Genomic DNA, 113,325 nt, shown 5'->3' on the forward strand with positions numbered 1-113,325 from the left:
TCGGGGTGAAAAAACATCAAACGCCGGGCCTACGGTGGTGGGGGGGGCGCCCCCGCCCCCCCCCCCCCACGACAGATCTACGGGCAGGCTACAACACTGACTTCGTCATCATATCTATCGACGAGCCATCAGGGCCTAGTAGCTGAATCCGGTCGTGGACGTGTAAGTATCGCCGGTATTTGTTCCTTCGCTAGCGTCGCTGGGAGGCGCGATTGGTGAACCAGTTCCAAGATCGTAGGTCCCGAGCGAGGCGCCGGTGTCGTCGACAACGGTCGCAGTGCTTCCTGCGTATCGTCCTCCGGTCCTGCCCATGGTTCGTGCAACCCAGGATTCGATCTGGTAAGCATCGCTTCCCTTGGGAACCTGAATGAAGATCTGTCCATCGTTGGCCGCGCCCGCCTTGTCCAGCTTCTTATAGCCCAACTTGAGCTGCTGGCGGAAGGAGTTCTCGGTTCCGTTCGCGACCTTTACTTCGCGGTCGAGCACGACGTTGCCTTGCCGGTCGCGGAACTCGACATCGGGCCCTTCGTCGCCGACCGGTCCAACGTAGGGATCGGTTCCCTCCGGACCGCCCTCGAGGGCCTTGTAGGCGTTGACCTCCGTGAGCGATGCGCCTGTTCCGTCCCCACCACCTCGGTGTTCCTTCACCAATGTCTGGGCGTACCCATCGAGTTGTTCCTGGGACAGGCCGGAACTGGAGGGCTGCCCGCTCGAGTCGCTTCCGCTCGAGTCGCCACCGCCTGATCCGCTTTCCTGGACGGCGTAGGCGATATTCGGAGCCGCGACCGAGGTGACCACAGTGGCTGCACCGAGGTTGATGACGGCGGTTCCTGCGACCGCGACTGCCGCTCCCAGCACACAACCCGCGCCCGTTGCGCACAGGCCACCTGCGAGGGCGTCAGCGCCCGCGCCAAGCGCCATCTCGCCAAGACCGAGGGCGAACATCGGCAGGCTTGTACGCGACATGACCTGCTGAGCGGTGTCCACGAAGTTGGACGCGGCGTTGCTCAACGAGTCGAACCAGTCCTCACCCGTGGGGTCGCTGCCCGTTACCGGGTCGTTCGAGCTGTAGTCGTACCCGGACATCTGGTTCGGGTCGGACTGTTCGAGGTATGGGTCGAGTGAGATGAATCGGCCGGTCTGTGCGTCGTACTCGCGCGAACCGAGGTTCTCGAGGTTGGTGACGGAGTCAGAGAGACCGCCAACGTACCCCTTGGAGCCGATCCAGTTGCTGGGAACCGTCCCTCGGGCACCCCCGAACGGGAGGAACTGGCGCCGTGTCACTGCCTGGGTTTGGTAGTCGATCGACAAGGTGTCAGTGCCCTGCCGGTTCGGGATCAGATATTGAATGTCCCCAGAGCTGGATCGCGCAGCGATGATCGTGTTGTTGACCGTGTAATAGCGAGTCCCGCTCAGGGCCTGGGTGCCGAGGTTCTCAACTAGTTGCGCGTCTCCCAGGAAGAGGGTCGCCTGGCTCGGGCCGATTCGCATGACGAGATTGCCTGAGACGTCATAGACGTAGCTGGTGCTCGAGGAGCCCGCAGCGTCGGTGAGCAGCTTGTTTTGGTGGTTCCAGGTCAGGGATTGGTTTCCGAGTGCCCCTCCGGAGATGGACGTCGTGTTTCCGGACGCGTCGTAGGTGTAGCTGGCTGTGTTGGCAGCTGCGCCAGGACCGGTCGCCGTGGTGTTCGTCAGGCTGTGCGGCTGATCCGTGGCGGAGCCGGCCGTGGGGTAGTTGTAGTTGGTCGTTGTGTCGTTGGCGGTGTTCCCGCTGGTGTCGTGGTCCGTCTGCGTTTGACGTTGGCCGTCTGCTGTGTAGGTCCAGGACTGCCAGTAGGGGTTGGGTCCGCCGATTGTGCTGCTGCTCCCGGACGCTGGGGTCGCCGCGCAGTTGTCTGTGGCGGTCCAGGCTGCGGACAGCCGTGCGGCCCAGTCGTATGTGAAGCACTGCGTGTCAGTGACTGCGCCGCCGTTCTGACTGTCAGTCACCTGGGTCAGCAGGCCGGCGCCCTGTGACTGGCTCGAGCTGCTCCAGGCGTAGGAGGTGTCGTCCACCACCGTAGAACTGCTGGAGTCTGAGGTCTTGGCATCGAGCGGCTGACTCGTCATGGGGTCATAACTCAGGTTTAGCGCAACCCAGCTGGTGGAGGGGCCCATTGTGTACTGCAGCGGCTGACCGTACTCGTCGTATCCGAGTGCGGACAGGTAGGTCCAGGCCGTTGTCCCGGTGCTGGCCAGACTCGTGGTTTGCCCGAACTGGTCGTACCCATATGAGAGGGTTTCCGAAGGGAGCCCTGCCTCTGCTGGATCCTGCTGCGTCGCGAGCGTCCCCGTGCTCTTGTACGTAAATGAGGTCGTGTACCCGCCGGAGGGCGTGAGCGCGGCAACGCTGCTGGGCATGTTGCTCAAGGTGGTTCGTTGCGCGGCAACGTTGCCGAGGTTGGTGTAGCTGAGAACGCTGTCGGTTACCGACGCGCTGGTGGTGCCGAGCGCGTACGACGTGGACGAAGTCAGCAGACCCTTTTTGAGGGTGTCATAGGTCCAAGCTGCGATCTGGTTCGAGGCGGCCGGTGTGACGTTCGTGCCGGTGATGTCATAAGCCGCGGTCCGGCGACCGTCCAGGTCGTAGGTGAAACTGGTCTTGTCGCCTCGTGCGTCGGTGGTGGTGAGCACCTGGCCTGCGTTGTCATAGGTTGCGCTGTTCGAGCCGGCATCCGGATCGGTGGCAGCGATCTGGTTCCCGAGCAGGTCGTACTGCCAGGTCCAGCTGTTGCCTGCAGAGTCGAGCTCTGAGGCCTTCTGCCCAGCCGGGTTATAGGTGTAGTGCGTGTCTGAGTAGTCCGATGCCGGGTCGTTCACGGGGTCCGCGGGGACGCTGGCGTGGTACTGGTAGAGATCGGTGGTGCGGCCGCGCGCATCGGTCAGGGTGGACTCGGTCACGCCTCCGGTCGGCGGAATCGTGGTGACGAAGTTGCCGCCGTAGACGGTCGTGGTCAGCCACTTCTGGGTGCCGAGCGCATAAGCGACGGCCGAGGTCTTGCGGCCCGCTCCGTCGTAGACGAAACCTGTCTCGGACGGGATCTTGCCATCCTGTGCCTGCACCAGAGTCGCACTCGGTGCCCCTGCGCTGTAGTAGGGATCCGTTGTCTTGGCGACCCAGCCATCGGTGTTGTATACGGTGTCCGTAACGGTGCGACCGCCGTCCACGGTGGCGACCTGGGTTTCGCGTCCGCGCAGCATGGAGTCGAGCAGCAGCTCGCTCGTGCGGTACGTCCCGTCATCGTTCAGCGTCTGCGTAGTCACCGAGCTCGGCGCTGTTGCGGACACTGTGTACGAGTACTTGGCAGACGCCGAGGCGATACCCGGCTTGAATACTGCAGTCCTGCGCCCAAGGGCGTCATACTGCGCGCTGGTCACGAAGCCGGATGCATCAGTCTGGCTCAGAACCAGCCCACGCAACGGGTCGAAGGACTGGGTGAGCGTGTGCGAGAGCGGGTCCGTGACGGTGATGTTGGTGGGTGCAGCCCCCGTGGCAGGCGTGTAGGCGGTGTGGGTGGTGCGCTGATCTGCGTCGGCACTGGTGACAGGGCGACCATACTCATCGACCGTCTGAGTCGACATGGTTGAAAAGACAGGCGTCGATCCGTTGTAGGAGGTTGCCTGCATGGTTGAGGTGGGGTCACCGACGCTCGGGGCTGCGCCGAGTGTGGCGGAGCCGTCGTAGTAGACCTGCTTGTCGGAAACTGCGTTCGCTGGAAGCGTTGGGGTGGTGGAGCAGTTGGCCGACACGGTGCGGGTCTCAGCGACCAGATCAAGGATCCATGCCGAGGTGTTGTCGGCATAGGTCGTCGTGGTGCAGAGGTCATCCGCGGTAGTGGAGACATCGCCCTGATCGTTGATCGTGGTGACCCGACCGTAGGCGTCGTGTGTGTAGTCCGTCTCGGTTTGGCGCGTGCTGCCCGAGGCGAGGGGTGTGTAGACCTTCGTGTCCGCGGTGCCAGTGATGAAGGCCTGCTGCGAGGGGAGGCCACCGGAAAGGGTGTGAGTTGCCGTTGCGCTGCTCGACCAAGGGTCCGTGACGGTGTCGGTCACGACCTTGCCGCTGCCCCACCCGTTGTAAAGGACCACTTCGTAGGTCTTGCCGGCATACTGTGCCAAGTCGGTGACCGGCGTGTCGCCGCGGGAGTCGGTGACAGTGACAGAGCGGGTGCCACCGTTCGGAAGCGTGTCGCCATCCATCCCGCGGAAGTAGGTGTAGTCGGTCTCGGTGACCGGGTCCGGCGCGGTGCCGGTCGAGACCTTGATGCCGCCGTAGCCGTGCCACTGGTCCCAGGTGCGCTGGCTCGAAGGGGTCAACGGGTTGTCGTTGTAGTGCCAGGCCGGCGAGCCGACGGGCGTGTAGCTGGTCATGATCGTGTCATTGACGCCGCCGCCTGTCGGATCCTGCTCGGTGACCGTTTTGACGATGTACTTGTTGAACCAGTCCTCGATCGGGGAGGTTTGGCCGCTCGGGGTCCAGTAGTCCGGGTAGCAAAGCGTGGTGTTCTGGCTAGGGTCAGTGGGCGTGCCGTTGGCGCAGGCCGGAGCGGAGTAGCCGACGCTGATCACCTCACCGGTCTCGGTGGTTATGGTGTTGAGCCGGTAGCGGGTGATCGGGGGGTAGCCGTCGCTCAGGTTGACACGGTTCGACAGCGGCGTGCCAGAGAACGAAACAGGCGGCATGGCGATCGGCGAGGTCGAACCACCGGCACTGGTGTCCTGGCCTGTGTTTGTTACCGTGTTCAGCCACAGCGACGGGGAGGTGGAGTCACCGGTCGCGGGGAAGGAGTAGGTGAAGGCCCAGGAGTCTACGTTGGTCTCCGTGGTTCCAACGAGGGCCTGGGTCTGGATGCTGGCCAGCTCGTTCTCGGACCAGAAGGACGGCGCGTTCGACGTGCAAGAGGCACCGTTGGCGCAGTTGAGGTCGTACGGGACATCTGGCCAGTTCGACGCTGTCGATGAGGTCAGCGTCGAGGTGGCACAACCGGTGGAGGACGTGTTGCACCGGCCATTGTAGGTGAAGAGCACCTGGCCTGCGGGGCTGGTGGTGTAGACCGAGCCGTCACGCTGGCCGTACTGGATCTTCTGCAGAGCGGCGTCGCGAATGTAGGGGGTGTTAGCCGTTGTGCCCAGGTCCCGCGCGTAGTAGTTGGTCGAAGGCGTGTAGAAGTAGGACATCACGTCGCCGTGGGTGTCCTTGACGTAGTCCAGCATCCACCGGTATCCCTGCTGGCACCATGAGTTAGCCCAGGTGGAGTTGTAGCAGGGCTGCCCCGACGTGGTCGCGTAGACTGGCTCAGTCAGGACCGAGTTCGTCGCAGTGTCGCCCGAGGACCAGCCGGGCAGCTGGTTCAGGCCGAACGTGTACTGGGTGCCGTCGCTGGTGGTGACGCGGAAGTACTCGCCGTTCTGCGCGCCGTTGGACGCGCCTGTCAGGTACTCGACCCGTTCGTTGGAGTCGCCCTGGGCCCGATAGGTGCCCGTGGTGTCATCCTTGATCAGCGCCGTCGTGGTGCCGTTGAGCGACAGGGTGAGCTGATTGTCGCTGGACCAGCAGTTGTCCCACGTCTGGGTGGTGCCAGACGGATTCTGGTGGCAAGACTGGTAGGAGCGCTCAACGTAGTTGCTCGGCAGCGCGAAACCGTCACCGACGACCGAGGCTTGGTTGTTCGTTGATGAAGTCAGGCCATCCACGCTCTGGGAGTCATAGCCCAGCGTGATGTTGGGAGCCAGGCCACCCGGAACGCTCGGGGGCTTGATCGGATACGTCCAGGTGAACGAGTCCGTGCTGCCACCGGCCTGCCAGGAGCCCGACGGCTTGAGAGAAGTCGCGGAGAAGTCGCCGCCGCCGCCCGAGTCGGAGCTGGCCGCCAGGACCATGGCGGAGGTACCGGACACCGTGTTCGCGCGCAGACCGGCCGTGGCTGTCGGCGCGTGTGGGCCCTGGCCGGTCGTCAGTGCAAGGTCCGCGGAGAGCGTCTGCGCCTTGGAGCTATCGGCCCCCGCGAGGGGTGTCTCCGTGCGGCAGGCTGCCAGCTGCGGGGTGGTCAGGGCACACGCGGGGAGCTGGACCAGGCGCAGTCGCGATGCCCAGTCGGCACCGAAGGCGCCGGCGAAGTCCTTGTAGCCGAGGTCGAGTCGGACTTTCCCGTGCGCGGTGCGTGGCAGGCCCGTCACCGACAGGAGCACGCCGCTGATACCCGCGGCGCGTGCCGAAGTCTGTGGCAGGACACGCACGGAGGTCCCGGTCAGGGTGACTCCGGATGAGGGCGTCAGCCAAACGGGGAGGGTCCCTGCCTGCTGCTGATGCACGCCGGCTGAAGCTTTGGGGCTGGCGGTGCGTGCCGTCGGGACGGCGTTGCCATCGGCAGCTACAGTGCCCTGCCCCGTCGGCCAGGTCACCTTGGGCGCCGGTGAGCTCGCGAGGCGCTTTGCGGGGTGGTAGTGGGAAACCACTGGGGTGACCGGAACCGGTGCGGTCTGCACGATGCCGGGTGCCTTGTGCACCGAGGCGGGTTGCGCGGCGCCAGTGAGCCCCACAATCAGCGCCGCCGTAGCGGCAGTCGCGGTGCCCGCCCGTCGCAGGCGTCCCGGCGGTCCGTCACCCGGCCCTCGTGGCGCCAGAGGACTTGTCGTCCATCTCATGTTTTGGCTCCTTGTCGACAATGTGTTGATCTTGAAGCTCCGCGCGGACCCTACCAATGCGCACCAAACTGTCGACATGGCCGATCGTCACAATCGGACGTGCTCTTACCAAGTTATTGATTCGGACACATCAGTCCATGTTCTGACCTGCAGTGACATTCCGATGATCTTGCGACTATTGATCACTGGCGGTCTCAGCTGCGGGGCCCGTAGGTTCGGCATCGCCGACCGGGATGGTCGGGTTGTCGAAGAGAGAGCAGATGATGCAGAGACAACGCACTGGGGCTATGCGCCGCCGGAGCCAGAGGGCTGTGGTGGCGCTGGTGGCGTTGGGGGTGAGTGCAGTCGGGCTGGTGCCGGCGCACGCGTCAGTCCCGAACCCCTCGAAGGCACTGAATGCCAGCGGTTCGTCCGAGCCTGTCGCCCGCCAGGCAGGCTCGGGTAAGGCGCTGACGCCGCTGCCGAGCGGGTTCGGGCTCACGGCGGTTGACCAGCTGCGCATGCAGCAGGCCGGCGCCCAGGCCCGGCACTCCGGCCAGGCGGTCGCTGTCGGCTCGCTGACCACGCCTACGGAGTCCGTCCTCGCGGAGCCGTCGGGGAAGTTCGAGCTGGCGGCGAACCCCCAGCCGGTGCGCGTCGCGCGCGGCGGCGGCTGGGTCTCGGTGGACCTGAAGCTGGCGCAGCAGAGTGACGGAATGTGGGCGCCGGGGGCGACCGCCTATGGGTCGGTCGAGTTCTCCGCGGGTGGCCCCGGACCGCTCGCGGTGACCCGGTCGGGCGGCACGTCGCTCGCCCTGACCTGGCCGACCGCCCTTCCTGCGCCGGTGATCAACGGTGCGACGGCGACCTACCCGTCCGTGCTCCCAGGCGTGGACCTGCAGGTGTCCGCGACGCCGGACGGCGGACTGAGTGACGTTCTGGTCATCCACTCCGCGCAGGCCGCCGCCAACCCCGCGCTGAGGACCTTGCGTCTGGGCACGGTCGTGCACGGTGGCCGCCTCTCCTCCGCAGCGGACGGCGGACTGCAGCTGACCAACACTGCGGGGCAGCTTGTCGCCGACGGTGCGACCCCGATGCAGTGGGACTCCAACATGGTCCTGCCCGCCTCGCGCACACCCCGCGGAGCCAAGGTCGCCGCCGATGCATCGACTGCCGGGCAGCCCGGGCTGGCTGCCCATCTTGCGCGGGTGGGCACCAGGGTGGGTTCCGGTTCGGTGACGCTGATGCCGGACGCAGGCATGCTGGCGAGCCGGTCGACGGTGTGGCCGGTGTATGCGGACCCGTCGGTGAACTGGCACCCGGTCAGCTACGGGTCCCCGATGTTCGACGAGGTCAAGCAGGGCTGCTCGGGCAACTCCTTCGTCAACAACACCGGCAGCCTGGCTGACAACGGGTACCTCGGAGTTGGCTACAACGGCTGGTCTGAGGGCGAGTGCAACACCGGTGACGAGCACGCGATCTACCAGTGGAACCTGTCCAAGACGATCTGGGGCGCTGACGTCAACAGTGCCACCGTCAACGCGACCGATGTCTACTCGGCGTCATGCTCGACCACGGCGACGGTGAACTTGCACTGGTCCAAGGGCATAGGCTCCGGCACGGACTGGAGTAACCGGCCCGGCTACAACAGCTACTCCACCTCGGCGAGCTTCGGTCCTGCGTACAACAAGACCTACTGCCCGAGCAACGGGTCGACGACCAACGGCTTCAACGTGCTCTCGCCGATCAAGAGCGAGGCGGCGGCGCACTCGTCCACGTTCACGGTGACGCTGAGCGAGGACTCGTACGAGTCCTCCTGGAACGACCTGGGCTTCAAGCGCTTCGCCAACAACCCGACGCTGCAGATCTTCTTCAACAACCCGCCCAACCCGCCGACCGCGAACACCATGTCAGCTGTCGCTGGTGCGGACGACGCCGCGTGCTCTACGGTGACGCCGGGCCCCTACATGGGCAAGACCATCGCCTCGACGCCGCCCGTGCTGAAGGCGAAGGTCACCGACCCCAACGGCGACAAGCTGCAGGCCACATTCCAGTACTGGATCAACGGCTCCTCGACCAAGTACACCGCGACCAGTGCGGACAACCTGGCCTCCGGCACCTTCGCGACGGTGTCACTGCCCTCCAGCTTCATCTCCTCGCTGACCAACGGTCAGACCGTGGACTGGCAGGTGATGATCACCGACGGCATGGACCCGACCAGCTACGCGCAGTCGCCGACCTGCCACTTCACCGCCGAGCCGACCGCGCCGGACGACCCGACCGTCTCGTCGGTGAACAACACCTTCCCGAACACCGACCAGAACGACGGGGTCGTCGGCGCGGCCGCCGGCACCGCCGGGCAGTTCTCGGTGACCGGGAACGGCACCACCGCCACCAAGTTCGTCTACAGCCTCGACCAGCTCCCGGCCACCAGCAACCCGCCCGCAAACGAGACCGTGACGGCGTCGAACAACACGGCCACGGTCACGGTCACGCCGCCGTCTCCCGGACCGCACACGCTGTACGTGTACTCGGTGGACGCCGCCGGTGACGAATCCGGGCACGAGGCCTACCCGTTCCTGGCCGCCGGTCACGCGGCCAGCACCTGCACCAGCCTGACCGCCTGCTACGACAACACCGCCATCAGCCCGGACAGCAACATGAGCCTGGGGGCCGCAGACGGCTACTCCAGCATGTCCGCAACCGACCTGACCAACGCTGGCTGGACCAGTGGCGGCAAGGTCACCGTCAACGGCGCTACCTTCACCCTGCCCACCTACGGCAGCGGGCAGAAGGACAACGTGGTGGCCGCCAACCAGACCGTCACCATGGGCGGCCAGGGCAACGCGCTTGTGTTCCTGGCGAACTCCACCAACGCGTTCATGGCTGACCCCGGCGCGGTACAGGGCCAGTCCACCGCCCCTTACGTCCCCGCTGGGACCGGTATCTCCGGTTCATACTGCTTCTCCGGCACCACCCCCGTGGGCGTCTGCCCCGCGACCGGCACCATCACCTACGCCGACAACACCAGCACCACCTACACCCTGACCGTCCCCGACTGGGTGAGCGGCCCGCAGTCCATCGCCGCAGTGTCTCTGCCACACTGGAACCGGCCCTCCGGCCAGGTCGTGGCCGGTGCCGGCCAGGGTCTGAAGATCTACTCGTTCTCGGTACCGATCGACCCGACCAAGACCATCGCCTCGGTCACCCTGCCGGACGTCAGCAACACCGGCGCGGGAACCCAGGCCCTGCACGTCTACGGCATCTCCACCCGTAACACCACCGCCGGCACCCCGGAGGCCAACGGCACCTACGCCGCGGCGGGCTCAGGCCAGTCCTGGACCGGCGCGTGGGGCAACCCGAACGAGGGCAACTACAACCTGAACAACGGCAGCTACAGCAACCAGACCATTCGCATCGCGCTGAAGCCGTCCATGTCGGGCTCCACCGTTCGCATCAAGCTGGACAACGGTTTGGGCACCAGCTCGCTCAGCATCGGGCACGCCACGATCGCGCTCAGCTCCACTCCGAACGCGATCGGCGCGGTGCCGTCGGGGACACCGACTACGTTGACGTTTGGCGGCAGTCAGAGCACCACCGTGCCCCAGGGCGCGATGATTTACAGCGACCCGCTCAACTTCACTGTCACCGCAGGCCAGTACCTGCTGGTCTCCTACCAGCTCACCAACTCGGTGCCGTATCTGGTTCAGCACTCCTACAGCAATGGCTCGTTCGAGTACATCACCAGCGTGGGTTCCGGTGACTTGACTACAAGCACCAGCACCACACCGTTCACCACGAACGCCGCAAGCTACGGCAGCTTCACCGACCTGGTCACCGGCATGGACGTGCAGTCCGCGAACGTCCTCACCGAAGCGGTTCTCGGCGACAACCTGACCGACCCGTTCCAGCCCGGCACCACGCTGCCCAACTCCAACGGCTACCGCGTCTCCGACGCACTCGCGGGCGCGATGCCCAGCACCGCCCAGCCGTTCGGCGTACTCGCGGAGGGCATCGAGTCCAACCAACTGATGAAGGACTACCCGGAGACGTACAACGGCAGCACCATCGGCGGCCCGGCCGCACTGTCCCGGATCGACCGCGACATCCTGGACCAGCCCAGCATCAACACCGTCGTCATCAGCGAAGGCCTGGAAGACCTCCTCGCCGGAGACACCAACACGGACCTGGAGAACAACGGCTACACCGCCCTCGTCCAGCAGCTCCAGGGCTGGGGCATCAACGTGGTGCTGACCTCGCTGACCCCCTGCGACGGGTTCACCGGAGACGGCGCCACCCCCAACGACCCCTGCACCCTGACAGCCAACACCGGGGTCGACGCCTACCGGATGGACGTCAACGCGTACCTCGGCGGCAACAACCTTGGCACGCAGTGGAGTTCCCCGGCGGTGTACTTCGCCGACTACGACGCGGCCGTCTCGATCCCCGACCCGAACAACGCCGGGGTGGAGAAGCTCGCCGTCGGCGCTGACGGCGGCGACCATGTCAACCTCTCGCTGGCCGGCTACGGGGCACTCGCCAACTCCCTCCTGTCCCCCCAGGACACCTGGGAACTGGACGACGGCAACACCAGCACCGCGGTCACCGTCGCCCAGGACACGGCGAGCACCGACGACGTCAACCAGGTCCTGACGCCGAACGCCGTCAACAACCCCAACACCGGCAACAACCCGCTCACCCTCAGCGGCACCGGCGCCACCTGGACCAACGACGCCACCCGCGGCGAGGTCCTCTCCTTCGACGGCACCGCAGGGGACGCCGCCACCGCCAACACCGGAGTCATCAACACCACCGGCAGCTACTCGATCTCCGCTTGGGTGAAGATGACCAACACCACCACCTACAACACCGCCGTCGGAGAAGCGGGCGTCAATTCCGACGCGTTCTACCTGCAGTACTCCAAGGGGTACAACGCCTGGGCCTTCGTGTCGCCCTCAAGCGACAGCGCCAGCCCCAGCAGCTACCCCCACGCCGCCGCCAGCACGGCGCCTACCCTCAACACCTGGACGCACCTGGTGGGTGTCTTCAACGCCGCGACGAAGACCATGAGTCTCTACGTCAACGGCACCTTGGCGGGTACTGGCACCAACACCACCCCCTGGGCGGCCAGCGGTGTGCTGCACATCGGCAGTGCCGGCGGAAGCAACTACTTTCCCGGTGAGATCAGCAACGTCCAAGCCTACAACTACGCGCTGACACCGAACCAGGTCACCGCCCTGTACCAGCAGATCCAGTAGCCGGTCCATCAACACCTGGCGGCCGGGCCGGCGGTGCAGCAGCGCTGTCGGCCCGGCCGTGATGGGAGCGGCCTGATGCCGCGCAGAGCACCCGACACAGGAGAGAAACACGCATGCGCATCTCCCGCGCCCACCGCACCGCCTTCATAGCGGCGGCCGTCACCACCGCCTTCACCCTGGCCCTCAGCGGCGCCCCTTCTGCCGGAGCCGCGACCACCCCAGCCGAGTTCCAGCTCACCATCAACACCTCCGCCAACGCCGCCCCGCTGCACACCATCCGCAATGCGGACGGCACTTGGACCGCGTGGGACCAGGTTCCGGACATGTACGCCAACCCCGTCGGAACCAGCTCGCAGACCCAGGCCGAGTCCGGCGGTGAGCTGTACTACGCCTCCGAAGGCAGCGGCCAGATCCAGTTCCTGACCCGCGACGCCACCGGCACCTGGACCAGCCCGACCGGCACCACCGCCCCCGTGCCCAGCACCATCCAGGTCGGCGCCGGCCAGACCACCGTCGCCTCACTGGTCGGCTCGGCCGTCCTCGGCAGCGACTTCCACCTGATCGCGCTCGCCGCCAACGGCGACCTGTACGAGACGATCCGTCACTCGGACGGCACCTGGACCTACTGGAACGACCTGTACGACGCCAACAACAACGCGCTCGGCGCCATCGGCACCATCACCGACGCGTCCGTCGCCACCACCAACGGCAGCGACCTCCAGATCGCCGCAGTCGTGGGCGGAAAGCTCTACCACAGCATCCGCACCACACCCACCGGCACCTGGACGCCCTGGGGCGACGTGTTCGCCAACTCCAGCAACCCCGGCACCGCAACCCACGTCGCCATCGCCGGCGTCGACGGCGCCCTCGAGGTCATGGTCACCGTCAACAGCGGCAACGGCCTCTACCACGCCACCCGCAACAGCAACGGCACCTGGACCGTCTTCGGCAACGTCGAATCCGAGACCGGATTCAACCCCGGCACCCTCACTAACCTGGCCATGGCGGCCACCGGAGACAGCTCCACCAGCGACGTGATGGAGTACGCCCTGGTCAACACCTCCGGCACGGTCTACCACGGCATCCGATACACCAACGGGACCTGGAGCGCGGTCGGCGACGTGAACACCGCCGTGCCCGGAACCGGACTCACCGGCCAGACCCCCAGCTCCGCCACCGCCGGCGGCGAATGACACACCGCGGGGCACCCGCACACACGGGTGCCCCGCTCCACCACCACCGCACCCCAAACCCAGGCCGGCCACGTACCGCGACCGCACTTCAGTAGGAGCAGCCTCCATGTCCGCCTCATCCCACGGCCGGCACGCCAAGCCCCGCACGTCCACCATCGGCCGTGCCGCAGCCACCACCGCAATCGGCGCCGCAGCCGCCGCCTCCGCCATCGGCTCGGCCACCGCCGCCCAGGCCGCCACCACTCCAGCCGGCACCACACCGGTGACCAGCTACACCGTCCAGTCAGGCGACACGCTCTCCGGCATCGCGGTCAAGGACCATGTCCCCGGCGGCTACCAGGCCATCGCCAGCCTCAACCACATCGCCTCGCCATACGTGCTCAAGCCCGGCGAGAAGCTCGTCCTGCCCGCCGGCTCCTACATCTCCAACCCGAGCACCCCCGCCCCCGCCTCACCGTTCCCGGTCGCGGTGAACGTCGGCAACGCCACCCAGGTCATCACCGTCCACGCCCGCAGCGACGCCGACGCGACCGTCCAGCTGTGGCAGAAGACCGGCAGCACCTGGACCAACATCTACACCACCATCTACGCCCGCATCGGCGCCAACGGCATCACCAACGGCGCAACCCGCGTCCAGGGCACCGACACCACCCCCACTGGCACCTACACCATCACCCAGGGCTTCGGCGTCGGCGTGAATCCCGGCACCAAGATGCCTTACCACCAGGTCACCACACACGACTGGTGGGTCGAAGACCCCACCAGCGCCTACTACAACCAGATGCGCACCGACACCCAAGGCGGCTTCCACCTCACCGAACAAGGTGCCGACGGCAGCGAACACCTCATCAACTACCCCACCCAGTATCACAACGCACTCGTCATCAACTTCAACATGGACCCCGCCGTCCACGGCCGCGGCGCAGGAATCTTCCTCCACGACCTCGGTCCCGAAGCCGGCCCCACCGCCGGCTGCGTCGCCGTCCCCGCCACGACGATGAACGACATCATGCGATGGATCGACCCCGCCCAGAACCCCGTCATCGCCATCGGCTGACCAGTCGGGCACCACTGCCGCGCTCGCCCCTGGACCAAACCCCAAGGGCGAGCGCGGCATCGGACAACCCCCACCGCCCAGCACGACGGAGAACAGCAGCGTGAACACCCACCGACCGCACCGCCAAACTATGCGGCCCACACCGCACGGCAACCCGCTGGACCGGGCACGCTATTGGTACCCCACGATTGCGATGGTCGGTGCGACTGTCCTGGCCGCGCTCGCAGGCCAGCCCGGCCCGACCCCTGCAGCAGCCGCGGCGCCTGCTGCCACGCGCCCTGCCACCGCGACTGGCGGCAGCCAGCCCCTGAACAGGGGGCTCCCGCCGACACCGACCGCGGCACCCGGCACCGCAACTTCCGCGCCTACAACCGCACCCGGCGCCGCCAAGGGCTCGCGGGTTCCCGCGCTTGTCTGGAACGCCTACCGGTCAGCCCAGCGATCCGTCGCGGTCGGCGATCCGGGCTGCCGCCTGGACTGGACGGTGCTCGCCGGAATCGGGCAGGTCGAATCCGGGCAGGCCGACAACGGGAACGTCACCACGAACGGCACCCCCCGGACGCCGATCCTGGGACCGACGCTGGACGGAACGGGCGGCAACGCCGCGATCCCTGCCCCGAGGGGAGGCTGGGTCCGTGCCATCGGACCGATGCAGTTTCTTCCCTCCACCTGGACCGTCTGGGGTGTCGACGGCAACGGCGACGGCACGGCCGACCCGAACAACATCTACGACGCCGCCCTCTCAGCCGGCCACTACCTGTGCGCGGTCGGGCGGGACCTGGCCGTACCAGCCGACCTGGACGCGGCGATCTCGTCATACAAGGACTCCAGAAGACGGTGCTCGTTCGCATGAGCCGCGACCCGCGCACCCGAGACTACGTTGCCCGCCGGACCACCAAAGGCCTCACGAAACGGGACATCATCCCGCTGCCTGAAGCGCTTCGTCGCCCGCGAGGTCTACAAGGTCATCAGCCGACCTCACGCAGGACTTGCACCACTCCGGCTCACGACTTGACGAGCCATAGGAGCCTCAATCCCGCTCCGACCGCTGGCCTGCACGACTGCACAACTGCATGGAGCGCCCAGAAGCTGACGCCCCGTCTCGTCCTCGCGGACGGCGTCGACGGGTCAGTGCCAGAAGGCGTGAGCGAACGCCGCGCCGGTGAAGGCCGCGCCGAGGCCGGCGACGACGCTGCCGACGATGTTGGCGAGCGCGAAGAAGCCCGCGCCCTCCTCGGTCAACCGCAGGGTCTCGTAGGAGAAGGTCGAGTAGGTGGTCAGCGCCCCGCACAGGCCGGTGCCGACGAGCAGTTGGTCCTGCGCCGAGGCGGCGCCGTCGCTGACGGCCACCGTGAGCAGGCCGAGGATGAAGCAGCCCAGGACGTTGGCGGAGAAGGTGCCCCACGGGAACACCGTGTCGTGGCGCTTCTGGACCGTGCGGTCGGTCAGGTAGCGCAGCGGCGCCCCGACCAGGGCGCCCGCGATCACGATCAGCCAGTTCACCGCTTCTCCTTCCGCTCAGGCTTCCCGGGCTTCTCGGGCTTCTCGGGATTTTCGGGCTTCTCGCGGCCGACGTACCGGATGACCTCGCAGTCGTCGAGGATGACCAACCCCTCGGCGACCAACTCGTCCAACTGCGGCAGGAACGCGCGGACGCGGTCCTCGCTGTCCACGATGACGATCGCGAGCGGCAGGTCCTCGCTGAGCGAGAGGAGACGGCTGGTGTGAATCAGCGAGGACGCGCCGTAGCCCTCGATGCCGCGGAAGACGCTGGCACCGGCCAGGCCGGCGGCGTGCGCGCGGTGCACGATCTCGGCGTAGAGAGGCTTGTGGTGCCAGGTGTCGTTCTCGCCGATGAAGATCGTCACCCGGAGGGCCCGACCGGTCAGCCTCATCGCCGCCTCCATCCGATGACGCGGCGGGTCGACGTCGCCGCGAGCCATACCGCTGCCAGAGCCGCCACCATTGTGGCCGCGAGGTAGGCGAGACCGGTGGCGGCGTGGCCGCCGTCGACGAGTTTCTGGATGTCCACCGTGTAGGTGGAGAAGGTGGTGAACCCGCCGAGGACGCCGGTGCCGAAGAACGGTCGGACCAGGCGATGCGCGGCCCACACGTCGGTGATCACGACCATGAACACGCCGATGACCGCGCAGCCGAGGACGTTGATCCCGAACGTGGTCCAGGGGAAGTGCCCGGCCGCGGTGGGCCAGATCAGTCCGGCGCCGTAGCGGGCGCAGGCACCGATCGCGCCGCCCAACGCCACCACGGCGAGCACCGGCCCCTGGCTTGGGCTGTGGCCTTGCCCTTGGCCCTGCCGTGGGGGTTTCGAGGGGAGCTGAGTTCCGGCGCTGCCCACCATGTCGGTGCTCAGGTCGGTGCTCAGGTCACTACCGGGGTCGACGGGCTCGCTGTGCACGCCCGTTCCGGCCTCTGCCATGTACCTCTCCTACTCGCCCGGAGCCCGCGGTCGGACGCGGGCACGCTGAATCGCAAGTAGGGACCGTTGGCAGCCTCACGGCCACGGTTGGGTACGGCGGGCCCCACCGCCGTGCGACGCCAGGGAACGGCGCGCTGAGTGCCCAGGCTACCCCGCCCCGCAGGTCCGGCAGAAACCGGGTAGTCCGCGCCACGCCGCCGCCGTCCTGGAGCGATCCCCGATCCGGCGCGGACCCCCTCCCCCTCAACCGGCCTTGGCCGCTCGCAGCGAGTAGACCAGCGGCACGCCCTGCTCGGCGGGCAGGCGGAAGTGCCCGCGGTCGTGCTCGTGCAGGAACTCCACCTGGAGCCCGGCGGCGGCCAGGGCGGTGACGACGTCGCCGACCCCGTGCAGCCACTCGACCGTCACGGTCGCGGTCATCGGCGCGTCGGGGTCCGCGTATGTGCCGGGCTCGTCGTAGACGTTCGCGTCGCGGCGGAAGTAGTCGCCCGCGACCGTGCGGCCGTCCTCGCCGAGCACGTCGGCGAAGGGGTGGTACTCGGCCAGGTAGAGAAAGCCGCCGGGTGCGACGAGGGCGGCTGCCACCTGCGCCCAACGCGTGAGGTCAGGGAGCCAGCACAGCGCGCCCATGCCGGTGTAGACGATGTCGAAGGTCTGCCCGTCGAGTGCCTGCACGGCGTCGTGCACGTCCGCGGCGACGAAACGGGCGCTGGTGACACCGGTCTGCGCGGCGAGGGCGCGAGCCGTCTCCACTGCGGGCTCGGAGAAGTCGAGGCCGGTGACGACGGCTCCACGCCGGCCCCAGGACAGGGTGTCCAGCCCCATGTGGCACTGCAGGTGGAGCAGCGTCCTACCGTTGACGTCGCCGACCTCGGCGGGCTCGAAGTCCCGGAGGCTGTCCCTGCCCGCGACGAAGCCCGGAAGGTCGTAGAACGGCCCGGCGGTGTGGATCGGGACGCGCTCGTCCCAGTTCGCGCGGTTGGCCGAGAGCCAGTCGGGAGTGCCTGGGGTCGTGGTCATGGCAGGGACACTAACGAGCCCCGCGCTGACGAATCCACCGCCTTTCCCGCTCCGCCTCCGCAGCGATGCGACACACCGTCAGCAACGGACTGCCCGAGTTGCCCGACCCATATGGCCGAGTGATCCTTAATGAGGGGACCTGCGGTTTCGACGTCGACTAAATCGCCGTAGATGCGCCGGGCGGTGCAGGAACGTCGTCATTGACGACTATCGGTGCGGCGTACTGCGAATTATCCATGGGCTGCTGCCCTTCCGGGTCGCACGGTCCGAGGAGGCGTTCGCATGACCAAGCGGCTCGCAGTCATCACCCGCGCTCGTTTGACCAAGCGCATCGCAGTCATCAATGCGGCACTTGTGCTGGCAGGCGGAGTCGGCCTCGCGGCGTGTAGCAACTCGCCGCCGACCAGCAACGCAGCAAGCGGCACAGCCTCCGGGGCATCGTCGTCAGCGGCGCCCTCCTCACCCTCCTCAGCGACACCGCCGTCATCCCGGGCGTCCTCCCCAGGGGCACCGGCCTCGTCAAGGGCACCCACCTCAGCGGCTCCATCGTCGCCAGGGACACCCACCTCAACGGCACCGTCCTCGTCAAGGGCGCCCTCCTCAGAGATACCGCCCGCTTCACGGGCACCCACCTCAGGGACACCATCGTCGCCACGGACACCCACCTCAACGGCACCGTCCTCGCCACGGACACCCACCTCAACGGCTCCATCGTCGCCAGGAACACCGTCCTCCACAACACCGTCCTCACCAGGAACACCCACCTCAACGGCCCCCTCCTCGCCCGGGACACCCTCCTCAACGACACCCTCCTCCTCCGGGGCGTCCTCATCCGGGGCGTCCTCATCCGGAGCAATGTCGTCGTCTGGGGCGCCCTCCTCAGCAACACCCTCCTCAGGGGCACCGCCGGTCGTGACCGGCTCCTACCCGCTCGGCATGTACCTCTTCACCGGGAACGGCAACACGACCCCGGTAAGGCTGGCCGGCAATGGCGGGTTCAGCGCCGTACCGGCCGTGATCCACACCAGCGTTGGTGACATCATGGTGGGCAACGGCCCGCTCCCACCGGGGTACGGGAACAGTTTCGGCAACAAGTACACGGGCTGGTACTACTGGCTCGGTGACAGCGTGGATGGCCACCCGCTGAGTCTCGGGATGCCGGAAGCCAACCTCAACAACACGAGTACCGTGATCGAGAACGTCGATGGCGATTTCCTGGCCGCAGGGAACCTCTGGATACTCCCCGGTGGCGGCTACACCACCCGGTGCCTGAGCTTCCTCCCGAACCCCACCAAGAGCCTGCAGTTGCAGTGGCTGCGGCTCGACTCCGCAGCCGACTGGGTACCGGCTTCACCGGGCTGCACGGAGAATTCGGGAACTTCCTGAACGTGCTGCTGGGCAGTTAGCCGCGGTCGCCGACCGCGATGGCCCGCCCACGGCCGTGTAGGTTGGCCGCCACCGAACCCGAGAGGTGCAGCATGTCGGCCCGCCGCCCCCGCGTCCTGTTCGTGACCGACCTCGCCTACCAGGCGCAGGGCCGCCGCTACTGCGACGAGGACATCTTCCTGACCTCGCGCCTGCGGCAGGAGTTCGACATCGCTCTGTGCCACCCGCTGGACGCCGCCTCGCTCCTGGACGCGTTCTCCACGGTGGTCGTCCGCAACAGCGGCCCGGTGCTGCACTACCGGGCCGAGTACGAGGAGTTCCGGGAGCGGGCCGCAGCGCGAGGGACTCGCGTCTACAACCCGCTGACGGGGCGCGGGGACATGGCGGGCAAGCAGTACCTGGTGGACCTGACCGCCGCCGGGTATCCGGTCATCCCCACCGTCGAACGGGCCCAGGATCTGGGCAGCCTGCCCGAGGTCGGCGCGTACGTGGTCAAGCCGAAGGCGGGCGCGGACTCGATAGGGCTGAGGGTCGTCCCGCCCGAGCAGCTGGGCCGGCTCGCGTTCGGCGAGATCCTGGTCCAGCCGCGGATCGACTTCCGTTACGAGGTGTCGTTCTACTTCGTCGACGACACCTGCCAGTACGCCCTCTACGCCCCCGATCCCGAGCGTCGCTGGGCCCTGGAGCCGTACGAGCCGACCGAGGCCGACCTCGCCTTCGCCCGCCGCTTCGTCGCGTGGAACACGCTCGACCACGGCATCCAGCGCGTCGACGCCTGTCGCGACCAGGACGGCGAACTGCTGCTGGTCGAGCTCGAAGACCTCAACCCCTACCTCTCCCTCGACCTCCTCCCGGACGGGACCCGCGACGCCTTCGTCGCCGCCATGGCGACCTCGTTGCACCGATTCATCGAGGCGCCGGGCGGCTGAGACGCTCAGGCGAACTCCCGCGGAACCCGCCAGTAGTGGAGAAAGCTCCAGGAGCTCCCGCTCAGGCGTGGACCTGGGAGCCGATGCCCAGGTCGAGGCGGACGGATTCGAGGAGCACGAAGGCCGTGCTCTCGGTGTAGACGTCGGCCGCGGCGAGAACTCCCGTGTACTTCTTGATGACCGGGTCCGCGGCGTACTTGGTCTGGGCGGCCTGGTACTCCTTGACCGCGGCCCACTCGTTGTCGCCGTACTTGGCGAAGTACGGCGTGGGGTCGACGTTGGCCAGGGCCGCCTTGACGCCGACCAGCAGGTCCGCGACGTACTGCTGGTAGATCGCCATGTCCTCGCGGGTGCCGAGTCGGCCCATGTGGCCGCCGATGTGGTGGGTCCAGGGGTAGCTCAGTGCCGTGGCGGGGGCGGCGATGGAGCCGGGGACGTCCTCGTTGAGGTTGAAGCTGTCGAACGGGACCCAGCCGGGCAGGTTGATGTCGACGAGCATCAGGGTGCCGTGGTCGGGGAAGTGGATGTAGATGTTGTCGGGCGTGTGGTTGGTGCCCAGGTGGGCCAGTTCGATGCGCTCTCCGCCGATGTGCAGCGTCTTGCGGTCGGTGAAGGTCGTGTCGGGGACGGGACGGGACGGGTCGTTGTCGCGCAGCAGCAGTGCGCGGGTCTCGACGTGGCCTATGCGCTCGACGTCGTTGCCGAAGAGGAACGAGCCGCCGAGGTGGTCGGCGTGGTGGTGCGAGTAGACGATGTGGGTGACCTGGTTGGACACGCCGTTGGCGCTCGCGACCTCGTCGATGGCGCGCTGCAGGTTGTGCCCGATGGTCGGCGGGGCGTCGAAGAGCACCACGCCGTCGCTGGTGGTCAGGAAGGCGGCCTGGTAGGTGCCGTCGGTGACCCAGTAGAGGTTCCGCTCGACCCTGCCGACGTAGTAGCCCTGGGCGTTGACGGCAGGCCCGAGGGCGGACGGCGGGATCGGGGCGTAGTCCGGCAGGCCGGTCGTGTCGGCGGAGGCGGGCTGCGCGAGGACGCTGCCGCCGAGCGCCGCGGCGAGCGCGGGGACGGCGGCTGCCTTGGCCGAGCGGGCGAGGAACGAGCGGCGGTCCGTCGGGGAGCCGAGGGAACCGAGGGAATCGAGTACAGACATGGCGTCAACATCCTTTCAGGAAAGGCAGGTTCGGCTGAGCGCGACGAGGTCGAGTCCCAGCATCTCCAGCTGCGACAGGACCCCGTACAGACCCGAGCGGTCCAGGTAGCCGACCAGGACGGTCTGGGCGGCCTGGTGCTCCGCCACCAGTCCCGGGAACGCGGACAGCACGGTGGCACCGAGGAGGCCGTCGACGCGGATCGTGTACAGGGCCGGTTCTGCGCTCATGCCCCGATGCTCGATGCGACCCTGGTGAGCTGCCATCACCAGGATCCGGTGAGCGCGCGGTTGCGCCTACCGCGCCGGGCCGCGCGCCAGCAGCCGCAGTTCCCGGGCCCGCTGGACCGCCGAACTCCGGTCGGTGGCCTGGAGCTTGGCGTAGATGTTCCGGACGTGGGTGTTGACCGTGTTGACCGAGACCGACAGCTCCCCCGCGATCTCCGGCCGGGAGAGGTTGGTCGGTAGGTAGCGCAGCACGCGGAGTTCGGAGGGGCTGAGCTCCTGGGCCATCGCCAGCGGCGGGGCAGCACCCGTCACCGGCGCCGATCCCCGGACCACATCGAGGATGTCCGTGAGCAGCACGGCATGGGCGGCTCGGGCCGCGCCGGGACCGCTCCGCCACGCGACGCCCTCGCCCATGCCCTCAACGAGTGTCCCGGCATCCGCCATCACGAAGGGCAGCACCAGCCGCTGCGGCCCGGCCAGGACCAGGGCGTGCTCGACCGCCTGCCGCGCCCGCTGCGGCTCGGCGAGATCCCGGTAGGCGAGTGCGGCCAGGACGTGCGCTTCGACGCGGGTGGCGACGTGGACGGAGGGCGCGGTCCCCTCGATCACCGCCGCGACCGAGGCCAGCGCAGCGGCCGGATCGCGCTCGGCCAGGCTGATCACGGCTCGGGCGTTGCGGATCTCACCGGAGTCGGCCAACGTCTCGTCGACGAGTGCGGCGAGTGTCGCCCGCGCCTCGTCGTGCGCGCCGAGGCGGGCCTGGGTGCCGGCCAGCCAGCCGGTCACGTAGCCGGTCAGGGCGTGCGGGGCGGACAGCTGCGACTGCAGGTCCTGCGCCGCGGCGAAGTGCTCTGCGGCCTGCGGACGTTGGCCGCGGCCGGCGTGGAGCATGCCTTTGACCAGGTGGAGCAGGGTGCCGATCCCCGGTCCTCTGTCGGCCTGCAGGGCCGTGTCGGCGCGGCACAGCAGGCTCTCGGCGGCCTCGAACTCGCCCGACCAGACCAAGGAGCAGGCGAGGGTGACGAGCGCCGGCGCGAGGACCGGCGCGGTGCCCCAACCGTGGTGCTCCGCAAGGGCGATGGCCTCCTCGCAGCGTGCGCGGGCGACGGTGAAGTCGGGCAGCTTCGAGGCGAAGCCGAGCTGGGCCAGGCAGGCCACCTCCAGGTAGGGACGGCCGATGGCGCGGGCCAGGTCCGCGCCTTCCTGGAGATGCCGTTCGCCGTCGGAGCGTTGGAGCGCCCAGGCTTCGGCGGTGCCGAGGTTCATCAACGCCATCACGCGCAGGTCGTTGCCGAGGGCGACCTCCTCGTCGGTCTCTCCGCCGTTGGGGGCCGAAAGGAACTGCGCATGCCGCATGACGCCCTCGACGTTCCCCCGCCGCCTGGCGAGCGACAGGTGCAGCGCCGCGATCGCCGTACGCAGTCGCCGCCGGCTCGGCTCTGGCGCGGACGGCGAGCAGGAGTCGGTGACCGCCAGGTGCGCGGCGGCGTCGTCGAGGCGGCCGTGGACGAGGTCGACCGTCGCCCGCACGACGCTCAGTTCCTGGAACTCCCGTGCCAGATGCTGCGGGAACGCGGCCAGCAGCGACTGCATGCTCTCCTCCTGGCCGTCGAGCATCATGGAGAAGCAGTGGTTGCCGAGCAGGGCGGCGGCCTCGGGCCAGTCGCCCGCGGCTTGCAGGTGCCGGACGGCCTCGACGGCCAGGCCGTGTTCGGTGAGCCAGGCGGCGGCGCTGCGGTGCAGGGCGGGCACCTCGTCGGGCAGGGAGCGGCGCAGTTCCAGGCGCAGCAGGTCGGCGAGCAGGTGGTGGTAGCGGAACCAGCTCCGTCCGGGGTCCAGGGAGACGACGAAGGCGTTGGCGTCCTCAAGCCCGAGCAGGATGGCCTCGGCGCCGGGACGTCCGGTGAGCCGGTCGGCCAGTTCGCCGCTGACGCGTTGGAGGATCGAGGTCCGCAGCAGCAGGTCCTGCACCTCCTGCGGCTGCCGCTCCAGCATCTCGGCCACCAGGTACTCCGCGACCGTGCGGCTGCTGCCGCCGAAGTCGGCGACGAACCGCTCCGGATCCGGGTGGCCGGTGAGCGAGAGCACGGCCAGCCGCAGTCCCGCCGCCCAGCCCTCGCAGCGCTCGTGCAGCCGTGCCACCGCGCCGTCCGACAGGACGATGTCCGCCGCCTTGAGCAGTGCGCGGGTCTCGTCCTCGCTGAAGGACAGCTCGGCCGCCCGCAGTTCAGCCAACTCCCCGGCGAGGCGCAGGTGGTGGAGGCGCAGCGGCAGGTCCCTGCGGGTCGCCAGGATCACGTGGACGCCCTGCGGCAGGCTCGTCAGCAGCCGGGTCAGGTCGGCGAAGGTCTCCGCGGAGGCCAGCTCGTGGACGTCGTCGAGCACCAGGCTGACCCGGCCGGTGTGACCGGCCGGCTGTAACGCCTGGCCCAGCTCGTCGAGCACGCGGTCGACTGCCTGCCCGGCGTCGAAATCGGGTGACGCGGTCGCCGCGTCCGCGACGACGGGGTCACCGTTCAGGGTGCGCACCGCCGCCAGCAGGGCGAGCCAGAACAGCTGGGCGTCGTGCCGGTCGCGCTGCACCTGGACGAACGCGAGCCGGTCCCTCCGGTCGCGCCGGTCGGCCCAGGCCCGCAGCAGCGACGACTTGCCGCTCCCGGCAGGCGCGGTGATGATCGTGACAGGTCCGGCGGCGGCGCGGTCCAGGGCGGCCAGCAGTTCCCCTCGCTCGATGAGCCGCGGTCGGCCGGGCCGCCCGCCCGGGTCCCGGCGTAACGCGTGCGCTGGGCCGTCTGGCTCGTCTCGCCTGCCTGGCTTGTCCGGACTACCTGGCTTGTCCGGCCTGCCTAGCTTGCCTGTGGTCGCCGACATGATCCTGTCGATATCAGCAGCGTCGGCTCGTCGTCAACGACGGCGATTCACCAGGTTCTGGCGATGAGCGCTCACCAGCCCCGGCGGGAGTCTGGCACCCACCCCAACGGCCGGGCGGAAAGCGACGGCCGGGACGAACGGAGCAGAGCAATGAGTGATCGGGTGGCCCTGGTGGCCGGAGCGGGCGGCGTTCTCGGCCGTGCGGTCGCGGTGAAGCTGGCCGACGCCGGATTCACGGTGGTCGGGATCGACCGCAACACGGACGGGCTGGCCGAGCTGCCCGACGGCATCCACCGGGTGCCGGGAGACGTCACCGACCCGGCGGTACCCAAGGGGCTCGTCGACCGGATCGCCGCCGAGGTCGGCGCGCCCGACGTCCTGGTGAACACGCTCGGCGCGTTCGTCCTCGGCGACGCGCTCGCCACCACGCCCGACGAGCTGCGGCTGATGATGGACGTGAACCTCGGTCCCGCGCTGTGGCTGACCCAGGCGGTGGCGCCGCACATGCGCGAGCGCGGATCCGGTGCTGTCGTGCACGTCTCCGCCCGCCCCGCGGCCGAGCCGACCTCCGGGATGGCGGCCTACTCGCTGAGCAAGGCGGCGCTGAACCACCTGGTCCGGGTGCTGGACCTGGAGCTGCGCCCGCACGGCATCCGGGTCAACGCGGTCGCGCCGCAGCTGATCGACACCCCGAAGAACCGGTCGTTCCTCCCGCCGGACGCGATGGCGCACGCGGTGACGCCGGAGGCGGTCGCCGAGCTGATCGTGTTCCTGGCCGGGGACCGCGCCGCTCCCGTCAGCGGCGCGATCCTGCCCGCCTACGGCGCCTGAACCACGCTCGGGCCCACGCGCCCACCTGAACGCACCCGCACACCAAGCACGACCGCACACAGGGAGAGAGACGATGGGCGCTGAGACGCCGGGCCGGCTGGCCGGGAAGGTCTGTGTCATCACCGGCACCGGCGGCAGCATGGGACGGGCGACCGCCCTGCGGTTCGCCCGCGAGGGCGCGCTGATCGTCGGCTGCGACGTCGCGGTCGACTCGGCGAAGGAGACGGTCGAGCTGGTCCGCGCCGCGGGCGGGGAGATGGTGTCGCTGCAGCCCCTCGTCCTGTCCGATCCCGACGAGTGCGCGCGGCTGGTCGACTTCGCGGTCAAGGAGTTCGGCCGGATCGACGTACTGTTCAACCTCGCCGCCCGCAACCGCTTCGCCTGGATCGAGGAGGTCACCGACGAGGACTGGGACGGGGCCCGCCGCGACGAGGTCGACCTGGTCTTCTACCTCACCCGCGCCGCCTGGCCCCACCTCAGGGCCAGCCGAGGCGTGGTGGTCAACATGGCCTCGCTGAACGGCCAGCTCAGCTTCAAGCTGCTGCCGTCGCTGTCCCACACCACCAACAAGGCCGCGATCATCGGGATGACCCGCCAACTCGCCCTGGAAGGAGGCGAACACGGGATCCGCGTCAACTCGATCTCGCCCGGTCTGATCGAGAGCCAGGCCACCCAGGGGCAGTTGGAGGAAGGCGAGTTCGCCCAGCAGATGGCCGCCCGCACGCTGCTGGGCCGCTTCGGCCGACCCGAGGAGGTGGCCGACGTCGCGCTCTTCCTTGCCTCCGACGAGAGTTCCTACGTCACCGGCATCGACGTGGTCGTCGACGGCGGGATGAAGGTCTGGTGACCACGGGCGCGACACCCGCACGCCGCTGACCAGCGCTGGACGGTACGGATCAGCCGCTGCTCGGGGTGCCGCGGAACGCCCCGGCCAGGACCGAGACGAGCCACTGCTCGGTCTGCCGCACCGGCGCGGCGGCCAGTTCGGTGCCGATGGGAGCGAGCGCGAGCCAGTTCAGCATGCCTGCCGCGCAGCGGATCCGGAACTCCAACTCCGGTGCGCCGACGCCGGGAAGGGTCACCGAGAGCCGACCGGCGATGTCGTCCCGGGACTGCTGGAACTTCGCGGCGAGCCGGTCCCAGCCCTCGGGAGGGTCGATCCCGACGCGCGCCACCGTCCGCATCACCGCGAGGTCGCGGCCACCGGCCACCAGCGCGCGCATCATCGGGCCGGCGAACGCGGCGGCGAGCTCTTCGAGGCCCGAGGTGCTGTCCAGGGAGGCGACCGCGTCGATCTGCGCGTCCAGGTACTGCTCCAGCGCCTGCTCTATCGCCGCGTCGCACAGCGCCTTCAGCGATCCGAAGTGGTAGCTCACCGCGGCGACGTTGGCTCCGGCGAGGTCGGTGATCTCACGGAGGGTCACGCCCTCCTGTCCGCGTTGCGCGAGCAACTCCAGTGCGGCGGCCAGCAGGCGATCCCGCGTCCGCTGTCCGGCCTCGCGGCGCTGGTCTGTACGTTCTGTGGCCATGTCCAGAATTCAAACAGTCGCTTGACTTTACTGTCAAGCAACTGCGCGCCGAGCCTCGCACCGGATCAGATGGTCACTCAAGCATTCGATTGACAACTCTCGAAGCCCTCCCTACTGTTCAATCAATCGCTTGATTTGCCGAGCGCCCCACCCGGGGTGCATCCGTGAAGGAGTTCACCATGAAGTCGCTCGGATGGAAGACGATCACCGCCACCACCGCAGTCGCGAGCCTGGGCAGCATCGCCATCGCCGTCGCACCGTCCCAGGCCGCGAGCCCCACCGTCGCCCACACCGCGGCGCAGGGCCGCACCGTCAGCGGCTCGCAGGCCTCCGCCGCACTGAGCCCGAGCCAGCTGGCAGCACTGCCGCTGACGAACCGTCACCTGACGGCGCACGAGATCGCCAACCTGGCCGTCGTGCTGGGCGCTTACCACGACGCGGAGGGCAGCAGCCTGGACGTCAACGCGTTCGTCAACAGCTTCACCAAGGACGGCGTCTTCAACGACATGGTCGCGGGCAACAGCTACCAGGGCCAGGCGCTCAGTGAGGTGCCGACCGGCATGGCCGCGATCTTCCCCGACGTCCACCGTGACCTGAAGCGCATCACCGTCAGCGGCGACACGGTCACCATCGAACTCGACATCCAGGGCACGTTCGAGGGGCCGCTGCAGACCCCGGCGGGCACCCTCAAGCCGAACGGCTCGCGGATCAACGCGCCGACGGCCGACTTCTGGTACCTGCAGGGCGGCAAGGTCGCGAAGTTCGACTGCTTCGTCGGCTACTCGGACATGTACCAGCAGATGGGCGTGAACTGGGACTGGGCCGGGGCTGTCGCCAAGGGCTGAGCCGTCACCAGGTCACGAGGCAGCACCAGGTCATGAGCCGGCACCAGGTCATGAGGCAGCACGGCACCAAAGGCGCAGCGACCCCGCTCCGGACCAGTCCGGGCGGGGTCGCCGCCGTGCGGGGTGACGTGCGCCTACGCCCGGCTCAGTTCGAGCACGGGGATGGTGCGGATGCCCGCCGTCTTGGTGGCGTACTCCGCGAAGCCCGGGTAACGGCGGGCCTGCTCGTCGTAGATGCGGTCGCGCTCGGCGCCGGTGATCTCATGGACCGTCACCTCGTAGGTGTCCGTTCCGCGTTCGATCCGGCCGCGGCCTGCGGCGGTCAGGTTGAGGTACCAGTCCGGATTGATCGGCGCTCCTCCCTTGCTGGCGAAGACGTAGATCTTCTCGGGATCGGTCTCGTGCGCGAGGTACATCATCGGGGCCACGTGATCCTGGCCGCTCCTGCGGCCCCGGTGGTGCACCAGGACCAGCGGCGCGCCCTCGAACGGCCCGCCGACCTTGCCCTCGTTCGCCCGGAACTCGGCGATCGTCCTCGCGTTGAAGTCGAGTGGTTCGCTCATGTCGAACTCCTGTCTGTTCAGCGGCTCAACGCCTTCGAGAGTCGCAACACAGCGATCCTACGGAGCCCGTCCGCGAGAACAGCCCCTCCGTCACTCGGTCCTGGGCCGTACAGGTGAGCCGACGCTCCCGAGGCCGGCCCCGTCTCCGGAGTCACCGTCAGAGAGGTGCCAGCTCCCGGCTGAGCCTGAGCACGTCGGCGACGGCTCGTGGGTCGGCGCTCGCGCGGTGGGCGGGGACCGGGTGGGCCTGGGGGCCGATCAGCAGGCCGGTCTGCCCGTCGAGTGCGGGGTCGGTCGCCGCGACGACGGACGGCTTGGCCGCCGTGGACGCGGGTCCTGCGGTGGAGCGGGCGAAGGTGCGGCGGACCAGTGGCCAGAGCAGTCGCAGGGGCGGGGAGACGATCGCGGGTGAGGTCATGGTGCCGTTGGTCATGTCGGTCGCGGCGCCGCCGGGGTCGGCGGCGAAGACCGTGACGCCGCTGCCGCGCAGGCGCTCGGCCAGGTCCACGGTGTAGACGAGGTTGGCCAGTTTGGCCCGGCCGTACCAGTGGAAGCCGTAGTAGCCGCCGGGCGGCTCGACCGCGTCGAAGCTGCGCTTGGCGACGCGGATCGCGCCGGAGCTGACGTTGACGATCCGACTCGGTGCCCCCTCCCGGAGCCGGTCGAGCAGCAGCTCGGTCAGCAGGTACGGCGAAAGGTGGTTGACCGCGAACGACGCCTCGATGCCGTCCACGGTCTGCTGCTGCTCGGGGAACATCGCGCCGACGTTGTTGACCAGAACCTTCAACGGCCCCTCGGCCGCCAGTCGCGCCGCGAGTGAGCGGACCTCGCTCAGCGACGCGAGGTCGGCCGCCACGAACCGCGGCCCGCCTCCGGTCGCGACCGCCGCGATCCGCTCGACCGCGCGGGCACCGCGCCCGGCGTCGCGGCCGACCACGGTGACGGCGTACCCGCGCGCCGCCAGGCCCAACGCGGTCTCCAGGCCGATGCCTCCGGTCCCCGCCGTCACGACTGCCCGCTGTTCCATCTCCATCGCGTCCACCCCTCGTTGCCTCGCCATCACTAAACGGATTGCTATCCGCTTGCCATCGCGCACGCTAGCACAACCGGATGACTATCCGGTTAGTCGAGTGCAGCGGGGTTCGCCTTGGAAGGATCGAGAGGAAACGGTCGTGCGCGCCGAAGTCAGCGGGGCGAAGTCAGCGGGGCGAAGTCAGCAGGGCGGAGTCAGCAGGGCGGAGTCAGCGCGGCGGACGCAGGCCTTGCATCAGGACATCGAGGTAGACCTCGGTGCGCCCGGGGTCACCGTCACCGGCACGCACGGCGTGCTCGACGCCGCAGAGCAAGCGACGCACGTCGTCGGCCTCGACGTCGCGCCGGATGGCACGCGTCGCGCGCGCACGGTCCAGCAAGTGGGCAACGGCCCGGTCGAGTTCGGCCTTGAGCTCCGAGGTGTGCGCCTCGGCGTCTGCGGCGGATTCGAGGACGGCGGCGAACCCGCTGTCCTCCAACGCGCGCGCGAGGGCGAACCGCAGCAGGCGCTGCAGGCCCGCAAGGGCGTCCTCGGCGTCCGCCGCTGCCTGCGCCTCGGCGACGAGCTCCCCGAACCGCTCGGCCGACAGCGCCTCCCGCAGCGCATGCTGGTTGGGGAAGTGCCGGTACACGGTTCCCACACCCACACCGGCCAGCCGGGCGATGGCGTTCAACTGGAGCGAGTCGTCACCGGCAGCCACCTGCTCGCGCGCGACCTGCAACACCCGGGCACGATTGCGCGCGGCATCCGCTCGCAGCGTCGGCCCCTGATCAGCTCTCGGTGTCACGGGCCCAGCATAGATCCACGACCAGCAGCCACCGGACGACGGCGGCGGGGGCGGGGGCGGGGCGCATGGACGGCGGCAGCGGCAACTCCCGCCTACGGGACGGCTCGGCCTCGTTCGTCGAGCCGCAGTGGTTCAGCCTGTGGGCGTGCCGATCTGGTTGCGTTCGAGCGCGGAGCGCAGTTGCGAGAGGGCCTGTGCGGCGGCTGATACCGAGGAGCTGTCGAGAGCGTTCCCGATCAGCTCGGTCAGTGCTTCGGCGACGGTTTTCTCCGCCGCTTCAACGAGCTGTGAGCCGTTGTCGGTCAGGGCCAGCAGTGAGGACCGGCGGTCGGACGGGTTCGGCTGCCGGGCTGCCCATCCCTGCTTCTCCAGGCGGTCGACGCTCTTGCTGGTCGCCCCGATGCCGATGGCGAACTCGGCGGCAAGGTCCGCCACGCGGGACCCGGGGTGGTCGCGCAGGTAGCGCAGGGCCTCGAACTGCGAGGTGACGATCCCGTGCCGCTCACGGAGGCGGTCGTTGAGGGCGTTGTACAGACGCGTCTCGCATCGGACCAGGTCGGCGAAGAATCCGGGGAGGGCTTCCACGTGATTGCTCAATTTGGATTCCTAGGCATATAGTTCGATGGAAGATACTTCCTAGGAGAGGATACCGTGAGCAAGGAACAGCGCGCCCAGGTCGACGCGATGCTGCGGCAGCCGCGCCCCGAGGGCCCCCGGTCGGTCGAGGCGATCCGCGCCGGATTCAAGGCGCTGATGGCACGGATGATCGTGCCCGACAGCATCCGGACCGCGCAGACAACGCTCGGCAACCGACCCACGCTGCATGTCGAGCCGGACGCCGGGCCGCGCGCCGGGACGATCCTGTACTTCCACGGCGGCGGCTGGGTGTTCGGTTCTCCCGAGACCGCCCTGTCGCTGACGGGACACCTGGTGGCCAAGACCGGCTTCAGGGCGTACTCGGTGGACTACCGGCTTGCCCCCGAACATCCGTTTCCTGCCGCGATCGAAGACACACTCAATGCCTACCGCGCCCTCCTCGACAGCGGCGAGGACCCTTCGGCCATCGCGTTCGCCGGCGACTCCGCCGGCGGCGGCCTCGCCGTCACCACCTGCCTCGCCGCCCGCGACGCCGGTCTCCCGCTGCCCGCCGCCATCGTGGCCTTCTCCCCGGGCCTCGACGCCACCCGATCGGGCGAGAGCATGGACACCAAACAGGACATCGACCCGATCTTCACCCGCGAGGCCGTCGAACACACCGGAGCGATGTACCTCGCCGGAGCCGACCCACACCAGCCCCTACTCAGCCCGGCCGTCCTCGCCGACCTGACCGGCTTCCCCCCGACGCTGATCCAGGTGGGCACCAACGAGATCCTGCTGGACGACTCCACCCGCCTGGCCGCGCGCGCAAGGGCAGCCGGAGTGGATGTCATCCTGGACGTCACCGCCGACGTGCCACACGTGTTCCAGGCGTTCGCCGGGGCCCTGGACGAGGCAGACGAGGCACTGGACCGCGCGGCTCTCTTCCTCAGCCAGCGCATCCGCACCAAGAGCCCGGCGCACACGTCAGCAGCCTAGGGCCGACACCGGCTCAGCCATGCTCCGCTTCCTCCGCAAGGGACTTGATGCCGCGCAGGGTGGTCTCCATCCCGCTGCGCAGGTCGGCCAGACGGAAGGCGATGATCTGCTCCTCCCGCTCCGGCATGCGCTCGATGGCGAGCGTGACGCCGTTGCGGCCGGGGCCGATGAGCGCCGACTGCCGGAGCAGGGTGCTGCCGTCGGACGCCGCCGAGAGTTCGTAGCGCCAGGAGGCCATGGCGTTCGCCGGGTCGCGCGTCGGCCCGCCGAAGCGGCCTTCCGCGTCGGTGACGACCCAGGCGAAGACCCGGTGTTCGGCCAGTTCGACGACGTGGGAGACCGTGCTCCACGCGCCGAGCCGCGCGTTCTCGTTCCAGCCCTGGAAGCGCGCTCCGACCTGCGGCCGGTCCGCTCCGTCCAGCCAGGCGACGCGCTGCAACTCCGGGCTGAACCGGGCCGGCAGCCCGATGTCGGTCACCAGCTCCCAGACCCGAGACAGCGCCGCGTCGACCTCAACCTCACACTCGACGCCGAGCCCGTCCGCGTAGCGCATCTCACTCCCCCTCGATATGGGCATCCCAGGGCCATCCAACCGCAGCCATCCAACCGCAGCGGGCCGCCCGCTGTGCAGGCGGGCGGCCCGTGCGTGCGGTCGGTGCCGCGTCGGCGGCTACTGCGGGGCGGGGAGGTCGACGAGTTCGGCCAGCCGTGCCCGGTGGGCGCCGGCCGTGCCGAGGGCGATCTGGTCGGCCTTGGCGCGCTTGAGGTAGAGGTGGGCCGGGTGCTCCCAGGTCATCCCGATGCCGCCGTGGAGTTGGACGGCCTCCTCCGCCGCGAAGACCGCGAGGTCGCTGACGTACGCCTGGGCCACGCTGCTCGCGACGAGCAGGTCGTCGTCACCGGCCGCCAGCGTCGCGGCGGCGTAGCGGGCGGCGGCCGTGGCCGACTCGACGCCGGTGGCGAGGTCCGCCAGGCGGTGCTTGAGCGCTTGGAACCCGCCGACGGCGCGCCCGAACTGCTTGCGTTCCTTGAGGTACGCGACCGTCGTCTCCAGGCACCACTGCGCGACGCCGACCTGCTCGGACGCGAGCAGCGCGGCGCCCGCCGCCAGCGCGTCCCGTACTGCCGTCTCGGCGTCGGCGACTACCCGCGTGCCCACCGCCCCGTCGAGCCGGACGTCGGCGAGCTGCCGCGTCATGTCCAACGAGATCACCGGCGTGACGACGGCCTCGGCCGCCGGAACGGCGTACACCGCGCCGTCGGCGAGCACCAGCAGCACATCGGCCTCGATCGCGCCCGCCACGCTGGTCACCGTGCCGGTCAGTCGGCCGTCGGGGACGGAGACGGCGGGCAGCGCGGCATGCGGAGCCAAGGAGAGCGGGACAGCCAACGCCGCCGTCCGCTCCCCCGAGGCGAGTTCGCCGAGCAGTCCCGTGCCGTCCTCGCTGTCGCGCAGCACCAGCGTGGCAATCACCGCGCTGGTCAGGAACGGCACCGGCGCGGCAGCCCGGCCCAACTCCTCCAGCACCACGGCCGCCTCGCGCGCGGACGCGCCCGCACCGCCATGCTCCTCCGCCACCAGCAGCCCGGCCAGGCCGAGTTCAGCACCCAGCGCCCGCCACAGCCCGTCGACGATCGACCGGTCGCCGTCGTAGAGGGCGGTGACGCGAGCCGGGTCGCAGCGGTCGGTGAGCAGCTTGCGGACGGTGGCCCGCAGGTCATCCTCGACCTCGGTGTACAGCAGGTTCACATCGCTCACTTGGCCAGGTCCTTCCAGGGCACGTCCTTGTCGACGCGGGGCTCGGACGGGAGGCCGAGCACGCGCTCGGCCATGATGTTGCGCAGGATCTCCGAGGTGCCGCCCTCGATCGAGTTGCCCTTGGCACGCAGGTAGCGGTAGCCCGCGTCGCGGCCGGTGAAGTCGACGTGGTCGGGGCGGACCATCGTCCAGTCCGAGTAGCGCAGCCCGTCCTCGCCGAGCAACTCCAGCTCCAGGCCGGAGAGTTGCTGCGCGATCCGGGCGAAGGTGACCTTCAGCGCCGCGCCCTCCGCGCCCGGCTGACCCTGCGCCAGCTTCTGCCGCACGCGCTGGCCGGTGAGCCGGGAGACCTCCGCCTCCACCCACAGCCGCACCAGCCGGTCGTGCAGCTCCGGGGTGCGCAGCTCGGGGTGGTCGCGCCAGGTCTGCGCGACGACGCCGATCATGCCGCCCTCGCGCACCGCGTTGCCGCCGATGGAGACGCGCTCGTTGCTCAGCGTCGCGTTGGCGACGGCCCAGCCCTGGCCGACCTCGCCGAGCCGCTGCGCGTCCGGGATGCGCACGTCGGTCAGGAAGACCTCGTTGAACTCGGCCTCGCCGGTGATCTGCCGCAGCGGGCGGACCTCGACGCCGGGGTCGGTCATGTCGCACAGGAAGTAGGTGATGCCCTGGTGCTTGGGCAGGTCCGGGTCGGTCCGGGCGACGAGGATGGCGAGCCGGGCGTTGTGCGCGCCGGAGGTCCACACCTTCTGGCCGTTGACGATCCAGTCGCCGCCGTCGCCCTCCTGCACCGCGCGGGTGCCGAGCGCGGCGAGGTCCGAGCCGGCACCCGGCTCGCTGAACAGCTGGCACCACACCTCCTCGCCCGTCCACAGCGGACGTAGGAAGCGCTGCTTCTGCTCGTCGGTCCCGAAGCGGAGGATGGTCGGGGCCGCCATGCCGAGGCCGATGCCGTTCGCGCCCCGGTTGTTGTCCGGCGCGCCCGCCGCGTCGAACATCGCGTCCACGGCGGGCTGCCACGCTCGCGGCAGGCCGAGACCGCCGTGGCCCTCGGGGTAGTTCACCCAGGCCAGCCCGGCGTCGTAGCGGGCGCGCAGAAACTCCAGCCGCTCGGTGGTCGCCGGGTCGTGCGCGGCGAGGAACTCCTCGACCCGCCGCCGCAGCCCGTGTTCGTCGATGCTCATCCTGCCGCCTTCCCGTGGCCCAGCGCGTAACTAAGCGCTTGCTTAGGCACTCTCCTGGGTATGCCCCCCACTCGTCAAGAGACTCCCCCGACCGACCGCCTCCGACCACCACGCCTGACCACTGCTTCTGACCACTGCTTCTGACCACCACACCGGGACGCTCGTGCCATCTCAGCGGAAGACTCACCGGAATACCCACAGGGATAATCGACGGGTGAACCCCGACACGTCCGACCTCACCCGCGCCGACGCGACACGTGCCCGCCTGCTGGATGCGGCCCTCACCGCGTTCGCCGAGAAGGGGTTCCGCGGGACCACCACGCGCGACATCGCCGCCGCGGCGGGCATGAGCCCGGCCGCCCTCTACGTGCACCACAAGTCCAAGGAGGAGCTGCTCTACCTGATCTCCAAGGCCGGGCACGACGCCATCCTGGAACTGGTCCAGAACGCGATCGGCCCCACCGACGACGAGCCCGCCGACGCGCTGCGCCGAGTGGTCCACGACTTCGCCGCCAGCCACGCGCGCGGCCAGACCGTCGCCCGCATCGTGAACTACGAGCTCAACTCGCTCACCGACGAGCACCTCGCGGAGATCAAGCAGATCCGCCACCGGACCGAGGCCGAGATCCGCCGCCTCGTCGAACGCGGCGTCGCGGCGGGTGACTTCGACGTCCCCGACCCGCGGATGGCCGCCGTCGCCCTGCTCTCGCTGGGCATCGACATCGCCCGCTGGTACCACGACGGCGGCCGATGGAGCCCGGAGGACGTCGCCGACCAGTACGCCGCCATGGCCCTGCGGATCGTCGGCGCGCGCCCGCCGCAGGCACCCCGTTGACGTACTGACGTTCGGTCACTGTGCGTGTGGGCGCTGGTCACTGGGCGTGGTAGCGTCGGCTGCACAGAAAGCTCATAGTTGACCCCGGCGGTGCTACCAACACCCCGGGGCCCGGCACCAGGAGTAAACCCTCCGATGCACATTCATCGTAGCCGTCATATGCGCGGCTTCACGACATTGCCCAACTACTTGTTGCAGGACCGTCGGCTGTCGTTCAACGCCAAGGGCGTGCTCGTCGACCTGCTCTCCCGGCCGGACGGCTGGCGCGAGGACGGCCGCCAGATCGCCGACTCCAGCCCGCAGGGGCGCGGCTCCGTCTCGAAGGCTCTGCGCGAGCTGGCGCGCTTCGGGTACTACCGGGTCGAGAAGCTCCGTCGGCCGGACGGGACCATGATCAGCGTGGCCCACGTCTACGACAGCCCCCAGCTGTCCGTGGTTCCGGCTGCCGGAAAGGCGGGACTCGGCGGGGCGAAGCGCGGTGCGTCTGACGGCCTTTCAAAGAACCAGGGAAAGAACCCCTCCCTCCCCGCCGATCCCGCTGACGACGTCGCGGACGTCGTGGGCGGCGACAGCGCGGTGGCCGAACCTGCCGCTGCTCCTGCCACTGCTGCCGCTGCCGCTGCCGCACGGGAGGTCCCGCCGGAGGTGCGAGAAGCGGCAGCGCTGCTATACCGCGTACTGCGCCCCGAGCCGCGCCTTCGTCTCGGCGCGGGCGAAGCCCTGACGCTGGCGCCGCTGGTCGCGGGGTGGTTGGAACTCGGCGCGAGTGAAGGTGATCTGGCCACCGCGCTGCTGCCCGGCCTGCCGCAACGCATCCACGCCCCGGCCGCACTCCTCCGCGACCGCCTCACCCGCAAACGTCCCGCCGTGCTGCTCGCAGAGCGCGCAGACCGACCCACCGTCCCGGCGCGAGGCGGGCACGAGTGTGCGCAATGCGCGGTCCCGATCCCCCAACGCGGTATCTGCCGCTCCTGCGCGGGCCTGGTTGCTCCCCCGCCCGCCGTCAGCCCCGGCGCGTCGGTGGCCGCGCGTGGCGCCGCCCTCGCCAGAGCTGCCCTGCGCCGCAGCACACCCGTCGCCGTGTCGATCCGCTGACCCGGGCCGCTTCCCGTGGTCGGTCGGGGTCAGGGTCAGTGGTGGTTCGTGCCGCCGACGTAGAACAGCAGCATCACCAGGCCTGCGAAGATGTGGAAACCGATGACGTAGATGAACGCGCGGACCCACACACCTTTGCTGGCGCGACGCCCGCCGCCCTCGCTGCCGTCGTCCACGGGCTCGGGCCTGGGCCCGGACGCGGGCAAAGGTGCGTTCTGGTCGGACACGAGGTCTCCCTAGATGTTCGGAACTGGACACGGACGGGCGCGCCCGGTCAGCGGGCCGTCGCTCCGGCGGTGTCGGCGTCGCGCAGCTCGGCGAGCAGGTCCTGCTGACCGGCGATCAGCTCGGTCAGGATCCGGCGGGCCGCCCGCAGCAGCTCGGCCACGTCGGGACCGGCCAGGGAGTACACGACGGTGTCCGCCTCGCGTACGGACGTGACGATGCCGGAGCGGCGCAGCACGGCCAACTGCTGGGACAGGTTCGAGCGTTCGACCTCGATCTCCGCCAGCAGCTCGCGCACGGGCTTCGGCCCCTCCGACAGCAGCTCAAGCACCCGGATCCGGACGGGGTGGCCGAGCATGCGGAAGAACTCCGCCTTGGCCTGGTACAGCGGAACCGGCACCGCGCTCAACTCCTGTCGTCCTCGCCCTGGCCGCACGTTCCGACCGGGCTCCACGCAGCGAGCACTATTGCAGGAATTGAAGAAATCTTCAATTCGCTACATGGACACTTGTGCACCGCCGAACCCGCCCCCTCCCCCGACCACCGGGTCGGCCTGTGTCGCTGACGGCGGCCCTACCGAGGCTGCAGGAGTCTGGTCCCCATGGACCCGATCCGCGACCCGTACCCCGTCCTGGCCCGTATGCGATCGGCGTGCCCGGTCCACCCGCTCACGGACCGCAGCGGCCGCACCGGCGGCTACCTGGTCCTCGGCTACGACGAGGCCCGCCAGGCGCTCGCCGACCCGCGGCTCTCCAAGAACACCGCCGCCTTCTTCGCCGACAAGGCCGGCGGCCGGAACATCCATCCGGCGCTCTCCCAGACCATGCTGGCCACCGATCCGCCCGACCACACCCGTCTGCGCCGGCTCGCGACGTCGGCGTTCACCTCCGGAGCGGTCGGCAGACTGCGTCCGGCCATCGCCCGCATCACGGACGAGCTGCTCGACCAGTGGCCCGCCGAGGGCGAGGTCGACGCCGTCGCGTCGCTCGCCGTGCCGCTGCCCGTGACGGTGATCTGCGATCTGCTGGGCGTCCCGGAGGAGGACCGGGACCAACTGCGCGCCTGGTCCATCGACTTCTTCGCGGCCGGAGCCCCGGAGCGCACGGACCGGGCGTCGCACGCCCTTGCCCGCTACCTCGAGCAGCTGACCGCGGCCAAGCGCAGCTCGCCCGGCGACTCCCTGCTCGACGCGCTCATCGCCGCGCGCGACGAGGGCGCCCGCGACGGGAGCGACCGAGCCGGGGGCGACCGCGCCGGGAACGACCGCACCGGCGGCGACCGCCTCAGCGAGGCCGAACTGGTCTCGCTCGCCGCGCTCCTGGTCGTCGCCGGGCACGAGACGACCACGGCCTTCCTCGGCAACGCGCTCCTCGCGCTGCTGGACCACCCGGCGCAGCTCGACCTGCTGCGGTCGGAGCCGGAGCGGCTGCCCAAGGCCCTCGACGAGCTGCTCCGCTACGACCCGCCGGTCGCGCAGGCGACGTTCCGCTTCGCCACGGAGCAGGTCGAGTTGGGCGACACGGTCATTCCGCCCGGCTCCCCCGTCCTGGTCAGCCCGGCCGCGGCGAACCGTGACCCGTCCCGGTTCGCCGACCCCGACCGACTCGACCTCACCCGCGAGGCGGGCGGCCATCTCGCCTTCGGCCACGGCATCCACCGCTGCCTCGGCGCGCAGCTCGCCCGCGCGGAGGCGGAGATCGCCCTGTCCCAGCTCCTCGCCCGCTTCCCCGCTCTGCGTCTCGCCGTCCCGCGCGACCAACTCACCTGGCAGCCGACGCGGTTGGTCCGCACGCTCACCGCACTGCCGCTCTCGGTCGCGAGCGCTTAGAGCTCTGTCAACTTTGGTTGACATCCCACGCTCGTCAACCTACATTGACAGACATGAGCGAGACCAAGACGCTCGCGGACGCCGCGAGCAGCAGAGACCCCGCAGTGGGCCTGAAGGCCGTGCGCGCGCTGCGCGAACTGGCTGAGCGACTGGAGAACCTGCAGGTTGGCAACGCCCGCGCCCAGGGGTGGACCTGGCAGATGATCGCGGACTGCCTCGGCGTGAGCCGCCAGGCGGTGCACAAGAAGCACGGCAGCGGAAGCGGCACCGGAGACGGCACCGGAAGCGGCGGTCGTTTCGGCCGCAGGAAGGGAGACTGATCATGTTCGAACGGTTCACCGCCGACTGCCGGCGCACCGTCGTCCTCGCCCAGGAGGAGGCGCGGATGCTGCGCCACCCGATGACGGGCTCGGAGCACCTCCTCCTCGGCCTGCTCGGGCTGCCGGACGACGCGTCCGTGGCACTCCTCGCCGACGGCGGCCTCGACCTCCCGACCGCCCGCCAGGCGGTCCAACGCCTGCTCGAGGCCGCCGCCCCGGAGTTGGACGCCGAGGCGCTCGGCACCATCGGCATCGACCTCGACGCCGTCCGGGAGAAGGTCGAGTCGGTCTTCGGCGTCGGCGCGCTCAGCGCGACCGGCCCAGCCTCCGGCCCCGGGCCCGGCGACCGCCGACGCGGCGGCCGCGGCGTCCTGGGCGGCCATCTGCCCTTCACCCCGGACGCCAAGAAGGCCCTCGAACTCTCCCTCCGCGAGGCCCTCGCCCTCAGCAGCCGGGAGATCCTCCCTGGCCACCTCCTCGGCGGCCTCCTCCGCGAGGAGCAGTCCCTGGCCGCCCGCGTCGTGCGCGACCACGGCTTCGACCTCCCCACCCTCCGCGACCGCGTCCGCGCCACGCTGACCTGACGCAGCCGCGCACGTGGCGCACAGGGCGCGTGGCACGTGGCCGTCCGCAAGGACGCCACCCTGCGCCCGCGCATCATGCTGATCTGGGTCGCGGACTCCTACCGCCGGCACGGCGTCGGCGCCACGCTCGTGCAGGCCCTGGCAGACGACTTCGGCTGCCGGATCGCCGACGTCTCATGGTCGAACCCGATCAGCGGCGGCGGCCGCCGCCGTCTCGCACGCCGGGTGTCACCCGAGGGCGTCTGGGTCAGCTGAAGTCCCGCGACACAGGCTTGCCGTGACGCAGGCTTGCCCTGACGCGCCGGATAAGACGTCTCCGGCGAACGCAACCCTCACCGGGCCCAGTCGCCGTCCCAGCCGGTACCGCGGCGCTGCTCCTCGACCGCCTTGTGCGCGGCTTTCATGCCCGGCGACATGCCGCGGTACTTCGTCCTGTCGTCGCGCCACTCGCGGACGGCGGCGATCTCCATCTGATGGGTGGCGTTGGGATGCGCGCGTCGGTACGCCGCGAGCCAGGCAGTGAACTCGGGGGACGAAGCAACGCTCCTTGTGGACGTACGCGGAGACGTCGGCGGCTCCGTCGACAGCGTCGGACCGACGCTCGGCGGGGACGCCGTGCGCGGCGTCGGACGCGGTTCCGGGCGCGGATCCGGGCGCGGCCGGGGACTCGACATCGGGTACCGCTCCGGGCGGCGAAGCGCCACGCCGATCATGAGCACGAAGAACAGCACGGCCGGTGCCAGCAACAGCCCCAGCACGATCAAACCGACCACCACGCCACCTCACTTCTCTCAGCCCAGGCATACCCGCGCAGTCCACGCTCAGTCCGCCGACGCCCCGTCACAAGATCACCGACAAACCGGCTTCTGCGGCGCAGCTCGCCCCCGGTACCGTGCCTGGCTGAAAAGACTGTCACGTACCTGGAGATGACCGATCTCGGCCAGCTGAAGCCCGGTCGGATCGTGCCGTCGTTGGACCTTCGACGCGAGGACGGTCTGACGGCGCTGGCGCGCTCCGTGCAGGCCCGGGTCGGAGCGGCGCACGCGTGGCGCAGTTTCACACGTACCGACCAGGAGTGGGAGGAGTGGGCACCCCTGAACCCGCACCGCCAATACTGGCTGATCCGGCTGGCGGGCGAGCCGGTCGGGATCACCAAGCTGGAACCTAAGCCCGGCGGGGAAGTCGAGGTCCGCACGTTCGGACTCCTACCGGTGGCTTTGTTCACGAGATGCGACAGCAGATGTTCACCAGATTCGACAGCACTCGTTGAGTTGCTGTTCGAAGAAGCGATGAAGGGTCCGACCCGACCGGCCGGACCCTTCGACCTGCCCTGAATCAAAGGGCTAGAGTCCGCCGACTTTCGCCGGGAACTTCTGCAGCACTGCGGCGATGTCGTCGGGCTTCTCCGGGTCGACGAACTCAACCGGGGCTTGGAGCTGGAACAAGTCACCCTTCGGGGGGTACTGGGAGACTTTGCCCACCAGTACCGCCTCACCCTTCGGGGTCAGCACGAGCGGCTCTTCGCCCGGCCGCTCGACCGTCAAGGTGCAGGTGCGCAGGTCCATGGAACATTCGAACTTAGGCGGGTTCGCCTGCGTCAGCCGCAAGATGCCCTTCGGATCGGCGTCGACGTCGCCCTGCTCGAACGTCAGGGTGCCGCCGCCGGCGTCCGCGGGGATTTCCGCCGTGGACTTGAAGCCGACCAGGCGCAGACGCACGCTGTTGGCCGGGTCGTTCGGGTTGGCATCGACCCGGTGCTTGATGCCCCCGCGAAAGTCCACGGTGACCTTTGCGGTCCCGATCTGCACCGGGGTGTTGATGGCGAGCGAGCTGCACGGGATCTCGAGGCCGATCGGCGGAAGAAGGGGCATGCGGCAGTCCTTCGCGTAGGCGGAGTGGGACGGGGACTCGTCCCGCCTCACTTTTAGACCGGGCGTTGCTCGACGCCGGGACCGCCACCCGCACCGTTCCCGGATTTCACCCAGACGCGCCGCCCGACCGCCATGCCTCGGGATCGAGTAGCCAGCTCCACGCGGGGGACGCGTCTCGCGTCCACCGATCAACTGGTCCACGCCGTCGGCGCACCGACACCTGCCCCGACTCTGCCACCGTCACGACGTGAACGGTCCCGCCAGCAGCGAGGGCATGAATCCGGATGCAAGCTCGCCATGCTCCCGCTGCCTGTGCCTGCGCGCCATCACTCGCACGTCAGTCCGCCGTGAGCCGTCACCGGCGAGGTAAGCCGCTCGTTCCTGCTGGGCTTCCGGCGACCACGACCGGAGCGCTCGGTCAGCGGAACTCGTGGACCACCTGGATCTCGCCGACGATGTGGGTGTTGAACTCGTCGAGCTCCTCGGCCGGGACCCACAGTTCGAGGATCGTCCGCCCGCCGGCCTGCTGGACGGGATAGCGCGCCAGAAACTCCGTCTCGACCTCGAAGCGGGTGACGAATCCGGCCCCGTCGTGCTTGACGTTCCAGTCCCGCGCGATCTTGACCGCGTAGTCCTCGTTGAGGACCGGGTAGAAGATCGGCTGCTCGGGGAGGCGGGGCGGCCAGGCGCGCCAACCGAGTTGCCGCACCAGGTCCAGCTCCTTCGGCCCCGTGGGACGCCACAGAGTCGTTGTCGCGGACTGGCTGGTCATGAGAGTCGCTCTCTGGTCGTAGGACCCGCAAGGGGCGCTGGGCTGAACAAGGGCACGCTAGCGCCTCCAGCAGAAGCCAAGCGAGGCAATATCCGCAGGTGACCGCACCGCCTGGGTGCCAACAGGCAGGACCCTAGAAGCCGGCGATCAGCCCCGCAGCGTGGCTGATCGGGACGGTGTGCGTGACCCAGGCGGAGCCGCTGAAAAGGTGGAGCAGAAAGGACGTCGGCTCCGGAAGGTAGTTGGGCACGCCGCCACGCAGGGCGAGGCCGCTCTGGAGATGGGTGCTCGGGGCTGTCGTCAGCACGCTTCCCCCGAAATCGGCGGTGATGGAGCGGTGTACGTGGCCCGCGAGCACTCTCGCAACGTTCCCATGCCGGGCGAGGACGAGCGCCAAGGCCTCGGCGTCGTCCAGGCGCATCTCGTCCAGGAAGGGAATGCCGACAGCAACAGGTGGATGGTGCAGGCACACGACAGCGGGGATGTCCGGTCTGCGGCCAAGGATCCCGTCGAGCCACTCCAGCTGCGCGGCGCCAAGGCGACCTCCCGCTGCCTGCGGCACCTTCGAGTTGAGGACGACAAGGGTGAACGCCGGGTAGTCCACCGCGTAGTGCGGCTGCGTCCCGTCACCCACGAAGCCCGTGTCGGCGAACTCGGCGAGCAGCACTTCAGGATCGTCGTGGTTGCCCGCCACCAGGTGCAGCGGAAGGGGGAAACGCCGGATGACCTCCCGCAACACCCGGTACTCCTCCGGGCTGCCACGGTCGACCAGGTCCCCGGTGATCACTACGCAGTCCGGCTGCGGGTCGAGCACGAGGACGCGCCCGAGCGCCCGATGGAGCCCCTCGGCAGGAGCTCCGGCCAGGGGCCCGGTCGTGATGTGCGGATCACTGAGGTGCGCGATGGAAGCGGTCACCCTGGAACGCTCCAACACTCCGGCGGGCATGGCAACCAATCGCGCACAGGCGCCGTGCACCGCATCAAGAAGCTCAAGAGGTAGATCCACGGGCGAGCCTGCTTCGGCCCGCTCCGGAAGAGTCGCGGCGGCTGATGACGTTCCTCAGCGCCGACCTGAACTCGACGCGACATCCGCGCGCAGGGTACGACTGCACACACCAACTCCAACGACCACCCAACCGCGCTCATCAAGTACCAGCGCCGCGGACTGAGCGTCTATCGCACCGAGGTCGAGTAACTCGGCCAGCACAAGACGGCAGTGTCCTCGCATCGATTCCACGATCATCCCAGATACGGGCTGGGTCGCTTCTCCAGGAAGTGCGACAGCCGGAGCCGCTGCGTGTGGTGCATGGGCAGACGGTTGAGGTCAGCGAGGTCCACAAAGCGTAGTTCTGTGGACTCGTCAGAGATTGCCAACCTCCCGCCGACGACGCGGGCGGTGAACACGACCGCGAACTGACGCCGCACCTCTCCATCGCTGTACGCGATGACATGCTTCGGGTCGGTGTAGGTACCGACGAGCCCGGTGATCTCGACGTCAAGCCCGGTTTCCTCGCGCACCTCGCGGACGGCAGCGCCGGGCAGGCTGTCGTCCATCTCCATGCCCCCGCCCGGCAGCGCCCACATTCCGCTGTCCGTCCGGCGTTGGAGCAGGATCCGTCCCTCGTCATCGGTGACGACAGCCGCAGCCGCTACGACGAGACTGTTCGGTGTCGGCGCCGCCGGGTCGTCGTAGAACTCTGTACGTGCCATGCTCAGTCTCCCGCTCGACGGATGCCGCTGGACCAGTCAGACCGCAATCCCGCCCCCTGCGATCTGAAGCAGTCTCTGGCGAACATCGTCAACGATTGCCGCAGGCGTCTCCCCGGAGCAGGTCCAAGGCCTCGTGCCAGTCGAATCGGTCACGGCCTCCCCCCGCCTTGGGCGTGTGCGGCTCGTAGCTGCCGAAGCGAACGCCCATCTCTTCAAGGTCCCGACGACTGCGTGCGTACGCGGGGTGGGCGGCCTGGGCCTTGTTGATGTAAGGAAGAACGACCGCTGGGATGTTGAGACCGTAGGACTCCGTAAGGATTCCGAGGGCAAGGGTGTCCGCGTGGCCCGCCGCCCACTTGGTGATGGTGTTCAACGTGGCCGGCGCCACGGCGATCGCGTCGGCCGGAGGCAACGGCCGTGCCTGCCCTGGAGTCCGCCAGGCAGACCGGATCGGGTAGCCCGTCAGCTCTTCGAGAGCCTCCCGATCCATGAGGGCCAGCGCGTTGGGGGTCGCGATGACACCGGTCGCCCAGCCTTCCTGCTGGGCCTGACGAATCAACGTGCCGACATCGTCCGCCACACCAGCCGCACAGACCACGATGTAAAGGAACGGCATTCGGATCGTCGTCACACCGGCACTCCCAGCTCGTCGCACATCCGCCTGAGTCCTGGCACCTTACCCGTCCGATCACGGACAGCGAGGTCAGCGACCAGCTCACGGACAGCCGGCCGACGCACGTCCTCGGGCGCGGCCCGTTGGGCGAGCCGGAGGGCACGGTGGGCTTCGTCAAGTTGGCCGAGCTGCGATTTGGCTCGGGCCACGTCCAGCCAGAGCGCGGCTCGGCGTTCCGGTGCCTGGATCCGGCGACCCATCAACGGGGCAGCAGCGTCCAGCGCCGCACCGGCGTCACCCAGCGCCACATGGGTGCTGACGGTGTGCAGCCCGATGTTGGTGCTACTGAAGTTCGCCCACGAGTCCGGCCGGTCGATCTCCACATACCGGCCGACCTCCCGCGCCTCGCCCAGAAACTCCTGTACTGCTCCGCGGTCCTGAGCCCGACTCGCAGCGGTGGCACCGCGCAGGAGCAGGAGACCCACAGCGGCGAGGCGGACAGCCGGAAGGCGGTCGTAGCTGCCGGAGAGCTGCTCGGCGCTGTGCCGAATGGAGACGACCGCGGCCCGTGCGTGCCCACCCCGGATCAGTGCGTGGCCCTGGATGCGCACGCTGGAGGCCAGAGCCACCGGGTCACCGCTCTGCTCAGCCTCGGCGACGGCGCGGCCGACAGCGAGCCAGGCATTGCCGAGATCCCCCCGTTTGAGCAGGGTGCTGGCAGCGACTTGGTACGTCGATGCCAGGAGCCGGGACATGACCGGGTCCGCGAGCTCGGCGCGCGCAGCGCGCAACTCCGTGATCAGCGCGGGCAACACTCGGTCCAACTCGCCGTATCGGCAGGCACAGAACAGTCCGCGTGCGGCAAGCGTGCGTTGCTCCAGTTGCTCAACGCTCGCCGGGCGCGCCTCCGCAGGGCTCAGGCCCGGCATCAGCGCGAGAACCAGGTCACTGCCGGAATTCGCGGATCGCCTCCCCACCGAAGGCGAAGCAAGCGCTCCTATTCCAGCCGCGAGCAACCTTCGACGGTCCATGCCCGCCTGGGGTTCGTGATCTGCGCTGCCAACATGGGAGAGCCCGAACTCCCGGAGAGGAATGTCCAGCAACTCTGCCACGGCTCGGAGAGTCCGAATGTCCTGGGTGCCCAAGCGCTCCAGGCGGGAGACCTTCGTCTGGTGATATCCGAGTCGCGCGGCGAACTCTGTCTGCGTCCAGCCCTTGAGCACGCGGGCCTGCCGGATGAGCGCGCCGAGTCGCTTGGGGTCCGGATCTCGCCGGCTTCTCTCCTGTGACACTGGGCCTCCCGCGCTGAAGATCCTGCCCGGTTTCATGACCCTATGCGACCTTGCGAGGCTTCGTAAGCACGACCTGCATAAACCAAGCGGGATCTGCATGACCGTCAGCTATCGCACAGCACACCGGGTTTCCTGGATGGGCGGCCCCAACGCCCTGCTCCTCTCCAGCCCGAACGGATGCCGTCATGCATGTCTCGCGCTTGGCCCTGTATCTCAACCACGCAGTCCTGGGACCCTCCCCGGCGTGGGGAGGAACCCGGACGGAGCTGTGCCACGAGTACGCCCAGCGTTACGGACACCTGGTGGTAGCCGGATACGAGGACCGGTCGACCGAACCACCAGAGCTGCGGCCGGGTTGGCAGTGCGTCACCGACGCACTTCAAGCCGAAAGGGTCGACGGCGTCCTGACCTGGGCCAGTTGCATGATCTCTGCCGACCCATGCGCCGTCGACGTTCTGTACCGCACCGTGCTGGCCCCGCGCGGGGCGATGCTCGCGGAAGCCCACACACTCCCCCGTCCGCTCGAACCCGAGTTTCCGGCCGGGTGGTAGCCATGTGCTGCCTCTTCACGCCACGTGGGACCTTGAGTCGACCGGTGAGGCAGTCCACGTCACCCGGCACGCCATCACCGCCGTCTTGGAGGCCTGGAAGATGACGGCCGACCATCGGTTCCAGGCGCTGCTCGTCTACTCCGAACTGGCCACGAACGCGGTACGTCACGGCAGCGGCCAGCCGATCAGTGTGCACATCAGCCTCGCTGACGAGGAGTTGACGGTGGAGGTCAACGATGCAGGCCGCCGCGTCGGGAACACAGCTCAGATGCCATGGCGGCCTCGTGCAGCCGTTGTTCGGCTGCTCGGCCCAGTCTGTAACCTACGACCGTGATCACATCGGAGCAGGCCAGGGAAATCGCAGACCGGTTCATCGCCGAGGCGAATGCTCGGCCGCGTTATGGCGACGACGAGCTCGTGATCACCGGATTCGCCGAGCATCGCTTCGGCTGGTCCTTCAGCTACCAATCATCGCGTTGGGTCGAGACAGGTGACATTCAACACCTTCTGATCGGCCAGGGGCCCGTCGTGATTGACCGTCGGGATGGGAGTGTTCACGCCTTCGGCTCCGCCACCCCCGACGCAGACGTGGCTCGCTTCCAGGAGCGCTATGACGCGGAGACGAAGAACCTGTAGTCACTGAGGTTTTCTCGGTGAAGATCGGCTCCAAGGGCCGAGTGGTCGATGGTGTCGGCGGGCGGCTTCTCGAAGATTGACTCGTCGGTGGGCGAGTGGCAGCCTGCCTGTGCTCATGCGCCTGCTGGACCCGGGGGATCCATGCCCTTCTTCAAGGCCGTTCTCTTCGACTGGGTCGGAACGCTCATCGTCCCCAAATGGGGCCCGACTCGTGGGCAACCCAGGGGGGCGTCGTGGATCGGGAGCTCGTTGAGGCAGGTGGGCCGGGAAGTCTCCACGGCCGAGGTGGAACGGGTCAGCGCAGCCCTGAACGCGGCCGGAAGGCGCCCTGACGTCGCTGAGGGCTGGGCGGGAGCTGATCTGTCCGCTGCGGCCCATCGGGAGAATTATGACCGCTGGGTCAACGCCGCCGGAGTGGACCGTCGCTTGGCCGGGGTGATGTACGAGTCCCTGTGCGACGCCACTGACAACCAGTTCGCCGTCGATGTCGAACCCACCCTTGGAGCGCTCAAGGCCGCCGGGGTGAAGGTGGCCATAGTCAGCGACATCCATGTCGACATCCGTCCGAGCTTCGCGAAGGCGGGCCTGGACACGTACGTCGACGACTTCGTCCTGTCCTTTGAGTGCGGTGCGTGCAAACCCGACCCGGCTGTCTTTCGCACCGCCCTGGAACGGCTCGGCGTACAGCCCGACGAGGCCCTGATGGTCGGCGATCGCTCCGGCCACGACGGTGCGGCCGTCGAAGCCGGTCTCACGACGTTGCTCGTGCCGCCGTTGACGCACGTGACGGAGAAGCGACTGCACCTGGTCCTCGCCACCTGCAGCGTCCCCGGCCTTTGAATGCCCGCTCGGATCCTCGAAGCCGAAGACCAAGCAGGCCAGTGCGGCCTCACTGGCGTAACCGTGGCCCCACACCGAACGCATCAACCGCCAGCCGGTTCCACTGAGGAGCCCCCGTTGCTGCGGCCGATGGAGCGCTGAGCTTGAGCGGCACCGCCCGGAAGTGCGAACGGCAGGCAACCCCAGTCCTCACACGTCCAGCGCGTGACCGGTCGTCGCGTCGACGTGTGCCGGGACCTCCTCGTGGCGGTCGCCGACGGTCGGCGTGCCGGTGGGTTCGAACATGAGGATCGACGCGCCCGACGGAGCGGACGGTTTGTGCTCCGTTCCCCTCGGGACGGTGAAGACCGCGCCCTGGGGCAGCACCACCGCGCGTTCCCCGTCCGGCTCGCGGAGGGCGATGTGGAGCTCGCCGTGGAGTACCAGGAAGAACTCGTCGGTGTCCACGTGGACGTGCCAGATGTGGTCGCCCTCGACCTTGGCGATCCGGACGTCGTAGTCGTTGACCCGCGTGACGATGCGCGGGCTCCACAGCGCGTCGAAGGAGGCCAGAGCCGTGGCGAGCGAGACGGGTTGGTCGGTCATGCACTCATCCTGCGCTCCACCGCCCGTCCCCGGCGAGTGCTAGGAATTGCACATGACGCAAGGATTCTCGCACCACGCCGCCCAGCGGACCGGCGCCCGCAAGGCGGGTGCGCTGCATCGGGTGGTCGTCATCGTCGACGAGAACTCCAACCCTTTCGAACTCGGCTGCGCGACCGAGATCTTCGGCCTGCGCCGACCCGAACTCGGCCGTGACCTCTACGACTTCCAGCTCTCTTCCGCCGAGCCCCGCACCCGCATGCGGGACGGGTTCTTCACGCTCACCGGAGTCGCCGGTCTGGACGCCACCGAGGACGCGGACACCGTGATCGTCCCCAACCGCCCCGACGTCGAGACGCCGCGCCACCCCGCGGTGCTGGACGCCGTCCGCCGGGCGCACGCGCGCGGCGCGCGGTTGATCGGTTTCTGCAGCGGGGCGTTCACCCTGGCCGAAGCCGGAGTGCTCGACGGCCGCCGGGCCACCGCGCACTGGCAGTGGGCGGACTCCTTCCGGGCCATGTTCCCGGCCGTCCACCTCGAGTCGGACGTGCTGTTCGTGGACGACGGCGACATCCTCACGGCGGCCGGAAGCGCAGCCGCGCTCGATCTCGGGCTGCATGTCGTCCGCCGCGACCACGGCGCGGAGGTCGCCAACTCCGTGAGCAGGCGACTCGTCTTCGCCGCTCACCGGGACGGCGGGCAACGGCAGTTCGTGGAGCGGCCGTTGCCCGACGTGCCCGACGAGTCGCTGGCGCCGGTGCTGGCCTGGGCGCAGGAGCGGCTGGATCTGCCCCTCACGGTGGCGGACCTCGCCGGGCGCGCCGCGGTCAGCCCGGCGACGCTGCATCGACGCTTCCGCGCGCAGTTGGGGACGACGCCGCTGTCGTGGCTCACCAGGGAGCGGCTCGCCCTGGCCTGCCGGCTGATCGAGCGAGGCGAGAACCGCTTCGAGGTCGTCGCCCGCCGGAGCGGACTCGGCACGGCCGCCAACCTGCGCGCGTTGATGCGCCGCGAGACCGGCATCACCCCGTCCGCCTACCGGCGTCGCTTCGGCCCGGAGGCGGCCTCGGCCGACGCCACCTGACGCCTGGCCTCCTGACGCGACGCCACCTGACGCGAGGCCAGCACCCACAAGGCCGCCTGCGCCGACGCCACCTGCGCCGAGCCGACCTGACGGCGGCCGCGCCTCAGCCCGCGGACTCCAGCGCCGCGAGGTCGTCCGCCGTCAGGCGGATGGCTCCGGCCGCGATGTTCGCCTCCAGGTGGGCCAGATCGCCGGTGCCGGGGATGGCCAGGACGTGGGGTCCCTGGGCCAGGGTCCATGCCAGTCTGATCTGCTGAGGCGTCGCCCCGTGGGCCTTCGCCACCGCCAGCACCTCGCTGCTCTCCTCCGAGTTGGCCGGATCCGGCGTGGCCCCCGAGGCCCGCGCCCCCGCGATGGCGAAGAAGGGCACGAACGCGATACCCGCCTCCCCGCATGCGTCCAGCACCTCGGCGGAGCCACGGTGCCCCAGGCTGAACCGGTTCTGCACGACCGCCACCGGCGCGATCGCCCGTGCTTCGGCCAGTTGGGCCGTCGTCACGTCCGAGACCCCGAGGTTCCGGACCAGCCCGGCCTCGCGCAGCTCGGCCAGCGCGCCGAAGTGCTCGGCGATCGACTCCCACCGCATGTTGCGCAGGTACACCAGGTCCAGGTGGTCGCGGCCGAGTTGGCGCAGGTTCTCCTCGACGTCGCCGCGCAGTTGGTCCGGTCGCGCGGAGGTGTCCCAGTCCCCGCTGCGGTCCCGGCGCGGACCCACCTTCGTCGCGACCAGCACCTCGTCGCCGAACGGGGCGAGCGCGGCGTTGACAATCTCATTGGCCGAACGCAGCGACGAGAAGTAGAAGGCGGCGGTGTCGATGTGGTTCACGCCGAGCTCGACGGCACGGCGCACCACCGCGATCGAGGTCTCGCGATCGCGCGGCACCCCGCCGTGGAAGGCCTGGGTACCGGTCAGGCGCATCGCACCGAAGCCGAGGCGGTGCACGGTGTGCTCGCCGAGCCGGAAGGTGCCCGAGTCGGCGGCGTTCGGCGACGAGGCGCGGTTGGAGTGGGGGTTCATCGAAGTGGTCACGGGGACTTCTATCACCTCCTTCGCGTCGATGCCGGAGGAATTCGGGACGTCAGTGGGCTGCGGCGGTCGAGGGTCAGCCGCGGAGCAGGTCGGTCGAGACCGCCCAGAGGCGCTCGGCGATGGCGGGGTCGAGCGCCCATTCCTTGACACCGTGCGGGTGTTGGGCGAGGTCGGCGTCGTTCGGCACGGTGTAGGCCTCCTGCGCATCGTCGAGGTAGTGGCCTCCGGAGTGGGCGAACTCCGGCGCGACAGCGGCGACGATGCTGGTGGCGGCCCCCTGCTCGACCGTCTTGTAGCTGAAGACTCCGGCGGCCTCGGCCGCATCGAGCGACTGCTTCTGCCGCGTCGTGAAGTTCCGCTGCAAACCGGTGGCAACACCGCCCGGGTTCACCGCGTTGGCGACGATGCCGTCGGACGCCCACAGGCGCGTCGCCTCCACCGCGAACAGGGAGTTCGCCGTCTTCGACTGGGCGTAGGCGATCTGCGGGTCGTAGCTGCGACGCTCGAAGTGGAGGTCGTCGAAGTCGATGCCGGAGCGCATGTGCGCCGTCGAGCTGACCGAGACGATCCGCGCTCCGTCCCGGTCCGAGGCTCCCAGGGCCAGCGCGTCATGAAGGCCGACGGCGAGGGCGAAGTGACCGAGATGGTTCGTCGCGAATTGCAACTCCCAGCCCTCACGGGTTCGTTCGAGGCCACCGGTGACCACGCCCGCGTTGTTGACCAGCAGGTGAAGCGGGCCGCTCCACGCCTCGACGAACGGCGCGATGGTGGTCGTGTCGGCAAGGTCCAGTCGGACGACTCGGGGCCGGACGCCTCCGGTCGACCTCGCGATCGTTTCGGCGACGCCGTCACCCGCAGCCGTGTTCCGTACGGCGAGCGTCACCTCCGCCCCGGCTGCGGTCAGCGCACGAGCGGTCTCGACCCCGATTCCGGAGGAGCCTCCCGTCACGATCGCCCGGAGGCCGGTGAGGTCGACGCCCCGCAGTACGTCGTCCGCCGTGCTGGAGGCGGTGAAGGACGTCGAGATGGTCTCGCGAGCAGCCATGGCGCTGACTATACGCACTGAACATGATTTGTATAGTGCGACTCCCGCTCGTATGCTCGCCTCATGAGCAGTTCCGAGGCCGGCACCCCGCCGTCGGCAACCACCGACACAGGCTCCGGCAGCGACACCGACACCGACCGTCGGACCACGGTTCTGGACTCGGCCCTGGTCACGTTCGCGCGTTTCGGCTACCGGAAGACCTCGATGGAGGAGGTGGCGCGGGCGGCACACATCTCCCGACCCGGGCTCTACTTCCTCTTCTCCTCGAAGGAGACCCTGTTCCGCGCGGCGGTCACCCAGGCGCTGGAGCGCGACATCGCGGCGGTCGAACACGTCCTGGCCGACGCCGACCGCCCCCTGCCGGAGCGCCTCGTCGACGCGTTCGACCAGTGGGCGGGACGCTACATCGGCCCCCTGGCACGCGATGTCGCGGTGGTCGTCGAGGACAACCCCGGCCTGCTGGGAGAGATCGTCGAGACCATGCCGCGACGGTTCGAGGAACTGATCACCGCCGCGATCGCCGTCGCGTCAGGACGAGAGGCGGCCACCCCGGTCGCGCAGACGATGATCAGCACATCGATCGGCCTCAAACACCAGGCCGCATCACGGGAGTTCTACCTCGACCGCCTGAAGGTCGCCGTCGACCTCCTGGTGCGCTGAAGACAGTCTCGACGACCGGGCGACGACTAGCTCAGCCAGTCACAGATAGCATCGTCGACGTCCCGCAGCGCGGCGGGCTGCCAGTGCGGGGTGCGGTCCTTGTCGATGACCTGGGCGCGGATGCCCTCGGCGAGGTCCGGGTGGCGGACGGCCGCGCAGGAGACGCGGTACTCCTGCGCGAGCACCTCCTCCAGCGTCCCGAGCTCCCGCGCCCGACGCACGGACGCAAGGGTGGCCGTGACGGCCGTCGGCGACTTGGCGGTGATCCGCTCGGCCGTCTCCTTCGCCGCCACGACGCCGACGGCCAGCAGCCGCTCGACGATCGCCTCCGCCGTCGGCGCGGCGTAGCAGTCGTCGATCCAGTCGCGGTGTTCGGCGAGAGCCGCGGGCGGCGCGTCGGCGGCGTGGCGGGCGAGCGCGGCGGGGACGTCCAGCACGGCGAGGTCGTCCAGCAGCGCGTCCAGCCGCTCGGACGGGACGAAGTGGTCGGCGAGTCCGCACAGCAGGGCGTCCCCGGCGCCGACCGAGTCCGCCGTGAGCGCGAGATGGGTGCCGAGCTCGCCCGGCGCGCGGGAGAGCAGGTAGGTGCCGCCGACGTCGGGGACGAAGCCGATGGCGGTCTCCGGCATCGCGAGCCGGGTCCGCTCGGTGACGATCCGGACGCTCCCGTGGGCGGAGACGCCGACGCCGCCGCCCATGACGATGCCGTCCATCAGCGCGACGTAGGGCTTGGCGTAGCGGGCGATCCGGGCGTTGAGCCGGTACTCGTCGCGCCAGAAGTCCTCGGCGGCGCGCGGGTCGCCGCTGGTGGCGGACCGGTGGATGGCAACGATGTCGCCGCCCGCGCACAGTCCCCGCTCCCCCGCGCCGGTGATCACGACGGTCGCGACGCCGTCGTCGTGCTCCCACGCGTCGAGCGCGGCGGCGATCTGCCGGACCATGCCGTGGGTCAGCGCGTTGATCGCCTTCGGCCGGTTGAGGACGATCAGTCCGACGCGCCCGCGCCGCTCGGTCAGGACCTCATCGGCGGGAACCTCGCCGGTCGGAACCTCGCCGGTCTCCGGGGTGACGCTGACGCGCATGATCTCGTTGGTTCCTTCCAGGCCGGTGCACCGTACCCAGCACGGTAACCCCTGCCTCCGGTCGTCCGGCGTCCGGGGGCAGGTCAACGGCCGGTCAACGGCCCGTGCGCACCGGCCGCACGTCAGGACGGCAGGTACTCCACGGCGCTGTGGGCGTCCGGCCGGTGGTCCGCGCCCGGCCTGCCGAGGAAGCCCCAGGCGACCTCGTGGACGTGCGCCGGGTCGACCTGCACGTGGGCGATCCACTGGGCCAGCGGGATCGGACCGGCGCGGGAGAAGACCGGGTCGATGACCAGGACGCCGCTCGCGGTCGTCACCGAGGCCGCGACGTGGTGGTTCCACTGGTGGTCCGCGTGCAGCCGGCTGCCGGAGGAGGTGGCCCACTGCTTGGCGAGGTGGTGGGCGGCGATGGCCGGATGGTGCGCGGCAATCACCCGGCAGATCGCGTGGGCGCGGTCCTCGCAGCCGTCCTCGCCCACCTGTGCGCCCGCGGCGCCGAAGGCGGGCACGAGCTCCGTCCACATGCCCCGGACGGCCTGTTCCGTCGGCGGACCGTCGGAGGGGAAATCGTCCTCCAGGTAGTCGAGTTGGTCTTCGAGCAGCCTCAGGTAGGTCTTCCTGATCGGACTGTCGGGCCTCTCGTTGACCAGCCGGAGGGCCTCGTTCACGGTGCTGACGGACCGCAGGGGAAGCAGGTTCCGCACCAGGGAGATGATCGCCAGCCCGTTTTCGAGAATGTCCCGCCGGGGCCCCTCGTAGCCGTCGCTGTCCATGTCCTCCAGCATCTTGACCCAGGCAGTCTGCTGGCGGTCCATCTTGGCAACGGCATCCCCCGAGAGCGGTTCGCTGTCCTCCTCCGATGACGACGACTCGGCCTCCCGGACGTGCTTCGCCGGACCTTGCTCCTCGGGCGACCCGGACCTCTGGCGCTTGCCGCCCGCAGCCTCCATGCGCTGGATCACCGCCGTGACGGCCGCGTTGCCCGCGCTGCCGTGCAACGCAAGCAGGGACGAGGCGGCGGTGGACTGCGGTGCCGGGGCGTGCCTCGGCGCGCGGGACGACCCCTGCGCGTGCGTCTCGTCAGCTGCCGACCGGCGCATCACAACCACTCTCTTCCTCCGCCAGACCGTCCGCCTGACCACGGGGTGACATCCCCTCATTCTCCCTCGCGGGCAGAGCTCGGGCGCGGACTTTCGGGCAGACCTTCGGGCAGTCAGCGGCGCGGGCCCGGCGGCGACGGGAGCGGGCGGGTGCGGGCCAGCAGCAGGGCGACGTCGTCGTGGCCGCCGTGGTGGGCGAGGGCGCTGAGGAGGAGGTCGCAGGTCTCCTCCAGGGAGTGGTGGGGCCGGTCGAGGAGGTCGGTGAGGGCGCGCAGCCGGGTGTCGATGTCGTGGTCGCGGGTCTCCACCAACCCGTCGGTGTAGAGCAGCAGTTCGTCCCCGACGCCCAGCTTGACCCGGACGTCGTGGTAGTCGGGGACGCCGGCGCCGAGCGGTGCGCCCGTGGGGAGTTCGAGCAGGCGCGGCGGGTGGCCGAGGCGGGTGTGGACCGGGGGCAGGTGACCGGCGGTCGCGATCGTGCAGCTGGACCGGTGCGGGTCGTAGACGGCGTAGACGCAGGTGGCGATGGTCTCGTCCAACCCGGCGACGGTGCGGTCGAGATGGGTGAGCACGGCGGCGGGATCCAGCTCCAGACTCGCCAGTGTCCGCGCGGCGGTTCGGAGTTGGCCCATGCTGGCGGCGGCGTTGATGCCGCTGCCCATGACGTCGCCGACCACCAGCGCGGTACGCGACCCGGCCAGCGGGATGACGTCGAACCAGTCGCCGCCCACCTCGCCCGCGACGGACGCGGGTTGGTAGCGGTAGGCGACCTCCAGGCCGGGCGAGGGCGGCGGCAGGCCCGGCAGCAGATGCCGCTGGAGGGTGAGCGCCGCGTGGCGCTGCCGCTGGTACCAGCGGGCGTTGTCGATGGCGACGGCCGCGCGGGCGGCGAGTTCGGTGGCGAACACGGCGTCGTCCTGGGTGAACGGCTCCGGGTTGCGGGCGCGCTTGAGGTCGAGCGCGCCGAGGACCTGGCCCCGGGCGCGCAGCGGGACCGCCAGGTAGGAGTGGACGCCTGCCTGCTTGAGCAGGCCGACCGCGTCCCGGTCGCGGGCGATGCGCGGCAGGTCCTGGTCGGTGACGTGGGCCAGCAGGACCGGTCGTCCGGTGCGGGCGCAGCGGCTGACCAGGCGGGTCGCGTCGTACTTGGCGATCTGGCCGACCGGGTCGGCGGCCAGGGTGGCGGGGGTCGGGCCGGCCGCCTTGATGGCCAGGGCCCGGAAGACGGACGGGCTCTCGCCCTCCCTGGACGCGGAGGTCGGGACGTCGTTCAGGACGGAGTCGAGGACGTCGACAGCCGCGATGTCGGCGAACTCCGGCACCAGGACCTCGGCGAGCTCGCGTGCGGTCTGGTCGAGGTCCAGGGTGGTGCCGATGCGCTCGGAGGCGTCGGCGAGCACGGTCAGCCTGCGGCGGGCCGCGGACGCGGCGGCAGCCGTGCGGTGCTGGTCGGTGACGTCCACGACGGTCACGGCGACGCCGATGATGTGGCCTGCGGTGTCCTCCAGCCGGTAGTACGACGCCGACCAGGCGTGCTCGCTGTCGTCGGCGGGGGTCCGGCCGGTGGTGAAGCGGTCCAGGATCGGGGTACCGGTGGCGAGGACCTCGCGCATCGCGGACTCGACCACGTCGGTGTCCACGAACGGCAGCGACTCGCGGACCGTGCGGCCCAGCGTCTTGGCCGCCGGCAGGCCGTTGATCCGCTCCAGCGCGGGATTGACCAGGACGTACCGCAGGTCGGTGTCGACCACCGCCAGCCCGATCGGCGACTGCTCCACCAGCCGCATGGACAGCGCCAGGCCCCGCTCCAGGTGCCGCAGTGTGGACCGGTCCGAGGCCAGGCCGAGCGCGTAGTGGCGGCCCTGCTCGTCCTCCAGCCGCATGTTGCGGAACTCGGCCAGCACCGTGGCGCCGTCCTTGCGCCGGACGGGGAAGGCCCCCGCCCAGGCGCCGCCACCGGCCATGACCTGTGCGAACAGCGACATGACCTGTTCCTGGTCCCGCTCGGCCACGAGGACCTGGAGCGCGGGTCGTCCGAGCGCCTCGGCCGGCGAGTAGCCGTACAGCTGTTCGGCCTGCGGGCTCCAGAGCACGATCCGGCCCTCGTCGTCCAGCACGACGGCGGCCACACCCAGGACGTCGAGCAGCCCGCCGGGCTCCAGCAACGACTCGCCCGGACCGTCTGCCGGGCGGACCTCTGCGCTGTCCACCGGGCTGTCGCCCAGGCGCTGTTCCGGGCCCCCTCCTGGGCCGGCCTCGTCGTCGGCACCCATCCGGCCACCTCCAGACCGCCGGACACTCCTACCGGCACCCGGCCTCGGTTTCCCCCACCATCGTCCTCCGTCAGGCCCGCCGTGCCAGCTCCCGCGGCGGAACGATCCTGCATCACTCCTTCATCACTCCGGCGCGGCGCCGGGCGGCGTGCGCAGGGCCTGGGTGACGGCCCAGACCACGGAGACCACGGGAACCGCGACGACGGCCCCGATGATCCCCTGCGCGATGGCCCCCGCGATGACGCTGATGGCCACGACGACCGGGTGCAGCCGCACCGCCCAGCTCATGATCAGCGGGTGCAGCAGGTGCCCCTCGATCTGGCCGATCACCACGATCAGCGCCAGCACGATGATGGCCGTGACCGGGCCCCGGGTGGCCAGCGCGACGGCACTGGCCACGGCGAGCGCGATGGGCGACCCGATCAGCGGGACGAACGTCGCGGCGAACTCGAGGATGGCCAGCGGGAGTGCCAGGGGGACGCGCAGGACGAACAGCGCGATGCCGACCATGATCGCGTTGGTGGCGGACACCAGGATGATCCCGCGGATGTATCCGGACAGCGTCAGCCAGGCCGCCCGGCCCGCCCGCTGCCAGCCGTCCCGCCGCGCGGGCGCGAGCTGCGCCTCGCCGAACGCCCACATCCGCTCCCCCGAGTGCACGAAGAACACCGAGCAGAACAGCCCCAGTGCCGTGACCGTGACCACCTCGACGGCCTGGCTGGCGCCGGTCACCGCGCTCGCCAGCAGACTGCCACGGTGACTGTTGACCCAGGTCGACAGCTTGTGCTGAAGACCGGTCAGCGCGCTCGGGTGGACATGGAAGGGCGCGGCTTCCAGCCAGTGCTCCAGACGGGTGATGCCGGTGTCGAACTGCGCCCCGACCTGCGACGACTCGTCCGCGACCAGGAATCCGGTCGCGGTCAGCAGGCCCCCCACCACCAGCCCGCACAACAGGTAGGACCCCAGCACGGCGAGACCCCGGGGGATCCGCGGCAGCCACGCGCTGATGCGGTCGGCGAGGGGACGCAGCACCGCGGTCAGCACCAGCCCGAGGAAGACCGCCACCGCGACCGACTGGAACCGGGACACCAGCAGGTACGCCGCGTAGGCGACCACTCCGAGGATCAGCAGCCGCCACGCCCACCCGGCCGCGGTCTGCAGGAACAGCGGAACTCCGGACGCACGTCGGGTGGTCTGCCCCACCACCGTCCGCTGCCGGTGTCCCAGGGTCGGCTGCCGTGCCCGACGCGCGGCCTCCTGCGCGCGCGAACGCCGTGCGCCCGCGCGGCGGCCCGCGCCCGCGTCCCCGGCGGCGTCCCCGGCCGAGCTGTCGCCCGAGCCGTCGCCACGCGCCTGCCACCACCGACCCGCCACCCGATGCCTCCCGTCTCCCTCACCACGACCGCACGAACCACGGCCCACGACCGACGACCGACGACCCACGTCGCCCTCGGAAGGATCCCCGCGCGGACGCCCGCCGTCCCGGGTCCATCCGGGTGACGGCGGTCAGCGGTCCCCGCACGCGCCCTGATGTTCTGCCAGGAACACCACAGCCCAGACGTGTTGGGACGGGCCGGTGGTGTTCGGCGTGTTTCGTGCGCGTCCTACTCCGGGCATATAAGCGCGGCTGGTACACCCGGGGAGGGTCCCCATGAATTCCTGTGATCCCCGTGACTCAAGTGATTCCTGTGGAGGTGTGCGATGACCGAAGCCGCCAAATCGATGTCCCGTCGCGGCGCGCTGTTCGCCGGCGCCGGACTGGCCGCTGCCGCGGCGGGACTCGTGTCCGCCGGACCGGCGTCCGCCGCGTCGCGTCCGGCCGCGCAGAGCGAACTCACCCGCCTGACGCCGCGCCAGCAGGCCGCGCAGCGCGTGGTCTTCTCCTATCCGGGCGCGACCGTGCCGCGGTCCCTGCTCGACCTGATCGCCGAGGGGCTCGCCGGAGGTGTGATCCTCTTCGGCGACAACGTCACCAGCCTGGCCCAGATCACCGCCGCGGTCGCCGCCATGAAGGAGGCGCGTCGGCGCAGTCCGGTGAGCTCCCCGCTGCTGGTCATGACCGACCAGGAGGGCGGCGAGGTACGGCGGATCCCGGGCGGGCCGACGCTGTCGGAGAAGCAGATCGGCGAGTCCGCGCACCCGTCGGCGGCCGCCGCCGACGCGGGCCGTCAGGCCGGGGAGCTGCTGCGCGGCGCCGGTGTCAACGTCAACCTGGCGCCCGTGCTGGACGTCTTCCGCACCCCCGGCGACTTCGACGACGAGTTCCAGCGCTCCTACAGCTCCGACCCCAGGGTCGCGGCGCGCTGCGGCGCGGCGTTCATCCGGGCCCAGCAGGCGCACGGCGTCGCGGCGACCGCCAAGCACTTCCCCGGCCTGGGCAGCGCGACCAAGGAGCAGAACACCGACGTCGGCCCGGTCACCCTGACCGCCTCCCGCGCCCAGCTGCGCAGCATCGACGAGTACCCCTACCCGCCTGCCATCGACGCCGGGGTCCGGCTCGTCATGGTCTCCTGGGCGACGTACCCGCACCTGGACCCGGACCGCCCGGCGGGCCTGTCCGAACGGATCGTCAAGGGCGAGCTGCGCGGACGGCTCGGCTTCCGCGGCGTGACCGTCACCGACGCGATCAACGCCGGAGCGCTCACCCCCTTCGGGACGGAGTCGCAGAACGCGGTGTCGGCCGCGAACGCGGGGATGGACCTGATCCTGGAGTGCACGCGCAGCGTGAGCGCGGGCGTGACCGTCGTCGACGGCCTGGCGAAGGCGCTGACCGACGACCGCCTGTCCCGCAGCGAGTTCGACGCCGCGATCGCCAGGATCGAGGCGCTGCGCTGGGCGCTCTCCTAACGGGCTGCTGCTGAACTTCTGAGCTTCCGAATCTCTGGACTTGTGAACCTCTGAACGAGCCGGAGCCACTGCCCGTGCGGGCGGTGGCTCCGGCCTTGACGAGGACGGTCAGGCGCAGTTGTACGCGCCGCTGGTGCTGGATCCGACCACGACGTCGGCCAGACCGCCGAGCGCTTCGAGGTGGACCGCGTTGACGGTCAGGCCGTGGTCCGCGCCGGGAGTGGGCAGCTGCTCGTTGATGACCAGCTTTGCCCCGCCGGCAAGGTCGATCACGCTGTTCGGCGCGGTCGGCACGGTGACCGGAACGCCCGCGATGGTCAGCGTCAGCGTGGCGCTGCCGTGCGAGCCGGTGCAGGAACTGACCGACGTCGAGGTGACGCCGCCGATGCCGATCACCGGCAGGCCCGGCAGACCGATCGTGGTCTGCTGCAGCGACGCGGTCGTCGTCTCCGTGCCCGGGTTCAGCGTCGTCGTCGCGTCGGCGCACAGCGCTGCCGCGTTGATCACCAGGACGCTGACCGTCGCCGTGCACGGCGGCGCGACCTTGCCCGCCTGCGCGGTGCGGACCGGGCCGGTGTCCGGCGTCGGCGGGATCTGCAGCGCCAGCAGCAACGCGTTGACCTGCGCGGACAGGCCGAACGCCCGCCCGGTGAAGTACTCCAGCCGGGCCGTCGCGGGGCCAGTGGCGGGAACGTAGTACCCGTCACCGGCGAAGGTCGCGGTGACCGGCAGAGTGGCAGTGTCGTTGAGCGGCTGGTTCAGCCTCGGGACTGTGCACGACGCAGTGCCGGACGCGTCGGTGGTACCGGTGCAGCTCTGCTGCGTGGTGCCGCTGCCGATCACGATGCTCACTGTGCGCCCGGCGATCGGCGTCGCGCCGTCCTCCTTCAGGACGCCTTCGAGCGTCGCCGGGACGCCGTTGGCGAAGTGCGTCGGCCCGGTGTAGGCGAGGGTGGTCTCCTCGCGGTTGACGGTGAACGGCGTGCTCGCGTGGCTCGGCAGTATCTGGGCGGTGCCCGGGTAGGTGGCCGTCACCGTTGTCTCGCCGGCCGCCTGACCTGGCGTCAGTTGGCAACTGGCCGAGCCGCCGGCGTCAGTGTTCGCCGAACACGTCTGGCCAGGCCCTCCGCTGCCCAGCGCGAACGAGACGGGCGCGCCGGCGACGGGGCTGCCGTCGCTGGTGAGCGTCGCCGACGCGGTGAAGGCGTCGTGGTAGTCGGCGGTCTTCGCACCGGTGTACGTCAGCGTGGACGGCTTGGGCCCCTGCGGCACGGTGAAGCTGATGGGCGCCGAAGTACCGGTCACCCCAGCGGCGTTGGTCCCGTCGGCGGTGAGCTGGTGCGTCCCCGGCGTCAGCAGGTTCGCCGGGATCGGCCAGGAAGGCACCTTGGCGCTGCTACCTGTGTGCTTGACCGGGTCCAGACTCCACGCGTACCCGGGCGCGGTCGACCCCGACGGCGGTCCGACGAGACTTCCCTGGCCGGGACCGTCGGTTCCGGCGACGGGAGTGCCGTCGATGGAGTAGTGCTCGTGGGTCAGGTTCTGCTTCCCGGCGGCGTTGTTGTTGTCCACGCTGACGGAGAGCGAGACCGGTCCGGTCAGGGACTGCCCGTTGCTGATCCCGTGCACGGTCAGCGCGGGCGCTCCGGTCGGCGGGGGCGGGGGCGGCGTACCGGCCGGGTCGTGGAGCCAGTCGACGCCTTTCATTCCGGGCAGCGGCTGGACGACGCCATTGGTGACCGTGATGGTGTTGAGGCCACTCGGGTTGTAGTTCTCGTCCATCACCGTGAGCTTCGCGGAGTGGCTCCGGTCGTAGGTCGCCGAGATGACGATACCGACGTGGCCGTCACCGTTGTTCGCGCTGATGTAGCCGGAGGCGATGACGTCGCCCACCTGCGGCAACTCGGCGGGCGAATAGGGCTGGTTCTGCCCGTACATGACGAGCTTCTGGCCGCTGTTCTTGTCGATGTGGCCGTTGTAGCTCTGGGGGAACCACTTGGCATGGATGACCGACTGGACCGGGACGCCCCAGGCCAGAAGTGCGTATCGAGTGGCGAGTTCCACGCACTGGAACTCGCTGACCGCCGGCCCCCCGCCGGGGAAGGTCACCGTGGCCTTGGTCCCGACCGACTTGCCGTTGATCCAGTCGCCGCAGGCGATCAACCCGTCCCAGGAGGTCAGCTCGTGCTCGCCCTGGGCGCGCCGGCTGTCACACATGCCTTCCCACCACGACGGCATCGGGAAGGTGCCGTGAACGGCCCTCTGCGTCGCCTTGGACGCGGCCGGTATCGCGTGCGTCGCTCTGCTCACCGTCGATGCCTTCGTCGCCGCGACGGCGTGGCCCCCGCCCACGGCTGCCGCCGTCGTCGCGGCCTGGCTCGGCGAGCCGGCTAACGCGATCGCCGCGGCGACGAGCCCGACCGCGAATCTCGTGCCGCGGGCTGTTGTTGCTGATGCGCTCACTGCTTCTCTTCCCCTTGTCAGCGTCCGTTCGTGAACAGCGGCGGTGACAAGGCAGGAAAGACAGGAAGAGTCCACACCTCCGGCCGTGCGCCCCCGCAGTGCTCGGCCCGATTCCGGGCAAACCAGACCGTACGGCGACCCCGGGTGGGGCGGAAGGACCGGTTTGCACGGTGAAGCGCCGCCTCCGGTACCGAACTGCACAGCGAGCCCAGAGGGAATGCACAGGGATTCTGACGGCGTGTCACATACGCCTCACGGCGCTCCGCGCGACCCGCACGCCCCTCCCCCACCAGGCACTCAGCACATCTCCCGACGCCGCCACCGTGATGACCGACCCATGGGTCTCCTCGCTGCTCAGCACCCGGTACCTTGGGCGCTTCAGGTCGCCGTCCGTCTACGCGGCCTATGCGCAAGGGGGGTTCCACCCATGTCAGTTTCCCGAACAAGAAGACGCCGCCTGACCGCCCGCGCCGCCGGCACGGTCGGCGCCATGGCGCTCGTCCTGGGCGCCACCATGGCGCCCGCCGGGGCGGCCACGCCGCACACCGGAAAGCCGCACACCGGCAAGGGGTCCGGCGCCGTCGTCCCGGACGCGCCGATGACCGACAGCGCCGGCGGTCCCGTGGGCGGCCCGGCCGACGACACCGCCGTCGCCCGGGCGCAGGCCGCCGCCAACGGCGGCAGCACACAGGGCGGTACGGCGGGCCTGCCGCACGTGCATGCGGGCCCGGTGGGCAGCAACGTCGTCCGGTCGGTCACGCCGGTGATCCCGGCCCCGACCGGCCCGTACCAGGTCGGCACGGTCAACCTGCACCTGGTCGACAAGACCCGCTACGACCCGTGGGTTCCGACCTACCCGCCGCGCGAGCTGATGGTCCAGCTCTGGTATCCCACCGTGGCGGCCACCGGCCATCAACTCGCGCCCTGGCTGCAGTCCCTGGCGGGCAGTCACTTCCTGCAGAGCTGGAAGGTCAAGCCCGGCACGGTCACCCTGCCGACGACGGCCGGGCATCTCGGCGCGCCGGTGGACACCAAGTTGGGCAAGCTGCCGGTGGTGCTCTACTCGACCGGTTTCCACTCGGACCGCTCGCAGGGCACGACGCTCGCCGAGGACCTGGCCAGCCGCGGCTTCCTGGTGGTCGAGATCGACAGCACCCACGACGCCGAGGAGGTGCAGTTCCCGGGCAACCGCCTGGAGTTGGAGACGGCGGCGAGCGCCAAGTACACGCTCACCGTCCGCTCGGCCGACGCCAAGTTCGTCGTCAACGAGCTGGCCCTGATCGCCAAGGGCACCGACCCGGACGTCGACCACGCTCCGCTCCCCGCAGGCCTGGCGGGCGACATCGACATGTCGCGGATCGGCATGTTCGGCTGGTCGCTCGGCGGCCCGACAGTGATGGACGCGATGGCGCTGGACCCACGGATCGCCGCGGGCGCGGACCTCGACGGCGAGCTCTACGGCCCGGTCCTGTCGCAGAACCTCAAGCGGCCGATCCTGCTCTTCGGCGCGTCGTACCACGACCGTCGCGAGGACGGGAGCTGGGCGACCTTCTGGGCGCACCAGACCGGACCGCGTTACGAGTTGAAGCTGGCGGGCACCCAGCACCTGACGTTCAGCGACTACGCGATCATGTTCGGCCAGGCCGGTGCCCAGTTCGGCCTCAAGCCCGCCCAGATCCAGGCGGACCTCGGCACGCTCAACCTCAACCGCGCCTTCCTCATCGAGCGCACCTACCTGGCCGCGTACTTCGACGTGGCCCTGCACATCACCAACAACCCGCTGATGAACGGGCCCTCCAAGAGCTTCCCGGAGATCTCGTTCATCCGCTGACCCGACCGTCGGCGGCGGCTGCTCCTCGCTCCAGCTCGCCCTAGCGCCTCGTGCCAGGGCCTCGCGCTAGCGAAGATCGGCCGCCGCCGCACGGAGCTCGTCGAACGCCGCCCGCGTGAGGTCCGCCAGCTCGCCCGGGTCCTCGTCCCGGCTGGGGTCGGCCCAGCGGGCGTAGCCGATCCCGAACGCGAGCACGCCGAGTCCGGCCGCCACCTGCGCCGTCGACTCCGCCACGCCCCGCTTCTTCAACGCGTCCACCATCGCCGCGGCCATGCCCATGCTCTTCAGCGCGTTGCGCCGCTGAAGCTCCTCGTTCGCCTCGATCGCCGCGTGCAGCAACGGGCTGAGCTCGCGGTTGAACGCCGTCATCTCGCCCGACGCCCGCTCCAGACCGGCCGCGACCGCTGTCAGCGGCGTCGCGTCCGCAGGGGCAGCGTCGATGCCCTCGGCCAGCAGGCGACTGAGCGTCGCCTGCCCCGCGGTGAGGATCTCGCGCTTGTCGGCGAAGTGGCGGAAGAACGTGCTGCGGGTGAGCTCCGCCCGCTCGGCGATCTGCGTGACCGTCGTGTCGTCGTAACCCTGCTCAGCAAACAGGCTGAGCGCGGCCACGACCAGGCGCTGCTTGGCATCCGGCTTCCATCTGGGCATACGACCATCCTAGATGATGCGACTTCTGTCGCATCACGGTGTACGGTGATAGGACACTAGTCGCATCACTCCTTGGAGCTCGCCATGCGCGTCTTCATCACCGGCGGAACGGGCCTGATCGGCTCGGCCGTCGTCGCCGAACTGCTCTCTGGCGGCCATTCCGTCACCGCCCTCGCCCGATCCGACGCCTCCGCGGCCCGCGCCGAGGCCGCCGGCGCGGGCGCGCTGCGCGGGGGCCTCACCGACCTCGACGTGCTGCGCAGCGGCGCGGAGCAGGCGGACGGCGTCATCCACCTCGCCTTCAGCAACGACTTCAGCTCGCCCGAGGCACTCGCCCGCGCGATCGCCGAGGAAGGCGCCGCGCTCGCGGCGATCGGTGACGCCCTCGTCGGCACTGACCGGCCCCTGGTCACCGTGTCCGGCACGCCCCACGTCGCCGGACGCGCGTCGACCGAGCAGGACCCGCTGCCGCTGGTGGGACCCGTCGCCGGACGCAGCGAGTCGGTCACCCGCACCCTCGCACTCGCCTCCCGCGGCGTGCGCACTTCGGCGGTGCGGATGCCCCGCACGGTCCACAACCAGGGCCAGGGCGGCTTCGCGGGTCTGCTGACCGACATCGCCCGCCGCACGGGCGTCGCCGGCTACCCGGGCGACGGTGCACAGCGCTGGCCCGCGGTCCACGCGCTCGACGCCGCGGTCCTGTTCCGGCTCGCTCTGGAGAAGGCTCCGGCCGGAACCTCCTGGCATGCCGTCGACGACGAGGGCGACGCGGTCCGCGACATCGCCGCGGTCATCGGTCGGCGGCTCAACCTCCCCGTCAAGCCAGTCCCGCAGGAGAGCTTCGGCCCCCTCGGCCTGATCTTCGCGACCGACCAGCCCTCCTCCAGCGCCCACACCCGCGCCACCCTCGGCTGGACGCCGACCCACCCGCGCCTGCTCGCCGACCTCGAGAACATCGAGGCCTGAGCGGCGGTGGAGCGTGCCGCCCGCGTCGTCGCCCTCGCCCAGCGGGGGCGGCACGCTCCTCGAACCCGACGGCGATGCGCCCGCCGTGGCGACGGCGTTCGGCCGGCCGCGTCGCGTACGGTCTGCTGCAGGACCGCCGTTGTGTGGAAGGACGCCTCGGGATGATCGACCACGTCTACATCTCCGTCACGGACATCGAGAAGTCGCTGGCCTTCTACATCGAGGCACTGAAGCCTCTCGGCTGGCGCGCTTTCGGGAACTACGACGCCGCGTCAGGCCCCGACAACGTCCCGGACCTCTTCGGCCTCGGCGACGCCACCTACGTCTCCGGCACCGGCGTCGGATCGAGCATCTGGCTCCGCCGCCGCAACCCCGGCGAGACGGGCCTGTACCTCGGCATCGTCTGCGACACCAACGAGGCCGTCGACGCGGCCTACACGGCGGCGATCAACGCCGGCGGCCTCGACGAGGGCCGCCCGGCCGACCGCACGTACTTCGCCCCCGGCTACTACGCGGCCAACGTCGCCGACTTCGACGGCAACCGCCTGGAGTTCGTCCACAAGGCCTGGAACTCCGCACACTAGCCCGCCACGTGCGGGCCCGAAGCGCCCGGCCTTCAGCCGCCATCGAAGCGGCTAGGCTCCTCGCATGCCCCGAAGCAGCGCGGTCGTGTTCGACATCGGCGAGGCCGACTCCCCCTGCGCGCACTCAGAGGCGGTCGCGGCATGACCATCGCAGCTCAGCTCATCAGCACCCCGCGACTGGACCTGCTGCCGCTCGACCTGGACCACGCGCCGGAGATGGCCGGGGTGCTCAGTGACCCCGCCCTGCACGCCTTCATTGGTGGAGCCCCTGACACCCCGCAAGCCCTGCGCGCCCGCTATCTGCGCCTGACCGCGGGCTCCCCCGATCCGGCCGTCTCCTGGCTGAACTGGGTGATCCAGCTGCGCGACGAGGCGCGGCTGACCGGCACGGTCCAGGCGACGGTCACCGTCGCCGACCGCATGCCCGTCGCGGAGGTCGCCTGGGTGGTGGGAACTCCGTGGCAGGGAAAGGGAATTGCCACCGAAGCGGCCCGAGGGCTCGTCGCGTGGCTCCGCGACCTGTCGGTGCACACCGTCGTCGCCCACATCCACCCCGACCACCACGCGTCCGCCGCCGTCGCCCGCGCCGCCGGGCTCACGCCGACCGACGAACGCCATGACGGCGAGACCCTCTGGCGACGGACCCTCAGGTAACCGCACGGCCGCGTCAACGCGCGCCGCGCCTCAACCCGCCCCGCGCCTCAGTCCGCCGAGCCGGCGGCTCTGCGGGCGGCGTAGGAGCGGGTTTTGACCCGGTTCCCGCAGACGCGCATGGAACACCACCTGCGGCTGTGGTTCTTCGACAGGTCCCAGAACACCAGCTCGCACTCGTGCTCGGCGCAACGCTTGAGGCGGACTGAGTCGCCGGTCAGCCGGAGCTGTGTCCAGGCGACGGCGAGAGCTGCCAGCGGCTGGAGTGAGGGCGCCAGTTCAGGGCTCGGGACGAGCGGCGCGGCCTGGATGCTCGCGTGCAGCGGCAGAGTACGCAGGATCGCGTCGGCCGCGTCGACGAGGGCGGCCACCGGGCTGGCGCCCACATGTGCGCCGAGTTGTTCACGGATGCCGGCGCGCAGCGCGAGATACCGCTCGTACACGTCGGAACTCAGGCGGCGGCGCTCGCTGAGCAGACCCTGTGCGAGCAGCCAGTCGGTCGTGTGACCCGGCGTATCCAGCGCGTCGGTGCCGTACTCGAGGTTGAGCGTGTTCGCGAACGCCTCGATCAGCAGCGCGGCCGGTGGCGGTTCGAGCATCCGGCGCCTCCTTTCCGCGAAGTGGCCGAGCGAGCCCACTCCGAGCGAGATTACACCAGCTATCGCGATTACCGGTTGTCCATCGACGCCCCGCGTGCCAGACTCGCGGCCCGAGGGGTAACCGGTAAAACGGATAGATGGTGAGGGCGTTTCATGGGTGGCTCGTTGCTCGTCGCCTTCGCAGTCACACTGCAGGCACTGTCGAACGGGCTGCTGTCCGGCAATCTCAACGGCGCGGAGAGCGTCCTGCTCTCGTTCATCGCCTTCGGCACGTCGGCCCTGGTGTTCGGCGTAACGGCCAGGCTGCGGGCGGTCGGTGAGCGCGTACCGCTGCGCGGCCTTCGACTGCGCCTGATGGTGGCGCTCAACGTGGCCACGGCCGTGACGTTCCTCGGCTTCTACTGGTCTCTCTCCGCGATTCCAGCCCCGTTGGCCGCCGCGGTCGAGACCGGAATCGGTCCGCTTGCCGTGGCCTGCTTCCGGATCCGCAAATCCCCGCCCGCGCGCCGCACCGCCGAACTCGGCCTCGGCGCAGTCGCTCTGACGCTGGCGTTGTCCGTGGGATCCCGCATGGTCTCGACGGGCCGGGGCGAATCCCCGGCGCTCCTCGCGGGCGGGGTGGGCATCGCCGCGATCGCCGGCTGCTCGGCGGCCGCAATCGCGACACTCTCGCACCGCCTGGGACAACTCCGGGTCACCCCGGTCCAGGTGACGGCGCACCGCTTCCATCTCACCTATCTGATCGCGGCAGCGGTGCTGGCCTTTGCGGGCCACCCCGCCGAGGGTTGGACCGCATCACGCGTGGGGTTCATCGCGTCGATCGCGGTACTCGGCGCGACCCTTCCCCTGTTCGTCCTGCAGATCGGCATGCAGCGCACCCCACCTATGGCCGTGACGCTGATTGCCTCGGCGGTCCCCGGCCTGACCTACCTCATGGCGTCACTCGTCGGGCAGCAGAGGTTCGACGCCCTCACCTTCGTGTTGATCAACGGAAGCCTCGCTGTCGCCTTCCTCGGCCCCGTCCTCACCAGACGCCTGCCGACGCCGACCGGACAGCCGCCCGCCCGAATTATCCCGAGATGCTCCCCGGTTCGCCCTGGCGAATCTGGCGAATGCCGCGCCACCCCCTCCCAAAGAGGCCGGTCAGGGCGGAGGCTGGGCGTATGACCGCAAGCAACAGGTTCGAACACGACGACGGCGCGGAGCGCCCAGGATCCGCGCATCTTCCCCGATCCATCATCGACTGGCTGATCAGTGACGAGGACCGCGAGACGGAGAACGGCGAGGACAGCGAGGATGACAGGCTCGCCTCCGCCTGCCCCTGCTCCGGCCGACCGTCGTCCCCTTGACCGACCGCAACAGAAAACAACGGGAAGCGCGGCTGGCCCGAGTTTCTGACCCTCCGTCACCACCCATGCCGGTTAACCGGTCAGGGCAACTTCCAGAGCTGCGCGCCCTGGCTGGCGCTGGCGAGGGTCCGGCCGTCCGGGCTGAAGGCGACTGAGTTCGCGTCGCCCAGGTGCGCGCCGAAGACGGCGGTGACGGCGCGCGTCACGATGTCCCATACCAGAACGGATCCCGCCCCGCCGCTGTCCTCGCTGCCCGCTCCGGCGGCGGAGCGCCCGTCTGGGCTGAGCGCGATCGCGTTCAGCGCGTACACGGTGGGGTTGACCAGCAGCTCCGTCGTCTTCGCGTGCGTGGTCGCGTTCCAGAACTGGATGCTCGTCCGGCCCAAGCCCTGGTCCGTCAGCGGAGTCGACGCGCTCGCCACGGTTCTGCCGTCCGGACTGTAGGCCACCACCACGTTCTCGATGGAGCTCCCGGGCGACAGCGTGGCCTCGACGTTGCGCGCGGCCGTGTTCCACAGGACCAGCTTGCCGTCGAGGCTGCCGGTCGCGAGGGTCTTCCCGTCCGGGCTGTACGCCAGGGTGTACTGGAGCACGTCGGGCGCGTCCAGCTGACCCGCGGCGGATCCGTCGGCGGCGTTGTACAGCCAGACGAGTCCCAGATACCCCGTGGCCGCAAGGGTCTTGCCGTCCGGGCTGAAGGCGAGGTGCGCCAGATCCGCGGCGAAGGAGACGGAGGCGAAGGCGGTGCGCGTGGCCAGGCTCCACAGACGGATGGTGGTGTCGTCGCTGCCGCTGGCAACGGCCTTGCCGTCAGGGCTGACGGCCACCGGGCCCACCGCGCTCGTGTGCCCGACGAGGATGCCGACGACGGCGCGCGAGGTGACGTCCCACAGCCGCACCTTGCCGTCGTCGCAGCCTGCGACCAGGGTCCTGCCGTCGGGGGTGAACGCCACCGAGTTCACCTTGCCGGTGTAGCCGGGGAGGGTGTCGGGCGACGTCGAGTCCGACCCGCCGGAAGGATGGCTGCCGCCGCTCGCACGGGAGTTGGGGTTGCCCTGACCATCCGCGACCAGTGCCGCGACCGTGGCCCCGGCCGCGACCGCCAGAACCCCGAGCCCACCGAGGGTGACGGTGCGTCGGCTGGGTCCCGGCCCCGCCTTCTGAAGGGCCTCCTCACTCTCGGGGGCCACGCTCGTCACGGTGTCGGCGCCCGCCACCGCGGCGGCTTCGGCATCGGCATCGGAAGGTGCGTCGACCACGGTGGGCGGGTGCGGGGGTTCGCTCGCGGGATGGAGCAGCTCGTGCAGTATCCGAGCCGCGGAGCGGGCGTCGGGCCGTCGGTCCGGGTCCCGGTCAAGAAGCGAGGCGATCAGCCCGGCAAGCGGCCCGGCGTCGCCAGGAGCCGACAGTGGCTCGCTGACGACGGCCGCGACGACGGCCCAGACAGTCGGGCCGTCGTAGGGAGGGTGTCCTTCGACCGCCGCGTAGAGAGTTGCTCCGAGCGCCCACATGTCGCTCGCGGTGGTGACGTCGTGCCCCTGGAGTTGCTCGGGCGACATGTACTGCGGGGTGCCCACCACAGCATGTGTACTGGTCAGACGGGTGGTGGCGTCGAGGATCCGGGCGATCCCGAAGTCGGTGATCACCGTCCGCTCCCCGGCCAAGAGCACGTTGTCCGGCTTCAGATCACGATGCACGGCCCCCGCCGCGTGCGCATGTGCCAACGCCTCGGCCACCGAGACGCCGATCTCCGCGGCCCGCCGCCAGCCCAGCGGGCCCTGCGCAGCGAGCCGCGCGCCCAGGGACGTCCCGGCTATGTACTCCATGACGATCCACGGCACACCGTCCTGCTCGACGACGTCGTGGACGATGACGATCCCCGGATCCTGCAACCGCGCGGCCGCTCGCGTCTCAGCCGTCGCCCGCTCGATCAGCCCCCGACGGGCAGGTTCGGCAAGGTCCGCGGGCAGCAGGAGTTCCTTGACGGCGACCTCGCGGTGGAGCGTCTCGTCGAAACCGCGCCACACCCGGCCCATGCCGCCTTGACCGACCAACTCCACCAGCCGGTAACGGCCACCCACCAGAGCCCCCGAAGCATCCGTCACCATGCAACTGTAGCCACGGACGCCACGACGCGATCCCGGAACAAGTCTGCCGCAGACGGCAGTTCACGCTCCCCCTCAGGCGAGCACACGCAGCGAGGCGGACTTGCCCCCGCTGGCGAGCAGCCTTCCGTCCGGGCTGAACGCCAGCTGCCCCACCATGCCGGACGGGCAGGTCAGCGGGGCCAAGGGTTTCCGGCTCGCCACGTCCCACAGCCTGATGCTTCCGCTGAAGGGAGTCGCCGCGGCGAGGGTCCGGCCGTCCGGGCTGAACGCCACTGAAGTAACGGCCAGCGTCTCGCAGTTCAGGCGGGCGACCTCGGCGTGGGTGGCGGCGTCCCAGAGGCTGACGGCGGCGGCGTTCTGCTCGGCGGAGCAGCCGCTCGCCACGAGCGTCCCGTCGGGGCTGAAGCCGGCCCGGTTGAACAGGTCGTTCTTGCCCGGTGACACGGTGGCGACGACTGTTCCGGCCGAGACGCTGCAGAACTCGATCTGCGCACCGAACCCGCTGACCACCAGGACCTTCCCGTCGGGGCTGAACGCCAGGGACAGCACCCCGAGTGGGTCGCTGGTCGCGGTCACTGTGGTGATGTCGCTCTCGGCCTGGCCGTTGAGCCCCCACATGGCCACCGCGACCTCTCCGGTGGACGCGAGGCTGGTGCCGTCGGGGCTGAAGGCGAGGGCGTACACCGGAATGCCCGGGGTGAGGGTCGTGGTCGCCGTGCGGGTGGCGAGGTCCCACAGCCGGACCGTTTCGTCGGCGCTGCCGCTGGCCAGCGTCTTCCCGTCCGGGCTGAACCGCACCGAGCTCACCGACTTGGTGTGGCCGACCAGGGTCGCCTCGGCCTTGCGCGTCGCCACGTCCCACAGGCGCACCTTGGCGTCGTCGCAGGCCCCCGCGAGGGTGCGCCCGTCGGGGCTGAACGCGACGGAGTTGACGCTGCCCGTGTACCCGGGCAGCGTGACGAGTTGGCCCTTCGTCAGACCCACCGTGTCGAAAGCAGCAGCTCCGCTGCCGGATGTGCCCGACCCGCCCCTCTCCAGGAGCTCGGCGACCACGCCTCCCGCCACCACGGCGGCGCCGACCCCACCGAGGAGGACCGACCGCCTGCTGAAGCGCGGCCGATCACCGCCCTGGGGCGCGGGCTCGCGTGTGGGCTCGCGTGTGGGCTTGTTCGGTGCGCGAAGGAGCCCGCGCAGCTCAAGGGCGGTGGTGCGGGCGTCGGGGCGTCGGTCCGGGTCCTTGTCGAGCAGCGAGGTGATCAACTCGGCGAGCGGACCGGCGTTGCGTAATGCGGGTGGTGACTGGGTGGCGACGGCGGCGATGATCGCCACAAGGGTGGGGCCGTCGTACGGTGCACGCCCCTCCAGCGCCGTGAAGAGGGTCGCACCGAGCGCCCACATATCGCTCGCGGCGGTGACGTCCTGCCCCTGGAGCTGCTCCGGCGACATGTACTGCGGGGTGCCCACCACAGCATGTGTACTGGTCAGACGGGTGGTGGCGTCGAGGATCCGGGCGATCCCGAAGTCGGTGATCACCGCCCGCCCCCCGGCCAACAGCACGTTGTCCGGCTTCAGATCACGATGCACGACCCCGGCCGCATGCGCATGGGCCAACGCCTCGGCCACCGAGACGCCGATCTCCGCGGCCCGCCGCCAGACGAGTCGGTGTTCCCGGTCGAGCAGCGCGCCCAGGGACGTCCCGGCTATGTACTCCATGACGATCCACGGCACACCCTCCTGCTCGACGACGTCATGCACGGTGACGATCCCCGGATCCTGCAACCGCGCGGCCGCTCGCGCCTCAGCCGTCGCACGCTGGATCACCTGCCAGCGCGCGGACTCGCCGACGTCGGCGGCGAGCAGCACCTCCTTGACGGCGACATCCCGGTGGAGCGTCTCGTCGAAACCGCGCCACACCCGGCCCATGCCGCCCTGACCGACCAACTCCACCAGCCGGTAACGGCCACCCACCAGAGCCCCCGAAGCATCCGTCACCACCCAACCCTAGCCAGCCACCCCGCCCGGCGGAACCGAACGAGTCCGCCGGCCGGCCCGAGGCGGCGCGAGCCCCTGGACCGTCGCGCGCGCCGGATCCGGCGGATGGCCCAGCCTCCGTCGCTGTGTCAGACCCGGCCGTTAGCGTTTTCCCTGACAGACCGACTTCGGGAGAGCGCATGCCGTACACCGTCGACTTCGTGAACGTGTCCACCACCGGCCTGGAGTCGTCCCCGGTCGCGGAGGCGCTGGCCGGGCTGCGCGCCAACGAGGCCCGCTACTACAAGAACAAGTACGACCACGTCTTCACCGTGACCCCGGCGAGCGAGGATCCGGCGACGCTCGAATGGGTGAACCGCGTCCTCGCCGACGAGCGCGACATCGTGATCGGCTCCCGCCCGCTGGGGGTGACGTCCTTCGAGGTGGACGGCCTGCGGATGGCCTACGTGTTCTACGAGTCCGGCCTGGCGATCAACGTCATGTACGGCATCGACGAGGGCAAGAAGCGCGCCGTCGGCTTCAAGCTCTCGCAGGGCATGGAGGTTCCCGAGGAGCTGGCGACCCGCTTCAAGTTCGCCCGCCAGAAGTCCAAACTGGCCGGCGAGATCCGCGGCTCCTTCTTCGTCATCAAGGGCGAGTACTGAGCCCGACGGGACCGGACGCGGAACCGCCGTCGGGACCCGCCACGGCCCCCTCGACGGCACCTGCCACGGCCCCGGTCCGTGCCGCCGTCGCCCGAGCACGCCGTGACCCGCTCGTGGCGCAGACCCTGCGCGCGACGTTCGCGGCGACGCTGTCCTACGCCGTCGCCGAACAGCTCAGCAATCAGCCCGCGCCGCTGACCGCACCGCTGACGACGCTGCTGGTCGTGCAGGTCACGCTCTACTCGACGCTGACCACCGGCGTGCGCAGGGTCGTGTCGGTCGTCGCGGGCGTGCTGCTGGCCATCGGCTTCAGCGCGGTCGTCGGGCTGTCCTGGTGGAGCCTCGGCCTGATCATCCTTGCCGCGTTGGCCCTCGGCCATCTGATCCGGGTGGACGAGTTCGTCAACGAGGTCGCCATCAGCGGCATGCTGGTGCTCGGCGTCACCCAGCTGGCCTCGCAGGCCTGGGACCGGGTGTTGGAGACGCTGATCGGCGCCGGTGTCGGGCTGGCGTTCAACCTCTTCCTCGCGCCGCCCGTGCTGGTGGAACCGGCCAGTGAGTCGATCGAGGACCTGGCCCGGCGGGTCCGACAACTACTGCTGGCCCTGAGCGAGGAGTTGGACGCACCGATCCCGGTCGAGCGCGCGGCCGAACGCCTCCACGAGGCGCGCCGCCTGGACCAGTACATCGCCCAGGTCGACGGCGCGCTGCGCCAGGCCGAGGACAGCCTGCGGCTGAACCCCCGCATCAGCGAGGGCCTGCTCGCCCGGCTGATGCTGCGCACCGGCCTGGACACCCTGGAGATCTGCGTCGTCGTGGTCCGCGTCATCGCCCGGACCCTGACCGACCTGGCCAAACGCCGCCGCCCTGACGAGCCGCTCTTCCCCGCCGAGATCGCCGCCGGGCTCCAGGACCTGCTGGGCCACCTGGGCGGCGCCCTGGTCAGCTTCGGGGTCCTGGTCACCACCCAGGTCAGCCGCGACGCCGAAGGCGCCGAACAGCGCCTGGCCGCCGAGCTCGACGCCGCCTGGGCCAGCCGCGAACGGGTCGCCGACCTGTTGCTGCGTCAGGTCCAGGAGCACCCGCTGGCCTGGCAACTCCACGGCGCGCTGCTCGCCGAGGTCGACCGCATCCTCGACGAACTCGACCCGGAGCACCGCAGCCGCCGCCTCATGGACGAACTCGACCGCGCCACCGTCCAACGCCACGCCCGCTTCGCCCGCCTCAACCCACTACCGGCCTTTGTGACCGGTCGACGCTAGTGTCACGTCGGTGCCGCTGTGCAGGCCGTTGGCTAGGCAGGCTCCTGGCCGCCGGTGGACGGTCCTTCGAAGGCAGCTCTGAGCTGATCCTCCTGCTTCACCGAAAGGTCGGAGCGCATCAACTCCACGGCGTGTCCCTCGAAGGCCTTGGCGACGGCGTCGATGTCGGCATCGGTGCTCAGCAGTACCAGCGCTGAGCTCCCCGGTGTCATATCGCCTTTCACCGAGTCGATCATCGTGCCTTCTATGCCGGCCTTGCTGAACTTCTTGGCGAGCGACGCGGCTTTGCTGCCCTCGTCGGTCACGTGCTCCTGTACTTGGGGGGCCGCTGCGTACAGCGGCCAGCGGAGCACGTCGACATCACGCACGTCGATAAGCTCCTGGCCGGCCAGCTGCTTGAGTCTGAGGACGGCGTCATCGGCCTCTTCGGTGCCGCGGAACCGCCATGCCGTTGTTGACATCGATCCACTCCTTCCGGCGGACCGTTTGATCGGGCCGCACTGCCGATCCGGCCATCCTCCGGGGAACCGCTTGCAGGACCCCGCGGGGCGAGTCGGAGCATTTCCGGGCGCGGGAGAGGACGACGCCCAAGCCGCCAGGCAAGCCAAGCTCGGGGTGTCGATGCCAGGTCTCGCTCGTCCAGGCTAACCCGATATGCCGGGCGTTTCATCGCGATCCGCTGGCCCCTGTCCTGAGCCGCAGCGAGAGCCGCGGCCAGGATCAGGGCCGGAACCAGCATCAGCCGCGGTAGGTCTCCAGCAGGCGCAGCCACACCTCGCTGATCGTCGGGTAGGACGGGACCGCGTGCCACAGGCGGGCGATCGGGACCTCGCCGACGACAGCAACCGTGGCCGAGTGAATCAGCTCCGCCACGCCCGGGCCGACGAAGGTCACGCCGACCAGGACCTCGCGGTCGAGGTCGACCACGGCCCTGGCCCGGCCCTTGTACCCGTCGGCGAAGAGGGAGGCGCCCGCGACGTTGCCGATCTCGTAGTCCACGGCGCGCACGCGCAGGCCCTGTGCCTCGGCCTCCGCGAGCGTGGGGCCGACCGAGGCGGCCTCCGGGTCGGTGAAGACCACCTGCGGGACCGCCACGCGGTCGGCCGTGGCCACGCTGCGCCCCCAGTCGCCGGTGTCCAGGGCGCGGCCCGCCGCGCGGTCGGCGATGGCCTGGCCGAAGATGCGGCCCTGGTACTTGCCCTGGTGCGTGAGCAGCGCCCGGTGGTTGACGTCCCCGGCGGCGTAGAGCCACTCGCCGGGGACGTCGACGGCCAGACCCGTGTCGTCGACCCGGATCCAGCCGCCCGGTTCCAGCCCGACGGTCTCCAGGCCCAGGTCGGCCGTGGCGGGCCTGCGGCCGATCGCGAAGAGAACCTGATCAGCCGTCAACTTCTCGTCCTCGCCGAGGTCCAGCACGACCTCGCCGCCGGGCTCGCGGGAGACGCCGGCCACCGAGACGCCGAAGCGGACGTCGACGCCGCCCGCCTTCAGCCCCTCGGCCACCTGCTCCCCCGCGAACGGCTCCATCCGGTCCAGCAGCGCGTTGCCGCGCACCAGCAGCGTCACCCGGCTGCCCAGCGCGGCCCAGGCGGAGGCCATCTCCACGGCCACGACACCACCGCCGACGACGGCGAGGCGCTCGGGCACCGAGTCCGCGCTGGTCGCCTCCCGGCTGGTCCAGACGCCCACCTTCTCGATCCCGGGCAGGTCCGGCAGTGCCGCGCCCGTGCCCGTGCAGACCGCGACAGCATGCCGCGCCGTCAGTACCCGCTCCGACCCGTCCGGCGTCTGCACGACGACGCGGCGCTCTCCGGCCAGCCGCCCGTGCCCACGCACGAGGTCGAGGCCGACGGAGTCGAGCCACGACACCTGGCCGTCGTCGTGCCAGTGCGACGCGAAGTCGTCCCGGCGCTTCAGCACCGCGTCCGCGTCGAGGCGTCCGGTGACCGCCTCTCGCGTCCCGGCCAGCCGGCGCGCTTCGGCCAGCGCGGCGGCAGGACGCAGCAGCGCCTTGCTCGGCATGCAGGCCCAGTAGCTGCACTCGCCGCCGACCAGCTCGTGCTCGACGACGGCGACGCTGAGCCCGCCCGCCCTGGCCCGCTCCGCGAGGTTCTCCCCGGTCGGCCCGGCTCCCAGCACCACCACGTCGAACGTGTCCACCGCGCTCACTCCCGCTCGTCTCCCTGCTCGAACCGCATTGAACTACCTGAACTACCCGAACTGCATGAACTGCCTGAACTGCATTGATCTGTCTGGAACTACCTCGAACTACTCGATGCCGTAGCGAGGCCGCTCCGACAACGCCGATGATCCTCAACCCTGTGACGCCGGGGACCAACAGACAAATCATCAGGCCGCAGTGCAGAATCGGGCCAGAACCCACCCGAATTGGTAAGACATTGGTCATACGTGAACGGTTTTGGCCTGTACACATGATCAGAGCCGGCTCTGAAGATTTGCATGTACGCAGACAAACGGAAGCCGACCAGCGTAATCTCACCTCGTGCAGGACATCCACACACCACCCACCCTTGTCACGACCCCGCGCCGGGCCACCGGGTACGCCGCGGTCGTGTCGGAAGACGATCTCGTGGCACTGCTGAGGGACGGCAGCGCCACCGAGGCCGCGGACGGTCTCACTCTGGCCGTCTACTTCCCACCGGGCACGCCACGGAGCGTCCGCGACTCCTTGCACGACCAGATCGCCGACCTGCTCAGCAGGACCCGGCGCGCGCACGGCCCACAGCTCGTCTGGCAGCCCGGCAACCCGCTGGACCTGCCTGGTTGACGTCCGTCCGCGCCCGACGCGGCCGCGACGCGTCCACCACGGCCGCCACACGCACCGACTCCGTTCTGCGGCTGCGCGACGCCGGTTCTAGCATCGGAAGCGGGGCCACCCCTGACGTCGGGAGCCTGCCGTGATGCAGTACGAGCTCAGAGCCGAGCACCGTCCGACCCCGGGCGGAGGCCGACGCGTGCACATGTGGCACGTCGTGAGGGCCGGCGAGAAGGCGGGCCTGTGCGGGTACCACCTGGCCCCGAACGCCGAGAGCGGCCGGATCGCCGACCTGGAGGAGCTTCCCGGTCACCGCTGTGAGACCTGCCGCACCGCGTACCGGTCGGCGCTGCCCCCGCCGGACTGATCCCGTCAGCCACCGCTGGTGCGTGCCGTCCGAGCGTTGGGGTGAGACCGGTGTCCGAGGCGTCCGGCGATTCCGCGATGTCCGGGGAGTCGGAGCTGCCCGGCAAGTCGGATCTGCCCGGAAGCCCTTCCGCGCGACCCTCCGCGCCGACGGACACGCCCGGCCCGCCAGGCACCCCAGGAGCGCCTGACCCGCCCCGTCCGAGGTGGCGTCGGTACCTGTGGTGGCTCACCGTCGTCCTCGTGGCGGCCACCGCCGCCGTGCTCGCGGCCACGCACCGCCAGGAGGTGCGCGAGGCGGCGCACCTCGTCGCGCGGGTCGACCTCGACCTCCTCGGCGTGGCGATCGGCCTGGAGGCGGTGTCGATCTTCGCGCTGGCCGCCCTCGAACGGTGGCTGCTGCGCGCCGGAGGAGCCGAGATCCGTCTGGGCAGCGTCGCCGGCGTCGTCGTGTCGGCCAACGCCGTGGCCGGGGCCGTGCCCGCGGGCTCGGTGCTCGCACTCGGTTGGGCGATGCGGCAGTTGGAGCGGCGCGGCATCGCCCTGACCGTCGTGGGCGCGTCGCTGGCGGCGGCCGGGGTCATGAGCATCACCGCGCTCAGTCTGCTGCTGACCGTCGGCGCGCTGGTGGCCTCGCCGTCCGGTCCCGCTCCCGGGCTGCGCGAGGGCGTGCTGATCGCGGCGGGCTCGTGCGTGGCGCTGTTGCTCATCGTGCTGGCCCTCTCCCGCTCCGCGTGGGTTCGGGACGTCAGCAGCCGGGCGTGGCACCGGATCGGCCGGGGACGGCCGCGGCTCACCCGGCTCCAGGACTCCGTCGGCACGGTGGCCACCCAGGCGCTGGCGCTCCACCCGACGCTTCGCGGCTGGATCCGGCCGCTGCTCTGGGCGCTGCTCAACTGGATCTGCGATGCCGCCGTCCTGGTCGTCTGCATGGCGGCGCTGGGCATCCAGGTCCCGTGGCGCGGACTGCTGATGGCGTACACGCTGACGCAGTTCCTCGGCAGCCTCCGGGTGACGCCGGGCAACCTCGGCATCGCGGAGGCGTCGCTGTCGGGGCTGCTCGTCCTCTACGGCCTGCGCGCGGACCAGGCCCTCGCGGCGACACTGCTCTACCGGGGCGTCAGCTTCTGGCTGCTGCAGCCGATCGGGTGGGCGTGCTGGCTGGTGGTGACGCTGCACAAACCGGAGGGGAAGCATCGGCACCACAGGTGAACCCCCCGAATCGACGGGTCGCTGCGTCACTGCCGCTCGCCGATGTCGAGCACGGCCACGCCGGTGATCCGGTCGGCGGCGACGTCCGCGAGCGCCTGGTCGGCGGCCTCGAACGGGTAGTGGACGACGTGCACCTGCAGCGGCGACGGCCGGGCGGCGACCTCGGCCAGGAACGCGCGGCCGTCCGCCCGGGTGTTGGCGGTGACGCTGCGCAGCGTGCGCTCCTGGAAGAGGTGCCGCTCGTAGTTCAGCGTCGGGATGTCGGTCAGGTGGATCCCCGCGACCGCCAGCGTGCCGCCACGGTCCAGCGCCGCCAGCGCAACCGGGACCAGGTCGCCGACCGGCGCGAACAGGATCGCCGCGTCCAACGGCTCCGGCGGGGCGGCGTAGGCGTCGCGGGCGGAGGTCGCGCCGAGGTCCAGCGCGAGTCTGCGGGCTTGTTCGGACCGGGTCAGCACGTGGACGGTCGCTCCCCGGGCGAGCGCGAGCTGCGCGGTGAGGTGGGCGGACGCGCCGAAGCCGTAGATGCCGAGCCGTCCGCCCGGCGGCAGTTCGGCCCGCGCCAGGGCCCGGTAGCCGATGATCCCGGCGCAGAGCAGCGGCGCGAGTTCGGCGTCGCCGAGCCGTCCCTCGGGCAGGGCGTAGACATAGCGGGCGTCAGCCACCAGGTGCCGGGCGAAGCCGCCGTCGCGGTCCCAGCCGGTGTAGGTCGACGCGGGGCAGAGGTTCTCCCGCCCGGACGTGCAGTACGCGCACCGGCCGCAGGTGCTCGCCAGCCACGCGACGCCGACGCGGTCGCCCTCGGCGAAGCCCGCGGTCGCCGCGTCCGGACCGAGCGCGAGGACGCGCCCCACCGCCTCGTGCCCGGGTGTGGTCCGCGTTCGGCGCGGTGGGAGGTCGCCCTCGGCGAGGTGCAGGTCGGTGCGGCAGACCCCGCACACGTCCACCCGGATCAGCAGCTCGCCGGGGCCCGGCTCGGGCACGGGCCGACGGGTCCGCACGAGCGGACCGGTCCCCGCCGATCCACTCGCCATCGGACCGGGTGCCATCGGACCGGGTCGGTCCACCACCCAGGCGTCCGTCTCCCAGCCGTCCGTCTCCCGGGAGCCCGTTTCCGGTCCCGCAGCCAGGTCGTCCATGCCCGCTCCCGCTCTCGCGCGCCGCTCCCCTCTCGACGGTCCTCGCCCACCCGCCCCACGGCAAGCGGCGAGCGACGTGCGGCAACCGGCCTCGCGCCGCTCAGCGCCCGAGCGCGGTCTCCTCCAGGTCCAGCTCGTGCTGGAGGTGGCGGCGCGTGGTGTCGCTGATCCGGTGGTCCTCGTAGAGGCGGCGCAGTTCGGCGCTCTGGATCGCGATGACGTCGCGCCGCAGGTCACGGTAGGCGTCGAGGGTGGTCTGGCCGTCTGCGGGGCCGTTCTCCTCGGCGTCCGCGTTGTGGTCGAGCTGGGCGTCCAGGCGGCGGCGCACCCGGTCGAGGGCGACCTCGGGGACGGCCTCCAACTCGGTGATCTCGTCCAGGTGCACCAGCCCGGCGCGGGTCAGCGCGAGCCTGGTGCGGGACTCCTCGCGGGCGGTGTGCTCGGGCTCCAGGGCCAGCCCGGAGCGGTTGACGACGCCCGCGAGCGAGAGCCCCTGGACAACCAGGGTGAAGACGACGACGGCGGTGGTCAGCGTCAGCACCAGCGCGCGGCCGGGCAGCGGGCTCCCGTTGTCGGCGACGAGCGGGATCGACAGCGCGGCGGCCAGCGGCATCACGCCCCGCGTCCCGGCCCAGGACGCGACGGCGGCAAGCCGCCAGGACGGACGGCGGGTGGTGGGTTTGAGCGCGGCGGACAGCGGGACCATCCACAGCAGCCGCAGCACGATCAGCGCCGCCGCGATGGCCAGTGCCTGCAACGGCCAGGCGCCGGTTCCGGCGGGCAGGTCGCGCACCAGCGTCGGCAGTTCGAGGCCGACGATCGCGAAGACGACGCTCTCCAGCAGGAAGACGACGACCCCGTACACGGCCTGGAGTTGCAGCCGGATCCGGGCGTCGGTGAGCCGGTGGCTGGAGCGGCCGAGCAGCACCCCGGCGACCACCACGCAGGTGACGCCGGAGGTGTGCAGCCCCTCCGCCAGCACGTACGCGGCGTACGGGGTGACCAGCGCGATCACCGTCTCCAGGACCGGGTCCGTCGTCCGCCGCCGGATCAGCGCGACGACGCCCGCGACGACGGCGCCGACCAGGCTGCCGCCGCCCGCGAGCAGGAAGAACTCGCCTCCGGCACGGCTCCAGCTGACCGCGCTGGAGGAGACGGCCACCGCGACCGCGACCTTGAACATCACCAGCGAGGTTGCGTCGTTGAACAGGCTCTCGCCCTGCACCAGCACCTGGACCCGCCCCGGCAGCGCCAGCCGTCGCCCGAGCGCGGTCACCGCGACCGGGTCGGTGCTGGCCAGCACGCAGCCGAGCACGAAGGCCATGGCCCCGCTGAGCGGCGTCAGCCATGCGCCGAGCAGGCCGATCACCGCGGCGGACGCCAGCACCAGCCCGAAGGCGAGGACGATCACGGGCTTCCACACAGTGCGCAGGTCACGCACCGACAGCTCCTCGGCGGAGGCGTAGAGCAGCGGCGGCAGGACGACGAGGCCGATCGTCTCCGGCGCGATGTGCAGCGCCGGGGCGCCGGGTATCAGCGCGATGCCCAGACCCACCAGGACCAGCAGCGACGGTGCGGGAATCCGCCACCGTTTCGCCCCCGTGGCCACGGCGGTGGCCAGGACGACGAGGAGGAGTACGGTGCCGACCGCGCGCATCAGGGCATCCTTCGTGACGCTCGTGGAAGGGAGCCGCCCCGCGGATGCGGACAGTCCACCCCTCCGAGCCGACCAGACTTCCCGGCACACCGTGATCGGATTTTATCAGTGCCTTAACACCGCACCCGGCGCCCCCTCGCGGCCGCCGCGGCTCGCAGCGCATCGCGCACCACATCACCTCGCGGACCTGGCGGTTGAGGACTCTGGCGGACCGCCCCGCACCAGGTGTACAACCGTGAGCCGTGCACATATCGCGGCCCGCCGGCGGGCTCTCCTCACGTGACCTGCTGTGGGCCCGGCTCAGAGCCTGGCGTCTCGGAGCCGTCCTGTCCGGACTGATGGTCGGCGGTGTGCTGGTCCTCCAACTGCTGCGAGCGGGGGCACGAGCGCACTGGGCGCTGGGGTCGCTCTTCGTCATCCTGGGCATAGCAGCCGGATTCCTCGCTCTGGCCTGGGGCTCGGGCCGAGCGGCCGAGGGACAGCCCCGGGCGCGGAAGTACTGTCCGGAGCTGGTCGAGATCGCCGCCCGGGCCGCACGCGAGAACGGACTGCCCGTGCCCTCGGCGGTGAGCATTGTCGGACATCCCGTCATCAGGGTGACGGCGCACCGGTTTCCCCGCCGGACGGTGGTGGTCCAGGTCGGGCTGCCGCTGCTGACCACTCTCTCCGCTGACGACCTGCGCATCGAGTTGGCCCGCGATCTCGCCGTGACGGCCGAGCCCAACCCCGCCGCCGCCCGCGCGGTGCTGCGCAAGCGGCTGCAGTTCTCCGGCATCCCCGCCCTGGTCGAGGCCGGAAGAACCTCCCGCCTGATCCGCCGGGGCACGGCGTTCCTGGACCGCACCGCGCAGTTCGCCGCCGACATCGAGGAGCGCGCCGACCAGGCCGCCGTCCAATCCGCCGGATCCCGGCTGCGTGCGGCCGAAGCCCGGCTGGCGGCGGCGCGGACCCTCACGTCCTTCGACGAGTTCGCGTCCGTCTACCGCCGCCTGATCGTCAGGCGCCGCCGGGTTCCCCGCCAGTTCTTCAGCGGCTGGCTGGAATGCCGCGAGGCCGACTACGTCCTGCCGGAGGACCGGCAGTCGTTCGTCAGCGCCGTCGCCGAGGAGCTGCGCCTCCACCACCCGTCCCTGGACGGGGAGTTCGCGTACCTCGCCGAGCAGGAGCCGGCCGGTGCGGCCGTGCCGGTGCTGACCGCCGTCCCACCGGTCCTGGAGCGGACCGTGGCCCGGGCCTACGCCAAGTCGTTCCTCTCCGGAAACGCGACCCCCAAGCTGCTCGACTGGCACGAGGTCGACCCCGAGAAGGTCTTCGGGCCGGAACCCGCCACCGAGTCGGCCATCGAGGCCGCAGCAACGGTGTTGCAGCGTCCCGCCACCGCCGTCGACGTGCTCGAACTGCTCTCCACGCGTGACGGACGGCGGGACCTCACCCGGGTGCTGGTCGCCGAGTCCGACGTGACCGTCGTGGGCGACCCGGACGAGGCGCTGCGTCCCGGAGTCGCGGCGACCGGCGCGGTCGTCCACGAGCTGCTCACCCACGGCTACCGCAGGCTCGACGCGCTCCACCCCTGCCGCCTCACCGCACCCGACGGCTCGGTCCTCGACGCCAACACCGCGGCGGCCGAGGCCCTCACCTCCCCGGAGTCCCTGGAGCGCCTCCGCGGCGTGCTGCGCACCGCATCCCAGCTCGGCGTGTGACGGCGCGCCCGCTGTCAAGGCCTCGTTCGGCCCAACAGCGGAACCGTCGGCGGGCCGAGGGGCGTGTCAGCACATAGGGTCGAGCAGGCTGTCCTCCGCGTCGGCCATCTGTCGGACCGACGGCGCATCGCCGTCGTGAGAGCCGTCGCACGCGCGGCGGTGAGAGGAAGACCCGTGTTCACCCTGACCGGGACCTGGGACCTGGTGCGGACGATCGGCCGGCACACCGTACGTGGGCTGGCGGCTCTCGAACCCGGCGGGCTCAACCGGCGCGCGCAGCAGAACGCCGCCCGGGCCGCCGCGTGGACGAGCGCGCAGCGACGGGAGGCCGGAGAGGCCGAGAGCTGGCTCCCCGAACATGCGTCCGAGCCCATCGCCGCCCGTCAGGCCCAAGGCTGACCGCCGCCACCGTCGCCACCGTCGCCGCACACGCGCGGCGTCAGAGGTTCGCCCCCGCGCGCACCGTGGCCGCCTCGACCGTCGCGAACGCCCACGCCGACTCGGTCGGCTCGGCTGTGTCGTCGCCGTCCGGCCCGTCGGGCGCGGCGCCGAGGCGGCGGACGAAGTACGCCTCCTCCCCCACGCACAGCACCTCCAGGCGCCGCTCCGGCGCGCCCTTGTCCACCAGGACGTCGCCCTCCGAGTAGCGCGGGACGTCGTCGGGGATCCCCTCGTCGGCCACGGTCGGCGGGGTGGGGCGGACGGTGATCACGTACTCCCGGTCGTCGACGCCCACCACGATCCGTCCGACCTCGCTGACGGTGGCGTCGGTGCGCGCACCGCGCATCAGGTCGTCGTCGAGGATCGCGTCAGCGATCAGCGTGCTCAGCGCGCGTACGTCCTCCAAGGTGGTGGTGCCCATCGCCCGCTCCTGGTGATTCGGTCCGACCCCCGCGCCTCTCCATCGTCTCCATCGTCCGCCCGCGCGCGGCTCCCGTCGATGTGCGGACGACCCTGCGGCACCGGAACCACCAAAGCACTCAGACATGCACAAATCGCCATATAATCAATCCTGCATGGTCATGTCGCACGTCGTCCGCACACAGGAGGCAGACGGATGTCTGCACCGACGGCCCACCCCACGCACCAGGACCACCCACACGTCCACGGCGACGGGTGCGGCCATGTCGCCGTGCCCCACGGCGACCACGTCGACTACGCACACGACAACCATCTGCACCGCGCCCACGAGGGCCATGTCGACGAATGCGCCACCAACGGGCATGTCACCCACTCCGAGCACGCACACCAGCACGGCGACGGCTGCGGCCACGTGGCCGTGCCGCACGGGGACCACGTCGACTACGTCCACGACGGCCACCGCCACGCCAGCCACCAGGGCCACTGGGACGACCACTGAGCAGAACGTCGTCGAGTCCAGCCCGCTCCCGCTGTGACGATCTGATGTCTGGTCACCCCGGACCACCGGGTCAGCTCTCGGACGGGCGAAGCAGACCGGTCCGCTTGACCGAGCTGAGGATCGGCGTCACCTCCAACCCCCTGACGTCGTCCAGCGAGCCGACCGTCCCGGTCAGGAAGTCGTAGAGCCCGGTGAGGTCATGGGCCGCCACCGCCACCAGCAGGTTGGCCGACCCGGTGGTCGCCGCCGCCAACCGCACCTGGGGATGACGGCTCAGCGCCTGGCCGGTGGCCTCCAGGCTTCCCGGGCCGGTGGCGATCCACAGCAGCGCCTCGCTGCCGACGCCGAGCAGGCTCAGGTCCACCTCGCAGGCCAGCCGCACCATGTGCGCGGAGAGCAGCAGGTCCAACCGTCGGCGCACCGTCGACGCCGAGGTCCCCAGCCGGTCGGCCAGCTCGCTGTAGCCGGCACGGGCGTCCACTGCCAGCTCGCCGACCAACTTCTGGTCCAGCGGCTGGAGTTCGGGCGCGTCGGCGGGTTCGCGCGCGAACGGGGCAAGGGCGTCGAACTGGTCCTGCGGCAGCAGTCCGGCGCTCCAGGTGAAGGCCGCCGGAAAGACCTTCAGCAGGTCGTAGGCCTCCCAGGACTGGACGGCCGCCGTGGCGGGCAGGTCGCGCAGCAGCAGCGAGGTGCGGGCCTGCGGGCCGTCGAGGAAGAGGACGCTGCTGATCTCGTCCCCGCCGCCGAGGATGTCGACCCACACCGTGTCGGCACGCCGCGCGAGCGCTGACGCGAGCGTCCGGATCCGGTTCGGGCGACACCGGATCCGCAGCGCCATCGGGATCAGGCCCGGGAAGCGGGCGGGGTTGCGCACCGCCGTCGGGCGCAGCGTGCCGTCGTGCAACAGCGGCGTGGCCCGGCGCACCACCGTGCGCTCGGAGATCCCGAGCACGTGCGCGACCGTGCGCCACGACGCCCGCGGCGACGCCATCAGCACGGCGGCGATCCGCCGGTCCGTCTCGTCCAGTTCCTGCCTCATGGGCTCCACTGTCGCACTTCAGTCAGAATCACGTGCCTTGTGGCGCACATTGCGAAGTACCGCCGCACTCATCGATGGTTTCCGCCGCTCGACCGTAGAACTGAGTCGTCAGGCAGCGCCGATACACAGCATGGTCAGGAAGGTGGCAACGATGATCACGACGGAGCGCCCGGTTGTGGGCACCGGTTCGGGAAGCGTCCAGGGGACGCGGGAGGACGGCGTCGCCGCGTTCCGGGGGATCCCGTACGCGGCGTCCCCCGTCGGGGAGCTGCGCTTTGCCGCCCCCGCGCCGCATCCGGCCTGGTCCGGCGTGCGGGACGCATCCCGTCCCGGACCGGCGGTGCCGCAGGGGCCCTCGCGGCTGGAGCTGGTCATGGGGCCGCGCACCCCCGACTGGGACGAGGACGGCTCGCTCACGCTCAACGTGTGGACACCGCGCCTGCCCGGCGACGTCGACTCCACCACCGAGGGCCCTGACGGCGGCACGAAGCGCCAACTCCCGGTGCTGGTCTGGTTCCACGGCGGCGGGTTCACCAGCGGGTCCGGCGGCTGGGACTGGTACGACGGCCGCAACCTGGCCGCCGCCGGGGACATCGTCGTCGTCACCGCCAACTACCGCCTGGGCCCGCTGGGTTACCTGTACCTCCCGGAGCTCGGCGTGGACAACCTCGGGACGCGGGACCAGGCCGCCGTCCTGGCCTGGGTGCGGGAGAACATCGCCGCCTTCGGCGGGGATCCGGACGCGCTGACCGTCGGCGGGCAGTCCGCCGGGGCGTTCTCGACGCTCTACCTCGGCCTCTCGCCGGTCACCGGGCCGCAGATCAGCCGACTCATCAGCCAGAGCGGCCCGTTCGGGCTCACCCCGCAGGCCCCCGAGGTCGCGGCGGACCACGCCCGGCGCTTTCTCGCGATCCTCGGCGTGGACGGCGGCCAGAACGTCCTCGGCGCCCTGCGGGCCCTTCCGGTCGAGCAACTGCTCTCGGGCTTCGGACAGTTGGCCCAGGACGTCGCCCGCCCCGGCGACGTCGCCCCGCCGATGTACCCGGTCCTGGGCGGGTTCGGGATGCCGCAGGCGTGGGAGCAGGCCGTGGCCGCCGGACGGCTCGACGGCAAGCAGCTGCTGGCCGGGACCACGCGGGACGAGATGACGGCCTTCTTCGCCTTCGATCCCCGCGTCCAGGCGGCCTCCTCCGAGCAGGCGCGCGCGATCGCGGCCGGGCAGGTCGCCGACGGCGGCGAGCGTTTCGACCGCATCGCCGAGCGGTGTCCCCACGCGAGCGCGGCCGACGTCCTCACCGAGGTCGAGACCGGGACGGTGTTCCGCGACGGCACCCTGGCGATTGCCGACCACCACGTCCGGGCGGGCAACTCCGCCTACGTCTACCAGTTCGACTACGCGCCCGTCCCGGACCCCGACCGCCTGGGCGCGGCGCACTGCGGCGAGCTCCCCTTCTTCTTCGACACCTTCGACGCGTACCCCTACCCGGGGAGCCCGATGCTGGGCGAGCCCACGGACGCCGTCCGAGCGCTCGGCCGCACCTTCTCGCGCGCCGCGGCCTCCTTCGTCGCCAACGGCCGCCCGGACGCGGAGGGATGGTCACCGTACCGGGCAGCCGACCCGGCGGCGGTCCGGCACTTCGCCTGAGAGCCTGGACGTGGAGCCGCTTGCACTAGTTGATGCTTCAACTATATGGTGATCCACAACAGAGCTTCCAGGGAGGCGCATCATGGACAAGCGTGTGACCGACAACCCCGAGCAGTCGCGCTTCGAGGTCTTCGAGGGCGAAGAGCTGGCCGGATTCGCCCAGTACCACCGCTTCCGCAACGAGGTCGCCTTCATCCACACCGAGATCGACCCGCGTTTCGAGGGACACGGACTCGGCAGCCTGCTGGCCCGCAACGCGCTGGACGCGATGCGGGAGCAGGGTCTCGCGGTGCTGCCCTACTGCCCCTTCATCCGCGGGTGGATCAAGAAGCACCCCGAGTACGTCGACCTGGTGCCCGTCGCGCAGCGCGAGCGGTTCGGCCTGTGAACGACATACTGCCGGGCGACGGGGCCGCGCCCAGCGCCGACGGATACGTCCGCGCCGCAGCGGCGGTCGCCACCGGACTGCCGACCGACTACGGAGTCGACCTCCACGTCGGCCGGCACCGGATCGCCGTCGACGAACCGACCTCCCACGGCGGCGGCGACAGCGGCCCGACCCCCGTCGGACTGCTGATCTCCGCCGTCGCCTCCTGCACGGCGATCACGCTGCGGATGTACGCCGAGCGCAAGTCCTGGCCGCTTACGGACATCCGGGTGCACGTCGCGTACGAGAAGGGCCCGGAGGGGGCGAACCGGATCACCCGGCGGATCGACCTGATCGGCCCGCTCGACGACGCGCAGCGCGCCCGGATGCTGGAGATCGCCGAACGCACGCCCGTCACCCGGGCCGTCCGCGAGGGCACTCCGATCGTCCCGGCCGCCGACCACCACCAGAAGACGCCAGAGACGAAGGTGCAGCCATGAGCGTGCGCGACACCACCCCCGACCCCTCGGCGGCGTCCTTCCGCGAGCGCGGCGGACGCGAGCACGTGCCAGGGACCCCGGTCCGGGACCTGCTCAGCGCCCGGGAGTTCACGCTCGGGGACTCCTCGGTGGTGCGCCGCCTGCTGCCCACCCTCGGCCGCCGGATGGTCGGCGCCTGGGCCTTCGTCGACCACTACGGCCCCGACGACATCGCGGACCAGCCCGGGATGCAGGTGCCCCCGCACCCGCACATCGGCCTGCAGACCGTCAGCTGGCTGCACGCGGGCGAGGTGTTGCACCGCGACAGCGCGGGCCACGTCCAGACCATCCGCCCGCGCGAGCTCGGCCTGATGACGTCGGGCCGCGGCATCTCGCACTCCGAGCAGAGCCCCGTCCCGCACCCGCAACTGCTCCACGGCGCGCAGCTCTGGGTCGCGCTGCCCGACCACGCCCGGCACACCGCCCCGGACTTCGAGCACCACGCACAGCTGCCGCAGGTCAGCGCCCCCGGCCTGGACGCGACCGTGATCCTGGGCGAGCTGGACGGCGCACTCTCCCCCGGCACCGTCCACACGCCGCTGATGGGCGCGGACCTGACCCTGCGTCAGGGCACCGACCTGCGGCTGCCCGTCGAGGCAGACTTCGAGTACGCCGTGCTGACCATGTCCGGCACCACCGAGGTCGACGGCGTCCGCCTGGACCCGGGTTCGATGCTCTACCTCGGCACCGGCCGCCGGGACCTGCCGCTGCGCGCGGTGGACGGGGAGTCGCAGTTCCTGCTCCTCGGCGGGGAGCCGTTCGCCGAGAAGCTGGTGATGTGGTGGAACTTTGTCGGTCGCACCCACGAGGAGATCGCCACCGCCCGACAGGACTGGGAGACCGGCGACCGCTTCGGACACGTCCTCGGCTACGAGGGCGCCTCGACTCCCGCCCCCGCGCTCCCCGACCACCCGCTCCAGCCCCGCGGACGCGAGCGGTGACACCTGCCGGGTGATGGCCTCCTGGTTCACGACCGTCGCACGGGGACGCCGTGTCAGCTCGCCCGCACCTCCGCGTTGACGCCCGCGATCCGGCCGAGGGCGTCGAAGGTCACCAGGACCGTGCTGCCGTCCGGCAGGCGGGCGCGGGTGCCGTCGGTGGCGGTCTCGGCGCGGACGCCGTGGTGGGCGAAGTAGCCGCGGACGACCTGGCGGGCGGAGCGGCTGAAGAGGCTCTGGCCGGTCATCAGGAAGCCCGGCATGGCGATCGGGTCCAGCGGGGCGAGCGTGATCTGCGGGTCGTCGGGGGCGAAGTAGACCCGGGTGTCCGAGCCGGCGGACTGGCCGATGTAGCCGGGGGCGCTGAGCACGCCCATCGCGACGAAGGCCAACGCCTCCGCGGCCCAGCGGGGATCGTCGAAGCCGGACAGGTCCACGGCCGCGTCCCGCAGTTCGGGGACGCTGTTGCGCTTCCCGAACGCGGCGACCCGTTCGCTCGCCGCCACCACCGGCGTGCCGCGCAGGCCGGGGTTGGCCCAGGCCCACAGCCACGAGCGACCGGTGACGTCGAAGGTGCCGAGCAGTCCGACGCGGACGGTGCGGCCCGCCGCCCGGTACACCTGTTGATCCAGGTCCGCCGTCCACTCGCCACCGGCGGGCAACGCCCGCCCGAGCGCCTCCAGTTGCTCGGTCCCCCAGGCGGCGTGGTACTCCGCGTGACGGAGGAAGGCCTCGGAGAATATCGACTTCACGCAGCAGTCCCCAACAACTCAACGTCAGCAATGTGCAACCGTTGGTAGGGATATCAGACTGCGGCGGTCATCCCCGGCTTGACCTGCAGGTTTTCACTGTGACTTCACAAAAACCCCGGAACGGACAGCTCCGCACACGTATCGGTGGACTGGCATACGATCGGGCGTCATGGAGAAGCCCGTGCGAAATGTGCGTCTGGAGCCGTTCACCGAGGCCGAGTTCGGCCCCTGGGAGGAGGTGCAGGTCGAGCGGTACGCGCGGTCGAACGTCACCGCGGGCATCTGGGCCGCGGAGGAGGGTCCGGAGAAGGCCCGGGAGGCGTACGACCAGTTGCTGCCGAAGGGCCTGGCCACGCCCGAGAACCACCTGTGGGTGGCCCGTGACGAGGAGACCGGCGAGCGGGTCGGCACGCTGTGGATCGGGATGCGTCCGCTCGGGGCCGACTCCCAGGCGTACGTCTACTTCGTCGGGGTGGACGAGGCGCACCAAGGCAAAGGTTATGGCCGGGCGCTGATGAACGCGGCCACCGAGGCCGGGCGGCGGCTCGGCGCGACGTCGATGGGGTTGAACGTCTTCGGGGACAACACCCGGGCGCAGAACCTCTACCGCAGCCTCGGGTACCAGGTCCAGGCGCAGTCCATGCGGCTGGACCTCTGACCGCTCGCGCCACGGAGTGAGCGGGTCGGCGCGAGCGGTCAGAGCGGTCAGAGCGGTCAGCGTGGGCCTCAGGCGGAGAAGCTGCCGACGCCCGAGACGTGGGTGCCGTAGCCCGCAGCCAGCGTGCCGACGCCGCCCCCGGAACCGGGGAGGCTGGCCGGGATCGTGCAGAACGGGTCGGCGTACACGCGGATGGTGCTGTCGGTGAGGTTGTCCACCACATGCGAGAGCGGCGGCAGCTTCTGGCAGCCGGTCGGGTTCTGGTAGATGTCCAGCGGCTGGAGCTCGGTCGAGAAGACGACCACCTGACCGGTCGCCGCCTGGGCGGGTCCGGCGGCGAGGCCGACGAGGGCCGTGAAGGCGGCCAGGGCCCCGGCAATGACGGTTGCGCTGCGACGCATGGAAGTTCCTCCGATGAGGGGTGAGGTGGGTCCGGCGGTTACCCGCGGGTGCGGGCGAAGGAGGGGGTCGCGGCGAGCGACCCGGTGAGGCGACGGGCGGCCTGTTCGCCGGAGCGGACCGCGCCCTCGCTGTTGGGGCGCAGCAGCGTCCAGTCGCCGGCGTACTCGACCGGCCCGGCGGGACGCGCGGCGAACGCGCCGCGGAGGCGGAGCGCCGCGGGCGTGGCCTCCGGGAGGCCGTGGCGGAAGCGGTGCACCACCGTGCGGGTGGTGGCCGCGCCGAGGCCGGGCAGGAACCGTTCGGCCTCGGCGGCGAGCACCCGGGCGACCTCCTCGTCGGCCGCGTCCAGCAGGTCCGGGGAGGACCTGGGCGAGGCGAAGAGGGTGACCATCCCGCGCCCCGCCGGGACGCGGCCTTCGGCCTTGAGGTGGTCGAGCAGCAGCCCGGCGCAGATGCGGCTCTCCCGCTCCGGTACGGAGAGGGCGTAGCTGGGGGTGCGCGTCGGGCTGGGTAGTGAGCGGTCCAGGAGGCAGACGACCTTCAGCATCGGCGCGAAGGTGCAGGCCTCCAGGAAGGGACGCTCCTGCGACGTCGCGTCCACATCCAGGGCCAAGGCGACCGGCGCGGGGACGGCGAGTACGAGTTGACGCACCGTCAGCACCCGTCCGTCGACCAGGTGCAGGCGGGCCCGGTCCGCTCCCGTCCGCTCGACGACCAGCGCGGGAGTGCCGAGTTGTACGGGCACCTGCCGGGCCAGAGCGCGCGCGAGGGTGTCCATGCCGCCTCGGTAGGTGGACCACCGCGCCCCCGCGCCGCCGACCGCCAGCAGCAACGCCAGCATCGGTGCGACCGTGGAGCGTTCGGGCCGCCAGCCGAAGCAGTGGCTGGAGAACGGCTGGAGCAGGCAGTCGAGCAGCTCGGGGTGGTAACTCCTCGCGTACTCGGCGACGGTGGCCGCGCCGACGGGCGAGACCTCGGGCCGGTCGGCGTCGAACTCCGCGCGGTCGCGCAGCGTCCGGGTGGTGGAGCGGAGCCAGGCGAGCCGACCGCGCCAGGACATGCCCGCGCCGGTGAGCAGGCCGAGGGAATGGCCCATGCGCGCGTGGGCGCGCCCGTCGCGCCACAGCGCGAATCCCGCCCGGATCGGCGCCAGGTCCTCACGGGGGACGGCGAGTTCGCGGATCAGCCGCCAGGTGGCCGCGTAGCCGCGGTCGGCGATGGTCTCGGCGCCCTCGTCGATGAGGTAGCCGTCGACGCGGGAACTGGCCATCCTCCCTCCCACGCGTGGCGCGGCCTCGAAGACCTGGACGGAGCGTCCCGCCTGTTGCAGCCGGTAGGCGGCGGTCAGGCCGCCGACACCCGCGCCCACAACCGCGACGTCGAGGTCGAAGCCGGACGTGGAGGCCGAGTTGGGCCCGGTCATGTCCACCGTCCCGTGCCGTGGCCGATGGCTCCGGCCAGGTAGCGTTCCCGCAGTTCGTGGCGGCGGACCTTGCCCGTCGCGGTGCGCGGGACAGCGTCCCGCTCGAGCACGAGCGGCTCGGCCAGGGCGGGCAGGTCCCGCACGGCCTCCTTCCACCGCGCGGGCTCGACCGGCCCGTCGGCGATGAGGACCGGCTGCGCGGTGCGGTCCACGCCGCCGAGGACGACGGCCTCCTCGACCTCGGGCAGGCGGTCCTGGATCACGTCCTCCAGCTCGACGCAGCTGATACCGGGGATCATGTCGACCTCCCGGTCCAGCAGCCGCACCGCGCCGGAGCGGGAGCGGACGGCCAGGTCGCCGGTGTTGAACCAGGGCCCGCGCACCTTCTCCCGCCAGCGGTCCTGCTCGCCGAGATAGCCCAGGCAGCGCGCCTTGGTCCGGCTGAGGACCAGACCCACCTCGCCGCGCGGCACCGGACGGAAGGTGTGCCGGTCGACCACCTGGAGGCCCACCCAACCCGGCAGCGCCCAGCCGAGGTTGCGGGTGGTCGGGTGCCGTTGCGCGCGCTTGGCCAGGGCACGCCTGGTGAAGAACCGGAAGGTCAGCGGCCCGGTCTCGGTCTGCCCCCAGCCCTGCATCCACAGCGGGAAGCGGCGGCGGCTGGCTTGGAGGAACGCGCGGACGGTCGGCGGATGGACCGCGTCGAAGGTGGAGATGTAGAGCCGCACGTCGCGGAAGGGGTTGCGCTCCTGCGCGGCCAGTCGGTGCCAGCGCACGTAGGTGGACGGCAGCGCCTCCACGATGGTGGGCGGGTGCTCCGCCAGCAGCCGGCCGGCGACCTCGGGATCGGGGTCGGCGACGATCACGACCTCGCGCGGCTGGTGCCAGAACGTGCTCACCGTCCAGGACAGCGCGCGGCCGTGGGCGAACGAGGTGGCGCTGGCGAAGACGTCCTCGCGGCCCGCGGTGAGGACGGGCCAGGGCAGCGCCTCGAAGCCGGTCAGCCGACGGATCAGGGTCGTGGTGGAGTGGACGACCAGCTTGGGCGCGCCGGTGGTGCCGGAGGTCTGCAGCACGACCAGCGGCAGTCCGTCCGCACGACGGCGGATCGGAGCCGACCGCACGTCGGGCAGGTCCTGCAGCGCGGTGACGTTGGCCCGGCGGCCGTCACCGGGCGCGCCGCGGTCCAGCGTCACGGTCAGCCCGGCGTGCCGGGTCAGCTCCACTCCGGCGGCGCTGCCGGCGCGCAGCAGACGCGTCTCGGTGACCAGGACGGCGGGCTGCAACCGGTCGAGCAGGGTGTCCAGCACGTGCGGGTCGAGGTGGTCGGAGAGCAGCGCCGGTACCGCGCCGATCCGGGCGGCGGCGCAGGCGATCAGCGCGTAGTCCCAGTGGTTGCGCTTGACGACGGCGACATGGTCGCCGGGACGGGCACCCGCGGCGGCCAGCCGCGCGGCGGTGACCCGGACCAGGGCGGCCACCTGCGGCACCGTCAACCGGGTGCCCGCGTCGGGCGCGAGGTCGAGCGGACGGCTGAGATGGACGACGGTCGGCGAGCGCCGGCGGGCGAGGGCGTCGAAGACGATGCCGGGGTGGAGGGGCTTCACCGCTGCGTCACCGCCAGCAGCAGATCGGCGGCGACCATCAGCGCGGTGGCGATCCGGTGCAACCGGATGCCCAGCGTGCGCGCGCCGAACACGTCGCCCCGCACGTTGCCCCTGACCCACTGCACGGCGCGCAGCGCGACGACCGGCGACATCAGCAGCGGGAACCACCAGGGGCCGATCCCGGCGGCCGAGGGGGCGACGATCAGCAGGGCCTCGCACGCGGAGACCGCGCCGATGAACGCGGCGTTCCCGCGCACGGACGTGACGCAGGCGACCGTGAGCCGGCCGACGGCGCGGTCCCCGTCGCGGTCGTTGATGTTGGAGTAGACGCCGAACAGCGCGGGGCCGAGGCCGAAGACCAGCGCCTGGACGACTACGAACCCGGGCGCCTGCCCGGTCAACAGGCCGAAGAGCGGCAGCACGTAGCCCCAGCCGAGAGCGGCGAGGAAGAGCTCCTGGAAGCCGCGGTAGCTGAACTTGAGCCACCACGAGTACTGGAACCCGAAGACCAGGCACGCCCCGGTCCCGAGCACCGCCCACAGCGGCCGGGCGGGCGCGATCGCCACCGTCGCTCCCCAGAACCCGGCGCAGAGCGCGATCGCGGCGGAGCCGAAGCGCAGCGCCTGATGCTCCGTCAGTGTCCCGGCGACCAGCGGCTTGCGGGCAAGACGCCGGGCGGCGGCGTCCGGGCCGTAGTTGGCGGCGTCGCTGCCGTCGCGGTAGCCGGTGACGTCGTCGAAGGCCACCATCGCGGCGACCATGGTGAGTTCGCCGAGGAAGAAGAGCAGCAGCACCAGCGCGGACCGGCCGACGTACGGCAGATCGGCGGCCGCGCCGAACGGGACCAGCATCGCCGCGACCAGCGGGATGCTCAGGTAGTAGTCGAGGATGTCGAGCTTGGCCAGCTTGGCGTAGGCGCGCCAGCTGCCCGGCGCGATCACCGGGCCGTCGGCGACCGCTGCGGGCTCAGCAGTTCGTGCGGCCTCTGCGGCCGACGAACGGGCCGGAAGGGTCAGAACCCGTGCCTGAGCCGGTGGCTCAGGATGGGGCTGGGGCTGGGCCGCGGTGTCGAGTGCGGACGCGGGTTCCATCGGGCGGGTGTTCCTCCTGCGTTGCGGTGCTGCTGACCTGCGGTGGTGCGGTCCTGCGGTGCTGGCCGTCCTGCGTCGGGCGGCGGAATCGCTGCGCTCAGGCGCCTCCCGGATCCGGCAGGTGGCGGGCCGTCGCCGCGGCGGTGAGCGTGCGGCGGCAGACCTTGCCGGTGGCCCCGAGCGGCAACCGCTCCAGATGCAGCACGAGTTCGGGCAGCTTGCGGCGGGCCAGGCCGCGCTCGCCGCCCAGGTACGCGCCGAGGCTCGCGACGTCCAGCGGGGGCGTGCCGGGGCGCTGGACCAGGCAGGCGCAGAGCCGCTCGCCGAGGTCCGGGTCCGGGACGGCCACGCAGGCCGCCTCGGCCACGTCCGGGTGGGCGTGCACCTGTTCCTCGACCTCGGCCGGGCTGATCGTCCAACCGCCGCGGATGACCACCTGCTTGAGCCGGTCCAGCACGCGCAGCGAGCCGTCCGCCTCGATCACGCCCAGGTCGCCGGTGCGGACCCAGCCGTCGGCGGTGCGGTAGCGGCGGTCGAGCTCGGGCGCACCGACGTAGCAGAGCGGGCTCATCGGTCCGCGCGCCTGGATCTCGCCGCTGGTCCCCGGCGGCAACGGCCGGTCGTCCGGGCCGCAGACGCGCAGCTCGGTGACGCGCGGGTCGGGCGTCCCGACGCGGCTCACGTCCTGCTGCGGATCGGTCCACGTCGTACGGCAGTTGACGCCGTCGCTGGATCCGTAGACGTTGGTGACCGGGCAGCGGAACCGCTTCAGCGCGGCGGCCAGCACGGCGGAGGTCAGCTGCGCGCCGCTGGAGACGACCTTCCGCAGGGAACCGAGCTCCTCGCCGGGCACGGGCGGATGGTCGGCGATCCGGCGCAGCATGGTCGGCACGCCGACGAGGTGCGTCGGCCGCCAGGCGGTGACGGCGCGCAGGACACCCTCGGGGTCGAACCTGTCCAGCAGGTGCAGCGTCGCTCCGCAGCCGGCCAGTGCGACGAGCCCGAGCGAGCCGTAGGAGGACGCGAGCGGGGCGAGCACGAGGGCGCTGGGAGCGTCGGTCTCCCCATAGGGATCGTCGGGATCGAGGCCCAGCACGGCGGCGACGTAGGTGCCGCGTCCGCCCAGCAGCGCATTGTGACTGTAGGCGGTCATCTTCGGCGCGGTCTCCGAGCCGGAGGAGACCAGGATCCGGGCCGGAGCCTCGGGTTCGACGTCGGCGGGGCGGAACGCCTCGGGGTCGCCGCGCAGCAGGTCGTCGACCGTGACGACGTGCTCCAGGTGGTCGAGGGGTCCGTGTCGGCGGTCGATGGCTGACGCTGAGTCAGTTTCGGCTTCGGTGACCAGGAACCGGGCCCTGGAGAGCTCCAGCAGCGCGTGACTCTCGCGGCTGCCCTGACCGGCCGGCCACGGCAGGGCGACCGCGCCGACGGCCGCGACGGCGAGATCCACCGCCAGAGCGCGCCAGCCGCTCGGCAGCCGGACGCCGACGATGTCGCCGGGACCCGCCCCGGAGGCGGCAAGAGCTGCGGCCATCTGCAGGACGTGCAGGTCAAACTGACGATACGTCAGCTGAACGTCGGACGTGCGGACGGCAAGGCGGTCCGCGTGGACGCGCACGCGCTCGGCGAAGGCCTGGTACAGGCCGACGTCCGGGCAGTCGCCGCGCTGGACCCACTGCAGGCGCAGCCGCGCGGGGACGGTGTCGCGCAGGACCAGGCCGTTGTCGGAGCGCCAGGTCCGCACGGGTGCGGCGGTGGTCATCGGTGGAACTCCCAGGGGCTGCGGACCACGGTGCAGTCGCCGTCACGGTCGAGGGCGGCGGCGAAGCGCGGGTCCGCCGCAAGGTCCGCCAGATCGGTGCACGGCACGATCGACGGCTCCAACTCCGGCCCCGCATCCGGGGAGCGCAGCTCGGGCAGACACAGCATCCGAGCGGCGGAGAGCAGCGAGGAGGTCAGGGCCTGCCCGCGCCCGGTCAGCCGGGCGGCGAGCAGCCCCGCGACGGCGCCCTCCGCGCAGACGGCGCCGCCGAGCACGTCGGTGAGGGTGAACAGGGACGGCGTCGGCGGAAGGCCGGGCGGCGTGACCAGCGCCGCCAGCCCGGACCAGGCCTGGACCGGGAAGTCCGTTCCCACGGGCGGTCGTTCGCCCCGCTCCTCGCCCCAGCCGGAGGCGGCGACGTGGACCAGTCCCGGGTTGACCTCCGCCAGCGCCTCCGCGTCGAGGCCGAGCGCCCGGTCCTTGCCGGGCGCGAGGCTGTGCAGGAACACGTCCGCCCCGGCGGCGAGTTCGCGCACGGTCGCACGGCCGGACGCGGTGGCGAGGTCCGCCTCCTGGGTCTCCTTGCCGTGGTTCAGCGCCACGAAGCGCGCCGAGCAGTCGCCCGCCATCGGCGGCATCCCGCGCATCGGGTCGCCACCGGGCGGCTCGACGCGGACCACCCGGGCGCCGAGCAGCCGCAACAGGTGCCCGGCCAGCGGACCTTGGACGCGGCGGCAGACCTCGACCACGATCACCCCGGCCAGCGGTCCGTCTCCTGCGTGCGGCCCGCCTCCCCTCTCCCGAGCCGTGCCGACAGAACGTCCGGGCACCACACGCCACGGCCAGCCGTCGGGCAGCAGATCCCGGGGTTCGGCGGCGACCGGCGTCAGGTCCACGCCGGTCTCGCGCGCCAGGCGTTCGAGGTCGGCGAACGGCAGCCCTGCCGTCGCCGCGAGCAGACCGACCGGGAGCGGACAGACGGCCGTGCCGTAGCGCTGCTGGAACGGAAGCCAGCCGCGTCCGGCGTCGGCCCGGTCCGCGCCGACCGCGGCCCAGAAGCCGCGCCACGCCTCGGGATCGAGCGTCTCCAGTTCGAACCGGACCCCGTCGGCGGCCGCGAACGGCGGGCCACCCGGAGTGGCGGGCTCGGACCACTCCTCGTCCGCGGCGGTCGCGGCGGCCAGGTACTGGCCGACCGAGAGCAGCGCCGCCTGCGCCACCGACGTGGTGACGGACGGGGTAACGCACCGGTCGTCACCGCCCCGCCCGGCAGCCTGGTCGACCAGCGCCGCCAATGTGCCGGTCGCGGCGAGCGTCCCCGCGAGCGCGCTCGCGTAGGCGATGCCCAGCGCGGTCGGGCCGCCGTAGCGGCGGCCGTGGACGTGCATCAGCCCGCAGGCGGCCTGCACGTCGGCCTCGCCGCCGAGCGCGAGGTCGACCGGCCCGGCGCAGCTCAGGTCGGCGCGCGCCCGGAACGGCCCGGCCTGAGCGGTGAACACCCCACTCCTGCACGGCAGTTCCGGCCTGACCCGCCAACCGAGCGCCCGCAGCTGCGCGACGGCCAGCCGCGCGGCCACGTCCGGAGCGGCACCCGGACCGGAGGCCCGGGTGCGGACGTGGACCGCCGCGGTGGTCGTCATGCCGGACGCCTCGCCTGCACGCAGTACAGGACGGAGGACGCCGCGCGGAAGGCGGGGTGCGTCATCGCCTCGCGCGCCGCCAGCAACTGATCATCCGTCAGACCTTGCTCCAGCAACGCCTCACGCAGGTGGTACGTGTGGTGGAGCTGCAGTTGCAGGCCCGGCGAGTCCGCCGTCCAGGGCATCAGATGCGGCACCGGCTCGACGTCCGTGAAGCCCGCCGCGCGCAGGTCCTCCGCGCTCTTGCGACCCCACGAGGGGTCCGCACCAGCCGCGCGCAGGACACGACCCTTGGCGGCCTGGCACGCCTCGTAGCCCTCGCGGGTGCGCCGGTCGGGAGCGAGCAGCACCGGCGCGTAGTCGATGTCGAACTCCTCCAACTGCAACCATCCGCCGGGCCGCAGGGCACGCAACAGCGTGCCGAGGACAACTCGCCGCTGCGGCAGGTGGGTCAGCACGAGCCGGAAGTGGATCAGGTCGAAACCCGCCTCGGGCAACGGGTCGTGGACGACGTCGTGCCGTCGCACCGTCAGCCCCGCACGCGCGGGGATGTGCTCGGGCTTGAGGTCGGTGGCCAGCACGGTGCCGCCGGGCGCGACGCGTTCGGCCAGCCAGAGCGCGACGCTGCCGCCGCCCGCGCCGACCTCCAGGCAGTCCCAGCCGGGCCCGACCCCGGTCTGCGCCAGGCGGGCCGTGGTGATCCCGTCGTGCGCGGCGCCCAGGCAACGGTGCAGCTCGTTCGCGTGAGGACTGTCGTTGTCGAATACGTAGGCGCCTTCGGGCGGGCTGGTGAGGGTGGCGGATTCGGCGACGGGCATGGATTCTCCGGAAACGAGGGCAGGACGCGGCGGTGGGCCGCCGCCGCGGACAGCGGCCCACCGTGGGTGACTCAGACGCGGGACGCGTCAGGAGGCGTCCCAGGTGATGTCGTAGACCGCGAGGGAGCGGTTGGTGATGTGCGCGGTGCCGGTGACGCCCTTGTACGCGCCGGTGCCGCCCTCGATGACCCCGTCGAAGGACTTCGGGTAGGTGGCGGTGGCCGGGTTCTGGACCGGGAAGACCGCGTCGATCGCGATCTGGTCGCCGTCGGCGAAGACGATGTCCGCGTGGCAGAACGCGGTGACCGAGGTCGGCGTGATGCCGTCCTTGTCGCACATGTCGTAGGCCTTGCCGGCGACGTTCCCGTCGGCGTCCTTGACCACAGCGGTGCCACCGAAGCCGGCGCCGACGGCGCTGGCGGCACCGGCCTCGTCGTTGTTCGCGCTGAAGTCGACAGTCAGCGCGGGCGGCGCGACGGCACGCAGGTGGGCGGCGCTGGCGCTCCCGGTCGAACCGGCGACCAGGGCGACAGCGGCGGCACCGGCCGCGGCGGCGACGAGCGCGGCACGCTTCACCGTGACAAAACGGGACATGAAAACTCCTCGAACGGCCCGGACCGTTTGCCCGGGTTCGCAGCACAGTGCACCACATGCTCCGTGCACGGAGCGACCCTTGGCCGTGTCGTCGTGTCGCCCACGAACCACCCTCAAGTGGGCCTTGCAACCAGGGATTTGGCCGCCCGCACAAAGCCTTGGACACAAAGGGACCAAGGCTTTGGGGCCTCCAAGATCATCATCCGCCAGGGTGAACAATTCACCCGCCTGGTGGCCGCTTGGGCACTGTGCCCTGCATGCCAGGGCTGCGAGTTGGCAGGATCGCTGCGAGCGGACCCAAGTAATTTCCCGGGCCCGCCCTTTCGCTGTGCCCGTTGTTCAGGGGCCGCCGTTCCAGGGGAGTTCGGTCATGTCATTTGATCTGCTGATCGTGGGCCTCGGTTATGTGGGCCTCCCGCTCGCCCGCGCCGCGAGCGACGCGGGACTTTCCGTGGCCGGATACGACATCGCACCGACCACCGTCAGCGCACTGCGCGCGGGCCGCTCCCCGGTCCGTGACGTCGCGGACGCGGACGTGGCCCGGATGCTCGACGCCGGCTTCATTCCCACCGACGACCCGGACCTGCTGACGCAGGCGCAGGCCGTGGCCCTCTGCGTCCCCACCGGCCTCACCCCCGACGGGCAGCCGGACCTCGGCCCGCTCACCGCCGCGTGCCGTACGGTCGCCGAGCGGCTGCGGTCCGGGATGCTCGTCGTGCTGGAGTCGACCTCGTTCCCGGGCACCACCGAGGAGTTGGCGCGCCCGCTGCTTGAGGCCACCGGACTGGTCGCGGGCGTCGACTTCCACCTCGGCTACTCCCCCGAGCGCGTCGACCCGGCCAACCGGGAGTTCGGCATCGGCAACACGCCCAAGGTGGTCTCCGGCGTGACGCCGGTCTGCGCCAAGCAGTGCGCGGCGCTGTACGAACGGTTCGTCGACACCGTGGTCGTCGCGCGCGGCACCCGCGAGGCCGAGCTCGCCAAGCTGCTGGAGAACACCTACCGGAGCGTCAACATCGCGCTCGTCAACGAGTTCGCCCGCTACTGCCACACGGTGGGCGCGGACGTGTGGGACGTGGTGGCCTGCGCGGGGACGAAACCTTTCGGCTTCCAGTCCTTCCGCCCCGGCCCCGGGGTCGGCGGGCACTGCATCCCGGTCGACCCGGTCTACCTGCTGCACGGCGCGCCCGCCGACTCCTTCGCCGTCGTCCGGGCCGCGCTACGGGCCAACCACGTCATGCCCGGCCATGTCGTGGCCCGCGCAGTGGAGTTGCTCGAAGCCCGGGGAGTGCCCGCGGCACGCGCCCGGGTGACGCTGCTGGGCGCGGCCTACAAGCCGGACACCGACGACGTGCGCGAGTCACCCGCCCTGGACGTCGCACGCGGCCTGCTGGACCTGGGCGTCGAGGTCACCTGGCACGACCCGCACGCCGCACGCCTGCCGCTCGACCGTCCCCAGCTGCGCCGCCACACCGACCCGCTGCGGGCCGCGGCGGAGGCCGACCTGGTCGTGCTGCTCCAAGCCCACACCGGCTACGACCTGCCGACGCTGACCAAGGCGTCCCGGCTGCTCTTCGACACGACCGGACGGTTGAGCGGCGACCGCGTCGTGCGGCTGTGAGCCGTGCGTCCCGGGCGCGGCTCAGTTCACGAACCCGCCGTTGCTCGTCAGCAACTGCCCGTTGATCCAGCCGCCCTGCGGCGAGCAGAGGAACTCCACCAGGTGCGCGGTGTCCTGCGGCGTGCCGAGCCGACCGAGCGGGGTCCGGGCCGTCAGCTGCTCCCGCACCTCGTCCGACATCCAACCGGTGTCCACCGGGCCGGGGTTGACCACGTTGGCGGTGATCCCGAGATGTGCGAGCTCATGCGCGGCGGCCAGCGTGATCCGGTCCAGCGCGCCCTTGCTCGCGCCGTAGGGCAGGTTGCCGACGGTGTGGTCACTGGTCAGCGCGATCACGCGGCCGGTGCCGGGCGCGTCCTGGAAACGCCGTCCGTACGCGCGGATCAGCAGCCAGGTGGCCCGCGCGTTCACGGCGAAGTGACGGTCGAAGCTCTCGACGGTCGTGTCGAGCAGTCCGGAGTCGACCGACTCGCAGTGGCACATCACCAGCGCGGTGACGCCGCCGAAGCGCCGCTCGACCGCGTCGAAGATCCGCTCCGGGGTCGCGGGGTCGGCCAGGTCCGCCTCCACCGCCAGCGTGTCGGCGCCGTGCCCGGCCAGCTCCTCGGCGATCTCGTCCGCCGCGCCGCGCTCGACGCCCCAGGGCATCCGGGCGTCGTAGGGCGACCAATGGGTGAACGCGACGTCCCAGCCCGCCGCCGCCAACCGCCGGGCCACGCCGGCCCCGATGCCGACCGTGCGGCCCACCCCGGTCACCAGCGCGACCGGGCGCGAACCGGCGGATGCGGCGTTCCCGTCCTCATTCCTCATGGCGCACCATGCTTCGACCGACTGCGGCGGGCAGCAACCGGTTTTCGGGCCGCCACCCCCGCGCCGGTGCCGAACGGCTCTGCCGTCGTCACCGGTTCGGTCGATCGCCGACGCCGCGCCGGGCGTGTCGGCACCGCGCCGCGCCCGCGCTCACTAGCCTTCCGAGCGCCCGGCAGACCGCGGCCACAGGCGGATGCCCCGACTCCGGCCGGCGGGCCACCCCCAACTGGGCGCGAGGAGACCTGTGTACGCACAACCCACCACCGCTGATGAGGCGCTCGGCGAGACCAAGCCGGTGACGGCCGGTCAGACGATCATCAAGTGGATGACGACGACCGACCACAAGGAAATCGGCACGCTCTACACCCTGACCTCGTTCGCCTTCTTCCTGATCGGCGGCGTCATGGCGCTGCTGATCCGTGGTCAGCTGATCCAGCCGGACAACGACCTGCTCTCCAACGAGCAGTTCAACCAGGCCTTCACGATCCACGGCACGATCATGCTGCTGATGTTCGCCACCCCGCTCTTCGCAGGCTTCGCCAACTGGATCATGCCACTGCAGATCGGCGCTCCCGACGTCGCATTCCCCCGCCTCAACGCCTTCGCCTACTGGCTCTACCTCTTCGGCTCGATCATCGTGGTGGCAGGGTTCCTCACCCCGCAAGGTGCGGCCGACTTCGGCTGGTTCGCCTACGCGCCGCTGAACTCCGCGATCCACAGCCCCGGCGTCGGCAGCGACATGTGGATCATGGGCCTGACCTTCTCCGGCTTCGGCACCATCCTCGGCTCGGTCAACTTCATCACCACCATCCTGTGCATGCGCGCGCCCGGAATGACGATGTTCCGGATGCCGATCTTCGTCTGGAACGTGCTGCTCACCGCCGTGCTGGTGCTGCTCGCCTTCCCGGTGCTGGCGGCCGCGCTGCTGGCGCTGGAGGCGGACCGCAAGTTCGGCGCGCACGTCTACGACCCGGCCAACGGCGGGGCGATCCTGTGGCAGCACCTGTTCTGGTTCTTCGGTCACCCGGAGGTCTACATCATCGCGCTGCCGTTCTTCGGCATCGTCTCCGAGGTGATCCCGGTCTTCTCGCGCAAGCCGATGTTCGGCTACCAGTCGCTGGTCGCGGCCACCATCGCCATCGCGGGACTCTCGGTCACGGTGTGGGCCCACCACATGTACGTCACCGGCGCGGTGCTGCTGCCGTTCTTCTCCTTCATGACGTTCCTGATCGCCGTGCCGACCGGGGTCAAGTTCTTCAACTGGATCGGCACCATGTGGCGCGGGTCGCTCAGCTTCGAGACGCCCATGCTGTGGACCATCGGCTTCCTGGTCACCTTCCTCTTCGGCGGCCTGACCGGCGTCATCCTCGCGTCGCCGCCGCTGGACTTCCACGTCTCGGACTCGTACTTCGTCGTCGCCCACTTCCACTACGTGGTCTTCGGCACCGTCGTCTTCGCCATGTTCGCCGGGTTCTTCTTCTGGTGGCCCAAGTGGACCGGGAAGATGCTCGACGAGCGGCTGGGCAAGCTCCAGTTCTGGATGCTCTTCATCGGCTTCCACACCACGTTCCTGGTCCAGCACTGGCTCGGCGCGGAGGGCATGCCGCGCCGCTACGCCACCTACCTGCCCCAGGACAACTTCACCACGCTGAACGTCATCTCCTCGGCGGGCTCCTTCCTGCTCGGGCTGTCGATCCTGCCGTTCCTCTACAACGTCTGGAAGACCGGCAAGTACGGCGCCGTGGTCACCGAGGACGACCCGTGGGGCTACGGCCGCTCGCTGGAGTGGGCCACCTCCTGCCCGCCGCCGCGCCACAACTTCCTGACCCTGCCCCGCATCCGCTCCGAATCCCCGGCCTTCGAGCTGCACCACCCGGCGATCGCGGCGCAGGACTACCTCGAGAACGCGGGCGAGGTCCCGGCCTACCTGTCGGCCGCGATCGAGCGCCAGCGGACGGACGACGAGTAGGACGTCGGAGGGAACCGGCAGGACCGGGAGAAGAACAGGAGACCCCGCCCGTGGCCGCCGACGACGACCCCCACACCCCCGACCGCACCGCGCCCGACCCCGCCGCCGGGCTGCGGATGCTGGAGGGCTACCTCTACTGGCAGGCGGAGACCGACCGCGCGCAGCAGGAGGCCGAGCGCTTCGCCGACCTGCTGCCCTGGCTGACGACCGGTCAGCGCGAGGAGGTCGTCCGCCTCTACCGGCAGCAGCGGCTGGACAGCTCGCGCGCCTTCGTCGAGCGCATCGCGCGCCGGGCCCGCCGGCTCCAGCGCGAGTACGCGACCCGGTACCAGCAGCTGCGGATCCGCGTCCTGGCCGCCACGTTCGCCGCCGCGGCCGGACTCGCCGCCGCCGACGCCTTCCTGCACCAGAGCGGCTGACGCCGCGGAGCCCGCGCGTCCTCGGTTCAGGCCCCGGCGGCCTTCCGGGCGTGCAGCACGCTGCCGTCCAACGGCAGCGGGGAGCGGTCGACCAGCGCGAGCCCCGCGTCGGCGAACAGCCGCGCGTAGTGGTCCGCCGTGCGTTCCCGGCCGCCGACGTTGCACATCATGTGCAGGTCCCAGGCGGTAGCCAGCGAGGGTGAGCCGTCGGTCGGCAGCACGCGCTCGACCACCAGCAGGTCCGCGTGGGGCGGCATCGCGCGGGCGCAGTTGCGCAGGATCGCGCGGCAGCGGTCGTCGTCCCAGTCGTGCAGCACCCGGGAGAGCACGTAGACGTCCCCGCCGGCTGGCACGTCCGCGAAGTCGCCCACCTGGTAGCGGCAGCGCACACCGCAACCGGCGGCGTCGAGCGCGCGGCGGGCGGCCTCGACGACGTGCGGGCGTTCGAGCAGGACGCCGTGCAGGCGCGGATGCGCGGTGAGGATCCGGCCGAGCAACTCCCCGTTCCCGCCCGCCACGTCGACGACGGTCCTGGGCGCGCCGGTGTTTCCGGTGTCTCCGTTATCTCCGGCCGCTCCGGCCGCTCCGGCCGCTCCGGCGGCAGCCGTGACCACAGGATGGGCGACGAGCGGCTCGAACATGCGCGCGCTCGCGGCCATCGACCGGTCGAAGAGCTCCGCGAGCTCGGGGTCGCGGGCGAAGTGGTCGAAGTGGTGCGCGCCGAAGAGGTGGTCGAAGGCGACCTTGCCGGTCCTGACGGTGTGTCCGAGCTCGCCGAAGGAGCGGTAGAACGGTCCGCCGTACATCAGGGCCAACGGCCGCATCGACATCCGCGACTCCGCACGCAGCAGCGCGCCGACCCCGGTGAGCCGGAACCCGTCCCGGGTCCCGGCCACCACGTTCAACGTGGCCAGGTAGCGCAGCAGCCGGGCCAGGCTCTCCGGGTGCGCTCCCACTGCCCGCGCCAACACGTCCACGGCGACCGCCACTTCGGTGTCCATGGCGTCGGGCACGCTCAACTCCGCGAAGGTGGAGAGCGCCTGCGTGGTCCACGCCCCCGTCAGCAGCCGCAGGAGCGTTTCGGCGGGCCGGTTGGCGCTCTGCTCCGCCAGATGCGCGGCCAGCACGTCCCGGTGGTCGCCGTGCACGTAGAGCTCGACCCGCAGGTAGTCCGCCTTCGCGTCGCTCGGTGCGGTGAAGTAGAAGACGGTGCCGTCCTCGTGCGGGTTGTAGCCGCCGCCGTCGGCGACCGCGCCGTGCCGCGCGAAGAGCGCCCGCATGCCGCGCAGGACCAGCGGATCGGGGCGCGGGACCTCGAAGGCGAGGTGTGCCTCGTGCTGCCGCAGCCGTTCGTGCGCGGCGATCTCGGCCAACCGCTCCGAGCCGGGCGGCACGGCCAGCGCGAACACCTCGACGCAGCGCGGCTCACCCTCCGGGCCCGGCACCGGCGGACGCAGGATCCGCACGTCGAGCTCGGCGGCGTCCCGCCCGTGCCGCGCGGCCAGCCGGTCCCGGACGACGACGCTGGGGTGCTCGGCCACGTCCCCGTCCAGCCCGCACGCGGTCAGGTCGGCGCGGAGCGCCGCGAGCGTCGGCGGGAAGACGAGCACCGCCGCATGCGAGAAGCGGCACCGGTCCGCCAGCGCACGCAGTTCGAGGCCGTCCAGGCCGGGCAGCAGCAACGGCAGCAGAGCAGCGGAGTCCTGCTCCCTGACGAAGTCGACCGCCGCACGCAGGCGTGCGGCATCGGTCGGGATCGTCGTCATCATGGCGAAGTGATCCTCGGTTCGGTGAACGGTGGTTGAGGAGCGGTGGCTCAGGAGGGTGAGCGTGGAACCGCTGTGGTGTGGTGTCAGACGCCGACGTAGTGCTCGGCGAACCAGTCCTGGTGGGTGCGCGAGGTGCGCAGCGACTCGATGCGGGCGCAGCGCAACGCCTGCTGGAAAGACGTTTCGCCAGGCGAACCGTGCAGCAGCTGGATCATCCAGTGCGAGAACTCCTGCGCCCGCCAGATGAAGGGCAGGCACCGCGCGGAGTATCCGTCCAGGCCGCGCGGGTCACCGTGCGCCAGGGCGTCGACCAGGGCCACGGCCAGGAGCTCCGCCTCCAGCACCGCCAGGTTGGCGCCCTTGGCGGCGGACGGGCTGAGCAGGCCGGCGGCGTCGCCGACCAGGAAGAGCGAGCCGTGGCGCAACGGCTCCAGCACGTCGGACTCCAGGTCGACGACGGCTCGCTGGACCACGGGCCCCCGGCGCAGCGCGCCGTGCTCCCCGGCGCGCATCCGCAGCGCCAGTTCGTCCCAGATCCGCTCCTCGGACCAGGTGTCCGCGGCCTCCCCGCGCCCGCACTGCAGGTAGTAGCGGGTGACCTCGGGGGTGCGGGCCATGTGCCCGGCGAAACCCCGCTCGTGGACCGCGTACCCGACGGCGTCCATGCTCGGCGGGGCCTCGATGAGCAGGCCGAGCCAGGAGATCCCGGGGTCGCGGTGGTGCCGCCGGACCGCGCCTGCCGGCAGGGAGCGCCGCGCCGCACCGTGCCGCCCGTCGCAGCCCGCGACATAGCGGGCCTGCCATCGCGCGGGACGGCCGTCGGGTTCGCGCACCTCGACCCGGGGCCGCGCGCCGTCCGCCTCGCGCACCGCGACCGCCTCGGTCTCGAAGCGCACCTGCCCGCCCGCGTCCAGGTACCGCGTCAGCAGGTCGGTCACCAACTCCTGCTGCGGATAGACGGTGTGCTGCTCGCCCCGGCCGAGCGAGCCGTAGTCGAGCCGGAAGCGGCAGCCTTCCGTGCGGAACTCGCAGGTGCCGTGGGCCTGCCCGCGCCGGTGCAGGCCCTCCCCCAGGCCGTGCCGGTCCAGCACCCTCACGGTGTTGGCCGCCAGGAAGCCGGCGCGCGCCCGGCTCTGCACGTGCGCCCGGGTTGCCCGCTCCAGGATCACGCAGTCGATCCCGTGGGCGAGCAGCACGTTCCCGAGCACCAGCCCGGCCGGGCCCGCTCCCAGGATGACCACGTCGGCCGAGTCACGTGCCGATAAGGTGCGCTGACTGTCTGTCACGAAAGTGGATCATAAGTGCTTGATCATCAGCCTATGCACCGCATTCACCCGTTTGCACGCAGCGGCAGGCAGGTGTTCACCGCGCGTCGGCCGACAGGATCCGGCCCGCGACGATCTCGCCGGAGCGGACGGCTCCCTCGCTGCTGGGGCGGAGCGCCACCCAGTCACCGGCGTAGTCGACGCGGCGCACCGGGCGGTCGAGGAACGCGCGCCGCAGCCGCAGCGCCTCGGGCGTCGCCTCCGGGAGACCGATCGGCCAGCGCACCACGAATGTGGTGTGCGTGGCGTCGGTCAGGCCCGGCAGAAAGCGCTCGGCGTGCCGACAGATCTCCGCGACCACCTCCTCGTCGGGCTGCCGGAGCAGGCGACGGGTCGCCGCCGGTGATGCGAACAGGTTGACCAGGCCGCGGCCGGACGGCGCACGGTCGGGGGCCTTGATGTGGTCCAGGACCGCCCCGGCGAACACCTCGTTCTCCACGGCCGGGACCTGCATGCAGTAGGAGGGTCGCCGGGTCGGGCTCGGCAGCGGGCGGTCCAGCAGGCAGGTGACCTTCAGCATGGAGCTGTAGGTGCTCGCCGTCAGGTACGGGCGCTCGTCGTCCGGCAGGTCGGCATGGAGGGTGAGCGCCTGGGGCGCCGGCACCGCGAGCACGACGCGTCGGGCCGTCACGGTCCGACCGTGCGTCAAGTCCAGCCGTACGCCGCCCGGTTCCGGCTTGACGGCGACGGCCGCACTGCCGGTCACCACGTCCAGACGCCGGGCCAGGGCCAGGGCCAGCCTGTCCATTCCGTTCCGGTACGTCGCCCAGCGGGCACCCGCGCCGCCCACGGCGAGGAGCGGCGCGATCATCGCGGCGATCGCCGAACGTTCCGGGCTCCAGCCGAAGAGACTGCCGGCCAGGGGCTGCAACAGGTAGTCGTGGAGGTCACGGTGGCGGTCTCGGGCGAACTCAGCGACCGTCGCGTCACGAAGCGGCGTCGCCTCAGGGCTGTCCTGGTCGAACTCCCGCCTGCGGGACAGGAGTTCGGCGGTGTAGCGCAGCCACGCGCGTCGGCCTCCCCACGACATGGTGCCGCCGGTCAGCAGCGCGGCGGGGTGGCCCTGGTTGGCGCGGGCCCGGCCGCCGCGCCAGACGGCGACCCGACCGCCGACCGAGATGACGTCCGACGACATGCCGACGGCCCGGATCAGCCGCCAGGTGCTCTCGTAGCCGCGCGCGGCGATGGTCTCGGTGCCCTCGTCGATGACGTAGCCGTCGTGCTCGCGACTGGCCATCCGGCCGCCCACTCGGGCGGCGGCCTCGAACACCCGCACCGACCTTCCGGCCGCGGCCAGATGGAACGCCGTGGCCAGACCGGAGATCCCGGCGCCCACCACGGCGACGTCGATGTCTGTCTCGGCCATCCGCGCTTGCTCCCTTGCCAACGTGCCTTGCCCATGTGCTTGCCAACGTCTTGTGTCAACGTGTCAATGTGTCGATACGGATGCGGGTCGGTCAGACCCGCCCTGCGCCCAGCAGGTTGGCCGCCACGAGCGCGGCGACGAGAATCCGATGCGCACGGATGCCGATCAGCCGGGCACGCAGCACGTCACCGCGCACGATGCCGACGACGAACTGCGCGGTGCGGGCCACCGTCACCGGCAGCAGGATCAGCGGGAACCACCACGCGACGGTTCCCGTCAGCGCCGCAGCCACGACCACCACGGTCTCCAGGCAGGAGAGGGCGCCGATGAACGCGGCGTTCGCCCGAGGGGAGACACGGCAGGCGACGGTCGGTCGGCCGACGGACCGGTCGCCGACGATGTCGTTGATGTTCGAGTACACGCCGAAGAGCAGCGGGCCCAGGCCGAACAGGAACGCCTCCACGACGACCAGCCCGCCTGCCGCGCCGGTGAGCAGCCCGCACAGCGGCAGAACGAAGGCCCAACCCACCGCGGCGAGGAACGCCTCCTGGAGGCCGTGGTAGCTGAGCCGCAGGCCCCACGAGTACTGCGGGACGACGAGGCCTGCGGTCACCACGCAGAGCACCGCCCACGTCGGCCGGTGCGGCGCGACGACCAGCGCCGCTCCCCAGCACAGGGCGCCCGCGCCGATCATTCCCCACGCGGAGCGGATCGCGGCTGTCTCGGTGAGGCTCCCGGCCAGCAGGGGCTTGCGGCGCAGTCGCCGAACCGGCGCGTCCGCACCGTAGTTGACGGCATCGCTGCCGTCGCGATAGCCCGCGACGTCGTCGAAGGCGACCGCCGCGCCCACCAGAAAGACCTCACCGAGCAGGAAAGCAACCATGGTCGCCCACACTCCCCGGCCGGGAAGCCGCTCTTGGGCCGGGAGCAGCGACCACACCACGACGATGCTGAGGTAGTAGTCGATCATGCCGAGCTTGGCCAGACGCACGTAGGCGAGCAGGCGCGTCCGTCCGAAGCGGGCGGGTGGGACGCGGGGAGGCAAGCTGGCGACACCGGCGCCCACATGTGTCTCAGTGGGCATGGCTGCTCCTCGTCGTGGCGCCGCCGGTCACGTCCGCCTCCTGGTTCCGTGGACGGCGCGGTCAAGCCGCGCCTGTTGCCGGGACTGGGGCGTAGTGCATCACATCCTCCGTATACGGATCGAGCCCGAGCACCCGCACGGAGGCATCAATTCACCCGGATGTCTGCCCGAGCAGCAGCGCCACGTCAACCGACGACAGACGGCCTGACGGCGTCACTGCGAGCAGACCCGCGCCAACTCGGGCCCGCCGGTTCGCCGTTCTTCGGTCACGCGCCGAGGGTGTCGAAGTCGGCGATGCGCCAGGTGCCGTTCTGCAGGACCGCGTCGACCGCGAGCATCGCCGCGCCGTCGTTGGAGGCGCCGGACGAGGCACCGGCGGCGGTGCTGACGCTGGTCTGGTCGGCGTAGACCAGGACGTGGGCGCGGTCGCCGGAGAGGACGTCGACGCCGCAGTCGGTGACGGTGGTGCTCAACACCAGCTTCTCGCGCGGGCCCTGGGCGCGGACCGTGGCCATCAGCGTCGCGTACTGGTGGACCGCGCTGCCGGTCAGCAGGGTGCGGGCGGACTGGTCGGTGCGGGTGGGGGCGGTCCAGGAGTAGGAGAAGAGCTGGTTGACCGCCTGCGAGACCGAGCCGACGACCTGGCTGGTGCGGCCGGTGTCCGTCAGTGCCGTGTTCCCGGCGTCCGCTCCGGCGCGGTCGGCGGCGGCCTGGGCGCCCGCCCAGGCGGCGAACGCACCGAGGAGCACCGTCAGCACGGCGAAGAGGACGGGGAGCGCGAGGCGCAGCCGACGCCTACGCGTGGACGCCACCGGAGTCGGCTTCGCCGGGCGCGGGCGCTGTGGGCGCTGCGAGCGCTGCGGGCCCTGCGGGGGATCTTCGGACGGCGGGCGAACCAGGGTGGCGGTCGCGCCCGCTGCGGACGTGCCGCGTTCCTCGCGGGCGGCCAGTCGGCGGCGGCGGTTGACCGTGTGGCGGGACATCGACATGGCAGGTCCTCGATCTCTTCGGTGCGCTGTCGTTCACGCGGTCAGTTCGCCGGGGCGGTCGCGGTGCCGACGGGTGCCTGTTCCAGCGCGCTGAGCTTCCAGCCCGAGGCGGTGCGGGTGAGCTGGCCCAGCATCCGGCTCTCCTTGACGGCGGGCGTGCCGCTGCCGGTCTGCACGGTGATCCGCAGCGCGACCATCACGCTGGCCGTGCCCGCCCGGTCGTCGAGCTGGGTGACCGCGCCGTCCAGCACGGACGCGGTGGTGACCGACTTGGCCTGCTGCACCTGGGAGGTGAACGTGGAACTGCCCTGCGTGAGTTGGGTGTGCAGGTCGCCGGTTGTCGAGTCGAGCCAGACCTTCAGGCCGGAGGAGACGTTGCGGTAGTCCAGCGTGTTGAGGTTCTGCACCGCCTGCTCACCGGCCGCCAGCACCCGGTCCCGGCTCTGCCCGAACGCGGCGGACTGGTCGTGCGCCGCCGCGTACCAGCCGTAGCCGAACCAGGCGGCGAACCCGGTCGCAAGCAGGAGCAGCACGGCCGACGCGCGCCTGTACCTTCGTTCCGTCATTCTCCGTCGTTCCCTTTCCTGTCAGGCCGGTCAGGCAGTCGAAGACGCGTTTCTCTCAGCGCACGTCGAGGGACGAGATCAGCCACCGCCCGCCGCGCAGGACGGCGGTCACCGCGAGTTGCGCCGGGACGGTGCTGGGCGCCGCGCCCTGACGCTGCGCGGTCTGGTCGAGGAAGACGAGCAGCCGGGCCTGACCGGCCGTCAGTGACTCGACGCCGATGCGCGCCACGGTCGTGGTGAGCGTGAGCCGCTGCTCCTGGGCGCGCGGGGCGACCTGCCCGAAGAGCGTGCGGTACTGGGACGAGGCCTGACCGGTGAGCAGTTGGCTCGCCGCCTGGGCGGTCGCGCCGGTGCCGTCCGGCGTGTAGCTGAGGATCTGGTCGAGGGCGCTGCCGACCTGGCTCTCCACCTGCGCGGTGGCGGCGGTGTCGGTCAGCGCCCGGTTCGCGAGCGACGCGGAACCGGGCAGGTGCGTCGCTCGCCACCCGAGCAGCGCGGCGGCGACCAGCGGCACGGCCACCGCCAGCGCGAGCACACCCCGGGCGCGACTCCACCCCGCCCACCGACGCGCGGGCGTCGCCTCCTCGTCGACACTCGCGTCCGGCAGTACAATTGACGCTTCGTCAACCTGCATGTCCTCGCTCCTCCTCGAGCTCGATCACGCCACGGCCGTGAGCGAGGTGATCTTCCAGCCGGAGGCGGTGCTGGCGAGCGTGGCCTCCAGCCGCTTGCGTTGGGTGCCGACCGAGCTGCCCTGGTGGGTCACCTGGATCTGCACGGTGGCGATCAGCGTCGCCGTACCGGCGCGGGTGTCGAGCGCGGTCAGCGCGGCATCGGTCACCTGGGCCTGGGTGGACGTGCCCGCCTGGGTCACGGCGTGCTCGTCCGCGCCGGTCTCGGAGCTGAGCTGGTCGCGCAGCGTGCCCGTGGTGACGGTCAGCCAGCCCGTCATGGCGGTGGCCGGATGGGTGGCGTCGACGCTGCTGAGCGTGGCGACGTCGGTGCGGCCCTGGGCGAGGGCGGCGTCGCGGGCGGTGCCGAAGGCCAGGTCCGGGTTGCCGTCGGCGACCAGGTACCAGGCGAGGCAGCCCGCGCAGCACGCGAGGGCGAGCAGCACGGCCAGAACGGGCAGTCGGCGCTGGTGCAGCAGGCGCGGCAGGCGCGGCGGGCCCCACACGCCCAGCAGGCGTTCGCGGACGGTCATCGTGTCAGGTCTCCCATCCCGAGCAGCCCGGCCAGGTCCTTCGGTCCCGCGGCCGAGGCGTCGAGCAGTGCCGCCGACCCTCCCGTCGCCGTGTTCGCCAGCTCGCCGGGGACGGTCGGCGCGGGGACGGCGGGGGCGGGCGCGTGGGCCGCGCCGCGCACGTCGCCGCTGGAGGCGGGCTCGGTGCAGCTGGCCGCCGTGTTCAGTGCCGGAGCCGGGCCGGTGTCGAGGCCGTTCCGGTACTGCGTGCCGCCGTAGCCCGCCGTACAGGGCAGCGGCGCGAAGAAGGTCAGCGACAGACCGACGTGCGCGCCGCTCGCCGTGATCGCCGTGGACCCCGCCGCCACGGCGGGCGGGAGCTCGACCAGCAGCTCCTGGATGCCGTTCTGCCGGGTCATGGCGACGTCGGCGGTCGTGGTCAGGTTGGCCAGCAGCACGCTCAACTGCGGGT

The 113,325-nt window shown here is 70.9% G+C and carries 108 protein-coding genes (1 of these 108 cut by a window edge); 45 read left to right on the top strand and 63 right to left on the bottom strand.

The window, feature by feature from the left end:
* Positions 1 to 135: 135 nt before the first annotated feature.
* Positions 136 to 6,525 (bottom strand): RHS repeat domain-containing protein, encoded by a 6,390-nt coding sequence (locus I2501_RS40590; protein ID WP_196194327.1) that lies wholly within the window; start codon positions 6,523 to 6,525, stop codon positions 136 to 138.
* Between the two features lie 494 nt (positions 6,526 to 7,019).
* On the opposite strand from I2501_RS40590, the gene I2501_RS14145 reads away from it, so the two are divergent.
* The 4 genes from I2501_RS14145 to I2501_RS39330 all read left to right on the top strand — a co-directional run bounded on the left by I2501_RS14145 (position 7,020) and on the right by I2501_RS39330 (position 15,024).
* The gene (locus I2501_RS14145) at positions 7,020 to 11,921 is read left to right on the top strand and encodes a LamG-like jellyroll fold domain-containing protein (protein ID WP_328806364.1); all 4,902 of its coding nucleotides are present in this window, start codon (positions 7,020 to 7,022) and stop codon (positions 11,919 to 11,921) included.
* A gap of 113 nt (positions 11,922 to 12,034) precedes the next feature.
* Positions 12,035 to 13,114, top strand: a complete 1,080-nt coding sequence (locus I2501_RS14150; RefSeq protein WP_196194328.1) for a hypothetical protein — start codon at positions 12,035 to 12,037, stop codon at positions 13,112 to 13,114.
* 106 nt (positions 13,115 to 13,220) lie between these two features.
* On the top strand, positions 13,221 to 14,171 hold the full coding sequence (locus I2501_RS14155; RefSeq protein ID WP_196194329.1) for a LysM peptidoglycan-binding domain-containing protein: 951 nt from the start codon (positions 13,221 to 13,223) through the stop codon (positions 14,169 to 14,171).
* A 484-nt stretch (positions 14,172 to 14,655) separates the two neighbouring features.
* The gene (locus I2501_RS39330) at positions 14,656 to 15,024 is read left to right on the top strand and encodes a lytic transglycosylase domain-containing protein (RefSeq protein ID WP_328806365.1); all 369 of its coding nucleotides are present in this window, start codon (positions 14,656 to 14,658) and stop codon (positions 15,022 to 15,024) included.
* Between the two features lie 275 nt (positions 15,025 to 15,299).
* On the opposite strand, the gene crcB (I2501_RS14165) is transcribed toward I2501_RS39330, so the two are convergent.
* From crcB (I2501_RS14165) to I2501_RS14185, 5 genes are all read right to left on the bottom strand, one after another.
* Positions 15,300 to 15,674, bottom strand: a complete 375-nt coding sequence (crcB, locus tag I2501_RS14165) for a fluoride efflux transporter CrcB (RefSeq protein WP_196194330.1) — start codon at positions 15,672 to 15,674, stop codon at positions 15,300 to 15,302.
* Entirely contained in the window at positions 15,671 to 16,066 is a 396-nt protein-coding gene (locus tag I2501_RS14170; protein WP_196194331.1) for a DUF190 domain-containing protein, read from the bottom strand. Before I2501_RS14170 ends, crcB (I2501_RS14165) begins: the two co-directional genes overlap by 4 nt.
* Positions 16,063 to 16,608, bottom strand: a complete 546-nt coding sequence (crcB, locus tag I2501_RS14175) for a fluoride efflux transporter CrcB (protein ID WP_236046337.1) — start codon at positions 16,606 to 16,608, stop codon at positions 16,063 to 16,065. Before crcB (I2501_RS14175) ends, I2501_RS14170 begins: the two co-directional genes overlap by 4 nt.
* 243 nt (positions 16,609 to 16,851) lie before the next feature.
* Positions 16,852 to 17,628 (bottom strand): class I SAM-dependent methyltransferase, encoded by a 777-nt coding sequence (locus tag I2501_RS14180; protein WP_196194332.1) that lies wholly within the window; start codon positions 17,626 to 17,628, stop codon positions 16,852 to 16,854.
* Between the two features lie 340 nt (positions 17,629 to 17,968).
* Positions 17,969 to 18,460, bottom strand: coding sequence for a hypothetical protein (locus I2501_RS14185; RefSeq protein WP_196194333.1), 492 nt, complete (start codon positions 18,458 to 18,460; stop codon positions 17,969 to 17,971).
* Between the two features lie 80 nt (positions 18,461 to 18,540).
* On the opposite strand from I2501_RS14185, the gene I2501_RS14190 reads away from it, so the two are divergent.
* Entirely contained in the window at positions 18,541 to 19,014 is a 474-nt protein-coding gene (locus I2501_RS14190) for a hypothetical protein (RefSeq protein WP_196194334.1), read from the top strand.
* 92 nt (positions 19,015 to 19,106) lie between these two features.
* Entirely contained in the window at positions 19,107 to 19,943 is an 837-nt protein-coding gene (locus I2501_RS14195; protein WP_196194335.1) for an ATP-grasp domain-containing protein, read from the top strand.
* Between the two features lie 61 nt (positions 19,944 to 20,004).
* Here the strand turns inward: I2501_RS14195 and I2501_RS14200 are convergent, their stop codons facing one another.
* The 3 genes from I2501_RS14200 to I2501_RS14210 all read right to left on the bottom strand — a co-directional run bounded on the left by I2501_RS14200 (position 20,005) and on the right by I2501_RS14210 (position 24,189).
* Positions 20,005 to 21,093 carry an MBL fold metallo-hydrolase gene (locus I2501_RS14200; protein WP_196194336.1) on the bottom strand — a complete coding sequence of 363 codons (1,089 nt, stop codon included), beginning with the start codon at positions 21,091 to 21,093 and terminating at the stop codon, positions 20,005 to 20,007.
* Between the two features lie 15 nt (positions 21,094 to 21,108).
* Positions 21,109 to 21,321 carry a hypothetical protein gene (locus tag I2501_RS14205; RefSeq protein WP_196194337.1) on the bottom strand — a complete coding sequence of 71 codons (213 nt, stop codon included), beginning with the start codon at positions 21,319 to 21,321 and terminating at the stop codon, positions 21,109 to 21,111.
* A gap of 66 nt (positions 21,322 to 21,387) precedes the next feature.
* Complete coding sequence (locus I2501_RS14210) at positions 21,388 to 24,189, bottom strand: AAA family ATPase (RefSeq protein ID WP_196194338.1); 2,802 nt, start codon at positions 24,187 to 24,189, stop codon at positions 21,388 to 21,390.
* 150 nt (positions 24,190 to 24,339) lie between these two features.
* Here I2501_RS14210 and I2501_RS14215 point away from each other — a divergent pair, with 150 nt between their 5' ends.
* Positions 24,340 to 25,020, top strand: coding sequence for an SDR family NAD(P)-dependent oxidoreductase (locus tag I2501_RS14215; protein WP_196194339.1), 681 nt, complete (start codon positions 24,340 to 24,342; stop codon positions 25,018 to 25,020).
* A gap of 73 nt (positions 25,021 to 25,093) precedes the next feature.
* The gene (locus I2501_RS14220; protein ID WP_196194340.1) at positions 25,094 to 25,867 is read left to right on the top strand and encodes an SDR family NAD(P)-dependent oxidoreductase; all 774 of its coding nucleotides are present in this window, start codon (positions 25,094 to 25,096) and stop codon (positions 25,865 to 25,867) included.
* Between the two features lie 49 nt (positions 25,868 to 25,916).
* Here I2501_RS14220 and I2501_RS14225 read toward each other — a convergent pair whose 3' ends face one another.
* A complete protein-coding gene (locus I2501_RS14225) occupies positions 25,917 to 26,549 on the bottom strand; it encodes a TetR/AcrR family transcriptional regulator (RefSeq protein ID WP_196194341.1) in 633 nt (210 codons plus the stop codon).
* A 179-nt stretch (positions 26,550 to 26,728) separates the two neighbouring features.
* Between I2501_RS14225 and I2501_RS14230 the strand changes: the two genes are divergently transcribed.
* Positions 26,729 to 27,394, top strand: a complete 666-nt coding sequence (locus I2501_RS14230) for a nuclear transport factor 2 family protein (RefSeq protein WP_196194342.1) — start codon at positions 26,729 to 26,731, stop codon at positions 27,392 to 27,394.
* A gap of 134 nt (positions 27,395 to 27,528) precedes the next feature.
* Here the strand turns inward: I2501_RS14230 and I2501_RS14235 are convergent, their stop codons facing one another.
* From I2501_RS14235 to I2501_RS14250, 4 genes are all read right to left on the bottom strand, one after another.
* Positions 27,529 to 27,957 carry a nitroreductase family deazaflavin-dependent oxidoreductase gene (locus tag I2501_RS14235; protein WP_196194343.1) on the bottom strand — a complete coding sequence of 143 codons (429 nt, stop codon included), beginning with the start codon at positions 27,955 to 27,957 and terminating at the stop codon, positions 27,529 to 27,531.
* A gap of 157 nt (positions 27,958 to 28,114) precedes the next feature.
* A complete protein-coding gene (locus I2501_RS14240; protein WP_408022739.1) occupies positions 28,115 to 28,984 on the bottom strand; it encodes an SDR family NAD(P)-dependent oxidoreductase in 870 nt (289 codons plus the stop codon).
* A 214-nt stretch (positions 28,985 to 29,198) separates the two neighbouring features.
* Positions 29,199 to 29,714, bottom strand: coding sequence for a TetR/AcrR family transcriptional regulator (locus tag I2501_RS14245; RefSeq protein ID WP_196194345.1), 516 nt, complete (start codon positions 29,712 to 29,714; stop codon positions 29,199 to 29,201).
* 195 nt (positions 29,715 to 29,909) lie between these two features.
* Positions 29,910 to 30,374, bottom strand: a complete 465-nt coding sequence (locus I2501_RS14250; RefSeq protein ID WP_196194346.1) for a MarR family winged helix-turn-helix transcriptional regulator — start codon at positions 30,372 to 30,374, stop codon at positions 29,910 to 29,912.
* Positions 30,375 to 30,428: 54 nt separating this feature from the next.
* On the opposite strand from I2501_RS14250, the gene I2501_RS14255 reads away from it, so the two are divergent.
* On the top strand, positions 30,429 to 31,352 hold the full coding sequence (locus tag I2501_RS14255; protein WP_196194347.1) for an alpha/beta hydrolase: 924 nt from the start codon (positions 30,429 to 30,431) through the stop codon (positions 31,350 to 31,352).
* A 13-nt stretch (positions 31,353 to 31,365) separates the two neighbouring features.
* On the opposite strand, the gene I2501_RS14260 is transcribed toward I2501_RS14255, so the two are convergent.
* The 3 genes from I2501_RS14260 to I2501_RS14270 form a co-directional block, all read right to left on the bottom strand.
* Entirely contained in the window at positions 31,366 to 31,905 is a 540-nt protein-coding gene (locus tag I2501_RS14260; RefSeq protein WP_196194348.1) for an SRPBCC family protein, read from the bottom strand.
* A gap of 117 nt (positions 31,906 to 32,022) precedes the next feature.
* On the bottom strand, positions 32,023 to 33,111 hold the full coding sequence (locus tag I2501_RS14265) for an acyl-CoA dehydrogenase family protein (RefSeq protein WP_196194349.1): 1,089 nt from the start codon (positions 33,109 to 33,111) through the stop codon (positions 32,023 to 32,025).
* Positions 33,108 to 34,295, bottom strand: a complete 1,188-nt coding sequence (locus tag I2501_RS14270; protein WP_196194350.1) for an acyl-CoA dehydrogenase family protein — start codon at positions 34,293 to 34,295, stop codon at positions 33,108 to 33,110. Before I2501_RS14270 ends, I2501_RS14265 begins: the two co-directional genes overlap by 4 nt.
* Positions 34,296 to 34,509: 214 nt before the next feature.
* On the opposite strand from I2501_RS14270, the gene I2501_RS14275 reads away from it, so the two are divergent.
* A complete protein-coding gene (locus I2501_RS14275; protein WP_196194351.1) occupies positions 34,510 to 35,130 on the top strand; it encodes a TetR family transcriptional regulator in 621 nt (206 codons plus the stop codon).
* A gap of 135 nt (positions 35,131 to 35,265) precedes the next feature.
* A complete protein-coding gene (locus I2501_RS14280; protein WP_196194352.1) occupies positions 35,266 to 36,225 on the top strand; it encodes a helix-turn-helix domain-containing protein in 960 nt (319 codons plus the stop codon).
* Between the two features lie 35 nt (positions 36,226 to 36,260).
* Here the strand turns inward: I2501_RS14280 and I2501_RS14285 are convergent, their stop codons facing one another.
* Together I2501_RS14285 and I2501_RS14290 are read right to left on the bottom strand one after the other, a co-directional pair.
* Positions 36,261 to 36,452 (bottom strand): DUF6126 family protein, encoded by a 192-nt coding sequence (locus tag I2501_RS14285; RefSeq protein WP_196194678.1) that lies wholly within the window; start codon positions 36,450 to 36,452, stop codon positions 36,261 to 36,263.
* A gap of 47 nt (positions 36,453 to 36,499) precedes the next feature.
* On the bottom strand, positions 36,500 to 36,850 hold the full coding sequence (locus tag I2501_RS14290) for an ArsR/SmtB family transcription factor (protein ID WP_196194353.1): 351 nt from the start codon (positions 36,848 to 36,850) through the stop codon (positions 36,500 to 36,502).
* Positions 36,851 to 37,051: 201 nt separating this feature from the next.
* Between I2501_RS14290 and I2501_RS14295 the strand changes: the two genes are divergently transcribed.
* The 4 genes from I2501_RS14295 to I2501_RS14310 are packed head-to-tail and all read left to right on the top strand — an operon-like array spanning position 37,052 to position 39,437.
* Positions 37,052 to 38,278 (top strand): cytochrome P450 family protein, encoded by a 1,227-nt coding sequence (locus I2501_RS14295; RefSeq protein WP_196194354.1) that lies wholly within the window; start codon positions 37,052 to 37,054, stop codon positions 38,276 to 38,278.
* Between the two features lie 53 nt (positions 38,279 to 38,331).
* Entirely contained in the window at positions 38,332 to 38,598 is a 267-nt protein-coding gene (locus I2501_RS14300) for an RNA polymerase subunit sigma-70 (RefSeq protein ID WP_196194355.1), read from the top strand.
* A gap of 2 nt (positions 38,599 to 38,600) precedes the next feature.
* Positions 38,601 to 39,182 (top strand): Clp protease N-terminal domain-containing protein, encoded by a 582-nt coding sequence (locus tag I2501_RS14305; RefSeq protein ID WP_196194356.1) that lies wholly within the window; start codon positions 38,601 to 38,603, stop codon positions 39,180 to 39,182.
* Positions 39,183 to 39,218: 36 nt separating this feature from the next.
* Positions 39,219 to 39,437 carry a GNAT family N-acetyltransferase gene (locus I2501_RS14310; RefSeq protein ID WP_196194357.1) on the top strand — a complete coding sequence of 73 codons (219 nt, stop codon included), beginning with the start codon at positions 39,219 to 39,221 and terminating at the stop codon, positions 39,435 to 39,437.
* A 77-nt stretch (positions 39,438 to 39,514) separates the two neighbouring features.
* Here the strand turns inward: I2501_RS14310 and I2501_RS14315 are convergent, their stop codons facing one another.
* Positions 39,515 to 39,955 (bottom strand): hypothetical protein, encoded by a 441-nt coding sequence (locus I2501_RS14315; RefSeq protein WP_196194358.1) that lies wholly within the window; start codon positions 39,953 to 39,955, stop codon positions 39,515 to 39,517.
* Between the two features lie 153 nt (positions 39,956 to 40,108).
* Between I2501_RS14315 and I2501_RS14320 the strand changes: the two genes are divergently transcribed.
* Positions 40,109 to 40,516, top strand: coding sequence for a hypothetical protein (locus I2501_RS14320; protein ID WP_196194359.1), 408 nt, complete (start codon positions 40,109 to 40,111; stop codon positions 40,514 to 40,516).
* 9 nt (positions 40,517 to 40,525) lie between these two features.
* Here the strand turns inward: I2501_RS14320 and I2501_RS14325 are convergent, their stop codons facing one another.
* The 6 genes from I2501_RS14325 to I2501_RS14350 form a co-directional block, all read right to left on the bottom strand.
* Positions 40,526 to 41,053, bottom strand: a complete 528-nt coding sequence (locus I2501_RS14325) for a hypothetical protein (protein ID WP_196194360.1) — start codon at positions 41,051 to 41,053, stop codon at positions 40,526 to 40,528.
* A gap of 418 nt (positions 41,054 to 41,471) precedes the next feature.
* Positions 41,472 to 41,825, bottom strand: coding sequence for a hypothetical protein (locus I2501_RS14330; protein WP_196194361.1), 354 nt, complete (start codon positions 41,823 to 41,825; stop codon positions 41,472 to 41,474).
* A gap of 133 nt (positions 41,826 to 41,958) precedes the next feature.
* Positions 41,959 to 42,741, bottom strand: coding sequence for a phosphodiesterase (locus I2501_RS14335; protein ID WP_328806366.1), 783 nt, complete (start codon positions 42,739 to 42,741; stop codon positions 41,959 to 41,961).
* 323 nt (positions 42,742 to 43,064) lie between these two features.
* A complete protein-coding gene (locus I2501_RS14340; protein ID WP_196194363.1) occupies positions 43,065 to 43,535 on the bottom strand; it encodes an NUDIX domain-containing protein in 471 nt (156 codons plus the stop codon).
* A gap of 88 nt (positions 43,536 to 43,623) precedes the next feature.
* Positions 43,624 to 44,151: a flavoprotein gene (locus I2501_RS14345; protein WP_196194641.1), complete on the bottom strand. Its 528-nt coding sequence runs from the start codon at positions 44,149 to 44,151 to the stop codon at positions 43,624 to 43,626.
* Between the two features lie 11 nt (positions 44,152 to 44,162).
* Positions 44,163 to 45,476, bottom strand: coding sequence for a helix-turn-helix domain-containing protein (locus tag I2501_RS14350; protein WP_196194364.1), 1,314 nt, complete (start codon positions 45,474 to 45,476; stop codon positions 44,163 to 44,165).
* A 519-nt stretch (positions 45,477 to 45,995) separates the two neighbouring features.
* Between I2501_RS14350 and I2501_RS40935 the strand changes: the two genes are divergently transcribed.
* The 3 genes from I2501_RS40935 to I2501_RS14365 all read left to right on the top strand — a co-directional run bounded on the left by I2501_RS40935 (position 45,996) and on the right by I2501_RS14365 (position 47,467).
* Complete coding sequence (locus I2501_RS40935; protein WP_196194365.1) at positions 45,996 to 46,325, top strand: ATP-binding protein; 330 nt, start codon at positions 45,996 to 45,998, stop codon at positions 46,323 to 46,325.
* Positions 46,322 to 46,627 carry a YrhB domain-containing protein gene (locus tag I2501_RS39335; RefSeq protein WP_196194366.1) on the top strand — a complete coding sequence of 102 codons (306 nt, stop codon included), beginning with the start codon at positions 46,322 to 46,324 and terminating at the stop codon, positions 46,625 to 46,627. Before I2501_RS40935 ends, I2501_RS39335 begins: the two co-directional genes overlap by 4 nt.
* 141 nt (positions 46,628 to 46,768) lie before the next feature.
* Complete coding sequence (locus I2501_RS14365) at positions 46,769 to 47,467, top strand: HAD family hydrolase (RefSeq protein WP_196194367.1); 699 nt, start codon at positions 46,769 to 46,771, stop codon at positions 47,465 to 47,467.
* Between the two features lie 189 nt (positions 47,468 to 47,656).
* On the opposite strand, the gene I2501_RS14370 is transcribed toward I2501_RS14365, so the two are convergent.
* Entirely contained in the window at positions 47,657 to 48,052 is a 396-nt protein-coding gene (locus I2501_RS14370; protein ID WP_196194368.1) for a cupin domain-containing protein, read from the bottom strand.
* Between the two features lie 52 nt (positions 48,053 to 48,104).
* Between I2501_RS14370 and I2501_RS14375 the strand changes: the two genes are divergently transcribed.
* Entirely contained in the window at positions 48,105 to 49,133 is a 1,029-nt protein-coding gene (locus I2501_RS14375; protein ID WP_196194369.1) for a GlxA family transcriptional regulator, read from the top strand.
* A gap of 103 nt (positions 49,134 to 49,236) precedes the next feature.
* Here I2501_RS14375 and I2501_RS14380 read toward each other — a convergent pair whose 3' ends face one another.
* Together I2501_RS14380 and I2501_RS14385 are read right to left on the bottom strand one after the other, a co-directional pair.
* Positions 49,237 to 50,151: an aldo/keto reductase gene (locus I2501_RS14380; protein WP_196194642.1), complete on the bottom strand. Its 915-nt coding sequence runs from the start codon at positions 50,149 to 50,151 to the stop codon at positions 49,237 to 49,239.
* 85 nt (positions 50,152 to 50,236) lie between these two features.
* The gene (locus I2501_RS14385; protein ID WP_196194370.1) at positions 50,237 to 51,208 is read right to left on the bottom strand and encodes an SDR family NAD(P)-dependent oxidoreductase; all 972 of its coding nucleotides are present in this window, start codon (positions 51,206 to 51,208) and stop codon (positions 50,237 to 50,239) included.
* Between the two features lie 63 nt (positions 51,209 to 51,271).
* Between I2501_RS14385 and I2501_RS14390 the strand changes: the two genes are divergently transcribed.
* On the top strand, positions 51,272 to 51,868 hold the full coding sequence (locus I2501_RS14390) for a TetR/AcrR family transcriptional regulator (protein ID WP_196194371.1): 597 nt from the start codon (positions 51,272 to 51,274) through the stop codon (positions 51,866 to 51,868).
* Positions 51,869 to 51,894: 26 nt separating this feature from the next.
* Here the strand turns inward: I2501_RS14390 and I2501_RS14395 are convergent, their stop codons facing one another.
* From I2501_RS14395 to I2501_RS14410, 4 genes are all read right to left on the bottom strand, one after another.
* Positions 51,895 to 52,950, bottom strand: coding sequence for an enoyl-CoA hydratase/isomerase family protein (locus I2501_RS14395; RefSeq protein WP_196194372.1), 1,056 nt, complete (start codon positions 52,948 to 52,950; stop codon positions 51,895 to 51,897).
* A gap of 122 nt (positions 52,951 to 53,072) precedes the next feature.
* On the bottom strand, positions 53,073 to 54,050 hold the full coding sequence (locus I2501_RS14400; RefSeq protein WP_196194373.1) for a protein-glutamine glutaminase family protein: 978 nt from the start codon (positions 54,048 to 54,050) through the stop codon (positions 53,073 to 53,075).
* A 113-nt stretch (positions 54,051 to 54,163) separates the two neighbouring features.
* A complete protein-coding gene (locus I2501_RS14405) occupies positions 54,164 to 56,323 on the bottom strand; it encodes a SpoIIE family protein phosphatase (RefSeq protein WP_196194374.1) in 2,160 nt (719 codons plus the stop codon).
* Between the two features lie 123 nt (positions 56,324 to 56,446).
* On the bottom strand, positions 56,447 to 57,697 hold the full coding sequence (locus I2501_RS14410; protein WP_196194375.1) for an AI-2E family transporter: 1,251 nt from the start codon (positions 57,695 to 57,697) through the stop codon (positions 56,447 to 56,449).
* 327 nt (positions 57,698 to 58,024) lie between these two features.
* On the opposite strand from I2501_RS14410, the gene I2501_RS14415 reads away from it, so the two are divergent.
* Positions 58,025 to 59,170 (top strand): glycoside hydrolase family 3 N-terminal domain-containing protein, encoded by a 1,146-nt coding sequence (locus I2501_RS14415; RefSeq protein ID WP_236046339.1) that lies wholly within the window; start codon positions 58,025 to 58,027, stop codon positions 59,168 to 59,170.
* Between the two features lie 108 nt (positions 59,171 to 59,278).
* Here the strand turns inward: I2501_RS14415 and I2501_RS14420 are convergent, their stop codons facing one another.
* Positions 59,279 to 61,387 (bottom strand): choice-of-anchor P family protein, encoded by a 2,109-nt coding sequence (locus tag I2501_RS14420; protein WP_196194376.1) that lies wholly within the window; start codon positions 61,385 to 61,387, stop codon positions 59,279 to 59,281.
* Positions 61,388 to 62,060: 673 nt separating this feature from the next.
* Here I2501_RS14420 and I2501_RS14425 point away from each other — a divergent pair.
* Positions 62,061 to 63,464, top strand: a complete 1,404-nt coding sequence (locus tag I2501_RS14425; RefSeq protein WP_196194377.1) for an alpha/beta hydrolase family protein — start codon at positions 62,061 to 62,063, stop codon at positions 63,462 to 63,464.
* A gap of 66 nt (positions 63,465 to 63,530) precedes the next feature.
* On the opposite strand, the gene I2501_RS14430 is transcribed toward I2501_RS14425, so the two are convergent.
* Positions 63,531 to 64,112, bottom strand: a complete 582-nt coding sequence (locus I2501_RS14430) for a TetR/AcrR family transcriptional regulator (protein WP_196194378.1) — start codon at positions 64,110 to 64,112, stop codon at positions 63,531 to 63,533.
* Between the two features lie 84 nt (positions 64,113 to 64,196).
* On the opposite strand from I2501_RS14430, the gene I2501_RS14435 reads away from it, so the two are divergent.
* From I2501_RS14435 to I2501_RS14445, 3 genes are all read left to right on the top strand, one after another.
* A complete protein-coding gene (locus tag I2501_RS14435) occupies positions 64,197 to 65,078 on the top strand; it encodes an NAD-dependent epimerase/dehydratase family protein (RefSeq protein ID WP_196194379.1) in 882 nt (293 codons plus the stop codon).
* A gap of 161 nt (positions 65,079 to 65,239) precedes the next feature.
* Positions 65,240 to 65,662 carry a VOC family protein gene (locus I2501_RS14440; protein ID WP_196194380.1) on the top strand — a complete coding sequence of 141 codons (423 nt, stop codon included), beginning with the start codon at positions 65,240 to 65,242 and terminating at the stop codon, positions 65,660 to 65,662.
* 141 nt (positions 65,663 to 65,803) lie between these two features.
* Positions 65,804 to 66,316 (top strand): GNAT family N-acetyltransferase, encoded by a 513-nt coding sequence (locus I2501_RS14445; protein WP_196194381.1) that lies wholly within the window; start codon positions 65,804 to 65,806, stop codon positions 66,314 to 66,316.
* Between the two features lie 47 nt (positions 66,317 to 66,363).
* Here I2501_RS14445 and I2501_RS14450 read toward each other — a convergent pair whose 3' ends face one another.
* On the bottom strand, positions 66,364 to 66,912 hold the full coding sequence (locus I2501_RS14450; RefSeq protein ID WP_196194382.1) for a CGNR zinc finger domain-containing protein: 549 nt from the start codon (positions 66,910 to 66,912) through the stop codon (positions 66,364 to 66,366).
* A 153-nt stretch (positions 66,913 to 67,065) separates the two neighbouring features.
* Between I2501_RS14450 and I2501_RS14455 the strand changes: the two genes are divergently transcribed.
* Both I2501_RS14455 and I2501_RS14460 read left to right on the top strand, forming a co-directional pair.
* Positions 67,066 to 68,079, top strand: coding sequence for an EamA family transporter (locus I2501_RS14455; RefSeq protein WP_196194383.1), 1,014 nt, complete (start codon positions 67,066 to 67,068; stop codon positions 68,077 to 68,079).
* Entirely contained in the window at positions 68,076 to 68,261 is a 186-nt protein-coding gene (locus I2501_RS14460) for a hypothetical protein (protein ID WP_196194384.1), read from the top strand. Before I2501_RS14455 ends, I2501_RS14460 begins: the two co-directional genes overlap by 4 nt.
* An 80-nt stretch (positions 68,262 to 68,341) precedes the next feature.
* Here I2501_RS14460 and I2501_RS14465 read toward each other — a convergent pair whose 3' ends face one another.
* The gene (locus tag I2501_RS14465; RefSeq protein ID WP_196194385.1) at positions 68,342 to 70,366 is read right to left on the bottom strand and encodes a WD40 repeat domain-containing serine/threonine protein kinase; all 2,025 of its coding nucleotides are present in this window, start codon (positions 70,364 to 70,366) and stop codon (positions 68,342 to 68,344) included.
* A 75-nt stretch (positions 70,367 to 70,441) separates the two neighbouring features.
* Entirely contained in the window at positions 70,442 to 72,361 is a 1,920-nt protein-coding gene (locus I2501_RS14470) for a WD40 repeat domain-containing serine/threonine protein kinase (RefSeq protein WP_196194386.1), read from the bottom strand.
* Positions 72,362 to 72,540: 179 nt separating this feature from the next.
* Between I2501_RS14470 and I2501_RS39340 the strand changes: the two genes are divergently transcribed.
* Positions 72,541 to 73,005, top strand: coding sequence for a phage tail protein (locus tag I2501_RS39340; protein ID WP_196194387.1), 465 nt, complete (start codon positions 72,541 to 72,543; stop codon positions 73,003 to 73,005).
* Between the two features lie 113 nt (positions 73,006 to 73,118).
* On the top strand, positions 73,119 to 74,267 hold the full coding sequence (locus I2501_RS14480; RefSeq protein WP_328806368.1) for an FUSC family protein: 1,149 nt from the start codon (positions 73,119 to 73,121) through the stop codon (positions 74,265 to 74,267).
* A gap of 32 nt (positions 74,268 to 74,299) precedes the next feature.
* Here the strand turns inward: I2501_RS14480 and I2501_RS14485 are convergent, their stop codons facing one another.
* Both I2501_RS14485 and I2501_RS14490 read right to left on the bottom strand, forming a co-directional pair.
* Positions 74,300 to 74,728, bottom strand: coding sequence for a DUF1269 domain-containing protein (locus I2501_RS14485; RefSeq protein WP_196194388.1), 429 nt, complete (start codon positions 74,726 to 74,728; stop codon positions 74,300 to 74,302).
* Positions 74,729 to 75,005: 277 nt separating this feature from the next.
* Complete coding sequence (locus tag I2501_RS14490) at positions 75,006 to 76,436, bottom strand: dihydrolipoyl dehydrogenase family protein (RefSeq protein ID WP_196194389.1); 1,431 nt, start codon at positions 76,434 to 76,436, stop codon at positions 75,006 to 75,008.
* 334 nt (positions 76,437 to 76,770) lie between these two features.
* On the opposite strand from I2501_RS14490, the gene I2501_RS14495 reads away from it, so the two are divergent.
* From I2501_RS14495 to I2501_RS14505, 3 genes are all read left to right on the top strand, one after another.
* Complete coding sequence (locus tag I2501_RS14495) at positions 76,771 to 77,055, top strand: hypothetical protein (protein WP_196194390.1); 285 nt, start codon at positions 76,771 to 76,773, stop codon at positions 77,053 to 77,055.
* A 133-nt stretch (positions 77,056 to 77,188) separates the two neighbouring features.
* Complete coding sequence (locus I2501_RS14500; RefSeq protein ID WP_196194391.1) at positions 77,189 to 77,410, top strand: hypothetical protein; 222 nt, start codon at positions 77,189 to 77,191, stop codon at positions 77,408 to 77,410.
* Between the two features lie 77 nt (positions 77,411 to 77,487).
* The gene (locus I2501_RS14505) at positions 77,488 to 78,621 is read left to right on the top strand and encodes a lysylphosphatidylglycerol synthase transmembrane domain-containing protein (protein ID WP_236046431.1); all 1,134 of its coding nucleotides are present in this window, start codon (positions 77,488 to 77,490) and stop codon (positions 78,619 to 78,621) included.
* A 26-nt stretch (positions 78,622 to 78,647) separates the two neighbouring features.
* Here I2501_RS14505 and I2501_RS14510 read toward each other — a convergent pair whose 3' ends face one another.
* Together I2501_RS14510 and I2501_RS14515 are read right to left on the bottom strand one after the other, a co-directional pair.
* Entirely contained in the window at positions 78,648 to 79,751 is a 1,104-nt protein-coding gene (locus tag I2501_RS14510) for a zinc-dependent alcohol dehydrogenase family protein (RefSeq protein ID WP_408022740.1), read from the bottom strand.
* Positions 79,752 to 79,860: 109 nt separating this feature from the next.
* Complete coding sequence (locus tag I2501_RS14515; protein WP_196194394.1) at positions 79,861 to 81,417, bottom strand: Na+/H+ antiporter; 1,557 nt, start codon at positions 81,415 to 81,417, stop codon at positions 79,861 to 79,863.
* Between the two features lie 242 nt (positions 81,418 to 81,659).
* Between I2501_RS14515 and I2501_RS14520 the strand changes: the two genes are divergently transcribed.
* The gene (locus I2501_RS14520; protein ID WP_196194395.1) at positions 81,660 to 83,117 is read left to right on the top strand and encodes a hypothetical protein; all 1,458 of its coding nucleotides are present in this window, start codon (positions 81,660 to 81,662) and stop codon (positions 83,115 to 83,117) included.
* Between the two features lie 174 nt (positions 83,118 to 83,291).
* Complete coding sequence (locus tag I2501_RS14525; RefSeq protein ID WP_196194396.1) at positions 83,292 to 83,516, top strand: hypothetical protein; 225 nt, start codon at positions 83,292 to 83,294, stop codon at positions 83,514 to 83,516.
* A gap of 40 nt (positions 83,517 to 83,556) precedes the next feature.
* On the opposite strand, the gene I2501_RS14530 is transcribed toward I2501_RS14525, so the two are convergent.
* A complete protein-coding gene (locus tag I2501_RS14530; protein ID WP_196194397.1) occupies positions 83,557 to 83,979 on the bottom strand; it encodes a hypothetical protein in 423 nt (140 codons plus the stop codon).
* A gap of 195 nt (positions 83,980 to 84,174) precedes the next feature.
* Here I2501_RS14530 and I2501_RS14535 point away from each other — a divergent pair, with 195 nt between their 5' ends.
* Positions 84,175 to 84,477: a hypothetical protein gene (locus tag I2501_RS14535; protein WP_196194398.1), complete on the top strand. Its 303-nt coding sequence runs from the start codon at positions 84,175 to 84,177 to the stop codon at positions 84,475 to 84,477.
* 70 nt (positions 84,478 to 84,547) lie between these two features.
* On the opposite strand, the gene I2501_RS14540 is transcribed toward I2501_RS14535, so the two are convergent.
* Positions 84,548 to 85,516, bottom strand: a complete 969-nt coding sequence (locus I2501_RS14540; RefSeq protein WP_196194399.1) for an Lrp/AsnC family transcriptional regulator — start codon at positions 85,514 to 85,516, stop codon at positions 84,548 to 84,550.
* Between the two features lie 151 nt (positions 85,517 to 85,667).
* Between I2501_RS14540 and I2501_RS14545 the strand changes: the two genes are divergently transcribed.
* The 4 genes from I2501_RS14545 (at position 85,668) to I2501_RS14560 (ending at position 89,008) form a co-directional block, all read left to right on the top strand.
* On the top strand, positions 85,668 to 87,161 hold the full coding sequence (locus tag I2501_RS14545; RefSeq protein ID WP_196194400.1) for a carboxylesterase/lipase family protein: 1,494 nt from the start codon (positions 85,668 to 85,670) through the stop codon (positions 87,159 to 87,161).
* A gap of 82 nt (positions 87,162 to 87,243) precedes the next feature.
* Positions 87,244 to 87,549 carry a GNAT family N-acetyltransferase gene (locus I2501_RS14550; protein ID WP_196194401.1) on the top strand — a complete coding sequence of 102 codons (306 nt, stop codon included), beginning with the start codon at positions 87,244 to 87,246 and terminating at the stop codon, positions 87,547 to 87,549.
* Entirely contained in the window at positions 87,546 to 88,028 is a 483-nt protein-coding gene (locus I2501_RS39345) for an OsmC family protein (protein ID WP_215909624.1), read from the top strand. Before I2501_RS14550 ends, I2501_RS39345 begins: the two co-directional genes overlap by 4 nt.
* On the top strand, positions 88,025 to 89,008 hold the full coding sequence (locus I2501_RS14560; RefSeq protein ID WP_196194402.1) for a pirin family protein: 984 nt from the start codon (positions 88,025 to 88,027) through the stop codon (positions 89,006 to 89,008). Before I2501_RS39345 ends, I2501_RS14560 begins: the two co-directional genes overlap by 4 nt.
* A 53-nt stretch (positions 89,009 to 89,061) precedes the next feature.
* Here the strand turns inward: I2501_RS14560 and I2501_RS14565 are convergent, their stop codons facing one another.
* Positions 89,062 to 89,757: a DUF6882 domain-containing protein gene (locus tag I2501_RS14565; protein WP_196194403.1), complete on the bottom strand. Its 696-nt coding sequence runs from the start codon at positions 89,755 to 89,757 to the stop codon at positions 89,062 to 89,064.
* 169 nt (positions 89,758 to 89,926) lie between these two features.
* Between I2501_RS14565 and I2501_RS14570 the strand changes: the two genes are divergently transcribed.
* The gene (locus I2501_RS14570) at positions 89,927 to 90,415 is read left to right on the top strand and encodes a GNAT family N-acetyltransferase (RefSeq protein WP_196194404.1); all 489 of its coding nucleotides are present in this window, start codon (positions 89,927 to 89,929) and stop codon (positions 90,413 to 90,415) included.
* Between the two features lie 68 nt (positions 90,416 to 90,483).
* On the opposite strand, the gene I2501_RS14575 is transcribed toward I2501_RS14570, so the two are convergent.
* From I2501_RS14575 to I2501_RS14610, 8 genes are all read right to left on the bottom strand, one after another.
* Complete coding sequence (locus I2501_RS14575) at positions 90,484 to 90,816, bottom strand: hypothetical protein (protein WP_196194405.1); 333 nt, start codon at positions 90,814 to 90,816, stop codon at positions 90,484 to 90,486.
* Positions 90,817 to 90,854: 38 nt separating this feature from the next.
* Positions 90,855 to 92,240, bottom strand: coding sequence for a protoporphyrinogen/coproporphyrinogen oxidase (locus I2501_RS14580; protein ID WP_196194406.1), 1,386 nt, complete (start codon positions 92,238 to 92,240; stop codon positions 90,855 to 90,857).
* A complete protein-coding gene (locus I2501_RS14585; protein ID WP_196194407.1) occupies positions 92,237 to 93,847 on the bottom strand; it encodes a class I adenylate-forming enzyme family protein in 1,611 nt (536 codons plus the stop codon). Before I2501_RS14585 ends, I2501_RS14580 begins: the two co-directional genes overlap by 4 nt.
* A complete protein-coding gene (locus I2501_RS14590) occupies positions 93,844 to 94,938 on the bottom strand; it encodes a UbiA family prenyltransferase (protein ID WP_196194408.1) in 1,095 nt (364 codons plus the stop codon). The genes I2501_RS14585 and I2501_RS14590 overlap by 4 nt, the downstream gene beginning before the upstream one ends.
* A gap of 97 nt (positions 94,939 to 95,035) precedes the next feature.
* Positions 95,036 to 96,700: a class I adenylate-forming enzyme family protein gene (locus I2501_RS14595; RefSeq protein ID WP_196194409.1), complete on the bottom strand. Its 1,665-nt coding sequence runs from the start codon at positions 96,698 to 96,700 to the stop codon at positions 95,036 to 95,038.
* Positions 96,697 to 98,340 (bottom strand): CoA transferase, encoded by a 1,644-nt coding sequence (locus I2501_RS14600; RefSeq protein ID WP_196194410.1) that lies wholly within the window; start codon positions 98,338 to 98,340, stop codon positions 96,697 to 96,699. Before I2501_RS14600 ends, I2501_RS14595 begins: the two co-directional genes overlap by 4 nt.
* Complete coding sequence (locus tag I2501_RS14605; protein ID WP_196194411.1) at positions 98,337 to 99,158, bottom strand: class I SAM-dependent methyltransferase; 822 nt, start codon at positions 99,156 to 99,158, stop codon at positions 98,337 to 98,339. The genes I2501_RS14600 and I2501_RS14605 overlap by 4 nt, the downstream gene beginning before the upstream one ends.
* 87 nt (positions 99,159 to 99,245) lie before the next feature.
* Positions 99,246 to 99,752, bottom strand: coding sequence for a hypothetical protein (locus tag I2501_RS14610; protein WP_196194412.1), 507 nt, complete (start codon positions 99,750 to 99,752; stop codon positions 99,246 to 99,248).
* A gap of 370 nt (positions 99,753 to 100,122) precedes the next feature.
* On the opposite strand from I2501_RS14610, the gene I2501_RS14615 reads away from it, so the two are divergent.
* Positions 100,123 to 101,373: a nucleotide sugar dehydrogenase gene (locus I2501_RS14615; RefSeq protein WP_196194413.1), complete on the top strand. Its 1,251-nt coding sequence runs from the start codon at positions 100,123 to 100,125 to the stop codon at positions 101,371 to 101,373.
* A 21-nt stretch (positions 101,374 to 101,394) separates the two neighbouring features.
* Here I2501_RS14615 and I2501_RS14620 read toward each other — a convergent pair whose 3' ends face one another.
* Positions 101,395 to 102,183 carry an SDR family oxidoreductase gene (locus tag I2501_RS14620; protein ID WP_196194414.1) on the bottom strand — a complete coding sequence of 263 codons (789 nt, stop codon included), beginning with the start codon at positions 102,181 to 102,183 and terminating at the stop codon, positions 101,395 to 101,397.
* A 193-nt stretch (positions 102,184 to 102,376) separates the two neighbouring features.
* On the opposite strand from I2501_RS14620, the gene ctaD reads away from it, so the two are divergent.
* Together ctaD and I2501_RS14630 are read left to right on the top strand one after the other, a co-directional pair.
* Positions 102,377 to 104,152, top strand: coding sequence for an aa3-type cytochrome oxidase subunit I (ctaD, locus tag I2501_RS14625; protein ID WP_196194415.1), 1,776 nt, complete (start codon positions 102,377 to 102,379; stop codon positions 104,150 to 104,152).
* Positions 104,153 to 104,202: 50 nt separating this feature from the next.
* Complete coding sequence (locus tag I2501_RS14630) at positions 104,203 to 104,571, top strand: hypothetical protein (protein WP_328806369.1); 369 nt, start codon at positions 104,203 to 104,205, stop codon at positions 104,569 to 104,571.
* A 26-nt stretch (positions 104,572 to 104,597) separates the two neighbouring features.
* On the opposite strand, the gene I2501_RS14635 is transcribed toward I2501_RS14630, so the two are convergent.
* From I2501_RS14635 to I2501_RS14675, 9 genes are all read right to left on the bottom strand, one after another.
* Positions 104,598 to 106,340 carry a methyltransferase gene (locus tag I2501_RS14635; RefSeq protein ID WP_196194416.1) on the bottom strand — a complete coding sequence of 581 codons (1,743 nt, stop codon included), beginning with the start codon at positions 106,338 to 106,340 and terminating at the stop codon, positions 104,598 to 104,600.
* 83 nt (positions 106,341 to 106,423) lie between these two features.
* Entirely contained in the window at positions 106,424 to 107,581 is a 1,158-nt protein-coding gene (locus tag I2501_RS14640; protein ID WP_196194417.1) for a 4-hydroxybenzoate 3-monooxygenase, read from the bottom strand.
* A 121-nt stretch (positions 107,582 to 107,702) separates the two neighbouring features.
* A complete protein-coding gene (locus I2501_RS14645; protein WP_196194418.1) occupies positions 107,703 to 109,031 on the bottom strand; it encodes a protoporphyrinogen/coproporphyrinogen oxidase in 1,329 nt (442 codons plus the stop codon).
* A gap of 91 nt (positions 109,032 to 109,122) precedes the next feature.
* Entirely contained in the window at positions 109,123 to 110,115 is a 993-nt protein-coding gene (locus tag I2501_RS14650; RefSeq protein ID WP_196194419.1) for a UbiA family prenyltransferase, read from the bottom strand.
* Between the two features lie 266 nt (positions 110,116 to 110,381).
* A complete protein-coding gene (locus tag I2501_RS14655) occupies positions 110,382 to 111,104 on the bottom strand; it encodes a hypothetical protein (RefSeq protein WP_196194420.1) in 723 nt (240 codons plus the stop codon).
* Between the two features lie 41 nt (positions 111,105 to 111,145).
* Entirely contained in the window at positions 111,146 to 111,670 is a 525-nt protein-coding gene (locus tag I2501_RS14660; protein ID WP_196194421.1) for a hypothetical protein, read from the bottom strand.
* 55 nt (positions 111,671 to 111,725) lie between these two features.
* Positions 111,726 to 112,304 (bottom strand): hypothetical protein, encoded by a 579-nt coding sequence (locus I2501_RS14665; protein WP_196194422.1) that lies wholly within the window; start codon positions 112,302 to 112,304, stop codon positions 111,726 to 111,728.
* Positions 112,305 to 112,328: 24 nt separating this feature from the next.
* A complete protein-coding gene (locus tag I2501_RS14670) occupies positions 112,329 to 112,874 on the bottom strand; it encodes a hypothetical protein (protein WP_196194423.1) in 546 nt (181 codons plus the stop codon).
* On the bottom strand, positions 112,871 to 113,325 hold the final stretch of the coding sequence (locus tag I2501_RS14675) for an MCE family protein (RefSeq protein ID WP_196194424.1). Its footprint extends 784 nt past the window's final position; only the last 455 of its 1,239 coding nucleotides appear in the window; its start codon lies beyond the right edge, outside the window; its stop codon occupies positions 112,871 to 112,873. Before I2501_RS14675 ends, I2501_RS14670 begins: the two co-directional genes overlap by 4 nt.

Origin of the sequence: Streptacidiphilus fuscans (assembly GCF_015690355.1) — a bacterium.
GTDB classification, from domain to species: Bacteria; Actinomycetota; Actinomycetes; order Streptomycetales; family Streptomycetaceae; genus Streptacidiphilus; species Streptacidiphilus fuscans.

Coding starts and splice junctions, on each gene's coding strand:
- I2501_RS14150 (WP_196194328.1), top strand. CDS start 12,035: ATGCGCATCTCCCGCGCCCACCGCACCGCCTTCATAGCGGCGGCCGTC.
- I2501_RS14155 (WP_196194329.1), top strand. CDS start 13,221: ATGTCCGCCTCATCCCACGGCCGGCACGCCAAGCCCCGCACGTCCACC.
- I2501_RS14170 (WP_196194331.1), bottom strand. CDS start 16,066: ATGAGGCTGACCGGTCGGGCCCTCCGGGTGACGATCTTCATCGGCGAG.
- crcB (WP_236046337.1), bottom strand. CDS start 16,608: ATGGCAGAGGCCGGAACGGGCGTGCACAGCGAGCCCGTCGACCCCGGT.
- I2501_RS14180 (WP_196194332.1), bottom strand. CDS start 17,628: ATGACCACGACCCCAGGCACTCCCGACTGGCTCTCGGCCAACCGCGCG.
- I2501_RS14185 (WP_196194333.1), bottom strand. CDS start 18,460: ATGAGGACGCCCCGGAGGAGGAGGGTGTCGTTGAGGAGGGTGTCCCGG.
- I2501_RS14195 (WP_196194335.1), top strand. CDS start 19,107: ATGTCGGCCCGCCGCCCCCGCGTCCTGTTCGTGACCGACCTCGCCTAC.
- I2501_RS14200 (WP_196194336.1), bottom strand. CDS start 21,093: ATGTCTGTACTCGATTCCCTCGGTTCCCTCGGCTCCCCGACGGACCGC.
- I2501_RS14205 (WP_196194337.1), bottom strand. CDS start 21,321: ATGAGCGCAGAACCGGCCCTGTACACGATCCGCGTCGACGGCCTCCTC.
- I2501_RS14210 (WP_196194338.1), bottom strand. CDS start 24,189: ATGTCGGCGACCACAGGCAAGCTAGGCAGGCCGGACAAGCCAGGTAGT.
- I2501_RS14215 (WP_196194339.1), top strand. CDS start 24,340: ATGAGTGATCGGGTGGCCCTGGTGGCCGGAGCGGGCGGCGTTCTCGGC.
- I2501_RS14220 (WP_196194340.1), top strand. CDS start 25,094: ATGGGCGCTGAGACGCCGGGCCGGCTGGCCGGGAAGGTCTGTGTCATC.
- I2501_RS14225 (WP_196194341.1), bottom strand. CDS start 26,549: ATGGCCACAGAACGTACAGACCAGCGCCGCGAGGCCGGACAGCGGACG.
- I2501_RS14230 (WP_196194342.1), top strand. CDS start 26,729: ATGAAGTCGCTCGGATGGAAGACGATCACCGCCACCACCGCAGTCGCG.
- I2501_RS14235 (WP_196194343.1), bottom strand. CDS start 27,957: ATGAGCGAACCACTCGACTTCAACGCGAGGACGATCGCCGAGTTCCGG.
- I2501_RS14240 (WP_408022739.1), bottom strand. CDS start 28,984: ATGGAACAGCGGGCAGTCGTGACGGCGGGGACCGGAGGCATCGGCCTG.
- I2501_RS14260 (WP_196194348.1), bottom strand. CDS start 31,905: ATGCGCTACGCGGACGGGCTCGGCGTCGAGTGTGAGGTTGAGGTCGAC.
- I2501_RS14270 (WP_196194350.1), bottom strand. CDS start 34,295: ATGAGCATCGACGAACACGGGCTGCGGCGGCGGGTCGAGGAGTTCCTC.
- I2501_RS14280 (WP_196194352.1), top strand. CDS start 35,266: ATGCACATTCATCGTAGCCGTCATATGCGCGGCTTCACGACATTGCCC.
- I2501_RS14295 (WP_196194354.1), top strand. CDS start 37,052: ATGGACCCGATCCGCGACCCGTACCCCGTCCTGGCCCGTATGCGATCG.
- I2501_RS14300 (WP_196194355.1), top strand. CDS start 38,332: ATGAGCGAGACCAAGACGCTCGCGGACGCCGCGAGCAGCAGAGACCCC.
- I2501_RS14305 (WP_196194356.1), top strand. CDS start 38,601: ATGTTCGAACGGTTCACCGCCGACTGCCGGCGCACCGTCGTCCTCGCC.
- I2501_RS14320 (WP_196194359.1), top strand. CDS start 40,109: ATGACCGATCTCGGCCAGCTGAAGCCCGGTCGGATCGTGCCGTCGTTG.
- I2501_RS14325 (WP_196194360.1), bottom strand. CDS start 41,053: ATGCCCCTTCTTCCGCCGATCGGCCTCGAGATCCCGTGCAGCTCGCTC.
- I2501_RS14330 (WP_196194361.1), bottom strand. CDS start 41,825: ATGACCAGCCAGTCCGCGACAACGACTCTGTGGCGTCCCACGGGGCCG.
- I2501_RS14340 (WP_196194363.1), bottom strand. CDS start 43,535: ATGGCACGTACAGAGTTCTACGACGACCCGGCGGCGCCGACACCGAAC.
- I2501_RS14345 (WP_196194641.1), bottom strand. CDS start 44,151: ATGCCGTTCCTTTACATCGTGGTCTGTGCGGCTGGTGTGGCGGACGAT.
- I2501_RS14350 (WP_196194364.1), bottom strand. CDS start 45,476: ATGAAACCGGGCAGGATCTTCAGCGCGGGAGGCCCAGTGTCACAGGAG.
- I2501_RS14365 (WP_196194367.1), top strand. CDS start 46,769: ATGCCCTTCTTCAAGGCCGTTCTCTTCGACTGGGTCGGAACGCTCATC.
- I2501_RS14370 (WP_196194368.1), bottom strand. CDS start 48,052: ATGACCGACCAACCCGTCTCGCTCGCCACGGCTCTGGCCTCCTTCGAC.
- I2501_RS14375 (WP_196194369.1), top strand. CDS start 48,105: ATGACGCAAGGATTCTCGCACCACGCCGCCCAGCGGACCGGCGCCCGC.
- I2501_RS14380 (WP_196194642.1), bottom strand. CDS start 50,151: ATGAACCCCCACTCCAACCGCGCCTCGTCGCCGAACGCCGCCGACTCG.
- I2501_RS14385 (WP_196194370.1), bottom strand. CDS start 51,208: ATGGCTGCTCGCGAGACCATCTCGACGTCCTTCACCGCCTCCAGCACG.
- I2501_RS14390 (WP_196194371.1), top strand. CDS start 51,272: ATGAGCAGTTCCGAGGCCGGCACCCCGCCGTCGGCAACCACCGACACA.
- I2501_RS14395 (WP_196194372.1), bottom strand. CDS start 52,950: ATGCGCGTCAGCGTCACCCCGGAGACCGGCGAGGTTCCGACCGGCGAG.
- I2501_RS14400 (WP_196194373.1), bottom strand. CDS start 54,050: ATGCGCCGGTCGGCAGCTGACGAGACGCACGCGCAGGGGTCGTCCCGC.
- I2501_RS14405 (WP_196194374.1), bottom strand. CDS start 56,323: ATGGGTGCCGACGACGAGGCCGGCCCAGGAGGGGGCCCGGAACAGCGC.
- I2501_RS14415 (WP_236046339.1), top strand. CDS start 58,025: ATGACCGAAGCCGCCAAATCGATGTCCCGTCGCGGCGCGCTGTTCGCC.
- I2501_RS14420 (WP_196194376.1), bottom strand. CDS start 61,387: ATGTGTGACAGCCGGCGCGCCCAGGGCGAGCACGAGCTGACCTCCTGG.
- I2501_RS14425 (WP_196194377.1), top strand. CDS start 62,061: ATGTCAGTTTCCCGAACAAGAAGACGCCGCCTGACCGCCCGCGCCGCC.
- I2501_RS14430 (WP_196194378.1), bottom strand. CDS start 64,112: ATGCCCAGATGGAAGCCGGATGCCAAGCAGCGCCTGGTCGTGGCCGCG.
- I2501_RS14435 (WP_196194379.1), top strand. CDS start 64,197: ATGCGCGTCTTCATCACCGGCGGAACGGGCCTGATCGGCTCGGCCGTC.
- I2501_RS14440 (WP_196194380.1), top strand. CDS start 65,240: ATGATCGACCACGTCTACATCTCCGTCACGGACATCGAGAAGTCGCTG.
- I2501_RS14445 (WP_196194381.1), top strand. CDS start 65,804: ATGACCATCGCAGCTCAGCTCATCAGCACCCCGCGACTGGACCTGCTG.
- I2501_RS14450 (WP_196194382.1), bottom strand. CDS start 66,912: ATGCTCGAACCGCCACCGGCCGCGCTGCTGATCGAGGCGTTCGCGAAC.
- I2501_RS14455 (WP_196194383.1), top strand. CDS start 67,066: ATGGGTGGCTCGTTGCTCGTCGCCTTCGCAGTCACACTGCAGGCACTG.
- I2501_RS14460 (WP_196194384.1), top strand. CDS start 68,076: ATGACCGCAAGCAACAGGTTCGAACACGACGACGGCGCGGAGCGCCCA.
- I2501_RS39340 (WP_196194387.1), top strand. CDS start 72,541: ATGCCGTACACCGTCGACTTCGTGAACGTGTCCACCACCGGCCTGGAG.
- I2501_RS14485 (WP_196194388.1), bottom strand. CDS start 74,728: ATGTCAACAACGGCATGGCGGTTCCGCGGCACCGAAGAGGCCGATGAC.
- I2501_RS14500 (WP_196194391.1), top strand. CDS start 77,189: ATGCAGTACGAGCTCAGAGCCGAGCACCGTCCGACCCCGGGCGGAGGC.
- I2501_RS14505 (WP_236046431.1), top strand. CDS start 77,488: ATGTCCGGGGAGTCGGAGCTGCCCGGCAAGTCGGATCTGCCCGGAAGC.
- I2501_RS14515 (WP_196194394.1), bottom strand. CDS start 81,417: ATGCGCGCGGTCGGCACCGTACTCCTCCTCGTCGTCCTGGCCACCGCC.
- I2501_RS14530 (WP_196194397.1), bottom strand. CDS start 83,979: ATGGGCACCACCACCTTGGAGGACGTACGCGCGCTGAGCACGCTGATC.
- I2501_RS14535 (WP_196194398.1), top strand. CDS start 84,175: ATGTCTGCACCGACGGCCCACCCCACGCACCAGGACCACCCACACGTC.
- I2501_RS14540 (WP_196194399.1), bottom strand. CDS start 85,516: ATGAGGCAGGAACTGGACGAGACGGACCGGCGGATCGCCGCCGTGCTG.
- I2501_RS14545 (WP_196194400.1), top strand. CDS start 85,668: ATGATCACGACGGAGCGCCCGGTTGTGGGCACCGGTTCGGGAAGCGTC.
- I2501_RS14550 (WP_196194401.1), top strand. CDS start 87,244: ATGGACAAGCGTGTGACCGACAACCCCGAGCAGTCGCGCTTCGAGGTC.
- I2501_RS14560 (WP_196194402.1), top strand. CDS start 88,025: ATGAGCGTGCGCGACACCACCCCCGACCCCTCGGCGGCGTCCTTCCGC.
- I2501_RS14570 (WP_196194404.1), top strand. CDS start 89,927: ATGGAGAAGCCCGTGCGAAATGTGCGTCTGGAGCCGTTCACCGAGGCC.
- I2501_RS14575 (WP_196194405.1), bottom strand. CDS start 90,816: ATGCGTCGCAGCGCAACCGTCATTGCCGGGGCCCTGGCCGCCTTCACG.
- I2501_RS14580 (WP_196194406.1), bottom strand. CDS start 92,240: ATGACCGGGCCCAACTCGGCCTCCACGTCCGGCTTCGACCTCGACGTC.
- I2501_RS14590 (WP_196194408.1), bottom strand. CDS start 94,938: ATGGAACCCGCGTCCGCACTCGACACCGCGGCCCAGCCCCAGCCCCAT.
- I2501_RS14595 (WP_196194409.1), bottom strand. CDS start 96,700: ATGACCACCGCCGCACCCGTGCGGACCTGGCGCTCCGACAACGGCCTG.
- I2501_RS14600 (WP_196194410.1), bottom strand. CDS start 98,340: ATGACGACCACCGCGGCGGTCCACGTCCGCACCCGGGCCTCCGGTCCG.
- I2501_RS14605 (WP_196194411.1), bottom strand. CDS start 99,158: ATGCCCGTCGCCGAATCCGCCACCCTCACCAGCCCGCCCGAAGGCGCC.
- I2501_RS14610 (WP_196194412.1), bottom strand. CDS start 99,752: ATGTCCCGTTTTGTCACGGTGAAGCGTGCCGCGCTCGTCGCCGCCGCG.
- I2501_RS14615 (WP_196194413.1), top strand. CDS start 100,123: ATGTCATTTGATCTGCTGATCGTGGGCCTCGGTTATGTGGGCCTCCCG.
- I2501_RS14620 (WP_196194414.1), bottom strand. CDS start 102,183: ATGAGGAATGAGGACGGGAACGCCGCATCCGCCGGTTCGCGCCCGGTC.
- ctaD (WP_196194415.1), top strand. CDS start 102,377: ATGCCCCGACTCCGGCCGGCGGGCCACCCCCAACTGGGCGCGAGGAGA.
- I2501_RS14635 (WP_196194416.1), bottom strand. CDS start 106,340: ATGATGACGACGATCCCGACCGATGCCGCACGCCTGCGTGCGGCGGTC.
- I2501_RS14645 (WP_196194418.1), bottom strand. CDS start 109,031: ATGGCCGAGACAGACATCGACGTCGCCGTGGTGGGCGCCGGGATCTCC.
- I2501_RS14650 (WP_196194419.1), bottom strand. CDS start 110,115: ATGCCCACTGAGACACATGTGGGCGCCGGTGTCGCCAGCTTGCCTCCC.
- I2501_RS14655 (WP_196194420.1), bottom strand. CDS start 111,104: ATGTCGATGTCCCGCCACACGGTCAACCGCCGCCGCCGACTGGCCGCC.
- I2501_RS14660 (WP_196194421.1), bottom strand. CDS start 111,670: ATGACGGAACGAAGGTACAGGCGCGCGTCGGCCGTGCTGCTCCTGCTT.
- I2501_RS14665 (WP_196194422.1), bottom strand. CDS start 112,304: ATGCAGGTTGACGAAGCGTCAATTGTACTGCCGGACGCGAGTGTCGAC.
- I2501_RS14670 (WP_196194423.1), bottom strand. CDS start 112,874: ATGACCGTCCGCGAACGCCTGCTGGGCGTGTGGGGCCCGCCGCGCCTG.